The sequence below is a fragment of the Vibrio kyushuensis genome (assembly GCF_050337325.1).
GTDB classification, from domain to species: domain Bacteria; phylum Pseudomonadota; class Gammaproteobacteria; order Enterobacterales; family Vibrionaceae; genus Vibrio; species Vibrio kyushuensis.
Genome location: NZ_JAKJSV010000002.1, coordinates 807,402 through 922,744 on the forward strand (window position 1 = coordinate 807,402; position 115,343 = coordinate 922,744).

A 115,343-nucleotide genomic window follows, 5' to 3' on the forward strand; every position below is an offset into this window, starting at 1 on the left:
GACTTTGGCGTGTTTCGGATGAGAAAGGGGGAAATCTGGATGCTTGACGCGAGTGTGGTGCACGCAGCTTACAACTTTGGTCAAGATAGCCGAGTGATTTTGTGTCTTGATTTCCAATTTGAGGGAGTCGATAAACTCTACCCTGAAATGATTTTCACCGATCGCTCTATCTGCGAGAACTCCCTGCATCCTATGGTGTTTAACCGACAAGCTCTTACCAAGCACGACAAGCAAGACTTCGTAAACGAGCTTGCCCGTTCAATCCACAATTTGGAAGATATTAAAAATGCTGTGTTTAAGCTGTCTTTTGCACACATTCACCACGAGATCCCGATACAAGAAATCTATGACATTCTGATTGAACTGACTCAAAATAAGGGGCTAGACATCCAGAATTATTGTCGAGAAATGAAGCAATATTATATAGGTGAGCGCGGTCTAGGTGAGCGTTTTACGTTAGTTTGAGCACCTTAGCGAAGAGAGCAATAATGAAATACATTGGCTTTGTATTTATCTTACTCTGGTCTTCTGGTTATATTTCTTCGTCAATTGGGTTGATGTACACCAACCCATTGTCGTTTATAACACTGCGAGTGGTCATTGCGTTGTTCGTATTCATTTTGCTCAACTTCTTATTCGCAGAGTCTGGGTCTGTTATGTCGCGGAAAGACATCATAATGTCGTTATGGGTCGGACTGTTTATCCAATTTCTTTACCCTGTTTTATTCTCTTATTCACTGTCTGAGGGTATCAGTCCTGCAATGCTCACTGTGGTGCTAGGGCTACAGCCAGTACTCACACTGATCATCTCACGCGGTTGGACTTCTAAAGTACAAATAGGGGCAATTATAGGTTGTATGCTCGGCACGGTACTATTGTCTGTTGAGAGCTTGAGCTTAGGTGCAAGCAATGAGGTCAACATGCTATATGCTGTGTTGTCTCTATTAGGGATTACGCTCGGCACGGCCATACAGAAACTCTATTGCTCGCATATCCCAATTCAAAAAACGATGGGGCTCCAATGCTTCTCTGCTTTGATAGCGTTAGTGCCGACGACACTGTTATGGAGTGAGTTCACCGTACAAATGACCACGCCGTTTCTTGTGGCATTACTGTGGCAATCGCTAGTGATATCATCGCTAGCGTCTGTCTTGTTGATCCACGCACTCAAATCCGGAACCGTGACGAATGTCTCGACGTATTTCTCCTGTGTCCCTGCATGTACCTCAGTATTATCCTACCTGATTTTGGACTCCGAATTGACCATCACTATGGGAATGGGTATCGGCTTCATTATTGTGTGTACGTATCTAGTTCACAATCCACAGTCCACCCGAATATGGCAAGTTAAACTGAAAAAAATGGGAAAGGATTAAAAGACTGGTGTTAATTGGTTCTAACCAGTGGTGAGTCAGGGCGATCTGCTCTGACTCACCTTTGCCCCATTGCTTCTTAGCTCCGTCGAACGGAGTCCTTCGAATGTTCTAGAATAGACCAAATAAAGCTAATCCATGTGTACGGCAGTTATGTGGATATTTTCGGTAGATTTCTTACGAATATCTCTTTCGATTCACACAATATAATTATATTGGTTGAGTTTCATAATGGACGACAGCAACATAATAGAAACGTGGGTACGGAAGAGTTAAGCCTGTAAAGCGTTAGGTATTTACGTGTAGTTTTAGCTATGAGGAGGAGGCCAAATGGGTGACTGGGATCATTTACATGATATGCATAATGAAGGTTATAGCGCTGATCAAATAAGTGATGCAGCAGCTTGTGGGTATAACCCATATGATATTAACCTAGATCTGTATGCTTTAGGGTTATCTCCTAAAGAGTGGGAGGCGGCTGATAGTAATTTCGATTCAGAGTTATCCAAAGTTAATCCCAAATTAGAGGTGATCTTTGAGGAGCTGGTAGATAATGCCGAATCTTTCTACAAGCTTACAAATCGTTATTTGCAGATTTGGGGGGAATTAGGAGAGTTATATGCCGAAATTAACTATGGTATTAAGCGGCATAAACCACATACAAAAGGGTCAGACGGAAAACTAGGAAATGACTTCATCGAAGTAAAAACGATTTCTCCTGAAAAGAATAAAGAAGAAGTGAAAGTGAAACGTGCCGGAAACTTTAATAAGCTTCTAATTGTAAAAATATCCTCCGACTTTACGTTTGAAGGGCAACTAATTGCTCGAAAAGATCTACCGAAAGGTAAAGGTAAGCATGCAAGAGCTTCATGGATCCGCAAGAAAACTGTAGTCACAAAACCACAAACTGTAATCACAAAATCAATGACCTGTTCACCTGAAGCCAAAATATATGCAGCCCTAAAGCTTCCTACTTCTTTAGACGCCGAACTTCAAAACAAGCTTGGTTTGTCGGAGTCAGATTTTACCAAAGCAGTTGGTGAGCTTTCTAAATCTCATAAGATTAAGCGTTCACTAGAAGATAGTGAAAAATGGGTACGTAATACAAAGTAACCTAGTAACTCGATAAAGACAGATTTTCAACGCTTGGTATTATCAGTTTAAGTTGAACATAGTGCTTTCAGTACAATTCTAAATAGGCTGAGTGATGGGCTCGTTCACTTCTCAACGCTACATCTGCTAATCCAGGATCTACTAAATTGGTAAAATCGGTAGCTCAAGGTTGCCCCATTCCTTCTCAGCGTTGCTGTTTTTACCTTTCTCGTTAGTACTAAACTAGATTTATTTATACTTCTAGGTTGCATGTAACGTTACTTTTTAATTGTGCATCTTTTTGTTACGTTAGGAGTTGATTGATGTAATCACGTTTTGAATCTCAAGGACGGTTTGGTGGGAATTAAAGGTTATACATTTAAGTCAAGGGCTTGTTCAGTAGGATATTTTTCTATTCATGGTGTTATACTTGCAGCTATAGAACTCAATATATTCGCATTGTTCAGCATGTTGTTACTATCTACGTTTTTGATATTCGATAAGGATTTTTATGCATTACTAGCAAAGTATCCGGCATTTAAACGCATCACGATAGCTATTAGCAGTATGTGCCTAATCATTACGTTGATTCGTTTAATTTGGGATTTAAATCTAGAGACTGTCATATATACGTATGTTTCTGGTTCAATTATTTTTGGTTTATTACTTAAAAGGTTTTTCTTAAAGAGTGACCGAGATGAGTCAAGCAGAGCGTAGTTTTAAGTAATAAATACCATCTGTTCTCAATTACTGAATATCAGGAATTTGCCTTAGTTAATTTCAGGATATCAATTCTACCGTTCAATTTTACTAAATCACTTCTGCCCCATTCCTATTTAGCGCTAATAATAAATAGGGTGTTCTATTCCTACTATTGACCTATTTTCTCTAATGTATGACTATGACTATGGTTGATTATTGGTTGAAGGCTCCATAATGCTACAGATATGTTCAGGAAAAATGTTCCAAAGAGATATTGAGTATAGAAATAATCTACGAGGGATACTTTATACAAATCTAAGACTAAACCGAGATAAAAAGCTGGATACAGAAGCTGGTTCCCTTTTATCAACATCAAACTTGGGACAGTCAAACGCTATTGTTTATGAATTAGAAGAACTAATCGAGGCTAGCGGTCATGGTGCAGGGGTACTCATCTCACATGGAGTCGACCCATATATACTGGATTTTTCTGCCATTATTTCGTTTGCTTTGAACTGTACAGCCTCACCTAGCTATACTCTTACTGATAGATTGCTTGGTGATCAACGTGGGATCTCTACACACTCAACACCAAAGCAAATAGTAAAGCGAGTGTTTGATAAAGATGTTTACTGTAATGATAAAGACGAAGAACACTTGCTCAAACTAATAAAACATCTTATCGGCTTAAAAAGGCATACATACCTAGGGGTAATGAGTTCAATTCGAACGTATGTTACAGGTATGCAGCGTATAGCTGACGACTTCGAATTGGCGTATACATTATTGGTTGCTTCTATAGAATCCCTTGCACAAAATTTCGATGGTCATAAAGCATCGTGGTTGGATTATGACCAGAGAAAAAGACGGCTAATTGATTCAGCGTTATCTGATGCAGATGAAATAATTTCGGAAAAAGTGAGGACAGCCCTTTTAGATATTGAACATACATCTCTAGGTCGTCGATTTAGAGACTTTTCTCTAGAAAATATAAGTCCTTCGTACTATCGAGAAGAAATAGCAGACGTTCTAAACCCTATATCAAAAAATGACTTATCTAAAGCCTTATCAAATGCTTACCAAGCTCGATCACAATATATTCATAACTTACGAAAACTTCCAGACCAGTTAATCACGACTGATTCGTATACAGAAACATGCAGAATTGATAAGAAGACATGGCTTACTATCCAAGGGCTATCAAGGCTTGCAAGGCATGTCATAACAGAATTCATTATGCGTCAGCCCACGGTTGAAAAAGAAACTTATGATTATTCCCTTGAGAGAGCTGGAATTGTACAAATACCGATGGCACCGCAATATTGGGTTGGAAGACCTAACCTAAATCAAGGTGCAGGTAGCATGAAACTAGAAGGTTTTTTATCTCAACTATCTAACCGTATGACAACAGACAAAGGCGTGGTAACGGATTTAAGGGAATTATTAACAGTAGTTGAAGGGAAAGTGAATGAGCTTAAAAAAGATGACAAATTATCTTTTATAGCTCTTTATTTTATTTTTAATGGCTTTGTTTCGCAATCACAGCGAATGGAAAATTCTGATAGTTTCATTACTACCCATGAAAAACAATTATCAACCCCAAGTGCAGAAGCATTAATCGTAAACCTTCTTTTTAACAATGTCCCAGATTGGGATTTGAAAAACCATTATGACTGTTTAATTAGCTACTTCAAAGAAAGAGATAACAAACTAAAATTTCGCTGCCCCAAGTTATTTGAAACGGGAATGATACTTCAACTAGCTGAACGTTATCGTTCGTCTGGGGATTACCATTTCGCTATTGAAATGGTTGAAATGGCAGTAGAAAACAACCCTGAACACACTTTACTTCGACAGTTTGAGATAGATTTTAAGCTAGATGATCATGTAATAGAGTGGGCTGCAATCTTAATACCGAAAAAAGAGGATCAGACGGATGAATAGTTATTGCTTCAGTAAATATCAATTTGGATGCTCTTCTTTAGCAAGAGAGGCTATTCTTGCCTCCTCTACTGATGTTTTGATGTATATTTACTAATCCTATATTAGTGTGCTAGCTAAAAGACCCTAGCTCACTTTTGTCCAAAAATGAGTTACAAGGCCGATTAAGGGTGTGTGATCACCTAGGGAATTTGTCGTGCTGCAATCCAAGGCAGCAAAGAAGTTATTGCGAAAAATCAAATAGCCTCAAACTTAAGCACTATGTACTCACAATTCGTTTTGTCGGTAAAAATTAGGCGCCTTCTTTGAGCATCGAAGTAAAAATAGGCGTCCTGGCCCCTATAGTAATTTATGACTTTTTCAAATGACCATAGACTCAACGTAAGTGGTTCAGGTATTGCGTCTGACAATAGTGGGAGATCTGTAGTCCATTTTGAAGTTCCATGGTCTTGGCTAATGCTAAGCGTTGTTGATGTGCTACCAGGGTCTGACCTGAGAATTAGCCTCGCTTTCTTCTTTTCATTGGCTACATTGAGTTTTGGTAACGTATACGGTAGGTCTTGTAGCGACATTGAGGTGAATAACTCTAGATCTAGAAACCGCAACTCCTGGGCTAGCTTTTGACCATCCCATGTATTTTGGGATTGAGAAAATGAACACACACAATTGCCTTGAGAGACGATTATGCGAGTTTTTGTCGTTTCGATTCTAATATTGCCTGGTAATACACTGGCAAGTTCGTTTAGAAGTTTCATACATTCAAAACTGATATGGCAATTTTGAATTGGTGTCTCGATGCTTTGCCTCGTTAGGTTTACCTTTGAGTTTAATGAGCAAGACTTGCCTAAGCTATTAGAGAACAAGTTGAGATTCCATCTATCGTCGATAAACTCTGGCGATAGGATAATCTCACTCTTCTGCCTATTATTATTTCCTTCCTTAGATAGCTCACAGACCATTGAGAGCATTCTTCTTAGATCGGAATGATTTATTAAATAACCCACGCCAGATCGTGGTTGTGCTTGATGATATTGGGTTAGCGATTCGCAAGGGGATACATCTATATAATAATCAATTTCATTTTGAAGTTTTGGTTTTCTAGGAATTTCATCACTATCAAATAAAGACATCTGTTGATAGGGCAGGGTAATATGGGAAGCGAGCTCAAATTTACGCTCACTAAGGAGCGTCACTGATATAGGGTATTGAACGCCTAACTTTTCTAAAATGTTTATAAAGACTTTGGCTGGCACTTCGAAATAACAACCCTGTATCAAGTTTGTCTCGATGATAGGCCAGTAATACGTTTTAGCTGTGGAAGATCCCGATGAAAGGTGATTGCTAATTTTCAATATGTTATTGGTTATATCGATATGCATTCCCACCTCTTGTTGGTCTATTTCTTTTGTCGCAAAAAGCTTAAGGAAACCAAGAGAAAAGTTCTCTTCTAGTATCAGATAATCTTTCATCATGGTTTCTCCTCATAAGTGGCAACTAGAAAGTCGAGATAGTTGGCGAATTGTAAAAGAATGGCGTCGATATCATTCCATAACGGCCAATACAGTCGATAAGGGCGTAGTAGTGCATTGGTTTTTCCTGTTCCGTCGACAACGTATGGATTGATATCAAAACGCTCGAGAAGGGCTTTCCAACTAATGAGTGCTCTACACTCTGAACTTGATTCAATTCGAATGGTGAAAGGGGCAAGATTCAGCATCTTGTATATTTGTAGTGCGGTGTGTAGATCTCGGTACGTAGAGGTTTTGTCTTTAGTTCTTTTCAGCTTGAGATACTTGAGTACTCTATGCTTTTGTTTAACTAGTTCGGATTTTGACAGTGAAACCCAACTATTGGCAGATAAACTCAGCTTTAGCCACGGCGTAACTTGGTTTGCTTCAGGAACAAATACAGTTGGCGGATTGTTGATGTTTTTGAGCCACTTTAAGATTTCTTCATTACAACATTCATCAGCAACTCCTTTGGCTTGTTTTTCGATTTCGCGTGTAAATTGAGTAAACAGTGTCCCATTAGATTGTGTTATTTGGTTAGGGTTACTAGGGAATAATGTTGGGTGATGTTTTGCTTGCTGCCAATGCCTTGATAGCCAAACTCTTAGGTATTCGCTATCGATTACTCCTGACTTCGATTTTTCATCAATGTCGGTCAGAAATTGCTTTTGCCGGGTGAAGCCGTAGTTTGAATTTGCACACCAATACCGTATGGCCGACTTTGTGATTGGTGTTTTACTGTAATTGATAATCAAGCTTATCCAATCAAGTAGGTGTATGTAATTACCAAGTGTTGTAGCGGCCGATGCGTGCCCAAGTTTCTCACTGACCCAATCTATGATTGGAAAATAGGGAGAGAGGGTTTGTCCACAAAGCTCGAAAGCGAGTTTTATTCTGGCTTGTTGCTCTGGTGAAAATAACGAATGTTGGTTGAAGTAGAGCTTCGGTATCTGTTTCGGCTCAAAAGCAATGATAGCCAGTAAATAGACCCAGTTGTTCGCTGCACAGTGCCTTAATGAGTGCGTCACCAAAGTGTCATCGTTTAACTCTTTGCGCATGAATTGTATGAACTCATTTTCTAGTCGAGCATAGTGAGTCGAATCAAAAAGATTATTGCTGCCGCTAGACCAGGCTGCACGGTGCTGCTCATTGGTATAGGTAACTAGATTATTGAGAATTTGTTCCGGTAGAAGTGCAAGAGGAACCTTTCGTACAGCATTGATAGACTTTCGCTTTTTACCGTCAGTGATATAGATAAAGCCGGTATTAAAATCGATATCATTGATTAGAAGACTTAGCGCTTCATCTTCTCGCAATCCAGCGTAATAACAGAGCTGCATGATGATAACGATAGGCAGCGTTGATGTTGAGTCTGTCGGGTAAAATCGATAGCAGATATCATCGAACATTGCGGGTGGTATGTAATGTGCACGAGCAATACCTTGATAGCTGAGCAAATCAAAGCCATCGACATCGATTTGTCGAAATTTAGGATATTGAAGACAAAAAGAGAGAAAGCGTATGACAGTGCGCTGCTCTTCAGAGTTCTTGATTTGATTAATACCTATTTGGCATTGGGTGTGAAACTGGGTTAATGGAATGGCTAAGATTTCCGGGTCTAACCAGGCCGCTTGTACAAAGCGAAGAATGGTCGAGTAGTAGGACAAAAGTGTACTTACAGCCAGTTTATCTTTCCAAGGTGAGCCGAATATAAACAGTGAAGTGATCCAATTGATGACAAGAGCATCAGACCAACAGTACTTGCTATTTACCAGGGCAAGCATTTCTTTTTTTGCTATTTTGTAATCTTTAGAACGACGATCTTCGCTTTGTGACTGTTCTTTAAAGTGAGCCAGAATAGACTTAAGCTTCTCGTGATTTGGCTCGTCGTGCTTAATTGAATGATTAGCAACTGGCTCCCAAATGAACTCTGTCGATGACTCTATTGTTTTCCATTCTTTATTTTTCTGCTTATGTGGCTCATTGTGTCCGGCAAAGCACCTTAGAAAGGTATGATTCTGTGTAGCGATATGTTTGTTCCATTGCTCATCTAAACCGCAACTTCGGTTAAGAAAAGAGAGGTACTTAATCACCTTATCAACAGAGAGCATTTGTAGGTTTTCTTGTTGTGGGCTGCTACTAGTATTGATAGCGAAGGTACGCCACTCAACTATGGCGTCACGTATTAATGATTGGCACTTTTTATCACTAACCCCATGAGCTTCTAGATGTATTCGTTGCATGGCGAGAATGGCTTCATCAACGAGATAAACTCGTTGATTGGTAGTCTCGATAAATGCACTTGCCACGGATGTTGAACCATTAATGATCTGCCATTTTTCCATTGGGAGTTTAATAAGCTCATTGAGGGCTGATAAGTTGGTAATATTTGCTTTGTTCGCAACGGTCAAAATAGCATGCCCAAGGCTTGCTTTTTGAACGTCAAAACCAGCGAATTTAAGTCGATTTGATGTTGGGTGAAAATAAGACAAAACATAAGCAAGGTGCTCAATGACAGCAAGCGGCGGCGTATTGTCATGAAGAATTGGTTTTTCATCACGCAATGGCATGAGAACTTTTGGGGCTATGAGTTCAGGGTTAAACTGGTTGTGGTGATGGTACAATTGTTCAAGCACCTGTGTGGTTGCTTGAAGTTCATCAGCGGTTTCAGCAAGTCTAGCAAGTGGTTTTGAGATCTCTTTGAAGTATGTTTTCCTGGCTATGCGATGACTAGAGAATAGTTGAGGGTGGGAATCATAGATTCTATAACAAACAGAAACGAGAGCATCTTGATACTCAGATGTACTTGTGTCTGAAAGGGTACGACTAAGCTTAATTATCCACTCTTGTAGAGTGCTCATACACGACAATGCCTCCGTTTAAAGCTTGCCATAACCTTACAAGCTTCTTTATCCCATTTACGAATGGCTTTCCATGAAAGAAGTACATCGGGGTTACTCGAGAGGCTTTCAATTTCGCTTTGCAATGCTTTCTGTATGCTAGCCAATCGAGAGATCGAGCATAGGGAGAACTGAGATAATGGATTTTGCCCCCGTTTGTAGTGGTTCATCTTTTGGTTTAGAAGCTCTTGCCTAAACTGATTGTTTGAACCATTGTTGAGCTGAGTGACCTGATGCGCACTGAGATGTCGGAACGTACCATGCTCTAAGGGTGCAAGGTATTGTTTGTAAAGCTGATTTAAAACACGGCTACTTAAAGACTGCCATTTGTCTTCGAGTAGAACAGAAAGACAAGCTGTCTTGTTTTCTTGATATTCAGCCGAGATGGATTTACAAAATACCTGATACGTTTTTAACACCTCAACTAACTCTGGTGAGAGGACGATGACTCTTTTTTCCTCGCTATGATGAACTCGTTTGTCTTGGACTGTCATCACGCCGCAGTTCCACGCAATGTCTTTGGCACGAGCGTAGGGCTCCGCTACCGGACGTAACGCCAACTCTATCGCCGCTCGTATATGAATGTATATTGCTAATCGGTGGCATATTTCGCTAGAGGATAAGCTCGCTAATTCGGCCTCTACTAATGGGGATAATATAGCGTGAAACACATCCGGTAACAGACGTTCTCTAAGCGTTATCGCACTGCCAATATGGTCATGATAGGAAAAATCATCGATCAACGTGGCTTTGGTTTCAGTTGACCAGTCACGGTTATCACTCATTCCAAGAACTTTAAGAAACTCAAACCATGATTCATAAAGAGAGCGGTTAATTGAGGTCGTATCGAAGTTTGAATAGTGCATGATGACGCTACTATTTCTTTGAAGGTATTGACGATAGACAGACGGCATTTTTTGGTTGGCGAAGCTGTGGAAAGATCGAAATAGCCGACTAGGCGTAACTTTAAAAGAAAAATTGGACTTAGTTGCTTTTGATTTCTTTTTTAGCCAATCTCGCAAGTCTGATGGCTTGACCGAAAGTACCGTTTGCAGCTCATCCCCATCTCTTTTACAAGACGGTAATGCCCTTAAGATAAGACTCAACAGAGTGCACAGCGGGTATGGCAGGTTAATATCAACAAATGATTTCGTGGAGTAATAGTGCTTAGAACCTTTATCAGGCTGCTTGCCTTTAAATAGTGCGGTTCCTATGCGTAAAAAGGCAGTACAGGATGACTTTCGGTCTAGTTTGTAGAATAGGCTATAGGCATGACTAGTATTCTTATCAATTAAGTCATCACTTTTACTATTTTCGTTGAACACAAGAGGGTTGATGTTGGTTTTGCCGGTGAATAGATTGAAGAAGAAAAGAAACCAATAGGAACGTTCTCCTTCTATCGTTTGATTCATTTTATGTTCAAAAAACTCTGGGCAGTGGTAATGTAGCCACGCAGATACTTCGCTAGGAGTAAGCGCCGATTGCACCATTGGCAGTGAACGATTAGCTCGGGCAATCGCATTCTCAATTCCAGCTTGAGCCTGGCGATATTTTCGCTTTGCCTGCTCTTTAGTTAATGCAGGGCTATTTAATAACTCATCACATTCATTCTGATGGAAAAACGGAGTGCTGTCATTTCCCTCAATATCAGCTGGAGTGAATACAGTTACATTTCTGCCATCAAGGGTTGTTAGCTCTTTTACATGCTCATTATCACTTTTAAATGGAAGGCGAGGGTTTGGTTTGTTAGGCCGTTTACGCACACGTATTAATAAATGAGAAAATGGAGAAAGGTCAGAATTATCTTTGCAGTAGGAAGCCAGCTTCAGGTTACTCATCTTCGTAAGCTCATCTGTTTGGATAGGGAACTCGACGATTCTTCGGCGTACTTTATCAAATTCGAGCCACTGCTGATAAGTGATATCTGAAGAGGTATTTTGCAATCGCACAAAGAAAGTCAGCCAAGCTTTTTGTGATTCTCGGTCGAGAAATGATTGGATGAATAACAGTGTGCAATATTCAGGATTAAGGGTCAGTATCGATTGCAATTCATTACGCTCCGCTTTAGCAGGAATGAACGCTTCTATACTGTCAGCGGCGTCACATAAACCATCGATGACTTTGCGAATGACAGCAATATGACTTTTTAGCAACGTGTTGACTTGTTGATCCAATTCAATATAAGTATCTAATAGCTGATGGGCAATCGTCTTAAAAGAGAAAGGGAAAGGCAGTGTATCGGGAAGAGGGCATAACCTATTAAGGCTTAACAGAGAGTGCTCTATCTCAGTCTCATCGAAGTCGATTAAGGTGGGGACGCTAGAAAGCTCGCGGCATAACTTTTGGACATCATTAACCTGCGTTTCTATTGTGTGTTGAGAAGAACCTGCCGTTTCAATAAACCACATTACTAATCAGCCCGATTAGAAGTATCTTCTGGAATGTCTCTTGTAAGGGCGTCCCAGCTGACTGTATTACTTGGTACCTGTATATTATTTTCGTGAGTCTTATTAAGCTTTTCAGCGTGACGACGAGTTAGACTTCTTTCGCACCGGAGCATTTCTGTATGCTGCTTTTGATTCAAAATTGGACGGTGGTTCCCTGTTGATTGCCACCTTTTCTCGAGTCCGTGAAGGTCTTTGCAATCGTATTCAGACAGGTGTTTAATGAAGTAGTTCTTGTAAATCGCAATTTGAACTTGTTCGATGCCTTTAGCATTGCCTAGGATGATTGTAGACACTTCAAGGTCAGGGTTATGGCTTTGTAACCACTTTATTTCATCGATGTTCTGGGTAGGATACGTTTTCTTCTTTGAAACGAGCACTTTGATTGGCGAGATAGACTCCGTAAGCATGTCGACCATTGAGGTGCCATTTTCTTCATAAAGGTAGTTCAGCTTATTGAAGAGATCCGTATTTGGGTAAGGTGGCTCTAATTTTTGTAATTTAGATATTGGTAAAGATTTCATCATAATAAAGACTCACATTGTTACTTTCTATATATGCTAGGTAGTGCATAGAAAATGAGTGCCTATTTCTGTATGACTGTGTGATCTTGCTTCAATAAGTTTTGATTTTTAGTGGGGGTATTCTTATTTATGCAAATTCTTGAGCAAGAAATGCTGCATATTTGCCACATCTAAAATCAGATTGTTTGGAGTAGTTTTAATGAAGACATTGGCAGGACTGCCTTTAGGCACTTCGAAGCAGTTGGAACAGGTAATTGGAGTAGTTAATGATTGATTTACAGTTATTGCAGAGTATAAACGAGCGAGATGTCGATCTACTTATTCTTGAGGAGCTCAATATCTCTACCCGCTTTGCTCATTGGTTTGTTACTCGGGTGCTGTGCCAACCTGTCATCATACGAAAAGTGGGAGCGTGGCACTCTGTTATCGACCCTACGTTAGGTGAATCCGATCTGGTTTTCATTTATCAATCTGATGACGGCTCTGACCAAGCGATACTCATTGAAAATAAGATTGATGCATCAGCTCAACCTGAACAAGGACTTCGCTATACAAAGCGCGGTGAAAAGGGCATCGAACATGGACGTTGGGTTGACTTCAAAACCTGTCTAATAGCCCCAAAGAAATATTTGGATGCCAATACTGAAAGTTACGATAGCAGCATTGCATATGAAGAGATCATGGCCGTTTTCGTCTCTGAAGGTGATGAGCGTGGAGTGTATCGGGCAAACTTTATTAAAGAGGCTATAGAGAAAAATCGTCGTGGTTACAAAGCTGCGGTTAGCGATGAGATGACAAACTTTGCGAAAGATTACCTCAAGTATGTGCAAGACAATCACCCGCAATTAAACCCAGAGACATCAAAGCCAAGGGCACCAGGCAATACTTGGATACGCTTCTTTCCTAATCCCATGGACAAGAATACCCAAATCGTTCACCAAATATATGGTAATGCAGTTAAGTTGATGTTTTTTGGTCAAGCAGAACAATATGAGGCGATAGTTGCTAAGTTTGAAAAATACCCAGATGAGGGATTGTCGGTATACCGTTCAGGTAAGTCCGTCATTGTTGAAGCTGAAACCTCAAAAATAGATCCGCTTACTGAGCGATTTGAAGACGTAAAGCCTCAAATCGATGAAGCGATAGATTTGGCACTAGCGTTTCTAGAAAAACACCATGATCAGTAATGAAGCCAACGTTTTAGGAAAGATACACCTATATGAAATTAATGATGAGCGTAAGAATCACGACTAAAACAGAGCCAACATAGGCTATATTAATGATATTAGAATCAATCCAGTCGCAATAGGCTTGAACGCCTACGCCTAGCTTCTCTTTCATGATGACCTCCACAAACTCCGATAGTTATAGTAAATCATAGCTTATCATTAAAGACGATGAGTTTATTGTGAGGATAGATCATTTGAGAAGCTACTCTATTAGTTTAGTAATCAATACCACACCAACTGACTTTTACTCTTAACCACAATCTGAGCTCGGTTGTTAAAGCTTGAAATTTTACCTGACACACAGACTTTACTATCTAATAAACCATGAAATGAGTGCTGCTCATCCAGTACTCGTTCTTTGTCTGAATTCCAAATTACAGCCGTAAATAGCGTGTTCGGGAAGCTTTTGTTTAGATTCAGATACGTTCCTTTAGCAAAGTCAGTCACCTGAGTAACGGTACCGCACACGGTTTTTGCGCTATCTACATGGTTAATAGCATTTTTGGTAGAAACGGCATAGGCTGGTGGCCATAGGCTTTCACTAGTGGTTGTTACTTGAACCGCATTCTGATCGGATGAAATATTGCTGTCAGGTGATTTTATATTGCTACCTAGCACGAAAAAGCCTACCGCAAATATTACAGCGGCTAAAGTCACGCTCATGCCAATCCAAAATCCTGACATATTCTTAGAACGAACTTCTTCAAGCAGCTCTGTTATTTCATTTTGCTGCTTTAGAGCGGTATTTTGAAGTTTTAGGTGTGTATTCTCTAACGTTAACTCGCGCAATAACGCTTCAGTTCTGTTAACAGCTAATTGTGCTTGCTCTTGTATATTCTGTATCTGAAGGGCGGATTTATTTGCAGAAAGTGCTAGGACTAGATCTGCATGAGAATTAAGGTTCTTTTTCTCATAATTAGGGTGAAAATCTAATAATTGCTGCGTCGATAAAACACCAGACTTCCTGAGCATTTTCATAACTTCAGATAGATAAAATTCAGTCTCGATATCGTTTCTCCAAGCCGTTACTAGAACTTTACCCTTAGCAGACTCTCTGACAACAAAAGTACCTGAATAACGCTCATTGGTTATTGGGTGGATCATCGTCGCTTGATAGATTAATCGGTCTTCAAAACGTCGGTCAGTTTTTGGCTTATCTTCTAGCAGTAAAATACAGTCATTATCTTCGTTGAGTGTAAAACCAAAGCGCAACGGAAAAGAATCAATGTTGCAGTGCTCGTTACACTTAACTAGAACGGAGATTTGAGACTGAGACATAGTAGAACCAAAGGAAACAATATTGAGAGGTGATGATTTTATTGATTCGGTAGGACATGTCCATACTTCATATCAAGAAAGTCCACCTTATAACAATATTATCATTAGTCTACTAAGGAAAAGTATAAGTAGATCTAATCAAAGTATGTTTTCATAAGCTTATGAACATGTAATGAGCTCACATCACAAGCTTATAAACTACGTTGTTAACAATATGCTCTTTACCATACCTCTCAACAACGACCCATCGTTCACTAGAGAGGCAATACTATGTGCAAGCAAGCGAGCTACAGCAAATACCAAAAACGTGCGATCAAATTTCTTAATGATCTACTGGGCACTCATACGCCTTTCTCTTATGAACGAACACAAACCAATCACCTTAAGGTGTTAATAGATGGTGTACCAAAGCCCATTTATACGGGTTGTACGCCATCAGATTACAAATCAATTAATCAGTTTATGGCAGAAGTGAAAAGGCAAATACGTTTGGCTAAACTGGATGATGACTCAGAGCTAGAACAGCCTAGTAAGAGTACAATCCAAAAAACGTTTAACCTAAGTTCGAATGACAAGCTAATCGACACCTGCATTAAGTCACTGCGCGTACGAATTCCTACCATGAAAACGCAGGAAGAAGTACGGGTTCTTGGTGAACTTGATGTGAATTGTGTGAAACCTTTACGAATTGATGCTGTGAAGCATGCCATCTCCATCGTACTGCAAAACAGAAAGCAGGGCGGTTACATCAAGCCAAAAGAGATGAAAGAGATTGAATCGGCCATTTTAAGGCATGTCAATTTTATGCTACCAACGCCTGCTTATTACTCTGAATTACTCCAAGGTAAAGAGAAGTACATTAAATCAGAGCTAGAAGATTCCAACATTGAGCTAGGCAGCAATTCGGAAGATGCACAATTAAACGAAATCAACGCCCCTGAACTACTGCTTAAAGATACGCAGCAAGAGCAACCGATCTTGAAAACTATGTTACGTGGTAACTCTGAATCCGTAGTAAGCAAAATTGAGCCTACCAAAGAAACTAAAAACTCTGCTCAGCAATTGGCGGTAATGAATAGTACGGATCGAGTTAGCCTATTACGTGGTTTAAACAAATCACAAGCACTGACCCTCATTGACGATATCAACCAGGCGTTAGCATTAAACCGAGAGCAGGATATCGAAAGTGTCATCTCACTAATTCGCGATAAAGATCTGCCTTTAGAGGCGATCATTTCACGAATGGAAGCGGCTTAGAAACGTTGAGTCGTCCCCTTAAAATGACAAAAGAGTAATTTATGAAAGTTCACCTACTAGCAATTAGCACTTTATTAGCATCTGCATTTGCTCTAGCAAAGCCTTCGTCAGAGATCTGTAATGTACTACCGGATCTATCTAACCAGGTCAATGCGCATATGCCACAAACTATTGATAGAGCGACACAAGTAATTACGACTCATGGTAATCAATTAAATTGTGATTTTATCTATATGATGGTTCTTGATTTAAAAGAGCTAGATAAAGAATTTGCGAAAGAAGGCTTTTCCAACGGTACGCAAAATCCCGAATTAATGAGAATCTATTGGGATGAGATGCAAGCTTTAATGAATAATCAATATCGAACATTACCTCTACTTAAAGCTTTCCGAGATGTAAATCTAAGGCCTATCTATGTCTACCAAGATCAGTTTGGCAACCACCTGAAACAGATACAAGTGTACTAAGCTGAGTCTTTATCGTATGCCATGTTGTTTATTGTTGTTTATATGATCTGGATCAATTACTTTTTTGTATGTGTAGTTAGAATGCATCATCTCGCACCATAGTGGTGCCATGTAGTGATAGTTTGTTTTTATGGTGTCTAGCGTCGAGCTCAGTTTTAGGCTTTACTGCTATCAGAAGTGATATTTAAGAATGGGTATCATTTCTAATAACGCATATTGGAATAACTGATATTCCAGATATAAAAAGAAACTTATTTATACTGCACCAGTTAGCACCATAGTAGTGAAAGGTAATAATGAGTAAACCACGTATAACAATTCGTTTTGATGAAGAAGTATTTGCAGAGATACAAAAGTTAGCAGAAGAGCAAGATAGAAGTATTAACTGGTTAGTTAACCGCTTATTAGCTGACTCTTTGAATACAACAGATGACACTAAAAATAGTGAAGCATAATATAATGTCAAATCATCGCGTGATTGCGTTTAGCCTATTGCCTTTAAGCCTGTTGTTTGGCTGTACGTCAGATTCTCATGTGACTCAGTCATCTGAGCTTATTACAACCAACAGTGGCCTAGCATCCTCAGTCAATGAACGTCGTGACGAGGTGCAGGAAGAAAGCAAGTTCGCTTCTAATCAAGACGTGCAAAATAAAACAAAGTTATCTACAGCAGATACTCTGACTTTGGAGCACGAGAGCCCAAATGAGCGTAGCCTTGAAGATGAACAAAGCCCCAAAACTGAAAAACAGCCAGAGACAAATAATGTATCTAATTCACCTTTAGGGCCAGAAAGCGAGAAGGGGAATGAAAAGAAACCTAATATCGAAAGTAATACTGTTACTGAAGAGAAACCTCAGGCGAGTGAAGGGGTAAAAGAACCCGATTTTCACCCTCCCTTCGAAGAGGTCGAAAAGGCTAAATTACCCAAAACGTTACCAAGTATCCAAGCCCCTGAGCATTTAGAACATCCACTATCAGCAAGTATGGATATTATGTTTTTGCTTGGTGAAGATTCGAAGGGTTACTACTTATACGGCGAAGGTAAAATAGCAGAAGGTACCTTTCAAAAGTTTATACGCTATGTTGACCACTATAAACACCGCAATATTGAGCTAGATCGAATTATGATCCATAGCCCTGGTGGTCTGATGCATGAGGCAATGCTTATAGGTCGTTTTATGCAAGAAAATAATTGGAGCTCAGATAGTGACAAGCACATGCGTTGTTACTCCGCGTGTGGGTTCATTTTTGCGTCAGGCACAACTAAAAGAATGCAGTCTGGTGCTGAGGTAGGCTTTCATCGACCTTATCTTCCCCAAATAGAAGATACGCCTGAAATTATTTCAGCCATGTATGAAAGGTATATGCCATTTTGGAAAGAGATCGATGGCGACCCTACACTATTTAATAAGTTTATGAAAAATTACGGTCGGGATGACATGTTAATCTTAACTACGGAAGATGCTAATGATTACTTAACGGTAGATATTTATAAATGATTGAAAAAGCAAATAAGCATAATGATGACATGTTGATCCAAATAATGTTGTTCATATTAGGTGCTCTAATCGTATGGTTTAATATACTTGGCTACGATATTTTATTTCCTAACGACGATTTCTCGATAAACCCTTTCTCCGCACTCCTGTTTTTTACTGAAGCTGCGGTATTGGTTTGGACTTCTCAGGTAATCAAAAACTGGTATACGACAAGTCGCTTACTAAAGATGATGATATTCATTTTGGTGCCAGCATTTTGGTTTTTATGTTATTCAGGGATTAACAGTTACCTTAACTCGCTAGCGACAAGTGAGATTAGTACTGTTGAGAGTGAAATTGTCATCAATGATAATCGTAACGAGCTAATAAATAGCTTAGAAGTACGCCGAGGAAATATATCGGGAGAGCTCTCGAATCTAAGATCTTCAAATCAACGTATTGATATATCACTATCAGAAAGTAATCAAAAAATATCTGAACTAAGTACTAAATCGAGCGACAGACGTTTAACCCAACTTGATTGTAATGCTGTTGAAGATTGTCGAGTTTCGGTTGAAAACTATCAACAGCAAATCGATACACTTTCACATAACATGGAGGTTCACCAAAAAGATAAAGAAGGTAACAGTGAGCGTATACGTAGACTCGAAAGTGAACTTATTGATATCGATAGTAGAGTATCAGGTATGGAGCTTGAAATTGTAGAGTCACGAAATAGCTATGCTGGCACTGAAACATCGTTTAACCAAAAGAAAGAAGTGTATGAGAGCATAGTATTACAAGTGTCATCTTGGTTTGGCCTAACACCTAGTAACCCGTTTGGTGTATTCGTGTCGTTTATTTCTATGATTATTTACCCTGTGTATTTTATTCTGAATTTGTTGGTAAGCCTTAATACCGAAGAGCATAAAGAAATTAGAAGAGCTAAGAAAGACAAAAAGACAAAGCAAAAGGACTATCGATTAGCATTTTATAATCGCATGATTAAATATTTTCGAGTATGGGCACATCGTAGAACAAAAACCGTTGAAGTAGATAAAATTGTTGAAGTTCCTGTCGAAGTTGAAAAAGAAGTCGAACGAATTGTAGAAGTGCCTGTTGAAGTTGAAGTAGATAAAATTATTGAAGTCGAAAAAATAGTTAATGTAGAAGTTGAAGTAGTAAAAGAAGTCGAAAAAATAGTTGAAATAGAGAAAGAAGTCGAAAAAATTGTCGAGAAAATCGTAGAAGTTCCTGTAGAGATAGAAGTACCTGTATATATCGACAAAATTCATAAAGTTAGTGAACCGATGATAATTAAAGAACCACAGATTATTATTCACGAACGAATTGTCCCAATCCCAGAAGATATTACAGCAAACGAGCTAGAGGAATTATTAAATGCAAAGCCTGGATCTGACGAAACTTCAAGAGTGGAACAGACTGAAATGGAAACGAGTTCAGCAGCGTAAACAACACGAGACGGAACTAGAAGAAATTGAACAGGAAACTGAGCGTTTAAAGCAGCTGTTGGAAAGTGAAAAATTAGTAAGCGATATCGCAGATGCAAAAACAGATCAAAGTACTGCAACGCTAAGTGATGAACATGCTGAAGCAATATCAGCGCTTCATGCTCAGCAGCGTTTAGCGATTGAGCAAGAGAAACTTAAAGCGATGCAGTATGAAGCTGATTCAAAACTGCGTGATTTAGAAAGAGCCGAAGAAAGACTGAACTCGAAAGCGAAAGAGCGCCGTTGGCGTACAAAACAAAAGCGAGCGGCATTTTGGCTAAACCAATTACTGAAAGCATTTGTCCTATTACTTATTGCGGCACTTTTAGCTATTGGTGTATATCGAGCTTATCGCTGGGCTACTGAAGAGCCGTTAATTAAGGAAGTATTAACAGAAGTTGAAGTTGAAAAAATCATTGAAAAAGAAGTCGAAGTTGAAACTATTGTTGAGAAAGAAGTTGAAATCATTCCTGACGAGTGTACTCAAATACGAAGAAATGGGCAGATCTTTATAGATTGTGACGGCACCAAAATAGATGGTGTTAATACAATCGGTGATTCTGGCATTACAGATGTACCTGAGTTGCTAGGAGACTGACGACGTGGAAAATGTTGATACGCAATTAATGGCTTTGCTGTCAGATCCGTTGTTCAATTTAGCAGACATATTTCGACCTGAACATTCGATATCAATTTTCCATCGTCAATGGGGCAAAGGGGAGGTACTCAACGTTATCTCTAGACCCCTTGGTGGTTTTTACATAGATATTGAGTACTCAAATCATGTAAAAACCATATTGTCGACTTCATTGTCTGGGTATCTGATTAAAAATATTTCGATAGATTGTAATTTTCTTGAGATGTATTTAGGAAGAAATGTAAGTCAAGAAAATGTCCCTGTACCTTCCCTACAAAGTAAGGGGAGTGTTGAGAATCATATTATTAGTACTAGCACAGCTAGAGCTTCAGACAGTGAAGAAGAGCAATTAAGTAATTATATAAAGATTTTCCATCGTATTGGAGCATCTCAGTTACATGAGGTTAACCAGTACATTGAACAGAAAAATAAATGGAACGACTTTCACTTACTTAGGTCGAAAAACACCCATGCGAATGGATCTACAGTGAACGGAATAGCTCCAAAGCACTATAAGTACTGCTGTGAAGAACTGGGTATAAACGCGGGAAACGGAACCCCATTAACTAACTACAAACTTTGGTAAAAATAAATAATGTCAGATTTCATCGCTTCTATGATCGCCGCTTACACCGCAGCCGCCATATCGGATCTATTCATACTAATCATCATGGCAGTATTCGGCTTGGGGTTATTTTTTAGTTATAAATCGGCCTATTCCGGCTTTGTGGCTAGCTGCCCAAATCTACTGACATCGTTAGGTATTCTAGGAACATTCACTGGTATCGTTGTTGGATTAATGGAGTTTGACCCCGCGAATATTGATGACTCAATAACTTTGTTGCTGGCTGGCCTGAAGACGGCTTTTTTAACAAGTTTAGTTGGTATGTTTCTATCTATCTTGTTTAAAGGGATAAATGGTCTTCTTACACGAACTGATGCGGAAGTAATTGAAGATGTTGGGCCAAGTGAAATTTACAATGTGATGAATGCACAACTTGAATCAACAAAGCAGTTAGTTAGTTCAATTCAAGGTACAGAAGATTCGTCGTTAACTTCTCAAATCAAAAACTTGCGTACCGATATTAATGACGGAAATCGAAATGTCATAGCGCAATTAAAGCAAAAAGAAGTAAATGATGAACAGTTTGCTAATCAACTATGGAACAAGATGAATGAGTTTGGAGAATTGTTATCAAAGTCAGCTACTGAACAAGTGATCAACGCTTTAAAAGAAGTGATTGTAGAGTTTAATGACAAGCTCACTGAACAATTCGGTGAAAACTTTAAGCGCCTTGACGAATCAGTTAAGAAGCTAGTGGAATGGCAAGAGAATTACCGATTACAACTAGAAGATATGTCGACAAAATATCAGTTAGGTGTAGATGCGATTAGCTCTACAGAGAAGTCTGTTGCTAGCATTAATGAACGTGCAGAAACTATACCAGCAACTATGGAAAAGCTGCATGAAGTAATGGAGCTTGGTCATGGTCAAGTAACAGAGTTAGAAGAGCGGATGAAAGGCTTCTCTGAGCTTAGAGATAAAGCTGTAGAGGCAATGCCAGAAATCAAACAACAGCTTGACTCTACAATGTCAACAATTGATACATCTGTTAAAGCCGCATCCGATCATTACGAAAAAATGCTCAAAGAATCACAGGGCATAATTGATAGCTTTAGCACTACAGCAACAGATAGTGTTGAAAATATGCGCACTAATATAGAAACAGGTGTTGATAATTTGAATCAACGTTTCAGTGAAGGTGCTGATAATTTAACGGCTAACTTGGATAGCAAAACTGTTGAAATCTCTACTGCTTTAGCGACTGCATCAGAACAGTTTGCAAAAACAACCGATGACAGTATGTCAGCGATGCGATCTAACCTTGAGTCTGGTGCGCAGGAAATCTCTACTCAACTGACGCAAAGTGCTCATGATATTGGAGGTAAACTGGTCGAAGCTTCTTCCGATATCCAAGAGCAAGTAGGAACAGCAACCGGTGGTCTAAGTAATGTAACTAGTCATCTAACCGATACTACTGAACAGATTCGCCAACACTTAGAAGATTCAATCACAGAGTTAAATGGCCAATTGCGCGTTCTAGTTGCGGATATTAAAGAAGATTCGCGAGAGACGGGTAAGGTACTGAAAGAAGCAAACCAAGAGTTATTATCCAGCACTCGTGACATTCAATCTGAAACAACTGCGGCATTCACCAAGCTTCAGGACCGTTTAGAGACGACTCTAGAAGACGTCTTCCAAGTCCAAGCACAAGCGGTTCGTCGAACCTTTGATAGTTTAGAAGATCAAATTACCGAATCTGTAGGGCGTACAGGAAGCGCTGTTGAGAAACAGGTCGAAGTTCTGGACTTACAAATGCAGCAAGAAATAAACCGCACAATGAGTGAAATGGGTGAAGCGTTAGCTACTGTAACTCAACAGTTTACTCGTGACTACCGTCAGCTTGTGCATGAAATGTCGAATGTTGTGAACACCAAAATGGCTAGCTAATAATGGAAAGAGTAATAGGCAAAAGCAGCTCTAAAAGTGATGGCGGAGAGCACTGGCTCTCTGTATCCGACTTAATGGCTGGGTTAATGATGGTCTTCCTTTTTATTTCTGTTGCCTTGATGCGTGATGCAATGCAGGAAAGGGATAAAATTAAAGAAGTAGCTGAAACTTATCAGCAGACCCAGCAAGCAATTTATATTGCTTTGCTTGAGGAGTTTGCGAAAGATTTAGATACTTGGGGAGCTGAGATTGATAGGGATACACTAAGTGTCAACTTTACAGCTCCTGAGGTTTTATTCGCTAATGGCCGTGCGAACTTAACGAGTCAGTTTCAAATGATACTGGATGACTTCTTTCCACGTTATCTCGATACATTAGATAACTTTAAGCCAATTATTCAAGAGATTAAGATTGAAGGTCATACATCAAGTCGCTGGAATCATGACTCAAGCGATAACGAAGCATACTTCAATAATATGCGCTTATCCCAATCGAGAACAAGGGCCGTATTAAGCTATACAATGGCATTAGACGCCGTTAAAAATCAGCATTACGATTGGGTGAAAAGTAACGTCGCGGCAGTAGGGTATTCATCCTCAAAACTAATCCTTACAAACGAAGGAAGAGAGGACGAGCAGCGCTCTAGACGAGTCTCGTTTCGTATTGTAACAAACGCAGAAGAACAGATTCTTAAGATTTTAGGTGCCGAATGAAATTAACCGTTAATTTTGGCAGCCTAATTAAAGCTGTGGATCAAATGGAGCCTGATGAAAAAGGGGACTTTCTCCTTGAATTTCAAGAGACTTCGATTGATAAAATTGATCTAGAGCTTGCTGAAGGTAAAGACGTTGAATTAAAAGACGTAGACGTCGATTCTGGCTTACTCAGCTACAAGGGTCGCCAGGTTCTTCTATATATCAAGGATCATGGTGGTAATGCGCAGTCAGTGATAAACACACCAGGAACAGGTAATCGTTATCATGTATCGGACTGTAGTACCCTCAAAAAAATGAGAGCAGAAGGTAGATTTGAAAGGTATGTAGCAACCAATGACATTTCTGGCGAATTTACAATCTCAGGTAGTAAAGGTTATTTAGGGAGTTCAGTTGAAGGGAAGGCTAAGCTTAAAGTCTGCCAAAACTGCCTTACCCAGCTAAATTATAAAAGTTGGACAACTGGAGGTAACCGAGGCGAAATTTTATCAAACTTTAATATGGCTGAGTTTTTTCAAACGTACAGCTCATTCTTTCCTCATATGCCATCGAGGAAGTCTGATAATGCAGAAACAGATTATACCGACGACTGGGCGAAAGTTTCTTCTCATTACCGAGTAGAGCAAGACTTTCAATGTGAAGAGTGTAAAGTCAATATGCGCTCAAACAGAGCGTTGCTTCATGTACACCACATCAATGGTGTTAAACCAGACAACAGCATTAACAACCTGAAAGCACTTTGTATCGATTGTCATAGTAAGCAGCCATTTCATTCGCACATGGCATTAAGGCACTCTGAACGTCAATTAATCAACCAACTTCGAAAAGAGCAAGGCTTACTAGAAAATGTTGATGGGTGGTCGGAACTATTTGGCTTCGCTGACCCTGGTGTTCATGGTGTATTGCATGCATGTAAAAGGCAGAACTTCAAGCTTCCCGAAGTTGCATATTACGTAAGAGATGAATTTGATGATCTTATATCCAAGGTCGAATTAGCGTGGCCAGATGTGAAATTTGGCGTTGCAATATCCAATTTAGATATTGAAGAAGCGAACGAGTGTGGATGGGATATCGTGAGTGTTAATGACTTTCTTGAAGGATACAAAACTAATGCAAATCATCTTAGGAAGGGGTGGTGATGAACGTACGCATAGACAAATTATTAGAGAGAATAATCACGGTTAACCACGCATGGAAGTTGTCACGTGAGGAGTTTGGTCAGTCTTTTTGTGCAACCAAATCGTTCAGGTGGACCAAATCATCATTGCAAGCCACGTTGCTTCGAGAGTTTCCGAGAGAAACTTCTCTGAAAGTGGCTAGCGACAATGATAGTCACGATGGGTTGATGTATAGCGTCAGATTAGTTGATCCGATCGTCGTCAATGGTGTCGTTCGCAGCGATGCTGAACACCTTCCCGGATTTATCGCGGAACAGATTTTTACCCCAGAAGAAATTACCTTATTACTAGCTCGTTGAGATCACTATGTCACCAATACTGTCAATAATTACATCCTCGATCGCGTTCATTAGCACAGAGATGATCGTCTCTGCTATTTTGATGATTTTTGCGTTCTCTTTCTATAGAAGCATTCTTGATCAAAGGAGTAATAAGTTTTTCCTTAATGAGCTATCTAAAACTGCTGATAAACAGCAAGGTGGCCTTTTTAAAATTGACGAGTTGACTCAATCTCAACGAGATTGGTTAATGACCCATCTACTTATTAATGAAAAACACAGCGAAACCATTTCCGTTGAGATGAAAGGTGACCTCTTGGTTTCCAAATCCTCACTAAATGCGATGCTACCTCATGTAGACCAAAGCAAATACAAGTTGATCCCCGCAATCTTAACAAGCATAGGTATTACAGGAACATTTATTGGTATTACCCTAGGGTTAAGCGAATTCTCGATGGGGGGCGGCTCAAAAGAGCTATTGTCAACAGCGATGCAGCTGCTCGAGGGCATGAATACAGCGTTCTATACTTCTTTGGTCGGTCTACTATGCTCTGCAATGTTTATGATTTGGATGAAAATTTCGTCTCATACATTAAACACAACCCAAGAGTATTTCGCACAACACTTAGCCCACAACTACGTTGAGGTAAGTGCGATTGATTACCTAAAAAACCTATCTAATGATGGTCAGCAAGGCGTAATTGAAGCACAGCATCGTTCTGCTCTAGCAATGGAACAGCTAGGTAGTAACATGGCTACGATGATGTCAAAATTTGAGTCGTTAGCAAATGGCTTTAACTCAAAGGATATCGCTGATGCAGTTTCTGGGGCGGTAACCCACTCTATTGAAAAAGAGCTAGCGCCCGTACTTACCCAGGTTAGAGATGAACTAACGTCGCTTAGAGATATAAAAGAACAAAACCAAAAAGAGCTACTTCAAGAAATAATCTCTGAAATGAAGACTGAACTAATCACACCGGTTGTAGTAGAGCTAGAGAAAACATCCGAGGCTGTGACAGCGAGTAATAAAGTTTCTGAAGAGCTAAACAAAAATGTAGAACAAGTAATTTCAAGTACTGCAAATACAGTCGAAACCATTAACGAGTTCCAAAAAGAGACTATGGTTAAACTTCAGGAGTTTGCCGGTTCATTGAAGACGATTCTTTCTAGCTTTAAAGAAGACACTCAAGGCGCAATGTCAACGATTGCAACAGAAGTACAATCAATGTTAGAGGGCGCATCAACAGGGCTTGCGCAGCAAAGAGATGCGTTTGAAAGCAGTGCTACAAAAGCAGCGGATGCGTTTGAAGGCATTAAAAGCTCAATGGAGAGTGCGCTTGATGAAAGGCAAGTAAAAGAGAAATCATTATTCGATGGTGTAGAAAATCGAATTGATGAACTAATTAAAGGTTCTAGTGACGTATTCAAACAACAAACAGACTCTTTTGAAGCTAGCTCAGCAAGAGCTGCATCGGCATTTGAAGAGATCAAAACGTCAATGGACAGCGCACTAAATGAAAGACAAGCAAAAGAGAAAGTACTATTTGATGGTGTTGAAGCGCGAATTGACTCTTTGATTAAAGGTTCTAGTGACGCGTTTACAAAACAAACCGAAGTGTTGAAGACGGTCGGAGAAGAAGCTTCAACATTAATGACATCAGCTAAAGATGAATTACAAGCAGGCCTTGGAGACATTGACAGTAAAGTACAGTCGATGTCGACTACAGTACAAACCGAGTTAGAAGCATTCCGTCAACAGTATCAAGACAACTTAACGGCTTATTTCAAAGAGCAAAATGAACTACTAGAGTCAAATTTAGGGAAGCAGCGTGATGGGCTAAACGGCGTTGTAGACAATTTCCGTACTGTCTTTGAACAAGAGTATAAAACACGCCATAACCTATTAGCTGATTTGACAGCTCAACATGAGCACCTCCAAAAATCTGCAGAAACAGTTGAGCGCGTTGTTAAAGCCATAGGCCTCAATGAAGCATCAAAAATGGCCGAGCTTCAAGAAGCAGCACATACAATGAGCTTAGAAATTGCGAAGCTTAAGCGTGAATACGTAAATGCATCTAAAGCCTTCAGTGACGTAGCCAATGAACTACCAAAAGCTATGGATAGCTACTTCTCTCGAGCTAATGATAGCTTTGAAGTGTTCTTTAAAGACTTCGATGAATCAGCAAGTAAGATTCATAACAAATTATCACAAGCGGCAGGGTACCTAATTAACTCTCAAGTTCAACGTAAAGAGTTTGAGGCAGATGAGGTGAATGCTTAATGTCTATATTGCGTAGCAATCAGGCGAACAGCGAAACAGATGAGTCTGGGGTCTGGCTCTCTGTTGGTGACCTAATGTCTGTACTTTTGATGATTTTCGCATTGTTGTTAATCAGTGCGTTGGTACAAATTTCAGAGGTTCATGAAGAGAGCCAGAATACTAGAATAGTGATCATTAAAGATATTAACGATGCATTAGAAAGTGCGGGAATAGAAGTTAATGCTGACCCAAGCACCGGTGATATATCAATCATGGATTCGATCTTGTTTGATGTGAATGACTATCGATTGAAGTCTTCGGGTAAGCAGTTCTTAAATGAGTTTGTACCTATCTATACTAATGTAATTTTTCAAACGGAAGCGACTGCTGATGAAATATCGCGAATAGTCATCGAAGGGCACTCAAGCTCGGAAGGACTATTTGAGAGAAATATGTCTTTAAGTGTACTTCGAGCGAATAGCGTGTCGACGTACATTAGTAGTATGGAATTCAAAAACAAATCAGGATTTTTTGAAAAGGTGGCTATTTCAGGTCGTGGGCCTATTGAAGCGAATCAATCTAAAGCTGAACCAAGTGATCGTAAAGTGAAGTTTCGATTCCAATTTAGAGACGATGAGTTCCTTGGTTACTTTTCAGAGGTGAAACGTGTCAGCCAGTAACTTATTTGCCTTCGACTTACCGCGCGTACCGAATAATAATAGCGTTGAAGTTCTCTCATTTGATGAGTACTACGAAATGGCGATTGCTGATATGCCGTTGCCTCAATTTCCACCAAGAACCATGGCACAATTAGTTGCGCTCGTAGACCAAGATAAAGCTAGTGAAATTTCGGTACTAGAGTGGCTTGATATCATAGAAAATGATCATCATTGGCAAGAGTTAGACAAAGACCAAGAACTTGACGCCAGCCGGGCAATTTGGCTAGCGATCTGTACCAACGGTGTATTAGGTAATATTGCATTTTTTAAAGCAGGTTTAGCCGTTGAGGGTCAGCCAACAACTATGGTGAAACCTTTATTGGATTCAATGGACATAGTTAGTAGCGTTCCTGGACTAAACGTCATTACCCAACAAAAAATTGGCTGGATAACAGGCATCAAAGAATCCGATTGGTTAGGTCTTGCAAAGCAGTGCTATGTGAGCAAACAGTCTCCGGTTTATCGGGTTAAAAAGCTGATGATGCCCAATGCAAATTATTACGTTGATAATTTGGGTAAGTATTTAATTGATTGTGCGCCTGCTACTCTCACAAGTGATGATCAAATATGGTTGGAAAGTTGTTTTTATTCACTAAAAACGACTCAACAGCGAGTGGAGTATTGCCAACAAATACTAGCCAAATACAGCGCTAATCTTGTCAATGGGATTATAAAGTCACTTATAGAAGAACACTGCCTACCCAATAGCGAGCATTCTTTCTGGTATTACTTCGATCAGCCTTCCATAGATAGACTGAAAACACTCTTTAAGCTTTCTGATTACTATGAACTAAAGTCTTTAGTGACTCAGCTATGTAGTGATGAATGTTCGGCTCAGTTAAATATTACCGAGCAACAGATAAAACAGATGCGCGGTCGTACTGATTTTTGGTCTAACTATAGCAAGCAATTCGATCGTATTCGGGTTTTACTGCCTCAAGAGAGCAATGATGTATTAACAGGAGTAGGTGCTCGACTAACTAATCAGGTTGATGTTTACAAAAGCAATGACCTACAGAATGTTGAAGTGTTTATCTTCGCACTTGGAAAGCTCATTGTAGTTGAAGTGCTTAGAGGTGAACTGGGTGAAACGAGGTTCTATAAAAATAACAAATGGAATGCAGAGCGACTGTTTAGCGGAAGTTTCAATTCTATCGCAGAAATTAGAGAGCTTGCTCAGGTTGAAGTACATGATCATGTCTTAGCTTGGCAGTATTTCTGTGAAAAACTTCTACGTACTAAGTTTAAAGTCCTGCCAAATGAAAACACGAGTGCGTTTAAAGGGATGAGTAGGAAATTTGGTCAGTACTCTACGAAAACAGGTTTACCCAAGCCAGACACTCTAGCCTTAAATGATCGAGCTAGAATGCTTGAGGAATGGCTAGAGAAATTCTGGTCGTTTGAGTTCCAAACTACGAAGTACTCTACTACACCTGCCTCAAAGGAGAGCACCCAAACGTTAGCAAAAGCTCAGGTACAAAACCAACTGGGTGACGATGAGTCATACAAAGAACTACTTAGCGTAGCGTCTAAGCAAGGTAATACAGAAGCTATGTATCGTTATGGGGTTGCACTGGTTAAAGGAACAAACTCTGAGCGCAAAGAAGGTGAAAGAAATATACTTAAGAGTGCTCAAAAAGGGCATAAGTCTGCGGAAGACTTTATTCAAAAATTTGGTATATCAAAATATGCAGAGAAGATCGCTGTATTTAAAGAACAATCTATAGACATAAATAAAAGACGAAACTTTTGGATTGGCTTACATGAAACAAGAGGATGGATTGTCCTAGATAGAAATAGGCCTCAAGCATCGAAAGATCAGTTGAGGTTCATTCTTCCAAAGACTGGTGGGACATTTACTGAGCCTAAAGCTAATTGGAATCCACCAAGAATGGTGTTTGCACCAAATGTAATTGACACAGCATCTGATGAGCAGCTAGCTGAGCTAGAACAGATACTAGCTAAATATACTAAATTATTGGGCCGTCCAAATAGTAGATACTCTTCTCACAGGTAGGCTAATTAATAGGAACGATCTTTGATGGGCAAAACATGAAAAATATCCTACTCGCTACAACGGGCACAAGCCCTCAAGTTCTTACAGAAACGCTGTTTGCTATTCACCAAAGTGGCCGACCTTTTCCAGATGAAATCTACGTAATCACAACACGTAGTAGCAAGCCCGTACTAGAAAATGGCTTATTTCGAGATGGCCACTTTCAAACGCTACTAGATGAATACAACATGCCACCGGTTAAGTTTGATGAAAGCCATATCTGGCTCATTGAAGATGATAACGGAAACAGCATTGATGATGCCAAATCCATCGATGATCAAACCTACATGGCCGATTTCATCACTCACAAAGTGTATGAGCTGACTCAAGATGACAATGTTGCCATTCATGCCTCACTCGCTGGTGGACGTAAAACCATGGCATTTTACTTCGGCTACGCCATGTCTTTGTTTGGGCGAGAGCAAGATACCTTAAGCCACGTTTTTGTTGATGATGAATACGAATTCGTGCGTGATTTTTGGTACCCAACCAAGCAGCCTAAATGGGTAACAGGAAAGAATGGGCAGGGTGAAGTAGATGTAAGTAAAGCCAATATAACACTTGCTGAAATTCCGTTTGTACGTATGCGAAGCTCTGTTGATCCAAGCTTAATCTCTTCAATGGAAAAGTTCTCTTTTAGTCAAACCGTGGGAATGCTCAATGCCAGCCATAACGAAGACTTAAGCGTTACCATTCGAAAGAAAGCTAAGTTGATCTCTGTTGTTGGCGTAGACATTAAACTCACGGCAAAAGAATGTGCCTTTTATCTATGGTTACTGGAAAAAGAAGGTTCAGGAGTTTTAGTCGATAGAGATTTTGATTCAGATGGAACCTACAGCAAAGAGTTTTTAAATACCTATCTTGAGATAGCTAAAGACCCGCGCGTTTTTGATACTTTTAAAACAACGCCTGAAGATTTCAAAGATGGAGACTTTAGCTCGCTAGTCGGTATGGCTCGTGAGTTCTTACAACCGATATGCTCAACTATAAATCGTAAGCTTAAAAACGCACTGCCCTCGCAAACCTCAGATAAACTTGAAATTCAGTCACTATCAGAAGGCCATAACCAGCGTTACATCATCACCTTAAAAAACAATAATTGTAAAATTAGTCAGTAGGTTGACTAACTTAATTAGATATTCAGGCGGTTTTATGGCTAATTCTAACTTCTCTTTTATAGACTCAGAATACCCAAAATTAAGTAAACTCGGTAAACAAGCAGAAGCAAATATACATTGTGATCCTCAGACGGCTGCATTTAAGCTACGTGCATATTCGGAGTTGTTAGTAGGGTATATCTATCATCACTTGCAAATAGATCAACCTAGTGACTCTCTGCTGGAGCGCTTACAAAATCAAACTTTTCGACATGCAGTACCTCAAGAGATTCAAGGAAAGTTACATGCTATACGTAAACAGGGAAATAAGGCCGTTCATAACGAGCTTGAGCTTACTGTTCAAGACGCATTATGGCTCCTTGAAGAGGCCTACTTAGTTGGACGTTGGTTTATACAGACAATGCAAGGTAGCTATGTTTTTGTTCCCTCCTTTACCACACCAGAAAGTAATGATGATGCACTCAACAATCTACGTTTAAACAATAAGAAATTATTAGTTGAGGCGGGTGAACGAGCATCTGTCATTAAGCAGACAGAAAGAGAGTTAGAAGAGATAAAAAAGGAACTAGAACAAAGTCGAGCCGTCCAGTTGTCATTAGCGGAAGCTGAGCAGTCAATTAGACAATTTCAACGCTCGGGGAAAGATGCTGCAAACAGTTTTAATCTAAAGATGGAAGAAACTCGATCGAGAGTCTCTATTACAGAAGAGTTTTCCGATATTAAACTTACTGTAGACCAACAAAGAGCGCTTAGTTCTATAGACCAATTTATCCGTACGAGTGATTTAGATGCTTTTTTGTTACACGGCTACGCTGGAACAGGTAAAACATTTATTACAAAAGGGATCGTCAGCTATCTGACTAATCTTGGTCGTCATTGTGTATTGCTCTCGCCAACAGGTAAGGCTGCAAAAGTATTGACTGATAAGACCGGTCAAAGTGCATCAACTATACATAGTGAAATTTATGACTTTAGAGATGCCCACCTGAAGGATGAGAACGACGATCGCTTACCTGTTGCACCTGTTAAGCAGAATTTTGATAGTGAAGAAACCATATATATTGTTGATGAAGCGTCTATGGTGTCAGATAGCTATTCATTTACAGAAAGCCTTCAGTTTGGTTCGGGATACTTACTCAAAGATCTGGTTGACTATAGTAAAAAATCAATTGAAAACAATAATAGTAATGCTCGAAGAAAGATAATATTTATTGGTGACCACGCCCAATTACCTCCTGTAGGTATGAAAATCAGCCCTGCATTATCGAGTGAATATTTAGCAGAACATCATCACTTGAAATTAGCTGAGGAGACTCTCAGAGAAGTTGTAAGACAAAAATCTTCGAGCGGTGTGTTAGAAAATGCAACAACACTTAGAAATGCCATTGAAAGTGACGTTTTCAACCAGTTGAACTTTGTTTCAGAACAGGCGGATGTTGAATCAATTCAATCTTCAGAGATCGTTGATAGGTATATGCATCTGTGCGAAGGAAAGATCGCCAAAACGAAAGAAGTTATGGTTGTGGCATCGTCTAACCGTATTGTCGCAAGCTACAATTTACAATGCCGTCAGCGTTTCTTCCCTAATCAGCACGAGATATGTGTAGGTGACAAAGTAATCTCAGTTGCAAACCACTATCGAAATGACATAGATGTGACTAATGGTGATTTTGGTTTAGTCACACAAGTTTTACCTGGTATTGAAAGAAGAACAGTCACCTTTAGAAAAAAGGTCGATGGTAAAACCGAAAATGTAACAGTGGAATTAGCTTTCCGAGATGTAGAATTACTGTTTAGAAACAAGGCAAATGCCCCTCAACGGCTTAGAGCCAAAATCATGGAAAACTTGCTGTATAACGATGAGCCGTCATTGTCGGTGGATGAATCTCGCGCTCTCAACGTTGATTTTTTGAAGCGCAATAGCGGTTTAACACGTAAAGGTTTTGAAGAGCAGCTTAATCAAGCACGTAAGTCTGATAAGTATTTGAATGCATTTAAAGTAAAGTTTGGCTATGCCATTACCTGCCATAAAGCCCAGGGTAGTGAGTGGGAACATGTATTAGTTAACTGTAACTCTCATTTAAACTACCTTTGCAAAGACTATTTCAGATGGCTGTATACGGCGATTACTCGTACGTCAAAGGTGTTGTATGTAGTTGATGAACCGAAGATTAAGCTTGGAGGCGGCTCAACTATTGTAGGGGCAAATATTTTAGTTAAACAGACGGATTTCCATGACGAACTGGAAGATTTAGAAGTTGAAGAACTTCAGCGTTTTGACATATCAACTCAGGAGCCTCTGAAGATAGCGTTATTACGCAAAGTTAAATCCTGCCTAAAGAACTCGAATGTCGAAATTTTAGCGATTCACCATCATAACTACCAAGAGTTATATATTTTAAATTGCGGAGAGTCGAACGCAGAAGTTCAGTTTGCTTACAACGGTAAAAACAGGGTTTCCTCCGTGCAGGTTAGAGGCGGCAGCGCAATCCAAGAGGATCTTGAGTCTAGATTCAGCTCGATTAAAGGAAGTATATTTTCCGCGTCATCATTGACTACCACTGAAAGAGCGAGCTTTGATTTTGAGGAAGAATTTTTATCTGATTTTTATAATCGCGTATGTGAGGTCTTTAAACCACATAGCATTGAAATCGTAAATATTACTCAAAATCCATGGAATCAACGTTATACATTTTCTAAAAACCATGAAACAGCGGTTGTCGATTTCTATTACAACGGAAAACAGCAATTTAAGAAAGTGATGCCAATGCCAAACTTGAGTGGTTCTAAGGTCTTACTAAACACAGTCTTAGAAATTTGGAGTCACGCATAATGTCTGAGCAACCATTTCGAACGGTAACCAATCTACGAAAAGCGGGTCAACTACAAGAAGCTTGGAATCTAGGGTTTCAGGCTTTAGAGGTCAGCCCTAATGACGCATATTTAAAAGGTGCGTTATTTTGGGTTTGTTACGAGTACCTTAAGCAGCACCAAGAAAAAATATCAAGTCGAGCATCGTCTTCAGGAAACTTCAGGCCGAGTAACCATGAATTTGAACAGATAGAACGATTACTTCAAACCATTATGAATTTGGCGATACCAACAGGTGGGCTTGAATATAAAATGCTCCTTGTTCAGTTTCGAAAAAACTTAGAGTGGTTTCCTAGTTTGGTACATTGTGTTTTAAGGCATCAAGGGGCATTGTTTGATGACGATGCAATGCAGCCATTTCAGGCGGAAAAAGGCGAAGTACCAAGCTTAATGCTTTCCACGACAAGACAAGTAATAGCGGCATGGCTACGCGCTAGAGCGGAATGGCAGATAGAGTTACCCCGTGTCATTGAGTTGATCAAATTAACGAAGGAAAGGGTAGCTGATACTAAGCACCTAGTATGGCTTGATTACGATTTTGCCAAATGTTTGATCGTTACTAGCCAATTTGAACAGGCAAGGAGCTTAATATTACCAATACTAAGGAAAAAGCAAAAAGAGTCATGGGCATGGGGAGCTTTGGCTGCCACATACCGATTGGAAGACAAAGAACTAGCGATTAAGTTCTTCGCAAAAGGCATTGTTTCGGCGCATGACGTCACATTTAGCTTACGCCTATTGATTGGTATTGTTCCATTGTTGGTTGAAAAACAACAGATGATAGAGGCGTCAATGTGTGTAAAAACAGCGCTTTCGGCATATCAGTCAAATGGCTGGAAAATAAAACCTGAACTTGAGCGACTTTCTCAAAGCCAATGGTACGATCAAAACGCAAAGCACGAACAGCTTAATACCTACTTGAACTCAATGTGTGTTGATGCACTCGATTATTTACATGGTCCTGTAAAGAGGGTGATAGGCCTAGTTGAAAACATACATAAGTCGGAGAAAGGTTTCCATGCGTTCGTAAATAAATCAACTTCATACTCTGTTCGTTTGGGACTCCACAAAGGAAAAGGTAACCCCGATGTTGGTGGGTATGTGGAACTATCACTTTCAGAGAGAGACGGCGAAGTAGAAGTCGTGGCTTCAGTACCTTGTAAAGAGGTTATTATTGAAGATGTTTCCCACGTCGAGGGGCAATTAAGAGTTGCTCCTAAGGGTTTTGGATTTATCGAAGATACATTTGTTCCAGCCTTTGTCATTGGCGATATTCCTGAGCAAACTAATGTGAAAGCACTACGGGTTATGACGTGGGATAAGGTGAAGTCCCGCTATAGCTGGAAAGCGATAAAACTTACCCCTACAGTAATAATCTAATAGACCGTTTGAGGCGACGTGAACTCACAAGCTTGTAAAACCGAACCCGAGCCAAGATAGGCATATAATTTGTTAACTAATATATGGTCGCAGTTTCAAAGGAAATAAAATGGCGAGTCGCGGTGTAAATAAAGTTATTTTGGTTGGTAACTTAGGGCAGAGCCCAGAAATGAAAACATTTTCCAACGGGGAGCAAGTAGCACAACTCAGTGTCGCTACTTCTGAAAGCTGGAAAGACAAAAACACGGGGCAAATGCGTGAAAAGAGTGAGTGGCATCGTGTTTCTGTGTTTGGGAATTCAGCGAGCTATATTGAACAATTTGCTCAAAAAGGGAGCCAGGTCTATTTGGAAGGTCAACTGCAAACACGCAAATGGCAAGATCAAAATGGACAAGACCGTTACACAACTGAAGTGGTGGTACGCTGGCCAGTGGGGTCTATTCAAATAGTTGGCCGTTCAGGTAACGGTAACACTTCGAAACAGCAAGTAGATAACGCACCACAATTTAGACCCGATCCATCTGTCCCTATTTCATCTGCAACAGGGCTTAGTCAAACCCCTAATCAGGGCGAGTCGATTTCTTCAAATATGAATACGGCTCCTAACTGGGATGACATGGATGATGATATCCCATTTTAGAAGCTGATTGAACTTAGCCTAAGCTTTTGGGTTTAGGCTACCCAAAAATCCTTATATTATTGACAAACTTCAATAATATTAACGGAATAACTAATATTCCTTAGCTATCAACTCATATTACAAACAGAATACTGTATACTCCGACGAGGCAAAAAGTTTAGGAGCAACCATGCAAGAGTCCAACTTCGAGTTTTTACGACCTACTAGTCAAAATATGTTTAATGCACTGTTATCTGCAGAGCAAAATCTTCATAACGATCCCAATATCACGCTAGTAAAACTGAGAATGTTTGGCGAGATGTGTGCTCAATCTCTTGCTACGAGCATGAACTTACCGATCCCTAAACAACAAATCGACGTAATTGATGCCTTAAAGTTTACTAACCAGATTAATGCTGACTTAATCTCTGCTTTTCATCGAATTCGGGTTTTAGGCAATAAAGCTGCACATGACAATCATAATGATTCTAATGATGCGAAGTTAGCAATAAGGCTTGCTCACCATATTTCATTTTGGTACCACAAACTGGTCTCAGAACAATTTATGCTGAAAAAACCTGAATTTGTAGAGCCTACACCAATCGATAATACCCTTGCTAACGAAGAGCTAGCAGCGCTTCGAAAAGAGCTTTCGATCTTACGCGAAAAATCAGCAAGTACAGATGAAGCTCTAAAGCACAAAGAGAGTAAAGTCGTAGATTATCAAGGTTATATTGCGCTTCTTGAAAGTCAGCAAACAGAAACTGAACAACAAGCTAAACAAAGAATCGCAGCACTAGAATCCGAACTATCTAAGCAAAAAGAGCAATTCGAAGGGTTAAATAAAGAACAACAGACTGCGAAAGTCCACGAGTTCACAAATAAAGCCAAGAAGACTAAATTTGAACTCACTGAAGCCGAAACCCGCTTCATTATTGACGGTCAACTTCGCCAAGCTGGCTGGGAAGCGGACAGCGACAAACTAACGTTCAGTAATGGCACGCGCCCGCAGCCAGGTAGGAACATGGCGATTGCTGAATGGGTTATAGATGCTGATCAACATAAAGCTGATTATGTCCTCTTCATAGGTTTACAGCCCATCGCCATTGTAGAAGCCAAGAAAAAAGCTCTCAGTGTGCAAGACGCGCTGCCTCAAGCAAAATACTATGCCGATAATTTCAATTACCAAGAACATGCGGATAACAACGAACTGGTATTCGTTGGCGGAAACGTTGAAAGCTCGGCGACAGACACCACAAAAAGCACCACTAAGAAAAAGCGCCCAACGCTGAGTTTAAATAAAGTCGCAGAAGAGACGAAAACAACCTATCAAACCTCCAAATCATCAGCAGCTAATAGCGACCTAAGAGAGCAAGACAAGCTAAAGCCGATCTCTTTCCTCTACAGTGCTAATGGCCGTGAATACTTACAACAGGTAAAAAGCCAAAGCGGAATTTGGTGTGCGAATGCAGATGGTACGAAACAACACGTATTAAGTGCCTTCCATTCACCGCAAGACATACAAGCTAAGCTGTGTAAAAACAGAAAGAAATCGCTTGAGTGGTTGGAAGCTCACGACAAAAAAGAGCTCGACCTATTCAAACCGTCTGAGCTTGCCGTTGATGCCATTGAAGATGCAATCGAAGCAGGGCAAGAGAACCTACTCGTCGCCATGGCAACAGGTACAGGTAAAACCCGTGTCGCAGGGGCAACCATGTACCGCTTGCTCACCTCCGGTTTGTGCCGCAACGCCTTGTTCTTAGTTGATAGACGTTCATTGGGCACGCAAGCAGTGAACTCGTTTAAAGAGTATCGTATTCGCCAAATGCCATTGGCAGATCACTATAACCTCTATGAGTTGGGTGAAAAAACTGACCAAGCAGGCGATAAACCGTGGATCCAAATTGCCACAGTACAATCGCTTTCACTAATGCTACAAAGCGAGAATAACCCGCTTACTCCAGGTATGTACGACTGCATTATTGTTGATGAAGCACACCGTGGCTACAACGAAGATGCCGAACAAACCGAAGGCGAAATGCTGTTTAGAGATCAAGCAGAATACCAATCGAAATACCGCCAAGTGATCGACTACTTTGATGCATTGAAAATCGGCTTAACTGCAACGCCTGCAACCAACACCATGAAAATTTTTGGTAAACCTATTTACGAATATCGCTTCAATCAAGCGGTATTAGATGGACGTCTAGTGGACCAAGAGCCGCCAATCATCATAGATACAGAATTGACCCAACAGGGGGTTCAATTTGATAAAGGTGCAACCGTTGAGCAGCTAGTCGATGGTGAGATCATTGAAGGCGTGTTGCCAGAAGAACTGAATATTGATATCTCAGGCTTTAACCGAAAAGTGCTGGTTCCAGAATTTAATCGAGCAGTGTGTAACGCACTACCAGAATATATCGATCCCACACAGGCCGCCAAAACACTGGTTTTCTGTGTCAACGATATTCACGCTGACGAAGTAGTAAACATGCTGCGTGACACCTATCGAGAAACACTGGGGGACGAGGTCGACGACGCAATCATCAAGATCACGGGTAAATCTGCCAGTGGTGACAGCAAACAGATCGAATCACTCATTACGCGTTATCGTAAAGAGAGGCTACCCAATATCGTGGTAACGGTTGACCTGTTAACTACAGGTATCGACGTTCGCCCAATCAGCAATCTTGTATTCTTGCGCCAAGTGAAAAGCCGGATCCTCTACGAGCAGATGAAAGGCCGCGCCACGCGTACCTGTGATGAAATAAACAAGCAGACGTTCAGAATATTCGATGCGGTGAATCTCACTGAAACCATTGAACGTCTTGGGGCAGATAACCTAATGAAGCCTGTTGTGACCAAGCCAAACCTGAGCTTAGAACAGCTAGTCGAAGAGATGGCAAATCCAGATGCCAACGATCACACCCAAGATGACGGCAACAGCTTTGCCCAGCAATCGTTAGACGCGCTTACTGTGAAACTGAGCCGAACACTGAAAAAGGCCGACAAGCTCAAACTTGAAAAAGAGGGCGTTGCCGCTGAGCTAAACCAGTTAGATGCACTCGTGGCTGATAACTTCCCAGAATTAGAAAGTGCTAAACAACTGCCTAAACATCTGTATCAGCTAGGGCCAAAAGCCGCCGCAGAGGCGATAAAAAACAACCCGTGGATACTTAACCGCGAGCCAGCCATGCGCCAAGCGATAAACTTTGGAGAAAGAGCCCCGCTCATCTACTCAGGAGATGTAGGTGAAGTAACCGTCACACAAAACTGGGGTGGCTATGAAAAACCAGAAGAGTATTTAGCAGCGTTTGAACGCTTTGTACAAGAGAACCAAAACAAAGTGACCGCTTTAGACACCGTAGTGAATCGCCCCCGCGATCTCACCAAGGCTGATCTGGTTTCTCTTCTAAGTAAAATGGAAACGAAACAGTTTAACGAACAAACCTTGTTACAAGCACGTAAAGCCGCCAAACAAGAAGACGTTGCTGCGCGAATTATCGGCTTAATTCGCCAAGCCGCTATCGGTAGCCCGTTAATTCCGTTTGAAGAGCGATTAACCAACGCTCAAGAAGTTATATCTACGCGTTATAAGCTTACGAAAAATCAAAATCGTTGGCTTAAGCGTATAGTGAATCAAATGCGTGAAGATCTGGTATTAAACGACGATTCGTTTAAAGTAGGCACCCTGCGCACTAAAGGTGGAAAGCCACAGGCTGATGAGGATTTGAATGGTCAGCTAGAGCAAATAATGAAGGACTTAGTCGACGCAACCTGGGGTGAGTCGGCTTAGCCTTCACCCATAGCTTACATCTTAAGCGCATAAATAATTAACTAAAGGATTGGCCAAGTGCCAATCCTATTTTTTCAACTGGCAGATAGCGCTCACCACTGAAAGTCAAAAAAGGCGAAGTAGAGAGTGGCCAGTCACTAGGAACAAAAATATGAATACCAATGAAATAGTCGGCAAACTTTGGAAACTGTGTGATGTGTTGCGTGATGATGGCATCACCTATCAAGACTACGTAACCGAGCTGGCATCACTGCTATTCATTAAAATGTGTGCCGAACTGGACGATAAGAAAGACCTGCTACCAGAAGGTATGCGTTGGAGTGATCTGAAAGCCAAAAATGGGTTGGATCAGTTACAGTTTTACCGTCGAATGTTGGTGGAACTGGGTGAAGATGATCATTCGATGGTCCGTGCAATTTTTGCCAACGTAAACACCAACATCGACAAGCCCAAGCACCTGCAAGAGCTGATTGCAGGCATGGACAAGTTAAAATGGCAAGGTTCAAACCGAGAAGACTTTGGTGACATGTACGAAGGCTTGTTAGAGAAAAACGCCGGTGAAACAAAATCAGGCGCAGGCCAGTACTTTACGCCACGCCCGCTTATCGACACCATGACAGCCTTACTTCAACCCACTTTTGGTGAAGTTATTCAAGATCCAGCGTCAGGTACGGCGGGTTTCTTGATCTCGGCTGACCGCTTCATTAAACAAGAGACCGACGATCATGAAGACATTTCTGTCCCTCAACAAATATTCCAACAGCGCCAAGCGTTCCAAGGTATAGAGTTAGTTTCTGGTACACGCCGCCTGGCACTAATGAACTGCTTATTGCACGACATTGAAGGGCCAGAAAACAGCGAAGGGCCAATCATGTTGGGTAATACCTTAAGTGGTGATGGTGAAACCTTAGCGCCTGCGGATGTTATTCTAACCAACCCTCCGTTTGGCAGCGCAAAAGGGGCAGGGGTGAGCCGTGAATTTACTCATATGACACAAAACAAACAGCTCGCCTTTATGCAGCACATCTACACCAACTTAAAACCGGGTGGCCGTGCGGCTGTCGTTATTCCTGATAACGTATTATTTGAATCAGGTGCAGGCACACGCATTCGCCAAGATTTAATGGACAAATGTAACCTGCACACCATCTTGCGTTTACCAACGGGTATCTTCTACGCACAAGGCGTAAAGACCAACGTGCTGTTCTTCCAAAAAGGCACGATTGATAACCCAACGCAAGACAAGAACTGCACCAAAGAAACTTGGGTATTCGATATGCGTACCAACATGAACAGTTTTGGTAAGCGTACGCCTCTGACCGAAAAGCATTTTGCAGCGTTCATCAAAGCGTATGGCGCAGACAAGAATGGCCAATCAGAGCGTACAGAGGGTGTGTTTGAGACGTTGGGTAACATCTTTGCCGAAGGTCAGGACAGTGTTGAACATATCATCGACAACGCTCGTTTCCGCAAGTTCAGCCGTGACTACATTCGTGACCAAAAAGCAGACAGCCTAGACATCTCATGGTTAAAGGACTTGTCTGCAACTAGTGCTGAAAACCTGCCAGAGCCAGAAGTGCTGGCTGGTGAAGCAATGGCAGAGCTTACCGAGGCCATGTCTGATATTTACCAACTGATGCAAGCACTCGGTGCTAATGATGAAGCAGAAGGCCAAAAGCAGTTGCTTGAAGAAGCCTTTGGCTTGGCAGAAAAGCCGGAGGCTGAGTAATGAGTGGATTGCCGAAAGGGTGGGTTGAAGTTTCTATTGATGAAATTACTTCTGATGTCAGCTATGGGGTAACTGCTAAATCAGATCCTTTTGAGGGTGATTTACAACTGCTAAGGATCACGGACATTCAAGATAACAGAGTGGACTGGTCATCAGTTCCGTTCTGTAAGTATGAATCTAAATATGAGTCATCTCGTCTAAAAGACAATGATATTGTTGTTGCAAGGACGGGAGCTACTGTAGGTAAGTCTTTCCTAATTGAGCGCGCCGTAGAAGACTCTGTTTATGCTTCTTACTTAATTAGATTGAGGCTAACAGAAGGTACTTTACCTAAATATTTGGCTAACTTTCTACATACTCCGTCGTATTGGCAACAGATATCAGAACAAAAATCTGGAATAGGACAACCAAACGTCAACGGCACGAAACTAAAGACATTAAAAGTGCCTCTGGCTCCACTAGCCGAACAAAAACACATAGTTGAAAAACTCGATGAAGTATTGGCACAGGTCGACACCATCAAAGCTCGCCTAGATGGCATTCCAAACTTGCTAAAACGCTTCCGCCAATCGGTACTCGCGTCTGCGGTGTCGGGTAAGTTGACGGAAGATAACTCTCGCACTTGGCTTGAAGGGACACTTTCGGATGTTTCTACATTTCAAAATGGCTATGCTTTTAAGAGCGGTTGGTTTAGTGAAGAGGGTGATTTTCAAGTAATCAAGCTTGGTAACGTTAAAGATGACTATCTAAAACTAGATGCAGCACCTGCTTATTTGACGGCTACGCAAGCTCGGGAATACCTTAAATTTAAGCCAAGCATTGGCGATGTTTTACTTTCAATGACAGGAACTAAGTTCAAAAGAGATTATGGTTTCACATGTTTAGTCGACCGGGACTTACCTGTATTAATAAATCAGCGAGTCGGTCGAATTCTTCCTAGGCGTGAAAAAGTAATCCCTGAGTTCTTGCATTTATATCTTCGTTCAGAATTATTTAGAAATCAGTTCTTTGCAGGTGAAACGGGCGGAGTTAATCAAGGTAATGTTGGATCTAAGCACATTATGTCTTGTGAATTGTCCGTACCTAGTATCGAGACTCAAAACAAAATTGCATCTAAAGCTAGGACATTGTTTGATTTAGCGAACACCATTGAAGCGCAAGTGAACAAAGCGCAGGCGAGGGTAGGCAACCTCACCCAAAGTATCTTGGCAAAGGCCTTCCGTGGTGAACTGGTGGCGCAAGATCCAACTGACGAACCAGCCGACAAACTGTTAGAGCGCATCGCCGTAGCTCGCACCGAGGCAGAAGCCTTAGCCAAGGCCGCTAAAAAGGCTGAAGCAGCAAGAAAGAAAGCTGAAAAGGCCAAGGCGTAAGCTTGCGTCCACCCAACGGTCTATTCTTACCCAACGGTTTAGCGCTTAAGCCGTTGGGTTTATCAATCAATATCTAGCGCCTTCACTCATCCATTTATTAAGTAAAAACCTATGCCGTACATTGATAAATCCGCTTTAGCTTCACCTGCACAACTTCCTAAACTGGCCGAAAGTGGTTGGTTTGAAAAAACATGTGAACAGATTCGTTCAGTTAATATTGAGCCAAAGCAACTAGAAGTTTTAGAGCTAGAATTTACGCTCGAACAATTGCAGCAGCTTTGTAATGAAGGGGAATATTTGTTGGCTGCGAAGCGGTGCATAGAGGAAGGTTATTTTGAAACAGTGTCACGCGAAATAATTCACCCGCTACTTTGGGCTGTGGAACACAACCAGCTGCAATTTGTTTTTTGCTTATTAGCATTGGGTGAAGACGTTAACCAGATCAATCCTTACAACACATCCTGTGCATTAACGTTAGCTTGGCAGCTGCGAGACCGATCAATCTTCAATCTACTCCTTCTTCACCCAGACATTGATATTTACGTAGAAGGAAGTGATCCCGTAGAGCACAGTGAAATACGTAACTTTCAAGGTGGATTTGATGATTCTGCTGAAATGTACCCGATCGTTGAGCTGTTACGGCCAGAATATTTTTGCTGCCATAGGTTCTTAGAAGTCGATTGGGACCACTATATTGGTAATGGTCAACATATGCTAATCGACCTTTGTTACGAGCATGGTGAGCTAGACAGCGTAAAAATGTTAATAGCCCTTGGAGCAGACATTAACCCCTACTTAGAGGAGAGATGGCCACAGTGCTACTTTATCCATCAATTGAAAATGGATGCGGAGGGCGAGAAATCATCTAACAGTGCTAAGGCACTACTTAAGTTCTATGGCCAGTTTTACTCAAGCATTTTTGACGAGGGGTTTGAAAAATACCCTACGAATTTTGAACTTTTCATGTCGGGTTCCGAGCAGTTGATTGAAGAAACTGGTCTGAAAGAGATAAGGAACCGAATCCAAACAGAGAAAGACAAGCTGAACCACTATGTATCGAGTTCTAGTCTACTACCTGCTCAATCAGGCTCAGCAAATAGAGTGAAAATCTCTCTGTTTAATGATCTTGAGCGATTAGGGCGAGTGAAATTGAACGAAAACGTTTATGACTTGGTTTATGAAAAGCGCCACTGTGAACATTGGTTTGCGGTTCAGCTGAATAACCGACCTTTCCCTATCGCAGTGAGTGTCCCAGAAGAGCACGCCCATTACCTTATGGCCGGTGAGTTAGAGATACCGCATCATCGTTGGACAGAGTATCAGGCATTTTACCACCTACTAAATATGACCACAGGGTATTGGTTTATTGAACACCTGTTTAACAAGGCGGGTTGTTCGGTAGTAAAGCGAATCGATGAACAGTATGTATTGTCACTGAGTGAGTACCATATGATTGATGGTCTACTACGTAGTCAAGAGATGGTGGTTCACCCTCAATATCATAAAGAAATTCAAATGTACGCAGGGCGCATGGAATCGTTCCAAGAACAAGTGTTAATGGGTTTAACAACTCAAATCTCACTCTACAACAGCTTAGCTGAAAGCTTGTATCATGCCTATAGTGATACAGAGCAAGCGCAAATCAGAATCGACCAAGATGAGCTTGAAGGTGAAGTTGTGCTGAGCTTTGGTAGTTGTGAGCCTGTGCACTACAAATGCTTATCCCAAGCGCTCTATCAGTGCATCGATCTAGTAAAGAACAGTGACCGAGCAGCTAAATGTGTTGAATGCGATGAGTACTCGTTAGTTGAAAACTTACTAGAAGGGAAGGTTCACCCTGAGTGTTATGAGTAGCGACAGTTATTTGTTCACATTTTCTCTATGTAAATAAAATAACATCCATTTTTGTAAGCTTATTAACCGTTTCGTTAGTCCAAAATCAGGTAGGATTTTGGACTAACTTGGTATTTTTTATATAAAGAATTGCTAATAAAACGGCCGATTATAGGTAGCGTACCTTTAGCATGAGCTTTGTTTCTATAGGTAGCACTATGACAGCACCCGACCACGCCCGTTCTTCATCTAACTCTTCATCAAAAAAAGGCACGCTCTCTTTAAAAAGAGCGCCATCAATTGGCCGTTGGCTCACTGATTTTAAATCCCAGCGCATCAACAGTTTAGTCAAGGTAAACTCAAGTGATGGTTTGTACCAATACCATATGACAGGGCAAGAGTATTTATCTCTTAAGACGTTGCTAAAAAGCAGTGCTAACTTTGCGGTTAAAAATACATTTTCGAACGAGTGGTGTGGTGCTTTTGTGCTGTATGGTGCGGAGTGGTTCCGCCGTGAATATACTCGCGACTGGAGTTGGCAGCCTATTTTTGAAAGCTTGGGTTTTGAGCTTACGCCAGTACAAGTTAGTAACGTGGTAACAAAAGGCGTGACTGTCTATTGGAAAAAGCCTTTGGCTCGCTTTGGTGCTAATCATAACGATTATGTTGGCTCAGTGTTTCGACAAGGTGGCTTACCATCAAACTTGCTCTCATTAGATGTCTATTCTCAGCAATCTAATCATTATCAAGATGCTTTCTTTGCTATTTTCGAGCGTTTTCAGGAAGCTAAGTCCTTTGGTCAACGAGCTATCGATAGCCTCATTCGTACCCGAATTACGAGTTTTCCTGAAAACCTGCAATCCGACACGACAGTCACACTTATCTCCAACATGGTAGACAAGCTTGACGCATTGGTGTATCAGTTTGAATTAGACAGCCAAGCAAACCCAGCGCAATATTTGGATGAGCAGTTTCCTCGTTGGCGAGAGAGCTTTCCATTACCATTGGAAGACGAAACTGGCTCGGCATTTTTGAGCCAACTGTTATCAACGGCATCAAAAGAGGTGAGCAAAGTTGCTCGTGTTCGAAAACAGCTACAGTGTCATCACTTTGCGTCTTTTGCGAACCAAGCCATCTATTCACGAATTAGCTTACCTCATCAATGTCATTTCGATATCGCAAAAGAGTCTGTGATATCAAGCCGTGTCGATCTTGCCGTGTACGAAGGGGACAGCCAGATAGCATCGTTAGGAACAGGTTTTGCTCAGTTTTCTGATGTAAGCGGCAGTGAACCTGATGCTAACGAGTTAGGACACGGTATGAGTGTTCGCATCCGTAACCCTATAGTTGAGATTCGTCGTGCCAACCCGAGCAGTGAACTGTACATTGTTGCCATGCAAGCGGGCTGCCGACTAGGTGAAATTCGTTTATCAAACAGCTCTGTTGATGTCGGGGAGTCACCGTTAACGTTAGTCGAGAGTGGGGAAAAGTGGGCGATATTGAGTCAATCGACGTTTACCACCAATAAGTCGAATCTAGCGGTGATCTTGCCAGAGGGAGCAACAATAACCTCAGTCTATGGTCAGTTAAAGCAATCTGAGTTTACCTTTGGTTCTTTGCTAGTGCACCAGTTTGAAGGCCAGTGTGAAGTAATTTCTGGAGAATCAGAGCGATATGTTCTTACGTCTAGCTCTAACGATTTTGATGCCGGAGACTACACCTTAAGAGGCCAACAGCTAAAATACAAAACGGTTCCTGCACTGGTATTTAAGGGTGTTCCATCGGTTGTGGAAAATAGAAAGCTAGAAAGAAGTAGCTCCAATAACAAAGAATTTAGCGATCTATGCGGTGAATCATCAGTAGAGGTATTTCTTAATAACGCCTTATTAAACGCTATAAATTTAGGTGAGTGCTACGGTCGCCAATTATTGACCGCTAAAGATAACGCAGGGTTAGTACAGCTGAAAAAACGCATAGGTATTTTACCTAAAGATTTTGATATCGAAATTCAAAATGGCGATAAACCAAATGAAGGGTTTATACGACTACATACAACATCACCTTGTACTTGTAAGTTACTGAGTGAAAGCGTTGAGCTTGTATCAATGAGCAGCAAAAACGGCGCAAAAGAGCTTCATGTAATCGCAGCGGGTAAACCGCCAGCAAAAATTAAACTAGAAATTCGAGCAAGCCTACTCTCTAAGCCCGTTACCATTGAAGTGCCTTTCCCTGCAAGAGGGGCCGTTGCGTACAGTCAATCAGGTAGAGCCTTAGCACCAAGATTAGCGGTTGATGAACTACTGGGCAGCCGACTGTTTTTGTTCTCAATACACGGAATGCCAGCCACTTTTCAATTAGAAGCGGTGTTAAGTGCTAAAGGTCGCAGGAATGTAAATCGACAGCTCTCTCCCTATTTTCGTTGGAACTACAAAGTTACAAGCCAACCTATTGAAGTGAGCTTATATAGCATAAAAAGTGCGATATTAGAGCTGCTCTCAATGACGGAATCATTAGACAGTGAAGTTGAACTTCGAGTGACTGGACCTGGGCGAACGTTGAGTTATGTCGTTAGCCACTTCTCGACTAATTTAGAGCATGATCGCAGTGAAAATACGGTTGGAATTCGCTCAACCGTTGTGACTGACGCTAGCCAAGTAAAACCAGTGCTCATGTCGCTCTCTAACCCTGAACAAAAGGTATTGCCTTTAGTCAGCCGAAATAGTGAAGGCGTAGAAACAGGAGAATTTGATTTACCTGATTTTCTTTTATCTGATCCAGACAACCAGGGGCCTTGGTTAGTGATACCGAGTGAATCCGTTGATGAGTCGCCAGGTGTCGCCTTCCGCGCTAAGTTTTTTGCTGGTAAACCAAACGTGAGAGAGGGTGAGGTCACCACTCTTCAAAAAGCGTCGCAACTATTCCATCCACGCTTTGAACCGAATGTGATTGGTGATGTGATCGCACAGATGGCGAACGATTGGACACACAGTGGCTGGGCTTACCTTGATGCAACGAACAAAAACTATGGCCACTTGCCGATGTCGACTTTTGAGGTGTGGCGTCATTTAGTTCGTGATTATCGTGCCCTTGCTGTCGCTTTGTTCCGTTTGGAGTTTAATCAGAAGTGGGTATCGCAACTAGAGTCTGAGTTGCCGCTGCTGTGGGAGCAGATCTCGATAGCAGATTGGCAGCATGCGATCTCACTGTCTAAATCGACACTGACTGCCGTTGGTATTGACGCTTCTATGGTTGAGCAGTTGGTTAAGCAGCAAGTAGAAAAGCTTGGCGATGTCGTTCCTATTTTAAATGATGCTTCAATTAAAGAGCTACTGCTTACGGGCAAAGTAAACGACATTCCCGCTCAAATCACTCAATTTATGTTGCAAGGGTGGTATCAAGATCTATTGCATACCCATAGCGAAGACAATGAGTGGCCAACGGAGTTTGGTCAAGAGCTAGGTATGTGGTGCCAGAACTTGAAACTGCTTCCTTTTGATTTTAAACCCAATGCAGGGTTTCAATCAGGTGTGGTCTATTGGCCTATTTTTGCTGCAGCGATTGCTTGTGGAAAAGTGCCCAAAGAGCTTTTAGAGCATTTCCCTGTAGAAGCCGTGTTTCATCTTCGAAAGTTACGCGACTTTGATCGTGACTGGTTTGAGCCAGTATACCGTTTGTTTGTCACTATTTTTTCTAATCTCGCTAAATAAGGATCTGTTATGACGCGTTATTTTACTGATTTGGTAGAGCAGTCTATCTCACGAGCTAAAGAGTCTACCCTCAGTGTTTTAGGTATTACTGATCCTATTTTACGTAATCATTTAAGTGAGATTATGTCTTCAGAGTGTGGGCAAGAGAACGCGTTTCTTGCACCGCCGTTGTTTGAACACACGTTCGGTTGGGAATATGCGACACCAAAAGTCAAAGATCTAGAAGGAAATTTACTCTCAAAAGCGGTCATTAACGCTTTGGATGATAAATCCAATGATCGCTACCGTTTTGAAGCTGGTTTCAACCCTTTTAAGCACCAACTAAAAGCATGGCAAACGTTGCTTGATGAAAAGCCACAATCCGCGATTGTGACATCAGGCACGGGCTCTGGTAAAACCGAGTGTTTTATGGTGCCAGTACTTGAAGATTTGTACCGTGAACAGCAACGTACGCAAGCTCCGTTAGTGGGGGTAAGAGCGCTGTTTCTTTATCCTTTAAATGCCCTGATTAATTCACAACAAGAACGTTTAGATGCTTGGACGAAGCACTTTGGTAACAGCATTCGCTATTGTCTGTATAACGGCAATACTGAGAACAGCGAAAATAAGATGCGTAAAGCGCAAGGTGAAAGACCCAATGAGGTTCTTTCTCGAGAACTAATGCGTAAAGAGCCGGCACCAATTCTTGTAACGAATGGAACGATGCTTGAGTACATGCTGGTAAGGCAAATTGATGCGCCAATCATTGAACGCTCAAGACAGGAAAAATCACTGCGCTGGATAGTGCTCGATGAAGCGCACACCTATGTCGGTTCACAAGCGGCAGAGCTGTCTCTTCAACTTCGCCGAGTATTGCAAGCATTCGGTGTGGAAGCTAAAAACGTCCGCTTTGTCGCCACGTCAGCAACGATTGCAGATGCTAACGCGAATGATCAGCTTCAAGAGTATTTATCAAAACTTGCGGATGTACCGAAAGAGCAGATTAAGGTGATTGGTGGTCGCCGCGTGATCCCTGAGCTTGATTTTGTTGAGTCGGAATCTATGTCTCTCACTGAGATAGAGGCAATTGAACCTGAGGGAGAAGTGGCTAAAAAGCGTGATCCAGAAGTTTCGGCTGCACGTTACTCTGCACTTCAAAGCTGTGCTTTCGCACATGCGCTTCGTGATGTGATTGTGAAAAGCGAGTCGCCTTTAACGTTATTAGAAATCAATAAGACAACGGCTCAGAAGTTGGGCAATTCAACGATTAGCCAACACATGCTATTACGTTGGTTAGATTTGCTTACAGGGACGAAAAAAGACCCGAAGTCTGAAGCCTTCTTAAAGCTGCGTGCTCACTTTTTTCAGCGTATGACCAATGGCTTGTGGTCTTGTGTTGATAGTAACTGTAGCTGCAAAGCGGGTACGGAACTGGATAAAGGCTGGCCATTTGGCTATGTGTATTCAGTACAGAGACAAAAGTGTGATTGTGGTGCTCCAATATTAGAACTGAGCTTCTGCCTAGAGTGTAATGAACCTCACCTGATGGGGTTAGATAAGAAAGGTAAGTTATTACAGTGGAACGGCAGTGCAGGTGATGAGTTCTCTCTTCAGCAAGACTTTTCTGAAGAAAATGATATTGAAGTCCAGCAGCTTGATGATAGCGCTCGATTCCCGGAAATGTTTGGCTCTAAGCAAGACGAAGAGGGCTTTTATAGTTCAATTAATATCAGTAAAGACGGTGTAATAGGCTCAGTGGAACCTGGTTATTCCCTGATGTTTGATGATGCTAAACAGCAATCGTGCTGTGGTTGTAATTTTGAAGGTTATAACCAAGGTTCTCCATTTCGTAGAGCGATGTTAGGCGCGCCATTTTACATTGCAAACGTTGTTCCTACCTTGTTGGAGTTCTGCCCGGATATTTCTACCTCTGGTTCTGAAGGGCCACAGTCACTGCCAGCACGAGGTCGACGCTTGATCACGTTTACCGACAGCCGACAGGGTACTGCGCGTTTATCGGTTCGTATGCAGCAAGAGGCGGAGCGCTCTAAGCTACGTGGCTCTGTGGTTGAAGTATTACGTGAAAAACAGCTAGATCAACCCGTGAGCAATGATAACCCCGCAGAAGGTGTTTCCGCAGAAGCTATGTTAGCGCAAGCTGCTAGCTTAAGAGCCATGGGTATGAACGACATGGCGGATCAACTGGAAGAAAAAGCTCAAGCCCTTAACAATGGTGGAGCTGCGATCAAACTCGTGGAAATCCCTTGGGATGAAATGGTAACCGAACTCGCCAAAATGAATGATTTCAATGGTGCGATGTTCCAATACAACCAGTACCTTTCCCCGGAAATCTTTAAGACATTTGATGGCAGTACCAAACTTGCCGACATGCTGCTTTTTAGAGAGTTTTCTCGTCGACCTAAAAGACAAAATAACTCTGAAACTCAGGGTATGGTTAAAGTAAGTTATGACGGATTAGATAAGATAAAAAGTAGCCCTGCACATTGGGAAGACTACGGTTATACGCTTAAGGATTGGTTGGATTTTGTCAAAGTCTCTTTGGACTTCTTTGTTCGAGAGAACAATTACTTACGTTTAGAAGAAGGCGGTTGGCTTAAGTGGGTAGGGAGCCGCTTTGCTTCGAAAGCGTTGCGCAATCCAGATTCAGATGAAGCCAATGAAGGTCGTGTGAAAAAATGGCCGCAGATCCGCAGTGCCAATCACAATCGTTTAGTGAAACTTCTTACCGCGACATCGACAATTGATGCAAGCTCTTCTCAGGGCCGAGATATTATTAACGCTTGGCTCACCGCTGTATGGCGTGATTTGACGATTAATGCCCGTATTTTGTCGGCGGATAACAACCGATTTGCTCTTGATCGTAAAAAATTCACTTTCTCGTTCATCGATAAAGTGTTTGTTTGTCCCGTTACCAACAAGCTAATCGACACGACGTTCAAAGGCATTTCTCCGTACTTACCTCGTAAAGTCGAAGACATTAGTAAGTACCAATGTGTTGAGGTTGATTTCCCCTGTGTGTGGGAAGTCGATGCCAAGCAATTTGATTTCCAAAAGGGCTTAAAACATATTCGTAGTACGATAGCGGATGATCCAAAGGTTCAGTATTTACGTGAACACAATTTGTGGACGGATATTAATGACCGAGCAATAGAAGGCGGGCTGTATTATCGAACTGCAGAACACTCGGCGCAGCAAAGTGCTGATCGTCTTAATGAGTACGAAAAGCTATTTAAACTAGGTAAAATCAATGTTCTAAACTGTTCGACCACTATGGAAATGGGGGTAGATATTGGCGGTATTAGTGCGGTCGTGATGAATAACGTACCACCACATCCTGCAAACTATTTACAACGTGCAGGACGTGCTGGCCGAAGCAAGGAGTCACGGGCGATTTCTTATACTTTGTGTAAAGGGAACCCGCATGACCAACAAGTTTTTCAGCAACCTGACTGGCCGTTTGTCACACAAATTCCAGCACCATACGTGGCGTTCAATTCTCAGCGCTTGATACAGCGTCATGTTAATTCATTATTGTTGTCTCTGTTTTTGAAAACTCAAATTGGTTCAACGACTAAAGAGACAACGTCTCTAAATTTGGAGTGGTTCTACTTACCTCAAGAGAGTTCTATCTGTGAAGCTCTGTTAACTTGGCTTGAGAGCGATGGTGCGTTGTTTGATAGTGAAGTATCGGCGCTGGTTCGAGGCACTGGGCTCGCGGGCACTCAACCTAGTATTTTACGATCTAATGCCGCTGAAGTTATCAAGAGGCTTAGAGAAACATGGTTTTCTGATTACAACTATATTGCTAGTGAGTTGAAGGGCATTGATAGTGATACTCCTTATGCTTATCGCCTGAATATTGAAAAGGTAAGGTTAGGGCAAGAGTATTTATTAAGAGAGCTAGCTTCAAAGGCGTTTCTACCGGGTTACGGTTTCCCTACGGATGTGGTGAACTTTGATAATAATAATATTGAAGACTTCATTCGGGAAAAGCAGAGAAAAGAGAAAAAAGGCAATGAGCGTGAGGATAACGTTTCTCGATTTAGAGGCTTGCCAAGTCGTAACCTAGCCGTTGCGATTCGTGAATATTCCCCAGGTTCAGAAATTGTATTAGATGGGCGTGTTTTCCGATCTGGTGGCGTGACACTGCATTGGCATAATGCCTCTGATTCTGGCGTCAATGAAGCGCAAAAATTTGATATGGCATGGCGTTGTGATGCTTGTGGTCAAACGGGTTATGAAGAGACGGTGTCAGCCTCTTCTTTAGATATGAAGTGTACGAATTCTTTGTGTGGCGCACCGATAAAAGGTAAGCACATTAGGCAGGTACTACAGCCGACAGGTTTTGCAACAGACTTTTATCATGGACCTTCAAATGATATTTCGATGCAAAAATACATTCCGGTTGAAGATGCATGGGTATCGACAGGTGACGCCACACATATCGATCTACCTAATAGCGCGATGGGGTATATGACCTCAACCGCTGATGGCACCGTGTTCAACCATTCATCAGGAGAGCATGGTAAAGGGTATGCACTTTGTATGACGTGTGGGCGCGCTGAATCTCTCACTAAAAACGGTGATTATCCGAAGCTACTAAATCCTAGCGAGCCTCATCGACCTCTAAAAGCAGTGAAAAAAGATAAGAAAGGGGACGGGAAGATTAACTGCGATGGCTCTGCAACAATAATGAAAGGTATCCATCTTGGGTGTCATTCAAAAACGGACGTCTTCGAGCTAGTGTTAATGCATCCTGAAAGAAATGAGTATATTGACGATACCAATGAGGGGCGAGTAGTAGCGACGACGTTAGCCATCTCTCTTCGCTCTGCATTGGCTAATCAGTTAGGGATTTCAACTTCGGAAATAGGTTATGCGGTTAGACCGGCCATAATCGAAGGAAGTACCTCTGCGCTGGTTATACAGTTGTATGATTCAATATCAGGTGGAGCAGGGTTTGCTAGCTCAGCCAATCAATATATCCAGTCAATACTAAATAAAATGGTTGATGGATTAAGTTGTGATCACTGTGAAAGTGGTTGTAGTGACTGCCTACTAGAGTCTGATACCCGCTATGACATTGATAATATAGATACTCAGTTAGCTAGAGATTGGTTGGGAACTGATTTTACGCTGCACAATGAAGTGCCAGAAGCGTTAAGATCCTTTGTTGGGGCTATTTATCAACCTACATCTGTGTCAGCCGCAATAAGAAATCAAATCAACCATGGTGCAGATGGTCTAACAGTATGGCTAAGTGAAGATGAATCGGAGTGGGATCTTACACATCCTACTTTCAAGCGTTCGATCATCACCTATCTAACTTCAGACGATATAAACGTGACGATAGTGATTCCGCATGAAGACATTACAGCGGAAACGAAGGAAGATCTTTGGACACTTCAAACGCTTGGTGCACGAATTGCCATTGGTAAACAAACTAAGCCTCAAATAGTTGCTCAACTGAGCAATGGCGAAAATATAGTAACTATCGCAAGTTCAGAGAGCGGAAATTCTGAGCCAGGCCAGCAATGGCATACTGCGAATGGCATTGTGGTTTTAACTAAGCAGGAGCAATTACAAACAAGTGAAACGTTTAAGGTAGCACTAGAATCTACTTCTGCTGCTGATACAGCGAATTTGACCGATACAATTGAAATTGTAAGCCAATTCAATGGCAAGCTTATTTCATTTGGATCTGCGTTTTGGAACGGGATTCTTGGCAGCAACTCAGAACTATTAAGCTTCCTTTCGACTGAAAAAATTGTGGCAGTTAAATATAGCGACCGTTATATTCAAAGCCCGTCATCAATGTTGATGATTACTCAACTGCTAGGGTTTATTTGCCAAGGAACAAAAACAATCACGTCATTAGTCATTGAGACGCTCTATCATGAGAAGCAAACGATGGGGAATTATCTGCACCATGACTGGCAAGATAAAGATGAATTTATTGAAGCTTACGAAATGTGGGTGGAACATAAAGCCTCGATAAAACCTAATGTTCTCTGCCATGACAAGCGCTCTGATATCGCTCATAGACGGTTACTAACGCTGGAGTTAGGGTCGGGAAAAGTGCTAGTATTTAAGCTTGATCAAGGTGTTGGCTATTGGCAGTTACGTGAAGAAAACTCGAAGTTCTCTACTGTTAAACATAATTTCCATTCTGATTTAGTTCCTCAGTTGGCTGCACTAGATTCTTTAGAAAAGACATTGATTGTTAAAAACAGCGAATCTTGGTCTACTGATATAACGTATAAAATCAAATAAGTTTTCACTAATGCGCACTCCACGATGGTGTGCGCTTTCTATTAGTGAGTAAGTATAAGTATGATCGCAAGCTTATAATCCCCAGCTAGTTTATCGGCCAGTTTAAGATGGCCTCTCAGTAACGTAATGAAGTTTACAGAGAGGCACTTTCGTGTGTACATCAACAAATAACAATCCCCCTCAACAACAGGCAATGCAGTGCTCAAACAATCAGCTTGAGAAAGCTACCAACTCAACTGTGACTTCTATGGTTTCACAGAGAGGCTACAAGCAGGTGATTTCTGCTCTCAAAGAAGTACAGATGAAAAGTGCCGTTTCTATTATCAAAAAGTATGACCTGTCGGTAGAAGCCATCATTTCCAAGATGGAATTGACGAGAGGTACTGATAGCTTAGAGGGAATTTCAAATGATCCTCGCTAAATCTAAGTAGGTTAATGAATAACTGACTTCTCAAGGACCGGAAATAAACAAATGAAGGAGCATGAATATTCAATATGCCTAGACCACTGAGGCATGACATAAAAAGTAACTGTTAATGAAATTATTACATTTTTTAGTCTTTGCATTTGTATTATCTGTCTCTACGCCTATATGGTTTTGGTTTAGTCAGTTTACCTACTATTTAAAAAGCTATTAGGTGATTTTTTAACAAAGGTAGTTTGATAAATATCAATTATTCGAATGGAATAACTGATATTCCTTATTGGCTAGCCAGCCGTAGAAACAGAGTGCGTATACTTGGCAAGCTCATTTGACTGTCAGTACCATAAACTAAGCAGAGAACATCTTTATGCCAACTGTTCAACAGATTCATGAATTTCTTAATCAATTACATAGTGATAGCTCGGAAGCGGGAAAACAGTCTGTATATCAATTGCTTTATGATTACGATTTCATCTTAAAGGACTTTGACTGGACACAATATCCAGATCAAAGCGCACCACAGCAAGCGGGTGGGAAAGTGCTTAAGTGCTTTGATTCATTGTCTGAGTCAGAAATGACCGAACTGCTGAAAGTGTGTAACGACACTGACTATTACAAAATACTGACAGCGGCGGTTCGGGGGGCTCGGTTTTGTGACGGATATTGGGAAGAGTTTGTTGTTTCAGGTGCGCTTCGCATTTGTCTTAACGCTATAGCGTTAAGCGTTGGTTACACACCGCTGTTGGTTATGTTACCTGAAGAAATACAGTGTAAGCAGTACTTATTGAAACAGAAAGCAGAATCGAAACTGCGTAGAGAGCAAGCAAAGAAGAGAAAGGAAGAACAGCGTATACAGGAAAACAATGACGACCAGGATTTTCAATTTTAATAAGGCTATCTAAGTTTTTTAACTTAGAACCGTTAAACAGAGTTAGTACAGCGTAATAGTGTGCCAAAAAGTCATTATTCCTACTGTATTGGGCATTTTTTATTAAAAAAATGAACCCAGCAACGCTTATAAAAAGAGACATATTAATGAATATAATTAAATCTATTTGGAATGATTCGACGATCACTCGCACTACCTATAACTTATTTACATTGTTTTGCTTGGTACTAATTGCCGTAGCATCATTTTCATTATTTATCGTTAATGAAGCTATCTGGCTTATATGGCTTCCTGTTGGAATTGCTATAACAGTCCTTAGCATTATGGCTATGTGGAAACGATCGAGAGATATCACTGAAAATACGGGGATGGGAGTGGTTATCTTTGCAATCGTTATTGTTTTAAATAGCTTTACTGGTGTGATTGGCGCTGTAATTCTAATGTGTGTTCCGTCCCACTCAAAAACCTTAGTTGGTTAGGTCTTAATTAGTAATCTTTACTATTCTTTAGTAATTCTAAATAGTACATAAAATAATGGAAGTTATTATGATTTATTTGAATGATATATTGAAATTGGAAGACCTAGATAATGTAAAAATAAGGTTCAACTTAATGTTTTCTGGTAATTGGAACCCATCAGAAGTCTATAAGCAACGGGACTTTTCAACGCTACTAGATGGTCATTATTATAACTATAGTAAAAATAAATCGTATAAAGAAGGCCAGATTACTGTGGGTTTTCTAAAAATAGAAGGTAATAAGTGGCTACTGTTTCATATTGGAAGAGTAATAAAAGACCTAAATGTATTATCTGGTGTTGGGTATGAATATGAAAACATACCAGAGTATGAAAAATATTGCGGTCGTTTAGTTATAGACTTCAAAAATCGTTCCCAAACTATGATTAGGAAAGCTCGTTCCGTTATTGGTGAGTGCAGGGTTCAAGAAATCTTGTCTGATGATTTTAATAATGATGTATTCCCTGGCTATGAAAATGTACGTTTGTCGTGGCATGATCTGAAAGCGGTAATCTGCAAAGACAATTGGTCGACAGCTTTACAAAATCAGAAAGCCGTTTACTTAATTACGGATAAATCTAATGGTAAAATGTATGTAGGTTCAGCGAGTGGTAAACATATGTTATTGGGCCGCTGGCAAGCGTATGTTAAAAGTGGACATGGTAATAATGTAGGTTTGAAAGAATTACCTATTTCACACATCAAGAATAATTTTGAATATTCGATATTGGATATATTTAAATCCACTACTGACGATAATGTTATATTGAAGCGTGAAGCGTGGTGGAAGAAAACATTAAATACCCGTATGTTCGGTTATAATAGAAACTAACATCAATGTGCGGATGAATAAATAGCAAGCAATTCACGAGTAATGATTAACCTTTATCTCAGTTAGCACTTATGATTACGGCGGTTTAATCAAACCTTAGTGAGGTGTGTAGGGGGGGGATATGCGAGTTGTATAACAATAACCCGTTAGAAAAAATATCTACTTATTAGTGGTGCAGGCTAGACTCATTGTCCTATTGCTAATTTGGGTTCTTAAGCTTATGAACTCACAGCAAAGTGGGGTATCGGTTAGTATTTGGATAAACGATGTTCTACAAATGACTTTTTTAGAGGAGTAAGCGATGAGTAATAAAAAGAGAGCTAACAAAGCCATTCTAAAGCGTTATGAAGAGTCTATTGATCCAATTCGTCAGCTTCATGTGCAGCTATTCCCTGAAGAGTATGACTTTCACTACGACAGTAATGTAGAAATTAGGCAACGCAATAAAGGTATCAATCCGATGAGTGAGGATTACCAAAAGGAAGTGAATATTCATCGTCTTTCTATGGGGGTAGAGCCGTACATGGGTAGTGTTGGCGTTAGTAGTGTAAAAGGTCTTATTTCAAGCCATCAGTATTGCCAAAATAAGCTTCAAGAATCAGTAGAAAATTAAAAAAGAGTAAATATATGGCATTTCGATTTTTCCGCTCGTTTGGCGGCAGATGGCTGCGCTTTAACATATCTAAGCGAGGCGTGTCGTGTACCTTAGGTAAAAAAGGGTTAGCAACGGCAACATTGAATAGCAGAGGTCAAATTACAAAGAACATCAATACGCCTGTTCAAGGGCTTAGCTATCGAAAAACAACTTCACTTTCTAACGGTAAAACCTCACGCTCAAGCAAAGGATTAACTGACAAGCAATCGTCTAAGTGTGAAGCTCGTCCTTTTGGTACTCATAACTACAATCGCCGAGAGCTTGAAGCCCTTCATATGGCCGCTCTAGAAAGAATAGAAGAGCTTGAAGCGCAGATTGAAATTCAAAATAATTAATTCAAACTAGTGGAATAATCATGGCATTGATTGAATCAAAATTTTCAGAGGTACTGTTTGCGGACTTAAAGAACTACGGTCTGCGAGGAAATTCGGCACTGTGGTTTCAACTAAAGAGCGAACTTAATAATGCTGAGCAGATTTTTACTGCAAGTGAGTTACTAGATTGGGTGCTGACTTATACTCGAGATAACATGGTTAAGTCCCTAGCTAAGGAAGTTGAAGGTAGCGATATTAGTGAGAGAAATAAAGATACGCTCTCGCAATATGGGTATTTAGAAGAGGTTGAAAAGTGTGGCCAATACTTTAGAGATACAGGCGAAAACTTAGACAGTAAAGCCTGGGTAATTGAGTTTATTGAGGAAGTCTTAGCTAATAATGACATTGAAAGTACTCTTTATATTGATGCCTTTAACCGTGGCGGCATGTCGGAGGGCTCGTTTGACTTACGTTGGTGGAAATTGTTTATGCTACCGACTTTCGTTCAACGCTGCCGTCAACTGGAAGAGGGTTTAGAATTTCGCCATAAGAATGAAATAGACGAATTGCTGTTTATTGGGGATGTCCACGGGCAAGCCAATAAACTCGATGAATTGTTATCTCATTACGGTTGGGATGATGAGTCCGCGAAGTTGGTGTTTGTGGGTGATCTCATTGATAACTCGTTAGACAGTGATGCTGACCATCGTTCACTACTTAATAACGTAAAACAATGGGTGGATGAAAAGAAGGCGTTTTGTCTTCTTGGTAATCATGAGTTCAATGCGATTGGATGGGCTATACAAAAGGACGATGGTAGCTATTGTCGTGACCGCACTAAGACTGACAACATTAAACAGCACCAATTGTTCATTAAACAAGTTGGTGAAGACAGCGCTGAACATGAGAAATGGATTGAGTGGTTTAAAACGTTACCATTGTTCTTAAACTTTGGTGATATGACGGCTATTCATGCTTGCTGGCATAGTGAATCTATTCAGCGATTACGCCCTTATCTAAACGATGATAATTCATTAAAAGAAGCACATTGGTATGATGCGTTTAATCGTGAACATGAGTTATACCAACTTATTGAAGTTTTGTTAAAAGGGCCAGAAGTAACGCTACCAGAGGGAAGTTCATTTTTAGATAAGAATGGTATTGAACGTAACCAGGTTCGTGTAGCTTGGTGGAAGAATTCCTACACAGTAGGTAATTATCAAGATCTTGCCGTTGTATCGAAAGCGCAGAGAGAACGCATACCGGCAGTTACGCTGGCAAATGATTCTATGAAGTACAATCAGTCCCCACTAGTACCTGTTGTTATTGGTCACTACACATTAGAGCCAACACAGTTTCCTCAGACTTTAAGTGACAAAGTCATTTGTGTAGATTTCAATGCAGCTAAGAACGGATACCCATTGATTAGCCTTCCTACGTGGAGTGACTTCTCTGAAAATATTCAAGAAAATACAGACTTCTGCTTTGTTGGTGAACCTGCTCCAAGCAACTTAGTTAGCCGAGGAATCATGAATATGCTGAATGATAAGGTCAATAGCTTGCCTAAACGCATTCAGAACAGTGAATTTGAAACGTATGTATCTAAGGTATTGTTAGAAGAGTGGGATCCAATTGGCGTTCATGATCCAGATTATTTTGATAAAGATTTATCTGATGAGTACAGCGGCTATGAAGAAAGTGTCACTCGATTAGCACAGGCGAATGATATTGAGTTACTGGCTGCGTACCTAAAAATTACTGAACAGCATGTCATTGGACTAGAAATAGACGATGCTGATTATCGCTGCGCGAAAGTCGCATACAAGCTAATAGTGGAGTGGGGCAGTATTAAAGAAGATGACTTTTTGTTTAAAGGGGAGCCTTAGTTTTGAGCAGGTGATACTGATTATTTGAGTGTATACTTCGTTCGTCATAGTGCCGCATTTTAAAATTTAGAGCGTTTTATGCTCTAAATTAATGGTGAAAAATGCAGCATTAATGCAACATCAAAACTCAGAAAAATCATGAGAAACTTCATTTCGTGTTATTTTTCATTTCCATTTTAATAGCTTAAAATACTCTCTTTTGAGCCTAAAACTAGCCCAGTTTTTGTGACCACTTTTCGGTAAGATATGGGTTTAAATGTGCTTGTAAATGCCCTTTTTGTGGTCTATCTTATTGATATTAAAGAAAATACGTGTTTCCTTTCTCAGCCTTCCAAGCTGATGATGTGGGTTCGATTCCCACTGTACGCTCCAATTTTACATCGTCTCTATGCGTGCATCGTATAATGGCTATTACCTCAGCCTTCCAAGCTGATGATGTGGGTTCGATTCCCACTGCACGCTCCAATTGCTATTTTTGTTTTACAATCCCAACCATTTGAAAATAAGACGCTTTATTGCGTGATTTTGTGTACCTGCCGTTTAGAGAATTTCTCGTTAATGAGCGCTAAACTTGAATGTGACAATTTTGAGACCACAGTATGAACAACATGGTTTAATATATTTGAATTAGGTTCATTCGAAGGTTAAGCGCCAAATTTATAAAGCGATAGTCGTGGCGTTAGAGCTACTTGATAAGTTTGAGGGAACAGTAAACAACGGCTAAGTTGCTAGCTGTTTCTACCAACTTGATTACAGCCCCAAAAAACAAAGTGCTACTTGAGCACTTTGTCTAGGTCTCAGAGTTGGTTTACCCCGTCACGTTTGCTAGGTATTGAGCAAGGTCGCTAACTGCTTGAGAGTTTGTTGATTGAACTGTGACTTCAGTGCCTTGAACAAGCTGTAGTGTTTGCAGTTTAAATAAGCTTTTTGCAGTGGCAGTTTTACCATTCGAGACAATTTCAACTTCGTCCGCATACTTCTTCGCTTCTTTAACAAACTGCGCTGCAGGACGAGTATGTAGGCCACTTGGTGCTGTGATAACGACGCTTTTTCTATGCATTATGAACTTCTCCGAAATGAATATTACAAGTAATAGTTGCTACTAGTAATACCGTAAGGGAATATATAGAACTATGTTTTATAAGTAATTTTTAGAGGTTGAAAGGATTTGCCATTCGCAATTGTGACTAATGTCATTTTATTTATTTACTTTGTAAAATAAATCGTGAGCAGTGTCTTTATATTGTATTAGCACAAATGATGTCTAAGAAAGCTGAGTCGGGTAATATATGTGAGTCCTAGATTTTGAGCTCTAGATTTTTGAGATAAGAGGCGTTTGAGCTAGTCAACATACCTTACCGTTTGGTGGGGATTAATAAACGAATCGCCACCTTTTTTGACCGATGGCTACCACAAATTTGATAGCCGTCTGGTAATTTATGTTTTGGCTATAACAAAATGTTCAAGTTTAAATATTTGTTCTTCAGGCAAACTCCTATCGACAGGTGAGAAGTATTTGGTATTAAGATCTGCCAAAGATTTGTTTTCTATTAATGTAAAACCATTGCTAGAGAGGATGCCATCGATTTCTTCAGAGGTATAGAATGATACCCATGGTTCGCCAGACTTCGCAGACAAGTTTTTTATCATTTCAGCTTTCTTCACCGGATTTGGATAGCCCCGACCAAAACAAGCTTTAGGTTCTTTTTCGAGTCGCTGATCGACGTACGACAGAACAAAAGTGGATGTCGTATTCAACGTCAGTTGCGCCAATTCTTGAACAGTTGAATTTAAGGCATCTTTCGTGATGTACTGCGAAACACCTTCAAGAGTGAATACTGTAGACTTGTTTTGGTCGAAACCCGCAGCTAATAATTGTTCAGTTAAAGATTGATGATTGAAATCAACACATACATAGGTAACATTTTTTGAATTAGCTAATTCTATAGGTAGTTTCGATCGCTTCTTAGCTTGAACTTCCACCTGATCAATTTCAAAAATATTGACTGTTGATGGAAGGTTTAGTCTATGTGCGCGCATATCGTAGCCCGCGCCTAAAACTACGTATTGCTCAGTTCCATTAGTCGTCTCTTTCTCTACTAAATCATCGATAAAACGAGTACGAGAAATAAGATGTTCATGAAACCCAGGGGCGAACTTTCTCGTTAACCAAACGCTTGCCTTGTGCCCAATAAGCTTAAGTACGCCTGCACCTAGAACAAACCTTTCGGCATAAGGATCATTAATCACACGTTTATCAGGTGAGGCTAGTGTTTCAATCAAGCGTTGTTTTGCGACACCTTGAGCAGTGCCATCTTTAAGAAAAATTGAATTATTCATAGAGACCTTACTTTTATATTCATTAGCTGTATCCAATTAAATCAATGTACTACAAATGAATCAATAGCTGATAAGTGATTGAGATCAACCCCATTTTTATAGTTCAGTCTAAGTCACTTAGCAAACTACCTTTAGTGCAAATTAGAGGTTAATACTGATGGGGTTGGATTCTGATCCTCGATAGATGAGTATAACACCCTGTGACAAGTGAACATCTTCGATTCAAGTGCAGATTTGGCTGGCCAAATGCTGAAGTTTCCAATTTACACTGTTGGTCTAATAACGCGGCAATCGTAGTTGATTTCAATACATGAGTGTCGCTAACAGAAACACATCGGATTAACGAGCACGATAATCAATATAAGTAGTTTAATAATAAGCCAGCCATCGTGAAAGTTATTTAGAACGAAGAATGGCGGTGGCGCGTTATGGTAAGTAACTCACTAGTTTTACTTTTAAGCTGAGAAGTATAATTAGCGGAGAAAATCAAATGCTCAAATATCGGTTTGTTGCTCTTTTTATAGCGACGTCTATTTCAATTCCTACTTTTGCTACATCCAGTAACGATATCTCAAATATGTCTGAACAGGCTGGCGCAGAAGCAACGCTAGTGGCCCCTCACAGTGAATTTGAAATGACTCGAACAGCAGCAGAAGCTGGGTTGGTTCATGCGCAGGTTAAGCTAGCGTTAATGTATGAACAGGGCGAATTTACAGAGGTTGATTTGTCGGAATCTGTGTTCTGGTATCGTATAGCGGCAAATCAAGAACACCCAGAAGCGCAGTATAACCTTGCACTAATGTACTTGTCTGGCTTTGGTGTCAATGAAGACAGCAGCGCAGCGTTATATTGGATAGAGCGGGCCGCTACTTTAGGTTATATGCCCGCAATCATTCATTTATCTATTTACTCTGAATTTGGCGAACTTCCTAATAACACTTGGGTTCAAAAAGCGGCACAAAGTGGGGATGTGAGCGCGAGAATGTTACTTGCTGACTATCACTTATCCTCGGGTAGCTCTGAAGAAAGTTTTGCAATCGCTGAATATTGGCTATGGAGCGTTGCGAAGCAAGGGATCAAAGAGGCTCAATTAAAGCTGACAAATTTCTATTCAGATCCGAAATATGGAAGAGAGGATGAAGAGAAGGCGGCTTATTGGCGGGAGCAAGTAGGAGCGTTGGACTGATACATAAACGTTAAAACGGCCAAATGAAATGAACTCCATTGGCCGTTTCCGAGAATTAAAAAGCAGACTTTTACTAGCTGTTATCGGGAGTAATCACTTTCTTACTATCGCTAAGCGCAAAGTAAATTTTAGACACTGTGATTTCAGAAATTAAAATGACAAACACGACGGCGAAGAAGGCGACGACACCATTGAATGGTCCACTGAAAGAGACCTTATCTCCAAACATGATGTTTATGGCTTCAAGCATCACGAACTTACTGCCGACTAAAATGACGTAGGTGCTAATCGCTCGATAAACCTTAGGGGCAGTACCCGGCTTGGACTTAAAGTGATCGGCCAGCTTATGCTCTGCTTTTATAGAAAGTTTAAGGAGCAGTTGCAACAACAGCGCAGCGGCAAAGGATATGGTGAATGACTCGATATTAACGTAGATCCAGTATTCATCGAAGAAGTTTAGAACTGTTAAATCGACTAATACAGCCAGTGTATACCCTACGAATAGGCGCTGTGGCGTGTTAAACCCGTACTCTTTTTCTGTTGAACTCATAGCTATCCTTACTTTTTATCAACTGATTTTAAGCTAAGTGGAAATGAATAAATTCAGTGAACACTTAGCGGTTGTAGATTTTCTCGTTGCTAGCAGAACCCTAAGATTGATTTCCTATATGACTTTGGGGTTAAGCCTGTTATTCGTTTGAATGCACGAGAAAAATGGGAAATATTGTTGTATCCAAGTTGGCTTGATATATGGGTGAGTGAGTGTCCTTCTTCCATTAATTCACAGGATACAGAGAGCATCAGGCTCTCTTTTACTTTTCTAAAGCTAGTGCGTTCCTCCTTTAAGCGACGCTGAAATGTTCTTGGTGTGAGTTTCAATAGTTTCGCAGCCTGTTCAACACTGAGTGAGTGCTCTTTGACATAAGGTAATAACGCGGTAAAGACACTGTCACTAAAGCTAGTATGCCATTCGACTAACGGGGTCTTAAGCTGTAGCGATGAGTCTTTAATCTGAACCTTAGTATTGAGTGTTGCTTCATCAATATACACCGCTGTGTTTTCATGGCCGACGAACAGTTGGACTGATTTACCGAGAGCGGATTGAACAACATCAGAATCCGTATGTTGAATTTTTACTTTCGTTATCTGCCATTTGGATTGAGTGAGTGCTTGAAGTAGCTCTTCGATATAAAGAATGGCAAATAGCTCTCCCCAAATGAAACTGGGCACATTTTCATATTGAGCAGCTCGACACAACCAATGTACGCCGTGCTCATTAACCAGAGTTACTTTGCTTCCGGGGGTATCATAAGAAAATACAGAATAGGCGATGGAAAGCGCATCTCTAACGGTTTCGGTTTGGTCAAAGAGCCCCAGCACTTGAGGAATAATTCTTTGGCGAAATGCGAGACGTAACATTTCGCTGAAGCTATTTACACCGACTTGAGATGAAAGGAGATAAACCAATCGCCTAACGGGCTCGACAGGTAGAAAATCTTTGTTGGTATCGAACAAATCTGGGGGGAGGCCTGACTCTCTTAACATGTCATGAATGTTGATATTGTGCTTGGAAAACACCTCTAAAAGTATTTTTGTGTACCCCGTTCGAATCATAGGCAATGGAGTGGAATGTGTATTCTGCAAATTTGATCCCTCGTGCTTATCTCGAAACGAAACAACCCAGTTTTACTCGTTATATCTTTAAGTCAAATATCGATAAGGATTCTGTTTTGATTGAAAATCGAACCGCATCTGTTTGTCTATGATGTGATACCTAAGTAATTATGACAAATATTTGTAATAAAGCACTAAAAATTAAGATGTTTTATCATTATCTTATTTAAAATTTAGATAATACAGGCTATAAATAATAGTTAGAATGGATTCTAAAAGCAGTAGGAAAATTATGTCTGAAAGTACCGAGATAGAAAGCAAAACTCCGCAAGAAAGTAATGAAGCGAAAACCGATGGCAAAGCCAATCGCGTAAGGAAAATCACTAATTATTTATTACTCGGTGTCGTAACCGTTCTTCTTTTCAGCATTATTTCAGATCGCATTATTCCGTCTACCGATAACGCTCGCGTTAAAGGGTATGTGGTTCCTATCAAACCACAAGTCTCAGGGCAAGTTCTCGATATCTTAGTTCAATCGAACCAACCTGTTCAAGAAGGCGATGTTCTCGTTAGGCTTAACCCCGTCGATTATGAAATCGCCGTAAAACAAGCTGAGCAAAACTTAGAAATTGCTGGGCAAAATGTTGGCGCTCAAACCGCTACGATAGCGGCTTCTCAAGCTCGCTTAACGGGTGCGAATGTAGATTTAGAAAACGTACAACTTCAGAGCAATAGAATTTTAGCGATGGCAGAGCGTGGGGTTGTCTCGAAATCAGAGGCAGACCAAGCAAGAGCTAATCTGGCGAGCGCTCGTTCAAATGTGGTCAATGCGCAAGCCGATCTCGATAAGTCCAAACAGCAGCTGGGTGCTGATGGTGAAGACAATAGCCAAATAAAAGCAGCGTTACTAGCGCTAGAGCAAGCTCAAATCAATTTAGAACGTACCGTTATTAAAGCGCCAACGGTTGGTGGTGTATCAAACTTTAGCTTGTCTGAAGGATTTTATGCTTCTGCGGGTCAGCCATTGATGACGTTCGTGTCAACAGAGAGCATTTGGATCGAAGCGTATTTTAGAGAAAACAGCCTAGGTAACATTGAAGCAGGGGATGAAGTCGAGGTCGCTCTAGATTTTGCACCTGGCAAAGTTATTAAGGGAAAAGTAACCAGTGTCGATTGGGGCGTTGATTGGGGGCAGAATGATCAAGCAGGAAAATTAGCTCAAGCAAACAATCAAACAGGCTGGTTACGTCAAACTCAAATGCTACCCATTTCAATAGAGTTTAATCATGAGGATGCGAAGGGTTTACTTCGTGTTGGTGGTCAAGCCGATGTGATCGTTTATAGCGATGATAACTTTGTATTCAATTCGATTGGTAAGCTTTGGATTCGCTTTATAAGCTTGATGTCTTATGTCCGATAACTTAATCGATCAACCTCAAGTTCAAACTAAAATACTGCGCTATACCATAGGCGTAGGAATAGCGGTGTTTCTTGCTGCATTGATCGATTGGCCGTTAGCGTTTGTCGCCCCAGTATTTGTCGCAAAGTTTTTAATCGATAAAGCTGAACTCAATAGGGAAACCATCTACGAGTTATTGATCGCGATGATCGCCACCATGGCGCTAGGGTTGTTCTTGTCTAACGGGATAACCCAATATCCGCTGCCATTATTGGTTTTAGTTGGGTTGATGATGCTGTGGGGCTATTACTTATTCACGGATCCTAAATGGAATTTGTTTGCGACAATATTGATCATCGCTGTATTGATGTTGCCATTTATGGCTATTTCCAACCCAGGTATTTCGGTCTTTCTGGCTACGGGGTTGGCGACGTCGGGTGTTGTTGCGGTCATGCTCTTTGCTTTGGTTCATATTTATCTTCCTGTTGAGAAGAGAGAATTTAAAGGGTATCAAGCATCTCCATTAACTAAGAAGCAGCGTTGGCATGCAGCTTTTAGAGCAATGTTAATATCATTTCCAGTAGTTTGTTTCTTCTTTATTTTTCAAATATCCGAAGCACTATTGACGATGATGTTTATCGCATTGTTTTCTTTGATGATCACCTCTGAAAAATCAGTCAAGCTCAGCGCGTTTTTAATCATCACGAACACCATTGGCGGGCTAATGGCGATTGCCGTGTTTAGTGTGCTGTCGTTGGTGCCGAATATCTTTTTTTACACACTTTTCGTTTCGTTAGTCGCAATGTTAATTGCGACGCAGATATATACGAAACCAGAAAAAGCCCCAATCTATGCCACGGCCTTTAGTACGGTTCTCGTGCTTTTAGGTAGCACCTTAATGAGTTCAGGCGACATCGATAGCAATATGATCGTGCGTTTGGTGCAGCTGTTCGTCATCGGCATTTATATGATTACAGTCTCGTTCTTTTTAGAGACTCGAAATTGGAAATTTTTAACAATGCAGCCATAGTCTGCGTGTCATAACAAGGAATGTTTATGAAACTCGAAGGTAACTATTCAAATCAGGCGATAGATGCATTTATAAAGATTTCAGCGATAGCTGTATTGGTCTTTTGGTGTTTTTCCATTCTGAGACCGTTTATTTTACTTGTGGTCTGGGGAGGCATAATTGCAACTGCTCTGTATCCTGTCGTTACATGGGCTCATGGTAAGTTTGGTATAGGTAAAGGAAAAGCGAGTGGTGGGTTAGCCTTCATAGGTGTCCTTTTTCTTCTTATTCCACTTGTCGCGATCTCTACAGGGCTCTATACGAGTGGCTCTGAACTGGTTTCGGGCTATCAAGACGGTTCAATTGCTATTCCAAAACCAGAAGCGAGTATCAAAGATTGGCCGGTTATTGGTGATAAAGCGTATGCGTTTATTTATCAAGCTTCATCCAATCTTGAGAGTGTGTTTGTAAAATATGGAGAGGAGGTTAAGTCGGTCGTTTCTAATCTTGCTTCATTTGCAGGCTCTCTTGGTGGTGGTTTTATCCAGTTTATTATCTCGACAATTATTGCAGGTGCCTTTATGGCGAATGCAGATAAATGTGAACGAGCATTTATCTTAATTGCTAAGCGATTGACGGGTGACCAAGGTGAAAGCTTAACGACGCTGTCTAAAAACACCGTTCGAAGCGTTGTTCAAGGTGTTATAGGGGTTGCCTTTATTCAGTCGATTATGGCGGGTATAGGCATGTTCTTCGTTGATATTCCTGCTATTGGCTTCTGGATGTTGTTAGTGATGCTTGTGGCTATCATTCAACTGCCACCTATCTTAGCGCTGCTTCCTCTTATTATTTATGTGTTTACGGTTGATACCACAACGTCGGCGGTCTTATTTCTAATCTGGTGTATTCTCGTTAGTGGCAGTGATGCTGTACTAAAACCGATGCTGTTAAGTCGTGGTAGTGATATTCCGATGTTAGTCATTCTGATGGGTGCATTGGGCGGTATGGCGATGTCGGGCATTGTCGGCCTATTTGTCGGTGCCGTTGTGCTGAGTGTGACTTATCAACTGTTTATAGCGTGGTTAGATAGCGAAGCAGAAGGCGCATAGATATGAAAAAGATGTCGAGCGATGACAATTTCTTTTTCTTATTGTTCTCGTTACTAGGGCTACTATTCGTCAGTGCGTTTATGCAGCAGCTCTTTGTTGAAGGTCAAAAAATGATTTTGGCCCTCATCATTATATGTTTAGCCGTATCGATTGTTGGGGTACAGAGAGAAAAAGCATTCTATCGTAGTTGGTATGGTGTACTTCTTAGTGTGGCCGCAATATCTGGGGCTTTCTCTTTTCTTGAAGAATATGACCTATCTTTAGTCACTCTTTTCGCACTGCTGTTTTTTCTTTTATCCCATACTTTTAACGCATTGAAACAGGTCATGTTGAATGACTATGTTAGTAAAAATCAATTGGTTGGTTCTATCTGTGTGTATTTACTGATAGGAGTCAGTTGGTCATTCATTTACCTTATCCAAATTGAATTATTTCCAAGTGCCTTTAATGGAGTAGAGGCGAAACCTTGGATCGATAATATGTTTGAAGTTATTTACTTTAGCTTTATTACGCTGACAACCGTTGGCTATGGCGATATCTCTCCCGCTTTACCTATTCCAAGATTCTTCGTGTTTATTGAATCAATCTTAGGCAGTTTTTATCTAGCGATCATGGTTGCTAGTTTAGTCAGCAGTCGTTTAAACCAAACGAGTCAATCTTAATCACCTTCCAAGGAGTGATTGTGAAAAAGTGTTCACTTATTTTATCTCTGATTGTTTTGCAGGCTTGTAGCTCAACAAGTTCGTTAATCCCTACACACACCGATAGCTGGACGGGACAACACATGGAAAATAGGCGCTGGAGAGATGCCGAAGAGCAAGAGGTTGATTACATTAAGTTGGTTTCTGAAAATGCGCTTCCTGTTCAGCCAGCCAATGTGAAAGTAATTGGTACGAGTACGGCAAATGGTATTAATAGCCTAGCTGCAAAGATCTTCCTTATTGAAAATGCAAAGCACACGATTGACCTAACTTATTATATTTATGCTGATGATTTAGCGGGTAAAGCGATAGAGGGCGCTTTGTGTGGCGCAGTTCAAAGAGGCGTAGATATTCGTATCATGGTCGATAGTTTAGGGTCGTTCAGCTTTAATAACTCAAACTTAAAAGGGTTAATGCAGTGTGCGGAATCCGCTGGTTTTGTAAGTGATAGAAACGGCGTTAAAACCAATCAACAAGCGAGAATTCAAGCAACGATATTCAACGCGATTACGGATGGTGACTCCAACTTAAATAACCGTTCTCACGACAAACTTCTTATTGTTGACGGCGCTTATCCTAAAGATGCATGGGTAATAACCGGTGGGCGTAACGTATCTCTTCACTACTATGGGCTTGATGAGAAAGGCGAATATGATCGAAGTGCGTTCAAGGACATTGAAATAGTCGTAAAGCCTATTGAAGGTGCAACGGATAAGACGTCACCCAGCCAACTCGTCGAATATTACTATTCCATTCTTTTTTCGAAACCGGGCAACAAAAAGCTGAACACCATACTTTCATACAACAGAGACAAGTCTGAACTTGAAGCCGCGTTGGGTGAACTAAAATCTTCAAAGGTGTTTAATGCTGCATATCAAGATATTGAAGTGTATCTAGAGGCTGGTTTTTCTGAAGCTGAAACCAAGTTTGCTCATGAACTTGATAACTTAAATGCGTCAGACGTGGTGGAAAAATACAGTGTTAATAAAAAGGCAAACGCCAACTCAATTAGTGGTTTATTGGCTCGCGTTGCGTATTCAGATAAGAGCATAAAAACAATTAGAGTCGTATCACCGTATCTGTTTCTTCAATCTGAGCTGTTTAAAGACGAAGGTGTGCTAGAAAAGGACCTAAATACGACAAAAGCGTGGCTAGATCAGGACCCAGAGCGTTCAATTGAAATCATCACTAACTCTGTATTAACCAGCGATAACTTTTTCACCCAAGCCGTTATTGACATGCATACCGTGCCGACCATGTTAATGAGCGAAGAAATAAAAAAGGTTTGGCTAGATGATGATATTGAGAATAATGAATTAAATGAATCATTTGTTAATTCAGAAGCATGGCGGAGTATTGTCACTCACCCAAGGATTCATTTTTATCAACTCGGTAAGAAAGACTCTGTCTCTTTAGGCGGAAGTAAGCATTACGGTAAGTTACACGCTAAGTTTTTAATCTTTGATGACAACGCCTTTGTCGGTACAACGAACTTAGACTTTCGATCGCTGCTATACAATAATGAAGTCGGTTTTTTTCTTCGTGGTGATGCAATAATTAGTGAACTAAATGACGAGTTTGAGCTATTAAAATCTTACTCTACTCGCTGGGGAAGCGATGATTGGTTGGAAATGCGACGCTTGCTTAGAGAGGTAGGTGGAATGAAAGGTTTTACTTCAGACAATCAGCGAGAGATATATGATCTGTTGGAATCTACAGGGCTGAAATATCAGTTTTGATTCGTAGAAACGTAGGATAAGCAAGGTATAGTGAATATTGAAACGAAAACAGGCCCTCATTTGAGGGCCTGTTTATCTATGTATTACGTATTACGCGTTATGCTTGTTCAGCTTGAAGAGACTCTAATTGACTCATAGTGGTTTGAGAAACAAGTTCACCATCAATGTAGTAAGCTACGTTTTCACCGTCACGAACACCCGTTAGAATACCAGTATCACCATTATTATAAGTGATATCCATTTGTATTGTATTCTCGTCGACACTTTTTAATACTCCAGACTCAATCGCTCGGTTATTTGAGATAGGTGCAATCGGGGCGTCTGTTAGTGATGGGTCAAGGCCTTCGTTGATTTTAAATTGTGTATCAACCTTAGTGTCGAATAAGTGTGGCTTACCGTTTAGTGGGTTTTTGCCAGTCCAGAACTCAAGTGAGTTAAATACTACGTAATCGACAGCTGTTGTCACACCATAAACAGGCGCAAGAAGTAAGTTGACGCCAGCTCGAGCATAACGGTTATCGACGACTTCGACGTTAAATGTGACTACTTTTTCAGTCACAGCGTTACTACCCACACAACCAGTTAGTGCAGTAGCAAGAAGAGTAAGAGCAATTGTTTTAGTTACGATGTTTTTCATAATGAGTTCCAGAGTTTGTTGAGTTCGTGTGTTTGTTTTGATGGAGCTATTATGCGATTTGACTAACGTTCATACTTACCATTTTGCGCCAGTCTAATAATTAACCATTAGAATTTTATATACTTCATTCGAATGTACATTTGGTTATGTATGCAAAAGGTATGAACACAGGGCTGTGTGTAAATAATGTTTCTATTGAAATCCACATGCAAAAAAGCCTTCAGGAATCTGAAGGCTCTTATATCGGTAACTTGATGCTGTTTGGGTGTTAAAATAGATCAGCTAGCGCATTGTTTACTACTGGCGATATATTTATACCGATCATAAAGTCAGGTCTGGTTTTTTCGTCTTTCTCTAAGTAGTAGTTTGCTTCTAGGCCAAATTTCCAAGGTTTACCACCCATAACAACAGTCTTACTGACGTTGACGTTGATTGGGATCTCAGCTTGATCTGTATTCCAGTCGTACGCCATCATTGGTGAAGAACCAAGTGTCCATCCGCGACCAAGAATCTTAACGTAGAACAGCTGTAGAGACGTTTTGTTTATATCTTCTGTTCCCTCAATTCCATTTGTTACTCCCCATAGGTGACTAGGGAATGCACCGAAGACATGTTCTTGAGTCGCTTTACCGAGCATTATCTCAGGACCTATTGCAAATTGATCGGCACTAAACTCCTCGCTTCCGGTTGGAAGCTGAGCGAACACGCCGAATGCAGCGATATTTCCATTATCGAGCTTTGGTGCATACGCCAAATCAAAGGCAATGTCACCAACGCCAGAGCTGCTCGAGTTTCCTGCTTGCCCATCCAAATTATTTGAAATGAGTGGTATTGCCGGGCGGAATATAACTTTATCTCCGTTATCTAATGGAAAGGGAAGCGCTGGCTGAAATAGAGTCGTAAAGCTGTCACCACCTTGTTCGTAACCGGAGTTATACTGAAACTTGAAATTCAATGCGGCGAGCGCGGTATTGGGATTTGCAAGCTCCTTGGCGGCTTCTGCTGCAATATCCTCGTTAGTTTTAGCATCCTGTGCCATCGACGTAGAAGGTAACGCAAGTAGCCCAGTAGAAAGTGCGAAACAAGCGAGTTTTAGTGAGAATGTTTTTATAGTCATGGTTTGAGTGCTCAGGAGTTAATTCAAAAAGAGGAATAATCAAGTTCAAAAAATGCTAATTAGATACGTACTTATAGGTCTTTATGACGACCCAAGATATAGACTTCACGATTACCTTCGACACGCTGAAAGCGAGTTTTCCAATAGATACTGAAAGTTCGCCTGCTACAATAAGGCACTGATACATATCTGAGTGTTTAAATTCGTTCATGGTCATAATTGTTTCCACCGTCTTGGTTATTAATTCGTAATAGTTAGTGAGGCGTATTTTAGAATAATCACCAAGAGATAATTGCCATGTTGCGCCAACCCAATAAGTACCGCCAAATATATTGCTACCAAAAATAAAGCCCTGAACGAATGTCAGGGCTGTAAATGATGATTAAGAAGTTAGTTAAATGAATACTCGTGCTCTTATCCCAAATACCCACGCACTGCTTTCTGAAGACAGGGCAGGGTCTTTGATATATTGAATATCAGGCGTGATTTGCAGATAATCGGTAAGCTGCATGTTGTAGTACAGTTCCATAGCTATTTGATCTTCGCCAGCATCCATAAAGGCTTGTAAGGTATCACTATTGGTTTCGGCCCAGTTTACGGCAAAACCAAGATTATTTTTTGGAGAACCTAGACCAAAGTATCCGAAACCAGCACTGATAGACTTATCGTATAGCGCCACGTCGCCTTCAGATACACCACCGCGAACAAACGGCATAATTTGAGGGGTTACAAACTTACTCCAAGAGAAGTTAACGCCTTGACCTGACTCCCCACCTATAACAGTCCCATCATCTAATACAGTAGAGGATAGACTGTGTCGCGAACCTTCATCCATGTGCCAGAACGTAACATGGAAATTGTCGGTGTAGATCTGTTCTTGAGAGGCTGTCCAACCAAGTTCCAATGTCGTAAACAGAGTTGTGTCATTGAACAGAGTGTCGAAACCATCAAAGATATCATCTGACTTGCCTTTGGCATCAGCGATACCGCCAACGACATAGAAATTTTCACCAATCATATGACCAGCAGACAGTGCTAATATCCCGTCGTCAGGTAACCCCATGACGCCAGCACCAGTACTAAATGCAAGGTTGGTAAATCCAGCCCAAGGGCTTGCAAGTGCATAAGTGTCAACGTAGTTAGTCACATCTTGCCAACCAACGGTGATAGTCCCTCGACCATCACTGAATTTCTGTTTCCAGTTTAAATCAGTAACGCGGAAACCTTGATCGCTATAGGCAGGTGCAATCATGCCTACATATCCAATTTGGTCTGCGCCTAGCCAAGCAAACTCTTTGGGAGCAGTATCGCTGTAAGAGTGTCTATGTTCAACTTTCCAGACTAGGCTGCCGGTATTCCCTGTGTCTTTACCTATTAAGTTCCATGAACCATAAAATCGAGCTACGCCAGATGAAGCATCTACCTTATCTCCACTTTTTCCATCAGGAGAACTGACACCCAAAGCAAAGTAGTCAGCGCCAAATATCAACCCATCACTTGCGAGACTCTCTCTCCAACTCTGCTTTTGGCGCGTGTTTTCTGCGATAGTATTTTCAACCGAATCTGGGCCGGAAAAATTTGTGTCTGCGAAAGCTGGTGGGCAACTAATTGAAGCCAAAGTGAATAATGAAAGTAGTTTTGATTGTTGAGTCATAGTCATATTGCTACCGAAAATTTGATATAAATTGCCAGTTTGGCGGTTAATAGGTGCTATTTCATTGTTATAAACATTTGAGTTACTGTTCGTAGTAACGCTCAATTCTTGAGCCTTGCATTGAATAACCCATTGTTAGTTGAGTCTTCCCATCTACTAAGTAAACTTCATCGGTTTGTTTGTCTGCTTCGATAACCCCTTCAACCCAAACTGGATATTGAATGTTTTCAATCTCAAACCCTTCAGGATAAGACAACCTGACAATTTGGTTTGCGGGTGGAGGTGGTAAGTGAATGCATGCACCGGCATAAGGCACTAATAAAAACTCGACAGCCTTAATACCCTTAAATTCGATTGGAACAATAAACCCAGGCATTCTTACATTGCTGCCCGTAATTTCCATATTTAGAGATTCCGCTTTTTCCTTTTCAAGCGCCATGTACGCTTCACGAGCTTTAAGTGTTTTTGTTACGTCTAGCCCTTGGCTTTCAAGTGCAAGCACTGCTTTTTCTAGCTCTTTTTTAGACACTTTGTCATCTTGTAACTGCAGGTGTAAAACAGACGCTAATAATTGTCTTTGATCCTCCGTGATCTCGGGTAATTGAATGACTTCTTCTGAAACAGTGGGTTTAAGTGTTTGCCAAGTAACTTGCTGTAATTGAGCTGAGACAGAAAATGAGAATATAGATAGGAGAACTAACAATTTTTTCATGATGATTCCTAATTAAGGTAGCCTCTAAAGGCCACCTTATTTAACGTCGGAGAGGTATGAGATCTTACAGTGTGTTTTTGTAAATCTTTCCGTCTTTCATAATAACTTTCATTGTATCGATACCATCACGTTTAGGGGCATCGAACCATTTTTCATTAGCACCAATAACTGACAAATCTTCTAGTGGGTTACCTTCGACTAAAAGAATATCCGCATAAGCACCAGTTTCAATCACACCTAGCTTACCCTCGAAATATGGGTCTAAAGTTTCGCCGGCCAGTTTAACAATTTCGCCGTTTACTGACGTCATTGATAGTAGTGTATAGAAATTACCGAAAAACTTAGCACTTAGGAATATTGAGTGATCGGCTTGTTGCTCACAAGCGGCAACACCACCAACACAGTCAACATGGAACCCTAGTTTAGGTCTGTGCTTGTCTACATTTTTAATATAGTCGCCAAAGGCAGCTTGAGCTGTTTTTGCTTTACGAGCGGAAGCAGGGTTTGAGTTAATTGCTTCAATTTCACCTAAGTAAGGAGAAAATGCTGTCATGTTGGTTGTCATGTAGGTGCCGTTTTTCTTCATGGCTTTCGCTACTTCGCCATCGAACATAAATGCATGTTCGAGAGTTTTAACACCCGCTTCTACATTTCGCATTAACGACACTTTGCTGTATGCATGAGACATAGCATAAGAACCATACGCATCGGCAACTTCAACAGCGGCTTTTAACTCTTCTAGTGAATAAGCGTTTAATTGCCACGGGTCAAATGAAGAAGCAACACCGCCACTTGACATAAGCTTGATTTGGGTGGCACCTTGCATGTAGTTCTGACGCGCACACGCTTTGATGTCGCCAATACTATCCGCAGTACAGCTCATACCCAAACGACCACCGGCAGATTGAGGACCATTGAAGGTTTCATTGGGCGTTGTAAAGTTCCGGAAGTCTGCATGAGAGCCAGTAGGCCCAATAAATGCGCCAGAAGGGTAAATTCTAGGGCCTTTTAGCTCACCGCTATCAATCGTTTTCTTTAGACCTGCACCCATACCTCCAGCATCACGCCATGTTGTAAAACCAGACATTAAAGCTGATTCTGCACGAGCAACTGAGCGGGCTGCGAGCTCTTCCCAGTTACGGTTGTTTTCAATATCGGGTAGCGATGAGCCATTCATTTGTAAGTGGCCGTGGCCTTCAATTAATCCCGGCATTAACGTCATGCCCTGACCATCAATAACCATCGCATCACCCGCATCGATGTTTTCTTTTGAGATCTTTGCAATTTTGTTATCGACAACGAGAACGTGGTGATCTTCGTAAAGTTTATCTTCTGTCCCGTTAAAGATATCGACGTTGGTAAATAGGGTAGAGGCTGCGTTTACAGAGAACGCTAGAGTACAAGACACAGCAACTGCTGAGAGCTTAAGAGTTTTATGTTTCATTGAAGCACCTTTAGGGTTATCCATGCGTGTAGCTAAACTACATCGCGTAACATTCCAGACGAAATTTTTGTTACGAAGTTAATAGCGTGAAGCTGTCAAACCAAACAAGACAGCAACCAAAAGTTAACATTCAATAACTTAGTAGTAATATTCGCACTTTTCAATGACGGATAATTGCCATTAGGTGACATTATTAAGAGATGTTTATTGGAGGTTAATGATTCTTATTTTTAAGCATATTCTTATATTCTCTTGGGGTCATATGCATCAATCGTTTAAAGGCTCGGGTGAAGTGCGCAGAGTCTGAATAGCCCATTTTTGTTGCAATTTCGGTTATTTGAAGTTCATCACGTTTAAGAAGTAGGGTGATTTGACTAAATACCATACTTTCAATGACTTCACTGTAAGTTACGCCACTGTCTTTGAGTCTTCTTTGAATTGTTCTGACGTTCATATTTAATATTTCAGAGGCAATTTTAATCGGAAGTTTCCCCATCGAAATATAAGGTGCCATAGCGAGTTTAAAAGAGTCTAAGAATGTGTCGCAAGCTATAGGGGAGGGAAGAGGGGCGGCAGGTTGTGAGTGAGGAGCAGAAATGGGAGCGTGAATAATATCCTCTGGAATGTACAACGCGGTCGTCGGTCGGGAGCAATAGAACTGAGTGTTCGATAATTCAGGCAAACGAATAAATTCGTGATCATGTTCTGTTTGGATTCCTATCTCGATAGGGGTCCATTTACCATTAGTTAGGGATTTGAGTAGTTCACAAAGAAATATGATGGAGAACATTTCTCCATATTTAAACCAAATTTCATCAGCTTCTGTTTTATCTCTGACTAGCCACCACTTACCCCCTGCTTTCTTTGGGTAGACACGTGCATCAGTAGAAGCGCTGCGCAATATGAGCGAGAACTCTTCAAGTGTTTCCTTTAATGATTCACGTTTCGTGAGTAGAGAGGTAAACCTAGGGATATAAACCTCTCTACAGGCGCGTGAAATTAACAGACCGAAGTCTTCGATAGATAGGCGGCTACCAAGAACTTCTATAAGGTTCTTTAACGTGGTTTCTGGTAAGAAGTCATAAGGGATGTTTGGATTAAGGATGTCATTTGGAATCTGAGCATGCCTTATTAACGGGTAGAAATCGTCATCAAACTCGCTAAAAAGAGAGATAAAGAACTTAACATCCTCTCGTTTAACCAGCGCAATCTTATGATTTATTGATGGAAACCTATCTGCCATGTGTCGCTACCTGACGTTAACATTTTCTGTATGAGTTAAATTTATGACATGGTTAACATGTTTGTAAAGAGGTAGTGATGCCATTCGCACATTATTTGTTTCACACCTACACTTTTTAAGAAATATTCAGAATTTCATTATCTTAAGTAAATGTGAGGGTTATTGATGAGTGAGAGAGCAACGTTATTGATTGTTGACGATACTGCGGAGAATTTAGACGTTCTCACCGGGCTTTTTAAAAACACTTATCAAGTGAAAGCTGCAAAAAGTGGAAAGATCGCTATTAAGCTTGCGCAAATGTCACCCCAGCCCGATCTCATTCTGCTCGATATTATGATGCCTGATCTTGATGGCTATGAGGTTTGCCGAGTGCTTAAGTCTCAGCCAAATACAGCTCATATCCCGATTATTTTTGTCACGGCGAAGATCTCTCCTGAAGACGAAATAAAAGGCTTGTCACTGGGCGCTGTCGATTACATCACCAAGCCTATTACTCCAGCCGTCGCAATACAACGAGTACAAACACAGCTCTCATTGTACAACCAAAAGTTAGCACTTTATTTGAAAGTGAAAAAGCAAACGAGTGAAATTAACCACAGCAAAATTGAGATGGTTAAAAGGTTAGGTCGTGCCGCTGAATACAAAGACAATGAAACGGGCATGCACGTATTAAGAATGAGTCACTACTGCCATGTTCTAGCCTTAGCTTGTGGGATGTCACTAGAAGATGCCGATGTGCTGAGAGAAGCGGCTCCAATGCATGATATTGGAAAAATAGGAATTCCTGATCGTGTGTTGTTAAAGCCGGGGAAGCTTGACGCCGAAGAGTGGCAAATCATGAAAACACACGTTGACATAGGTGTTGATATATTGGGTGATACTGCGGGATCTCGATTATTGGAGATGGCTGTTGATGTCGCCCAGTCGCATCACGAAAAATGGGATGGTTCGGGTTACCCAATAGGTTTATCTGGCGATGACATCCCATTGGTTGCACGAATCGCAGCCGTTGCTGATGTATTTGATGCGTTAACATCTGAGCGTCCATATAAACAGGCATGGAGCATAGATAGAACATTAGCTTTGTTGAAAGAGGAAAAAGGACAGCACTTCGATCCGTCACTAGTCGATCTGTTTTTAGATAATCTTGATGAGATTATAAAGATTAAGAACCGATTCAAGGATTAGTTGATGGGTGGTTACGTTATGAAATTGGTTCGATCTTTGTTGCTCATAGTACTTGCTTCTACTCATTTAATACCATCAATGCCAGTGCATGCAGGTTCGTTACTTGAGGCACCTCATGACACTGAATTCACAACGCAAGAAATGAATTGGCTAGCAAAAAAACAGATTCTACGCGTAGCGATATTAGAAGATAACTCCCCCTACATGTTTAGAAACAGTAGGGGAGATGCAGACGGCATTGTTCCAGATTTTATTCAAGAACTGGCTGACCTAAGCCATATGAGAGTTGAGTATCGTTTTACAGCCAGCTGGAAAGAAGCGAACGAGCTTTTAGATCAGGGTAAGGTGGATATTTTTCCTGTGAGTTTTAACAAAGCGATTAATCAGGGCGATTATCGTTACACTAGCCGCTACCTACCATATCAAAAACAGCTCATTACTCACTCTTCCGCTCCTTTGGTACGTAATTCGGGGCAGTTAAAAGGGCTAACGCTTGCGGTAATCAAAGGCGATGATTTAACTAATTGGATAGAAAAGAGTTTTCCGAATATCGAGCTAAAAAGCTACAAAACGCGATCGGAAGCGTTGACCGCTATTCAAAATGGAGAGGCATTCGGTGTCATCGGTGAGCTAGTTTCTACGATGGCGCTAGCCGACAAGTTGGGAATTTTAGACCTAAAACCCAATGGTATACTACAAAATTGGAGCGAATCTTTTACGCAAATAACCCTACCTAAAGATGAGGCAATACTTGAAAGCATACTCAATAAAGCACTCACTCAACTCAGTTATGAAGCACAAAATTACATCCTTAATAAATGGTTAAGAAATAACCCTCACCGTATTAAGGTGAATGCTGCATTTGATTTTGGTAACCCTCCATATATGTACGCAGATTCCGCCACTGTTGGGCTTGAATACGCTTTTCTCCAAAAAATATTCAATAACATGGGCCTTCAAATTGGCGAGTCTCACCGAGCATCATTTTCTACGAGAAAAGACATACTAAGGGTTGATCCAGACGTCGATTTTAATTCGGGAATCACAATAATAAAGGAGGGTGATCACTACTACTCAGATCCTGTACTGAAATTAGAGTACATCGCAATCTCACTTAAAGCGCGTGAGGTGATGCTAACGGAATCCAATATTGAAGATAAGCTTAACATAGGCTCAGTGCTGCAAGATGGCGACTCGCCGAGTAGAAAAGCGTTTGATATTTTTTCAGATCGAGTAAAGCCTAAATCGAAAGTCGATTTTCCTTCCCTAAAGGTTGGGTTTACTGCGTTGAACGATCACTCAGTCGATATCGTCATCGTTGAAAAGCGAGTTTTAGATTGGTATCTGGAACATGAAAGTCGCCTCAATCGAAAGGCAATTAAAATACACGATGATTTTTTAGAGACTTACCCTATCTACCTCGAATTCCGAGATGCCGCGTTAAGAGATCGTTTTAACGCGTCATTAAGTAGCATTATCGAAAATAAACCAGCAATGCGAGAGTTGGTTAAAAGTCATATTGAAACAGACTTTCGGCCGCAATTACAACGCGCTGATATTATCGCTCAAGTAATGGCGATGTATCTATACAATGATGATATTAAAGGGTTGGAATCGGTTATTAAGATATTCGATTTATCTCAAGATATTGCTGCTGTGGAAGTCTTTGGTAACAATGATGGGCAAAAATTGTATAGCGTGATTAGTACACCTGATGGATTACAATCAGTGCAAAGCTTTGACACGTCGAATTACATTAGCGTGAGTAAAGATAGTGTCTATTTGACTGAAACAGGTAATGTTAAAGTTGGGACCGTTACCTTCTACTTTGATATTAAAAATACCGAGAATAGCTACGCATATTTACCGTCGTTGGAGTTTTTTAAACACCTTAGTAAAGTTGAACGGCAATACATTGAAAAAATATATGCAGAGAATCAATTAACTGGCCAGATTCTTAATTTAACCCCAACTGAACTGCGGTGGATTAAGTCAAACCCAGTCCAGCGGGTGGCGGTTGATCCGAATGCATTACCCTATGAAGGCTTTAACGACACGGGTAAATATGTCGGTATGGTGGCTGATTTTATCGATATAATTAAATCGAAAACAGGGTTGATTATTCAGCCGGTTAATGTGAACTCTTGGACGGAAGCCAAGCAGTTGGTCGATAGTGGGGAAGTTACCGTTATCTCTGCTGCCGTTGAAAATAAAGCATTTATTCGAGATTATCAAAGCAGCTTAGCGTTGATTTCAAGTCCTCTTGCGATTGCATCTAAAGTGGATGCCAGCGGAATGTTACTGGCGGATTTATCTGGTTGGAAAGTCGGTATTTTACAAGGTGCTTCAAACACAAATAAGCTTACTAACCGTTACCCAGATATTGAATGGGTGATGATCGACAGTACTGTAGAAGGTTTACAAAGTGTTGAAGAGAATGAGCTAGACGCATTGCTCGATACTGTCCATGTCTTGAACTATTTGATTAATACTCATGGGTATCATGAAATGAGGATTTTAGGTCGCTCGGACTATATGGTTTCACCGACTTTCCATGTATCACGTGACAAGCCAATTTTGTATTCAATCATAGATAAAGCCATACGTTCTATCGATCAACGAGAGCGCAATGAAATCGTATCAAAATGGTCGGCACCGAAATACATAGACAGGACGAATTACGAGTTAATTTATATTGTGTCCGCTTTTTCTGTGTTGTTTATTTTAATCAGTTTGGCTTGGAATCGCCGTTTAAAAACACAAATTCAGCACACTAAAAAAGCACAGGCTGAAGCGGTTCGATTACAAGGACAGTTGTTTGATGTACTGAATGCATCCCCTATAGCCGCGGCAATTGTTCAAAATGATAAGGTCGTCTATACCAATGATCGTGCACTTGAGATGTTTGGAATCGCGACGGCAGAGGTAGGGGAGATTGATGTCGAGTCTATATACCCAAGTACAGATACCAGAAGTGAAGTGTATGAAGAGTTAATAGAGAAACAGACGATTATAAACAAAGAGCTCATACTGAAAAACATGAAAGGAGAGCTATTTACAGCGTTGACGAGTTATTACCTCATAAAAAATGAAGGTGAAATGGCGACGCTGTTTTGGGCTTATGATATTTCTGAGTTAAAAGAGCTTAATGTTCAGTTGAGTCAAGCAATGATAGAAGCCGATGCAGCTAATCAGGCGAAATCAGACTTCTTGGCCAATATGAGTCATGAAATAAGAACACCAATGAATGCGATATTGGGAATGTCATACCTTGCGCTGCAAGAACAGCAGAGCGACCAAGCGAAAAATTATGTGAGGAAGGTTCACCGTTCGGCTGAATTTCTATTGAGCATTATTAACGACATCTTAGATTTTTCAAAAATTGAAGCTGGTAAGCTAGAGATAGAATCCGCTCCGTTTAAGCTAAACGCTCTCGTAGAGGGGTTGAATGATATCACCTCAGTTTCAGCACAAGATAAACCTATTAAAATTCTCTTATCTGCTAACCCGCTAATCCCTAATGACTTAATAGGGGATTCAGTTCGTCTGTTTCAGATCTTGCTTAACTTAATTGGTAATGCGATTAAATTTACGCCTTCTGGTGAAGTGTCATTAATGGTGAGCCTGGTATCGAGTGATGAGCAACATACGAGAATACGTTTTGAAGTAAAAGACACAGGTATTGGTATTGGAGAGAAGCAACAAGAAGAACTGTTTTCGGCTTTCTCTCAGGCTGATGCCTCGACAACCAGAAAGTATGGAGGAACGGGGCTTGGCCTCAATATTAGTCAAAATCTGGTTAATGCTATGGGCGGCGAAATTCAGGTAACTAGCGAATTAGGAACAGGGAGCTGTTTCTATTTTGAACTTGAGTTCTTAACTAATCAGAATACGATCGAAAGTAGCTATATTGGCGGAGCATTACAGGGTATTGAAGCTATTCAGAATATGCGGGTGTTGCTAGTTGAAGATAATGAGACCAATCAAGATCTAGCGTTAGCGTTCTTAAACAAGCTAAAGGTAGGCTCTGAGGTAGCAAATAATGGACTTGAGGCGGTTAACCTCGCTAAGTCCAATCAATACGATGCTATTTTAATGGATATTCAAATGCCTATTATGGACGGCTTAACCGCAACGACCGAAATTCGTCGCTTTGACAGTGTTACGCCAATTATAGCGATGTCAGCCAACCGAACTGAAGAGGTAAGAGAGAAAGCTCGTATATGTGGAATGAGTGATTTTGTCGAGAAGCCCATGATTATTGAAGAGCTTGCTAAAGTGCTTGGCGTTTGGATTACGAAAGGGGAGACAAGTGAAGCTACTAATGCTGAAGCTAATGACAACCAAGATAACAGAGTGTTTAGCGAGGCTTTAGCGCTTCAATATTGCAATCAAGATAAAGAGCTTCTTCATAAGTTGGTGGACCGCTACAACCGACAAATGAACTCCATCCTTCCTGATATCAATCAGCTGATTGCCAGCGACAAAACAGTCGAGATAGAGCGTTACGCACACACGTTAAAAAGCACGTCTTCAGCGATTGGTGCAAGGCAGGCTAGTGAGTTATTTTCACAGTTAGAGAGTCTATCTACTAAAAAAATCGACCAGATTAAAGTTGAAGGGTTACTCACTCAACTAGCATCTGCTTTGACTCGGTTAGAGCCAAGACTAAATGAATACTTAGCATCAAGTCGCGCGCAGTTGTTAGATTTAGATGGGGAGGAGAGTATGCCAATCTCATCAGAAGAAATATTCCAACTTATCTCATTGATTGAGTCGTATGATATTGAGGCGAAGGCGGTGACGAAACGTTTATTGTCTCAACATTCGGCGAACGCTCATGAGTTGAGGTTGATAGCCGATCAGTTAGAGGAGTATGACTTTGAGTTAGCCCTGGATAGTGCTAATAAGCTCAACAGCAGCATAATGACAGATTAGCCGTTCTCAGCTTTTAAAGGAGGTAATGGTTAGTATTCAACACCACTACCTCTCAATAATCGAACGATAATAAACTACCCAGCCAACTCCCTATTCAAAACCGCCTTTTAATCTAATCATTAATGCCATTTAATTCTTCGTCATTAGTACTCTATTCGGCTGCTATTAGGAATGGATTAATACGTCTGTTTTGATTTTTCTACTATCGTCTAAACCAAAAAAAAATTTGTCGTCAAATGGCATTTATTGATGACGGCTAGAGGTTATGGTTTCTAGTAACGCAACTGGTATAACTCGGCATAGAGTGAGAATGAACATGGCAGATAAACCCGAAGTAGATCAAGTAAACACTAAGAAAAATAATAAAGTTAAAACAACGACTAATACGGTACTTTCACTGGCGTTATTGTCTATCGGCCTGTGTGTAGTTGGCGATAGAATTATTCCAACAACCGATAACGTCCGTGTCGAAGGGAGCACGGTTTCTTTGATCCCACAAGTCTCCGGAAGTGTTTCAAGTATTCAAGTTGAGCCAAATACACTGGTCAAAAAAGGCGACGTGCTGGCCCAAATCAACCCGATAGATTATCAAATAGCCGTTGATCAAGCTGAAACAGAATTAAGACTAGCTGGTCAGCAGGTAGAGGCACAAATGGCTGATATTGTCTCAGCACAAGCCAAACTGACGACGGCTATTGTTTCTCAAGACAATGCCAAACGTCAGGGACAGAGAGTTTTGGCAATGGCGAGCAAAGGTTTAGTGTCTCAAGCCGATGCAGACAAAACTCAAGCGGAGCTGGATAAAGCAGAAGCAAATGTTTTAAATGCTAACGCGAATCTTGATCGCATTAAAACTCAGCTTGGAGCCGCAGGTGAAGACAACGCACAAATTCAAGCTGCACTGCTAGCATTACAGAAAGCACAACTCGATCTGGAACGTACAACACTTCGAGCGCCTTCTGACGGCGCGGTCACCAACTTTGACTTGTCAGAAGGTGCTTATGCTTCGGCAGGAAGCCCTTTAATGACGTTTATTGCAGAAGACAACCTATGGGTTGAGGCATTTTTTCGTGAAAACAGTATGGGCAACTTAAAGCCGGGGGATAAGGTTGAGGTGGCACTGGACTATGCACCCGGAGAGACTTATGAGGGAACGGTTAAGTCAGTAGATCTCGGTGTTGAGTGGGGAGCGAACAGACAAGCAGGGTCACTTGCAAACGTGAAGAAGCAAAACGGCTGGATGCGAGATTCGCAGCGTATGCCCGTTACGATTCAATTAGACAGTCAAGATGCAGGGCAGGTGATGCGCATTGGTGGACAAGCGGATGTCGTTGTCTATACCGGCGATAATACCCTGTTTAACGCACTTGGCTATGCTTGGATCCGCCTAGTAAGCTGGTTCTCTTATGTTCGATAATATTGATAGTGCGCAGGAGAGAAAAATCCTACGGTATATTGCCGCCGTAGGTTTGGCCACAATCTTAGCAGTATGGCTTAATTGGCCCTTGGCTTTTTGTGCTCCGTTACTCACAGCAAAATTTGTTGTCGACAAACCACAGTTCCATATTTTGCATGTCAAACAACTTGGTTTTGCCCTTATTTCAACCGCAATAATTGGCTTTATTGTATCGACCGGGTTGCCTGAGTATAAGTTTTCATTTCTAGCGCTATTTTCGTTAACCATGCTCTGGGGTTACTACTTATTTACTGATCCTAAATGGGTCATGTTCGCGACGTTTTTGATCATCTCGTTAATACTGATTCCGTCAGTAACCATTATTGATCAGCAAGCTGCGCTGGATGTAGGGGTGGGTTTTGCATTCTCAGGTATTGTGTCGGTAGCAATTTATGCTCTGTCTCATGTCTACTTTCCCGAAGAAGGTGGCGAGGAATTTCGAGGCTTCCCCCCGTCACCTCTCCCGAGTGATCTCAGATGGGCCGCAGCGGTTCGTGCTTGGATGATTTCGTTTCCACTAGTGAGTTTCTTCTTCTATTTTCAGCTATCACAAGTATTGCTGACCGTAGCATTTGTCATGTTGCTGTCTTTAATGACCAGCACGGAGAAAGCGGGAAAAATGACGGCATTTTTTATCTTGAGTAATGTGCTGGGCGGCATTGTGGCATTTTTTGCCTTTAGCATCATCGCATTAGCGCCAAATATGTACGTTTACCTATTAGTAATGTTGCTATTCATTATTTGGTTTGGAACCAAAATATATACCGATCCAACAAAAGCCCCAATATTTTGTACCGCATTTACTGGCTTTACCGTACTCATGGGAACATCAATGAGTAGCGGTGATCTTGATGATAAGTTTTATATGCGTATTTTTCAGATGTTACTTGTCACCGTCTACTTGGTATTTATGGCTTACTTCTTTGAAGGTAGAGAAGCTAAACGTGTTAGTTAGAACTATTCATTTTTCTGCTGCTCAATAATCCGGAAATAAATTCAAATGTTAAAATCACTTGTTCAAAAATCGATGCCACCAAAACCGTACCTTGTTTTGGGTAACAGAATGTTCATTCTATCCATCGTAGTCTTACTGTTATCAGCCTATATTTATGACGTGGGTGAAGCATTTGTTGCGGTTGAAGTGGCCATTATTCATTTCTTGTTTAACCTAAAATTTGGTAGTGCTAGGTCGACTATTCTTGGTGCTATCTATCCTCTTATAATGACGCTTATAGCCGTACAATTATCGTTGGTCGCCTGGCCGTATACGCCATATTTATGCACAGCGTTTGTCTTTATTCTGGTTTTATTTGAACGAGATACACATCACCGCGGTGTTCCTAAATATATTTTGCCTTTAAGCTTTCTATTTCTTTCAATGATGATGCCTGTTGATATTCCGGCATCTGAATTAATACTACAGCGCTCTGCTTCTGTTGTTATCGGTATTGCAGCTGCTATATTTGCCAGTGTATTCATTTGGCCTAATGAATCCTTTAAAAGCGATGAACCGAAGCTGGGGAATCAATCAGTTCCACGTAGTAACATGCCCAAAAATCCGACACATAAATTGGGCGCAGTAGACATTAAGTATTCGGCGCGTAAAGCACTGGGTATTGGTTTGATACTTTTGCTTGGTTTTATTGATAGAACAGGGGCTGCTCTTGGTGCGTATTTGTTTATGATGATTCACAGCCCAATAAGCAAAAACCTTGCCCCTAAAGCTTGGCAGCGATTAAGTGGAACGGTCATTGGAGCCGTGGCATATCTACCTTTAGGTTTGTTGTTAGGAGACTTAGAGTCTTCACTGGCTGTGACGGTAGTCGTATGGTCATTCGTTATCCTGTCACTTTATATGATCCTTGTCTTTCTTGAGCACAACTACACGTTAGCGGCAGCCTTTATTATGTTGTTGATTTTGATCATTGCAGTTGGGCCTTTCAATCTAGAGCTTGTTGATGCAGTCTTCATGCAGCGTTTTTGGTACACCTTAATTGGTGGCGGCGTGATGGTGGCTTTAGGCGTGCTAGTACCAATCCATGATAAAGAAGTCGCTTAGTTTTAGAGTAATACTTAATGACTTCTTTACCTTTAGTTCAGAGGCAGTCAGCTTATACGGTTGCTGCTTTTTTTGGATTCTAATGCTTTTGTAGTTCCGATTTTTAGCTTTGATTTTATTGTCACCAAATGGCAATTCTTTGTATAGGTCGGTGAGTATGATTACTCCATCAGCTTAACGAGCTTAATCCAAAAAGAGATATTAAATATGAAAAAGCTAATTGTGAACGCAAATGTATTTAACGGTACTGATAACAAATTAACTGAAAATGTTTCAGTTCTTATTGAAGATAACCTAATTACTAAAATTGGTCAGGTTGACCCAGCAATTGCTGATGAAGTGATTGATGCTAAAGGCGGTACGGTTATGCCAGGCCTTATCGATGCTCACGTACACATTACGCTTTCAGCCGGATTTAATGTTCTCGATGCGATGACAACAAACGAAATCGCAATTCGCTCTGCAAAAATCTCACAAGAGATGCTGATGCGCGGTTTTACAACATGTCGCGATGTTGGTGGTAACGCTTTAGGTCTAAAAAACGCGATTGATAGCGGCTATGCAACGGGTCCACGTATCCTTCCTTCACAAGCTGCTATTTCACAAACATGTGGTCACTCTGATTATCGCCAGAACCAAGCGCAAGAGCGATTAACCAATGGGCACGAAGATTCGCCACTAATGAAGACCGGAACGTTCAAAGTGGCTGATGGTCGCACAGAAGTATTAAAAGCAGTACGTGAGCAGCTATTTAACGGGGCTTCTCAAATCAAAATAATGGCTGGTGGTGGTGCATCATCTACCTTTGACCCGCTAGATACGCTTCAATACACATTAGATGAGATGAAAGCAGCGGTTGAAGCGGCAAGTGACTACGGTACTTACGTTGCAGCGCATATACACACGATACCTGCAATGTTAAGAGCGGCAGAGGCGGGGGTTAAATGCTTTGAACACGCAACGATCATGAATGATGAAGTGGCGAAAATTATCAAAGAGAAGGATATTTGGGTTGTTCCATCTTACTTTACCGCGTCACTTATCGCAGAGCGTAAGATTCCATTACCGAATGAAGAAACCTATCGTAAGACTGAGCGTGTCGGTAAGGCGATGTTAAGTTCAGCCGAGCTAATCAAGAAGTACGACATTCAAAATGTTGCATTTGGTACTGACTGTGTTGGTACAGCGAATGTACACGAAACTCAAATGCAAGAGCTCAAAGCGATTGAAGAGACTTTCGACACCATTACAGCGCTACGTATGGCAACGTCTAATTGCGGTCGTTTATTTGAAATGTCGACCTATCAGCACCCATACCAAGATGGCCAACTAGGTAATATTGTTGAAGGTGCTTACGCTGATTTGCTTATTGTTGATGGGAACCCATTGGAAAGTGTTGATTGTGTCATTCAAGATGAAACGAAGAAAGTGATCATGAAAGATGGCGTGATTTATAAAAATACTCTGTAACAGATGGCAACAAGAGCCTGATCGGCAGGCTCTTGTTTTTGCTACTTAGAATACGAAAAAGATACACCTGTTTGATATGAAGAAAGTAATTGGACGAACTTTCTAACTAATCAATACTTAAGAGAGTTGAACAATATGACGACTAAAGCACCTATTTACGGATTTAACACAAAACAGCGACTATTTGTTGGTTATACACTAGCGATATTGGTTGATTTGTGTGTACTTAACTTCTTCAATGAATACTGGGGTTTAGTTAGTTTTTCTTCATTTACAGTTTCATTTTCAGCAGCAATATTATTACAGGTATTACTTAAGGCTTCGATTCAAGCAGAGCACAAATTAGCAGGTTACTTCGCGACAAAAGAAGGCTTGTTACCGAAAGTTATACGCGCAGTGTCGAGCTATACCATACTCGTCGGTTCCAAATTCTTGATATTAGAGCTACTTAACCTGTTCTTTGGCGATAAGATTCAGTTTACAGGCCCTTGGAATGGCGTTATCGCGTTTATTGCGGTTGTCTTTACAATACTATTAGCAGAGAAAGTAGTGGCAAATATTTACTTTAAGCTAAATGACAAGGAGCCGATTAACTGATTAACTTTTGGTTGCTAATCTACACAAATAATAAGAGCTGCTTTTTAGTGGCTCTTAAATTATATAAGGCTTGGCCTTTTTAGTATCACTCCAAACATTGACTAAGACACTTTAGTTGCCATTAATACATCTCGGAAGCTATAGAGAACGGCAGAAAAGAGACTAAGAATGACAAAGTACCCAGCAGCTAAAACAACCTTATGTGAAATGGCATAACTGTCAGAAGCTTTATATGTAGTAGCCTTATCGTCATCGAATGCTTGTACAAAATTTACAGGGTATTTAGACGGTAATGGCTCGATAGACAGTTTGCCAAAAGTCAAAATAGAAATTAATAGTCTACCGACTCTGTAAGCTAGAGGATTACCAAATATAATCAGAAGGCTTGCTATTGCTTCCCCCATGTTTGCCCCTTTATTCGTTGTGAATTATTGTGTTGTATATAGAGTTTACTAAACAGGTTAAACCTAAGTAAATACAAATTAATCAATATGATATCGTTAGTTCAATAGTAAGAGTTTCATCAAATTATTAACGGCTACTATGAAATGATTGAATTGACGTTAAACACATGGCGTTTAATTTTCACAGGTCATATACTAACGTTTTGTGACAGATAAACTAATGATTTATCAAAAGGTTCAATATGGATAGGTGGGTGTTATATGTCCAATTTTCTAAAACTATTGATAGGCTCTAATGTCATCTCTTTAAGTATTGTATTCACCATTGAAATCTTTATTGGGATACTACAATTATCATTTCTAACTGACTATGCGTTCTATTCAATGCTGATTCTTGTTGGGGTAGGTTCAATTATGTCGTTTTCTGGACACAAAGTTGGTTATAGCGATCCAACCAATAGTGCGGGTGTTGTTGCTAGTACCCTTATAGAAAATGATTCGCCTAAATCTTTCATTGTTACAAAACTTGAAGGTACAAGTGTCGGCCACACACTATTACTTGCTAGCCTATTACCTTTGGTGTTCTGCATCGTCTATTAAGTAAAGCTAATCAAATAACTAGGCAAGCACAAAAAGAGCGATTACCATAAGCGCAAGTCCCATTTGTATAAGTAAAACTGTATGTCGTTTCCTCCGTGTCCCAATTGTAATTCTGAATTCGTCTACCAAGATCGTGAGAATCTTATTTGCCCAGAGTGCTCGTATGAGTGGAATCCATCAGATGTTGAAGATGTTTTTGTTGTGAAAGATATCAATGGAAAAATCTTAGAACAGGGTGACAAAGTTACATTAGTAAAAGATTTGAAAGTGAAAGGAAGCTCGTTAAACCTTAAAATTGGTACCAAAGCGGTTATAAAGCGAATTATAGAAGGCAAAGACCACCAATTGGATTGTAAGGTCGATGGCGCTGGAGAAATTCTAGTGACCGCTAAGTATGTTAAGAGAGCTTGAGCGGTTTCTCTATAACGTCTACAATGACGCACTTTTTATTTAAGTCAGGTCACCAACATGAACGACACTACATCGAAACCAACATTACCAGATCGCCTTTCGGGTAATCCTCGTAGCCCACACCACGTGGCTGAAATCTTTGAGCACCACATTGGTATTCGTTTGAAAGGTAAAGAGCGTAATGATGTTGAAGAGTACTGCATCAGCGAAGGTTGGGTAAAAGTACCTTCACCTAAAGCCTTAGACCGTTGGGGCCAACCAATGTTGATCACTTTAAAAGGAACGGTAGAAGCTTTCTATAAATAGATTGATTAGCTGTTAACCGTTTTCTATGCGAGCGCCCGAAGTTAATCACTTTGGGCGTTTTTGTATTTGTCGTACCTACAGCTGGTTCGTTTTCCTTTCACTGTGACAACAGAGTGCCTTTCCTCTAATAACTTGTTAAAAAACATACTAATACCTGTGGCTTTTGTTATGGTCAAACTTGATGATTATTTAAGTTATAGTGGGTGAAAGTGTTTGTTTCAACGTCTAATGCAGCACTATTTAATCCGGCTATAGTGATGTCTTTCTAAGAGAGGTAAACGATGGACAGTAAGACTAAATTACACGGGCAGAAAGTCTATTTTTGTGACGATGAAACCTTAGCTAATGAGCAAATGAAATGCTTAGACAGGCTGTATGACTTTAATCTCACTAGACCAACTGAAGGGGATAAGCGTTTAGAAATAATGAAAACGCTGTTCGCCGAAGTTGGTGAAAACTGCTATTTAGAGCCTCCTTTACGTGCCAACTGGGGAATTCATACCCATTTAGGTAAGAATGTGTACGCTAACTTCAACCTAACGTTAGTTGATGATACGCATATATATATTGGTGATTATGTCATGATTGGCCCTAACGTCACCATAGCAACAGCTGGGCATCCTATTGATCCAGACCTAAGACGTGACATTGCACAATTTAATATTCCTGTGGCTATTGGGAATAACGTTTGGATTGGAGCTAATTCTGTCGTTTTACCGGGCGTTACCATTGGTGAAAATACTGTTATTGGTGCAGGAAGTGTTGTAACCAAAGATATACCAGCGAATGTTGTTGCTGTGGGTAACCCGTGTCGTGTTTTGAGAGATATAGGGGAGCATGACAAAGAGTATTATTACAAAAATCGGAAAATCGATTTGGCATCACAATAGCCTCATTTGAGTTAGGCCTGAGCCTTTGGCAACCTTTGTTAAGTCATGCCTAGACAAAGATTTCGCCTCGATCTCTACATTAGATGTTCGTTTAGTTGATTATGATTTCAGTAAAGCGAATGTCGTTGATGAGCACCGAGTCTCATATTTTGGACATATTCAGATATGATTATGCGCTAAGTTTAGTATCAGGGTGATTAATTACTTAGTTTATGTAGGAATTTGAGATGAGATTTTTGTTGGCTATTTTTCTTCCTTGGCTTCAGTTTTTTACTATTGAACGACCAATAGCGGGTGTTGTTTGTTTGGTGTTACAATTCACCTTAATTGGTTGGATACCTGCGGTTATTTGGTCCATGTTTGCATTAAGTGAATACAATACCGATCAAAAAATTGAACAAGCATTTGGTAAGCAATGAATGTAGGCAAATGATGACGAAATAGAACTTATGAGAGTCTTAATTCTATACCGAAATGTACGCTTTAAGTGCTTGGTGGGCGGCTATCTATCATTAATTTATCGAGCTTAATTTGGGCTTGTTTCGGGTTATCTAAGTCAAGAGCTTCTATCATTTCACATTCATCTCTTACCATTTCAGCAATGAGACTAGGGTAGTGTCGACAGTCTTCTGGCCTGCTTAAGTATATACTGCAGGTATATTTATCTGATTCTTGTGATTGAGTTTTTGGCACCAATTCGAGGAAAGGGCAATGGTCGAATTGTTCGCCTGTTTCTGGGTTGAACCAAATCTTACCATTGTTCACATACTCAAAAATTTCTGGATTAAATATTTCCCACAAATCAATTTCTTCTTGGGATGCCCAGAGATCGCCACCACCATATTTGGTACAGCATTTACCGCATTGATTACAATCTTTCATAGTGGTCAGCAAGTCATTAATAGTTAGTAGAGTATACCACTGATGAACTTTTGTGATCACGATCTGTTTAGGCCTGTACGCAAACTGCATAAAGTTGGCTTTGGTTTGTAGTGGTTGATTTAGAACACGTACATATAATCGTTGTGATATGTACGTGCTTATCTAAATTGTGATAATTGTGTTCCCTGTAGCGGCTAACGCTCAGTTAAACAGCGACTTCTTCCAGCAATTGTTTTGCGTTTGAAATGGCTGACTCTTTACTCTCTTCCCCCATTGCCGTGCCTTCTGCATAGATAAACTGAACATCTGTTATCCCGATAAACCCGAGAAACTGTTTTAAATAGGGTGTCATGAAGTCATGGTCGCTGTCTTTATAAAAGCCACCTCGGGTCAGTATCACAACCGCTTTCTTATTCTGCAAAAGGCCTTCCGGACCGTTCTCTCCGTAAGTGAAGGTTTTACCCGCACGAGCAATTTGGTCAAACCAAGATTTCAGTGTAGAGGGAATACCAAAATTATACATAGGAACAGCAAGTACAACATAGTCGGCTTCTTGAACTTCTCCAATCAGTTTATCGGAAGTGTCTAAAGCTTGCTTTTGTTCATCCGTTAATTGCTCAGGGTCGGTTGAGAAAAATGAACTTAGTGTAACTTCGTCATAGTGGTTGATAGGCGACGATGCTATATCACGCTCAATTAGGTTTACTGATTGTTGGTTGATCCACTGTTTAGCCAGTTGTGTAGACGTAGAGTATTCACCAGCTGCACTTGAATAGATTGCGAGAATGTTTTTCATATTTATCACCTTTAGAGTTGTCATGGTTCAAATATAGTGATTTCATTGATGCAAATAAATGGCAATATATGCATTACTAAAATGCATAATTGCAATGGATGGGATGTTCAACGTATGTTAAAAATTTTGGCTTTGAACAAAAAACAGACTAGCTGAAGGAGTTAATCTATGGACTGGAACGATTTACGATATGTTATTGCTATTGCAGAGCAGGGGTCATTGAAGGCGGCAGCTGAACATATTGGGGTTAATCACAGTACAGCATGGCGTCGAATACAAGGGTTGGAAGAACAGCTAGGGTGCCAAATCTTTATTGCAGAACGCCAAGGGTACCGTTTAACAGATGCAGGGTTAGAGGTATTAGAAAGTGCAAAGAAAATGGCATCTCATGTTGAGGCAATCCAGCTGAGTACTCATATCAATAAGAAAGATATGCAAGGCTTAATACGTCTTACAGCACCGAATACGATGGCTTCACGAACGCTACCGGAAATGATTTACAAGTTTAATCAAAAATACCCTTTGGTTGAGTTTGAGATAATCGAAGGAATCGGCGATTTAGACCTTGGTAAACGGGAAGCTGATATTGCCATTAGAGCAAATATGAAAGCACCAGAAAACGTTATCGCGAGAAAATTAAAGCAGGCACCTTGGGCCTTTTTTGCGCATCCTGATTTGGTACCAAAACAAAAAATGGATTTGGAGTTACTTAGAAAGCAGCCCTTAATTGGTTATAAAGGCTTTGAGCCGAGACCGGTCAAATGGTTTCGACAAAACGTATCGAGTGGTCCATATAGTATTACTTGCAACAATGTAGAGACAGCTAAGGGTTGCGCGAAAAATAAGCTTGGCATTGCTCTTTTACCTGCGTTGATGTCAACCGAGCTTGTAGAGGTATACCGATTACCTAATGAGTTTAGTGGCTATATTTGGTTACTTGCCCATCCGGAGATGCGGAAAGTCGTACGAGTAAAAGCATTTTGGGATTTTTTGTTAGAACAAAATGAAAAAGGCATGTTTCTTAGTTAACGCGAGGGAAATGAATTTAAAGAGGTCAGACTAGCATGCTTTTACGTTTCAATTCTTGAAGTGTTTTAGAGGTTTAATGTAGAGTGCCGACAATTATTTCGCATTTTGATGATGCCAACGTTAATAACGAGATCCACCTACATGAGCAAGATCTTTCACCATCCTGTACAAATATATTATGAAGACACCGACCACTCAGGGGTTGTTTATCATCCAAACTTCCTAAAGTACTTTGAACGTGCAAGAGAGCACGTATTAGGCAGTGACAAGCTCGCTGAACTTTGGAATGAGTATGGGTTAGGGTTTGCAGTATACAAGGCTAACATGACGTTTCAAGACGGTGTGGAGTTTGCGGAAATCTGCGATATTCGTACCTCATTCAAACTGGATGGCAAATACAAAACGCTTTGGCGACAAGAAGTGTGGCAGAAAGGTGCGACTAGGCCTGCCGTTATAGGTGATATTGAGATGGTGTGTTTGGATAAAGAGAAGCGTCTGCATCCATTACCAGAAGATGTTTTAAAGGCGATGCTAGCAGGTTAGTGCAAACAATGTATTTTAGTTGAGGGTAGGGCACTCTCGAAGATCTACTCACTAATAACCGAACTCAACTGCCGTTCTACTGATTATCGTATTAAGAGCGGCAATAGTTCTACCGAAACAAATCGTCATTTCCAAATTCATGCATGCTAATGATCATATCGTTACTGACTCCACCTAACGTCACCGCGAATCTATATTGATCATTAAGGCGACCTAAGGCACTTTGCCAATACGTCGAACTATTTGTCCCTTCTTTTTCTTTATCGCTTGTATGGTCTGCGAATACAATGTCGATTCCTGTGTAAAGTTCAAACTTGCCATTACTACAAGTACTACCCACGTCGTTACCAACAAGGTCGTGATCGTGATTCACCTTCATTGACGAAAAATCAAAAGAGAAACTTTTAAGAGAAGTCGATAGACCTTTACCTGTCGCTTTTATATAGGACTCTTTCAACGCCCATAAATCAAAAAAGCGCGCTCTTTGGTGAACCGCCGGCAAGCTATTTAAGTCTTCTACCTCTCTACTTGAAAAGTAATGAGCCGTAATTGCATGAATATCGGTGCTCTCTCTAGTGTGTTCAATATCGATCCCCAGCTGAACTGTATCTGCTGGAGATTGAAACACGCCAATCAACAAGTGATCTTTGCTGTGACTAATATTGAAGTGAAGCCCCGTTGAAGCAAGTTGGTTAATCTCTAAAGTAGGCTTTCCTTTGTCACCATATTCAAAACGCCATTGAGTAGGTTCGATATTGCAGTAGCGAGAAAGTATTGAGCGAAGATAGGCTCGAACGTAGAGCGCACGAATTCTATCAGCGTGCATACGGTAGCGATCAACCTTAGCGATCTCATCTGGTGTGAGGAACGTTTTAAGATGTGAGATTCGCTCAAATGTTTCATCGAGTTCAATAAGGGGACACAGCCACAAATCTACCTGTGGTTGACGATCAAACATAATTTCTCACTTACTAAAAAACACACAAGGTGGGTTAAATTTAAACACTAGATAAAAGCGAAAAATAGCCCCTAAATAATGCGGATTTCTTTTCATATGGAGACGATATTACTTGAGGTGGAAGTTATCATAATTTTTGCACTGACAAAAATAACCCATTGCAGAATAAGGCTCTCTTTAAGAATACTTACAAAAACCTGACGTAGATCTCATTAAGGTTATATGTAGAGTAAAAGCACTAACATTCACTTGCTAGCCAATATTAATCAGTTAGTTAGCTTGTTTTACTTTGCATTCCTATGAAATCTGGAGAATTCAACTGGTCTGAAGAGATAGTACAGAGCGTTTAGAGGATTGTATCAACTTGCCACCTCGGGTAGCCTGCTCAACCATTGGTCAAATTAACTAATTTTCATTGCGAGATTAAGCTTCTTACTTAGCAATAGTTTGGATAGGATTTAATGGGCATTTCAGTAACGAACATTTCATTTTCAAGTAATGTGCTAATGAAGGCTGTACTAAAGGACCAAGTACTTAATAAGCCAACTCAGTCAGACCTTAACCTAACGTTTCAATGCTTAAATCGTCTATGAAGAGCATTACCCCCTACGAGTTATCGAACTCTAAGAAACAAATCTATATTTGGTTGCACAACCTCAGCAACCAGAATTTTCAGCTGTGTTTTTATAAATCTTTTACAGATTTTCTTTCTATGTATCTAAAAACGCCGTATCAAAACATGTCATCACTCTCTGTGATGTCCAGTGGAGACTCATAATGAGCCAACCCGAAACAACCAAACCTGAATCTATCGACGATACTCGTCTTAATAAGCGCCTTAAAGATATGCCGATTGCAATCGTTGGCATGGCGAGCATGTTTGCGAATTCCCGTTATTTGAATAAATTCTGGGATCTTATTAGCGAAAAAATCGATGCTATCACTGAAGTTCCAGACACTCACTGGCGTCCAGAAGATTACTACGATGCAGACAGAACAACGCCAGATAAGTCTTACTGTAAGCGTGGTGGTTTTATTCCTGAAGTAGACTTCAACCCAATGGAGTTTGGTCTTCCGCCAAATATTCTTGAGCTGACTGATACGTCTCAGTTGTTATCGCTTATCGTAGCGAAGGAAGTGTTAGAAGATGCAAAACTTCCAGAAGGCTATGACCGTGATAAAATTGGTATTACGTTAGGTGTTGGTGGCGGTCAAAAAATCGCTCAGAGCCTGAACGCTCGTCTTCAATACCCTGTATTGAAGAAAGTATTCAAGAGCAGCGGCATTAGCGATGAAGATAGCGAGATGCTGATCAAGAAGTTCCAAGATCAGTACATCCACTGGGAAGAAAACTCGTTCCCAGGCTCACTTGGAAACGTTATCTCAGGTCGTATTGCTAACCGCTTTGACCTTGGTGGCATTAACTGTGTGGTTGACGCTGCATGTGCAGGCTCTTTAGCTGCTATGCGTATGGCGTTGAGCGAGCTTGTTGAAGGTCGCAGTGAAATGATGATCACTGGTGGTGTTTGTACAGATAACTCACCAACGATGTACATGAGCTTCTCTAAGACTCCTGCATTTACCACTAACGAAACTATTCAGCCGTTCGACATCGACTCTAAAGGTATGATGATCGGTGAAGGTATTGGTATGGTTGCGCTTAAGCGTCTAGAAGATGCAGAGCGTGATGGCGACAGAATTTACTCTGTGATTAAAGGTGTTGGTTCATCTTCAGACGGTAAGTTTAAGAGTATCTATGCTCCACGTCCTGAAGGCCAAGCTAAAGCCCTTAAACGTGCTTACGATGACGCAGGCTTCGCTCCACATACGTTAGGCTTACTTGAAGCGCACGGTACTGGTACAGCGGCAGGTGATGTTGCAGAATTTGGCGGTCTAAATTCAGTATTTAGTGAAGATAACGAAGAGAAGCAGCATATCGCGCTTGGCTCTGTTAAATCACAAATTGGTCATACTAAATCAACGGCAGGTACTGCTGGTTTGATTAAAGCTGCGCTAGCGTTGCACCACAAAGTATTGCCACCAACGATCAATGTCTCTGCTCCGAACCCTAAATTAGAGATCGAGAACTCTCCATTCTACTTGAATACTCAAACGCGTCCTTGGATGCGTCGTGTTGATGGTACGCCACGTCGTGCGGGTGTGAGCTCATTCGGTTTCGGTGGTACTAACTTCCATGTTGTAATGGAAGAGTACAAACAAGAACATGCTCGTGGTGATAAATACCGTCAGCGTCAAGTTCCTCAATCGTTCCTATTTAGTGCCGAGTCACGTAGCGCGCTAACCGCGAGTTTAAAACAGGTTGTTTCTGAACTTACTGGCAACGAAAAAGACTTAGCTAAGTTTGCTACTCAATACGCTGTACGCGACATTGATGCATCGCATGCTCGTCTAGGTCTTGTTGCTAATGATCAAGCGGATCTTGAAGCTCAGCTTACAAAAGCTATTTCGATGATCGACGGTCAAGAGAAAGTACAATGGCAACTGCCTAACGGAACGACTTTCCGCGAATCAGCATTCACAAGTGCTGATAGTAAAGTTGCCGCATTGTTTGCAGGGCAGGGCTCTCAATACCTAAACATGGGTCGCGAGCTTGCATGTCATTACCCAGAGATGCGTCAACAATTAGCAAAAGCGGATCAGGTATTTGGTCAGCACAAGAAGACAGCTTTGTCTCAAGTACTTTTCCCTATTCCAACATTCACAACCGATGCAACTAAAGCTCAAGAAGCAGTATTGACTAATACTGCAAACGCTCAAAGTGCGATTGGTACGATTTCAATGGGTCAGTTCGAGATCATGTCTCAAGCAGGCTTTAAAGCGGACATGGTTGCAGGTCATAGCTTTGGTGAATTAAGCGCGCTATGTGCGTCTGGTGTGATCTCTCAAGATGATTACTACCAATTAGCATTTGCTCGTGGCGATGCAATGGCAGCTACACCAAAAGAAGGTGACAGCGGCACAATGTACGCTGTTATCTTGGATGCCGATAAGCTATCTGCGGTTGAAAGCTGCATTGCTGCGTTTGAAGGTGTGAGCATTGCAAACTACAACGCGCCAACTCAGCTTGTTATTGCAGGCCCAACAGATGCAGCTAAGAAAGCTGCTGATGCACTAACTGAGCAAGGTTTCAAAGCGATTGCTTTACCAGTATCTGGTGCATTCCACACACCATTAGTTGCTCATGCTCAAAAACCATTTGCATCTGCAATCGACAAAGCAACGTTTAGTGCTCCTGCTTTACCATTGTATTCAAACGCGACTGGCAAACTGCACGGTAAAGATGGCAAGGCAATTAAGAAAGCCTTCAAACAGCACATGCTGCAATCAGTACATTTCAGCGCTCAACTTGAAGCTATGTACGACGCTGGTGCACGCGTGTTTGTTGAATTCGGACCGAAGAACATTCTGACTAAACTGGTAGAGAAAACGCTAGCAGATAAAAGCGAAGAGCTTTGCACGATCAGTATTAACCCAAGCCCTAAAGGTGATAGTGATCATCAATTGCGCTTAGCAGCGGTTCAACTTTGTGTAGCGGGCGTGTCACTAGACAACATTGACCCATACCAAGCCGATATTGCAGCACCAGCAGCTACGTCGCCAATGAACATCAAATTGAATGCGACGAACTACATCAGCCCATCAACTCGTAAGAAGATGGACAAGTCGTTGTCTACTGGCCAAGTGACTGAGAAGACTGAAATTGTTGAAGTTAAAGTTGAAGTCGAAAAGATTGTGGAAAAAGAAGTGATTAAAACTGAAATAGTAGAAGTTCCTGTTGCCGTTGCAGCAGATCAAGTACCAGCAACAGCACCAGCTGCTGCTCACGTGACTCCAGTTCAGGCATCTAATGTACAAGTTAACGTACAAGCTACATCGCCTGTATCTGTGGATGAGTCTTCGTTACAGTCGTTCTTTAACGCACAACAGCAAGCAGCTGAAGTTCATCAGCAATTCTTAGCAATTCCTCAGCAGTACGGCGATACGTTTAATACGCTAATGTCTGAGCAAGCAAAAATGGCGACAGCAGGCGTTTCGGTTCCAGAAAGCCTACAACGTTCAATGGACATGTTCCATCAACACCAAGCTGAAACGCTGAAAGCTCACGCGCATTATTTAGAGATGCAAGCTCAAAGCAACAACTCAGCGTTAAGTGCGCTTGGCTCTCAAAGCGTAGCGCCAATAACGGTTCCTGCTTACACGCCAACGGTTGTAGCACAAGCAGTGGCACCAGCAGTTAAAACTCAGGTAGCTCCACAAGTTGCACCTGTTAAAACACAAGCAGCTCCAGCCGTCGTACAAGCGCCTAAACCTGCAGCTCCAGTTGTTCAACAACAAGCTCCTCAAACTATGGCAGCTAAGACCTCAGCACCGGCAATAGTGGCTCAATCGGCTCCTGTGCAAGTACAATCGGCTGATGCTGAAAAAGTAATGCTAGAAGTGGTTGCTGAGAAGACAGGCTATCCAACTGAGATGTTAGATCTTGATATGGACATGGAAGCTGACCTTGGTATCGACTCTATCAAACGTGTTGAGATTCTTGGAACGGTTCAAGATGAAATGCCAAACCTTCCAGAGCTAAACCCTGAAGATCTAGCTGAGTGTCGTACGCTTGGTGAAATCGTCGTTTACATGAACAGTAAGATGCCAGCAACAGGCAGTGCTCCAGTTCAAGCTGCAGTAGCACCAGTTTCTACCGGCATAGATGCGGCGGTCGTTCAAAAAACAATGCTAGAAGTGGTTGCTGAGAAAACGGGCTACCCAACAGAGATGCTTGATCTAGAAATGGATATGGAAGCAGATCTTGGTATCGACTCAATTAAGCGTGTAGAAATTCTAGGTACCGTTCAAGACGAGCTACCAACATTACCTGAGCTTAACCCTGAAGATTTAGCTGAGTGTCGCACACTGGGTGAAATTGTTAACTACATGAACAGTAAGTTATCTGCTGTTCCGGCTGTTGTAACAGCAGCTCCTGCATCAGCGCCAGTCGCTAGCGGTCTAAGTGCAGAGACAGTTCAAAAGACAATGTTAGAAGTGGTTGCTGAGAAAACTGGTTACCCAACAGAAATGCTTGATCTAGCAATGGATATGGAAGCAGACCTTGGTATCGACTCTATTAAGCGTGTTGAAATTTTAGGTACAGTTCAAGATGAGCTACCAACTCTTCCAGAACTTAACCCAGAAGATCTAGCAGAGTGTCGTACTCTTGGTGAAATCGTCGACTACATGAACAGCAAATTATCTGCTGTATCTGTAGTTGCACCTGCTGCTCAACAAGTTCAAGTAGCAACAACAGGTGGACTTAACGCAGAGACAGTTCAAAAGACAATGCTTGAAGTGGTTGCTGAAAAAACTGGTTACCCAGTAGAGATGCTTGATCTAGCAATGGATATGGAAGCAGACCTAGGTATCGACTCAATTAAGCGTGTTGAGATTCTAGGTACGGTTCAAGACGAACTACCAACTCTTCCAGAGCTTAACCCTGAAGATCTAGCAGAGTGTCGTACACTAGGCGAAATCGTTGACTACATGAACAGTAAGCTAAGCTCACCTGCTCTTGTAGAAGAAGCGGCAATCGCGCAAACGGAAGCTGCTCCAACAGCTAACGGTCTAAACCCTGAGCATGTTCAGTCAACAATGCTAGAAGTGGTTGCAGACAAAACAGGTTACCCGGCAGAAATGCTAGACCTAGCAATGGATATGGAAGCTGACTTAGGTATCGATTCAATCAAGCGTGTTGAGATCCTTGGCACCGTTCAAGATCAACTGCCAACACTTCCAGAGTTAAACCCTGAAGATCTAGCAGAGTGTCGTACACTTGGCGAAATCGTTACATACATGCAAGGCAAACTGTCAACGTCTGCTCCAGTAGCGAACGTTGAAAAGTCTGCAACTCAAACTGTGACTCCGATCTCTGAATCTGCAGAACTTCCTCCACACAACGAGGTAGCGCTAAAAAAGCTACCAGCGGTAGATAAACTGGTCGACTGTTTTTCAAAAGACGCTTGTGTTGTGATCACCGATGATGGTCATAATGCGGGTGTTCTAGCAGAAAAGCTGACTGCTAACGGCGTTCAAGTCGCTGTGGTACGTAGTCCACTATCTGCCGCGTCACCACTAAACAGTGAAATCGCAAGCTACACACTAGAAAGCATTGATGATGCGGGTATAAGTTCTGTTATCAATTCAATTGAAGCAGACCTAAAACCTTCAAACAAAGTGATTGCTGGTTTTGTTCACCTACAAGCGTTAGTTAATTCGAAAGAAGAGCAATCTAAGTTAGGCGTTAACTTAAATGTAGATTCTAAATTGTCATTTTCAATCGCGTTCTTATTCGCTAAGCACCTAAACAGCCAACTTAACACTGTGTCAGGTCGTAGCGTGTTCTTCACTCTAAGCCGTATTGATGGCGGTTTTGGTTACCTAAATGCAGAGCAATTAGTTAATGCAGAGCTAAACCAAGCGGCACTTTCAGGTTTAACTAAAACGTTGAGCCACGAATGGTCAAACGTGTTCTGTCGTGCGCTAGATGCAACGCTAGCTCTTGATGCTCGCCACTTAGCTGAAGCTATTACAGCAGAGCTTTTCGACATTGATACGAATACTGTTGAAATCGGTCTAAGCGAAACTGTTGAAGGTGAATCTGGTCGTGCAACGTTGATTGCAGCAGCTCCAGGTGAAGCTTTAACAAAAAATACAGCAGCAAAACTGGGTAAGAGCGATAAGGTTCTGGTTACTGGTGGAGCAAAAGGCGTAACTTTCGAGTGTGCTTTAACTCTTGCTAAGCAGTGTCAATCTCACTTCATTCTAGCGGGTCGCAGTAAGCATGTTACTGCAAGTGAGCTTCCACAATGGGCTCAAGGTAAGAAAGAAAGCGAGCTAAAGCCTGCAGCAATTGCACATTTACAAGCGACAGGTGATAAACCAACACCTAAGAAAGTCGACACATTAATAAAGCCTGTATTAAGCAGTCTAGAAATTAATGCCGCATTAGCAGCATTTAGTGATGTAGGCGCTAGCGCTGAATACTTAAGTCTCGATGTATCTAACAGCGAGTCAGTAACTAAGACACTGGCTAACTTCAGCGACATCACAGGCTTGATTCACGGTGCGGGTGTATTAGCTGATAAACATATTCAAGACAAAACGTTAGATGAACTGAACATGGTTTACGGAACGAAAGTCGGTGGATTAGAAGCGGTACTTAGCGGTCTTGATAGCAGCAAGCTGAAATTGGTTGCGATGTTCTCATCTGCAGCAGGTTTCTACGGAAATATCGGGCAAAGCGATTACGCAATGTCGAACGAAATTCTGAACAAAGCAGCACTGCAGCTTTCAGCACGTAACCCAGAAGCGAAAGTAATGAGCTTCAACTGGGGACCGTGGGACGGTGGCATGGTTAACGCGGCATTGAAAAAAATGTTCGAAGATCGCGGCGTTTACGTGATTCCTCTACAAGCAGGTGCAGAACTGTTTAGTTCTCAACTACTAAGCGAAACTGGCATTCAACTTCTTGTTGGTACAAGCATGCAAGGCGCTGAAGAGGAAGCTTCTGTAAAAAAGCTTAATGCGGAGTCTGTGCATCTTGCAAAGAGTCCGCTGAAAACAAGCATCACTGTGACACGTATCCTTGATCCAAAGGCTCTGCCTTTCATCAAGGATCACTGCATTGCCGGTAATCCAGTGTTACCGACAGTGTGTGCAATCCAATGGATGCGTGAAACAGCGCAGCAATTGATAGGGGCGAACGTTAGCGTTCGCAACTACAAGTTGCTCAAAGGCGTAATCTTTGACACTGATGAAGCACAAGAATTAACAGTGACGCTGTCACCTATTGCTGGGGTTGCTAATAAACCGAGTGCGGAATCCGAGAATCTGATTAAAGCGTTGATCAGTTGCCAAGGTCGACCACAGTATCAAGCGGAATTGCAGATTGCTGAAGCACAGGTAGCGGGCGATGTACCAGCTTCATTAGTTAAGCATTTTGATGCTAGCTCAGGCTCAAAAGTAGCAACTGCAGAAACGTTGTACAGTGACGGAACGTTATTTCACGGGCCAATACTACAAGGCATTAAGACTGTAGAGCGTTTTGATGACGAAGGCTTGTTAGCGCAATGTGAAATGCCAACTATTGCTGATAGTGATTGCGGATCTTTCATTGCAAAAAATGAGTTTGGTGATAGCCAGCCATTTACTGAAGATTATCTGTTACAAGCGATGCTAGTTTGGGCTCGTCTAAAGTACGGCTCAGCGAGTCTTCCTTCTGCTATTGGTGAGATGATCTGTTATTCACCAATGCAATCAGGTGATAAAGGCTATTTAGAACTTGAAGTGATCAAGAGTACTGCTCGTTCACTGCAAGCGAATATCGCTCTTTATCATCAAGATGGTCGATTAAGTGCTGTTATGAATGGGGCGAAAGTGACCATCAGTAAAACGCTTAATGATGCCTTCTTAGCTAATCAGCCTGTTGCTTTGACTGTGCCGTCTATTAAAAAAGCGGCTGTAGAGAATAAAGAAGCTGAAACTAAATCGGTAGCGAAAAAGACAAAAAAGTCTAAAACAGCTGAGTCCAAGATAGCTAAGTCTAAGACAGAAAAGGAGCTATCCTCATAGTGACAGTTCCTTCTAATAAAGCGATGCCTTTGCGCATCGCTCTTTTAGCTCAGCCTGCAAACGCCGCTGGGCTTTCTGCCGACTTACTGTCCTCACTTCCTACTGTTCAAAAAATAGTGGTCGGTGATGATTTCAATCTATCGATTAATAGCGCTATTGAAGCGGTGTCTCAAGGTCATGTTATTGAGCTAACTACGGCTTCCGGCAATGCTGAGATGACCAGTAGTATCTTGATGCTAAACGCGTTGAGTGCTGCGAAAAACAAAATTCATCCTCATGCGTACTTTGCTGGTTTTTGTGAAAATAGTGCAACAAAAGCTGAGAGTGTCGAGAAGGCGCTTTCACATGCACGACGTCAACATGAAGACCTTAGCTATGATCGTGATTTTGATGTAATTACTTCTACGCAGCAATTCACTGAGCTGTTTGGTGTGCTTACCGCTATATCAGGTCGAGCAATAGCAAATCGTTATTGGTTTACACAGCCGAATAAAGCTCGTGTTGCTTCGCTAACGTTTAATAGCAAAAATAAAGGTTCAACAAGTTTAATTTTAACTCAAGCGACAGGGCTACTTCCTGCTAAACCATTACTTTCTGAAGAGAGAGTAATGTTCGTCGTTAGTGGTTCAAATGAAACGGAACTTAGCTCTGCTCTAGCTCAACTAAAAGTACAACTTAGTGATTTGCCTTTAATTGACTCTAGTGAGCTTAAAGCAATTGAACTGATTGAGTTAATGCATTCTAACCTTAAGCAGTATCAGACATCTGGTTCTAAAAATGGTGCTTGTGCTGATATTGTCATTCAAGCGGTATCGGTAGAGTCTGCGTTAAAAGAGATAGCTGCGTTAGAAAGTTCACTGAGCAAAGTAATGGCTGAAAACAGTCATTACAAAACGCCTGCTGGTAGCTGTTTTTCACCAGCTCCAAACAGCAAAGGTGGGGTCACATTTGTTTACCCAGGTGTAGGCACAGTCTATCCGGGGTTGCTTCGTGAATTTCACCACTATTTCCCACAGCTTTTTGCTCGTTTAGAGCGTGAAGGTGATCTAGAGGAAATGCTGCAAGCGAGTAAAACGTACGCTGATGATCCGCAAGAGCTGTCACTGAGTGAACTTGCTATAGCGGGTGTAGGCAGTAGCTATATTCTGACTCAATTGTTGTGTGAAAATTTTGCAGTGAAGCCGGACTTTGCGTTAGGTTATTCCAAAGGCGAAGCATCAATGTGGGCAAGTTTGGGAGTGTGGAAAAACCCACACGCACTGATTGAGATGACTCAAACCAGCCCAATATTCACCACCGCGATTTCAGGTGAGCTAACTGCGGTACGTGAGAATTGGCAATTAAGTACTGCCGAACAAATTAAGTGGAATAGCTTTGTTGTTCGCAGTGATGCTGCTTCTATTGAAGCTCTTCTACCTGAGTTTCCACGTGCTTATCTAGCCATTGTTCAAGGTGATACTTGTGTTCTAGCGGGTTGTGAAGAAACGTGCCGCGCACTTCTTAAGAAGTTAGGCAAGCGTGGAATTCCAGCTAACCGTGTAACAGCGATGCATACTACTCCAGCTTGGAGTCAGCATGAGCAGATACGTGAGTTCTACACGCAGCCAGTATTTGATGAACTGCCTGAGCATATTCGTTTTATTAGTGCCGACCAAAATCGCCCTGTTGATATCGACAGTCAAAGCATTGCACTTTCAATTGCTAATACGTTTTGTTCGACATTAGATTTTACTTCATTGATTCGTAGTGCCCGTACACAGGGAGCTCGTCTGTTTATTGAAGTAGGGGCTGACCGTCAAACAAGTACGCTAATCGACAAGATTAATCGTACTGATGAGGTGGCTAACGGGTATTGCACTGTGGCGGCGAATGCGAAGGGTGGTGAAGACATCACTACGCTATTGAAATGCATTGGTCAGCTAATTACTCACCAAATTCCTCTGTCTGTCTCACCGCTTCTTGAAGGCTTAGAGCTGCAAATAAATAACGCGAAGTTCCAGCGTGATTTATCTGCAACGAACTCACCTAACAGTAGCCATGCAGCAGAGAATCAAGCAAATAATCACCAAGGAGAGCCGATATGAGTTCTCAGAAAGATAAAGTGAAATGCAATAAAATTGCAATTGTTGGTATTGCCAATCAATACCCGCAATCAGATACGCCAAATGACTTTTGGCAGAATCTACTTGATAAGAAAGATTCACGTACAACGTTAAGCGCTGAAAAGCTTGGCGCAACACCAAATGATTACCAAGGTGTCCAAGGTGAGTCTGACCGTTTTTATTGTGATAAAGGCGGCTATATTGAAAACTTCAGCTTCGATAGTTCAGGTTACCGCGTAACGGAAGAGTCATTCAAAGGTGTCGATCAAAGCTTTTTATGGGCACTGGATACTAGCCGTAAAGCCCTAGTAGATGCTGGAATTGATATAAATGCTGAAGTATTAGAACGCACGGGTGTGATTATGGGCGCGCTATCGTTTCCAACGACACGCTCTAACGATCTGTTCCTACCTATGTACCATTCAGTGGTAGAGAAGGCGCTGAAGACGAAGCTTTCAAACGAAAACTTCCAGTTATTGCCAACCAATGAACAACCTCAGCCACTCAACGCGATCAATGGAGCTGCTGCTCATAACGCGTCGAAGTTGGTTGCTGATGCATTAGGCCTTGGCAATGTACAGTTAAGCTTAGATGCCGCATGTGCAAGTTCGGTTTATTCATTAAAGCTTGCCTGCGATTACCTTAATACGGGTAAGGCTGACATGATGTTGGCTGGTGCAGTATCTGGCGCTGATCCATTCTTTATTAACATGGGCTTCTCGATATTCCATGCTTATCCAGACCACGGTGTATCAGTCCCATTTGATAGCAACAGTAAAGGTCTATTCGCTGGTGAAGGTGCAGGTGTTTTAGTTCTAAAACGCCTCGCTGATGCGGAGCGTGATGGCGACAATATTTACGCCGTAGTTAGTGGTATTGGTTTATCAAACGATGGCCGTGGCCAGTTCGTATTGAGTCCAAATAGTAAAGGCCAAGTACAAGCATTTGAACGTGCTTACGAAGCGTCAGATTTATCACCTGAAAGCATAGAAGTGATTGAGTGTCACGCTACGGGTACACCGCTGGGTGACAAAGTAGAGCTGACTTCAATGGAGCGCTTCTTTACGGACAAGTTGCAGGGATCTAGCGTGCCACTGATTGGCTCCGCTAAATCAAACCTTGGCCACTTGCTTACTGCAGCGGGTATGCCAGGGATCATGAAAATGATCTTTGCTATGAAGGAAGGCGTTTTACCGCCAAGTATTAACCTTGATACCCCTCTATCTTCTCCAGATGGTCTATTCGGTACGCAAACTTTACCGAAACAAGTTCAGTCTTGGCCAGATAAAGCAGGCAACTCAGAACGTTGTGCTGGCGTATCCGTGTTTGGTTTTGGTGGTTGTAACGCCCACTTATTACTTGAAGCTTACTCAGAAAACAGTAGCAACAATGTGTCGGTTCAGCAGCCTAGTACTAACGCCGCAACTTCTGCATTGAAGATAACAGGCCTAGCATCTCACTTTGGTTCCCTAAAAAGTGTGTGTGAGCTTGATAGTGCGATTAAATCAAACTCGAACGCGTTCATTGAACTGCCGAAGAAACGCTGGAAAGGTTTAGACCAACATCCAGAGCTGTTAAGCAAGCTTGGTTTACACGGCGTCCCTAGTGGTGCGTACATTGACCAATTTGATCTTGATTTTTTACGCTTTAAAGTTCCACCAAATGAAGACGATCGTTTGATCTCGCAGCAACTACTTCTAATGAAAGTAGCAGATGAAGCGATTCGCGATGCCAAGTTAGAAGCAGGACAAAAAGTTGCAGTGTTAGTAGCGATGGAAACTGAACTGGAAATGCATCAGTTCCGTGGACGTGTAAACTTGCACAGTCAGCTAGCTGATAGCCTTTCTAACATGGGTATTGATTTAACGGATGCTGAATACAAAGCGCTTGAAACCATAGCGATGGATAGTGTGATGGATGCAGCGAAGCTGAATCAGTACACCAGTTTCATTGGCAATATCATGGCGTCTCGAATTTCATCATTGTGGGACTTCAATGGACCAGCCTTTACTATTTCCGCTGCGGAGCAATCTGTTGCGCGTTGTATCGATGTTGCTGAAAACCTAATGTCACAAGAGTCAATTGATGCAGTCGTTATTGCCGCAGTAGACTTAAGCGGTAGTGCTGAACATGTATTACTACGAAACAGCATTACGCCTGTAGCTTTAACTGCCAACGACCCTAGTTCAAAGAATTCGGGTTGGAAAGTCGGTGAGGGTGCCGGTGCTCTTGTTCTGGTTGACCAAGCACACGCGGAATCAACCCAATGCCAAGTTTACGGTGAGATAAGTGCTTTGGCCTTTGGCTCTAGTCAACGTGAACACGTGGTGACTGACGAGCTTCTAACACGCGTAGGTGTGAGTTCAAATGAGGTTTCTCTTCTTGAACTCAATGAAGCAGCTGAAAATCAAACGACTAGCCAATTAACGAGTACGTTAAGCGCTGCAACACCAATTCATGCGAGTGAACGTGTTGGCCATTGTTCATCTGCATCTGGCATGGCGAGCCTTATTCATGGCTTATTGAGCTTAAATGTTCAATCGCCTGTGAATGTTAGCGCACCGAAAAGAGCAGTTGTGGCAAACATCAGTGAAGGGCAGTGTTCTCAATTATTGTTAACTCAGTCAAACGTTGAATCTCAATCTTTGAATGGCCGTTTGAGTAATGAGTTGCCAAGTGACAGTAAGCGTCAATTAGTTAAGTCAGTAGCGCTGGGTGGACGCGATATTTATCAGCACATAACGGAAACACCGTTAGCTGATTTGAATCAGATTCAACAAAAGTCAGCGGGTAAATCAGCGAAGAGACAAGCAACGGTCGCGACATTAGCGCAATCGAATATTGTGACTCTACAACACGCTGAAGCTCCACTGATGGAGACGGCACAAATAGAGACGCCACAGCTTACAACGGCACAGCCTTTACATTCTTCTGCAACTTTGGCGACGACTTCGCCGAATTCGATTACAGGTAATCACAGCAATATGACTACAGTCCTATCCGCTAAAGAGAACGCACCACAGATTTCAGCGTTCAATCAAAATCAACAATTGACTCAAGAAGTGCACAAAGCGTTCCTTCAAACACGTGCTCAAGGTCTGCAAATAGCAGATGCACTGTTGAAAGCCCAACTAAATGCCGTGACTTCAGGTCTTGATTCAGCAGAGCTGAGCAGTGTTACTATTCAACCAGTTCATTCAGTGGCCGTAGCTGAAGCAGTTGTAGAGCCAGTTAATGTATTTGCAGCGCCAGAGAAACCAGTTCTTAAGCCATGTATTTGGAATTATGACGACTTGGTTGAATACGCTGAAGGTGACATTGCGAATGTATTTGGCCCTGATTACGCTGTTATTGACAGTTACTCTCGTCGTGTAAGACTACCAACCACTGATTACTTGTTGGTTTCTCGTGTCACTAAGCTTAATGCGACAGTAAATGAATACAAGCCGAGCACAATGACAACGGAATACGATATTCCAGTTAATGCGCCTTACCTTGTTGATGGCCAAATCCCTTGGGCTGTAGCAGTAGAGTCAGGTCAATGTGACTTAATGCTGATCAGCTACTTAGGTATTGATTTTGAAAACAAAGGCGAGCGTGTTTATCGTTTACTTGATTGTACATTAACGTTCTTAGGCGACCTTCCACGTGGTGGTGATACGTTACGTTACGACATTTCAATCAATAGCTTTGCTCGTAATGGCGACACACTGCTGTTCTTCTTCTCTTACGAATGTTTCGTTGGCGATAAGATGATCCTTAAAATGGATAACGGCTGTGCAGGCTTCTTCACTGATGAAGAATTGGCTGACGGTAAAGGCGTGATTCACACCGAAGATGAAATCAAAGCACGTAAGTTGGCGACTAAACAGCGTTTTGACCCAATCTTACATTGCCCTAAAACTGAGTTTGATAACCAATCACTACGCCATCTGCTTACTGCAAATATTGCGGAATGTTTTGGCCCGACTCACCAATCAGATCGCCATCAGCCTTCACTGTGCTTTAGCTCTGAGAAGTTTATGATGATTGAAAAAGTCAGCCGTGTTGAACCACAAGGTGGTACATGGGGACTTGGCTTAATTGAAGGTCATAAGCAATTAGAGCCTGAACATTGGTATTTCCCATGTCACTTTAAAGATGACTCGGTAATGGCTGGTTCGTTAATGGCAGAAGGTTGTGGGCAGTTACTACAGTTCTTCATGATGCACCTAGGTATGCATACACTAGTGCAGAACGGTCGATTCCAACCACTAGAGAATGCACCACAGCAAGTACGCTGTCGTGGCCAAGTTCTTCCTCAATCTGCTGAGCTAACTTACCGCATGGAAGTGACGGAAATTGGTTTGAGCCCACGTCCATACGCGAAAGCAAACATTGATATTTTACTAAACGGTAAAGTCATTGTTGATTTCCAAAACTTGGGTGTGATGATTCGTGAAGACGAAGAGTGTACTCGTTACATTGGTTCTGGTGATTACGTAGTGACGGATGAGACAACGGTTCCTTTCGCAGAAATTACTTCAACTGTTTCTAGTTCAGTAAAAGCGGATGTTGCAGATAAATCGGCAAGCCAACAAGCATCAGTGAATGCACCTTTAATGGCTCAAATTGAAGATTTAGGCACAGCAACCAATAAAGGCGTTGTTCCGCTTCAACACGTGGAAGCTCCAGTAACACCTGATTACCCGAACCGTACTCCGGATACTGTTCCGTTCACGCCTTACCATATGTTTGAATTCGCGACGGGCGATATCGAAAAATGTTTCGGCCCTGATTTCTCAATCTACCGAGGCATGATCCCACCACGTACTCCATGTGGTGATCTGCAGTTAACGACTCGAGTTGTAGATATTCAAGGTAAACGTGGTGAGTTTAAAAAGCCATCATCGTGTATCGCAGAATATGAAGTACCAGCGAATGCATGGTATTTCGACGAGAATAGCCATGAAACTCTAATGCCTTATTCGGTATTAATGGAGATCTCACTTCAGCCAAACGGTTTCATCTCTGGCTACATGGGTACAACTCTTGGTTTCCCTGGTGAAGAGCTATTCTTCCGTAACCTCGATGGTAGCGGAAAGATGCTACGTAACGTCGATTTACGCGGCAAAACAATTACCAATGACTCACGTCTACTTTCAACGGTAATGATGGGTACTAACATCGTTCAAAGCTTTAGCTTCGAGCTAAGCACTGATGGTGTTCCTTTCTACGAAGGTACGGCTGTATTTGGTTACTTCAAAGGCGCAGCACTGAAAGATCAACTAGGTCTTGATAACGGTAAAGTGACTCAACCTTGGCATGCTGATAACAACCGTACACCGGATGTTTCAATTGATCTACTTGATAAAACGAGTCGTTATTTCAACGCTCCAGTTTCAGAAACGGGCGTAGAACAAACGCACTACAAACTTGCTGGTGGTCGTTTAAACTTTATCGATAACGTTCAAATTACTAGCGATGGTGGTAAGTCTGGTCTTGGTTACCTATACGCTGAGCGTACTATCGACCCTAGCGATTGGTTCTTCCAGTTCCACTTCCATCAAGATCCTGTAATGCCAGGTTCATTAGGTGTTGAAGCGATTATTGAGCTAATGCAAACGTACGCGCTGAACAAAGATTTAGGTGCAGGTTTCCGTAATCCTAAGTTTGGTCAAATTCAATCTGAAGTGAAGTGGAAATACCGTGGTCAGATTAACCCGTTGAACAAACAAATGTCTCTTGATGTACACATCACAGCAATCAAAGATGAAGACGGCAAAAAGATCATTGTTGGTGATGCGAACCTGAGCAAAGACGGACTTCGTATCTACGAACTAAAAGACATAGCAATCTGTATTGAAGAAGCGTAAGCCAAGCTCATGTTGGTAAGAAAAAGAATTAGGAAGAAAAACTAAAATGACGACACAAACAACAATGAACAACGAAAAGCTTTCTCCATGGCCTTGGCAAATTGAAGAGCGCACAACGCATTTTGATACAGCAGCAATGGCGACTGCACTTAAAGACATGAGTCTTGGTTGCTACGTTATTAATCACCCAGAGAAAGGCTTAGGCGTCAGCCAGAAAGCTGAAATCACATCAAGTGACTCTGCAAGCTCTGCAAATACGCACCCAGTGAGTGCATTTGCACCAGCTCTTGGCACTCAAAGCTTAGGCGATGAAGACTTCCGTCGCTTCCATGGCGTTAAGTATGCGTACTATGCGGGTGCAATGGCGAATGGTATCTCTTCTGAAGAGCTTGTTATTGCTCTTGGTCAAGCGGGCATACTATGTTCATTTGGCGCGGCAGGACTTATTCCTTCGCGTGTAGAACAGGCGATTAACCGTATTCAAGCGGCACTGCCAAACGGCCCTTACATGTTCAACTTGATCCACAGTCCAAGTGAACCAGCACTAGAGCGTGGTAGCGTAGAGCTATTCTTAAAGCATGGTGTCCACACGGTTGAAGCTTCAGCTTTCTTGGGTCTAACACCTCAGATCGTTCAATACCGCGCTGCAGGTCTTAGCCGCGACGCAAAAGGCGAGATTCGAATCGCTAATAAAGTGATCGCGAAAGTAAGCCGTACTGAAGTGGCAAGTAAGTTCATGCAACCAGCACCAATTAAAATGTTACAAGGTCTGGTTGACGAAGGCCGTATTACCGTAGAGCAGATGGAGCTGGCGCAGCTTGTTCCTATGGCGGACGACATTACCGCTGAAGCAGACTCTGGTGGTCATACGGATAACCGCCCGTTGGTTACTCTTCTTCCGACGATTCTAGCGCTTAAAGATAAGATTCAAGCAGAATACAACTTTAAGACACCACTTCGCGTAGGTTGTGGTGGTGGAGTTGGTACTCCTGATGCGGCATTAGCTACATTCAACATGGGCGCTGCGTATATTGTGACTGGTTCAATCAACCAAGCGTGTGTAGAAGCAGGGGCGAGCGACCATACACGTAAACTACTTGCGACAACCGAGATGGCAGACGTAACCATGGCACCCGCTGCGGATATGTTTGAAATGGGTGTTAAGCTTCAAGTTGTTAAACGTGGAACCTTGTTCCCAATGCGTGCAAATAAGCTTTACGAAATTTACACGCGTTATGATTCTATCGAAGCGATCCCAGCTGATGAGCGTCAAAAACTAGAGAAGCAAGTGTTCCGCTCAACGCTAGACGATATCTGGGCGGGTACGGTTGCTCACTTCAATGAACGTGATCCGAAACAGATTGAACGTGCTGAAGGTAACCCTAAGCGTAAAATGGCACTGATCTTCCGTTGGTATCTTGGCTTATCAAGCCGTTGGTCCAATACCGGTGAACAGGGGCGTGAGATGGATTACCAAGTGTGGGCTGGCCCTGCTCTTGGCGCATTTAACGAATGGGCGAAAGACAGCTACTTGGATGATTACACACAACGTAATGCGGTTGACCTTGCGAAGCACTTGATGCACGGTGCTGCTTATCTTGCTCGTGTGAACCTATTGACGGCACAAGGCGTTAAATTGGCTCCTGAGTTAGCGCGTTGGACACCAAGTCAAAGAATGGCTTAACTCTTATTGATAGCTCCTAGCTCAATATAAAACCCAAAAGCGACCATTATTCATGGTCGCTTTTTGTTTTCTTTCTTTTATAATTCTAATATTAATAACCTGCACACTATAAATTGTTGAAGTTAATTATATGTTTTTGTAATTAATGGGTGTTAATGAATAAATCAACATTAATAATTTAGTAAGTTTTAATAATATATTCATATCAAGTGAGCTGGTTTATACCTTCCGTCAATAGTTACTTATATTTGTAAACGTTCGTTTATTTTTCTTTAATAAAACTGAAATTTGGTCATGCCAATATAACCCACATTGAATTGCACAGCTGTGCAATGTAGTGGTCTATATTAAGGTAAGGG

General features: G+C 41.3%; 80 protein-coding genes and 1 tRNA gene (1 of these 81 only partly in view). 61 read left to right on the forward strand and 20 right to left on the reverse strand.

What is annotated here, in order from left to right:
* From L4D20_RS03640 to L4D20_RS03655, 4 genes are all read left to right on the forward strand, one after another.
* Positions 1–465, forward strand: partial view of an aspartyl/asparaginyl beta-hydroxylase domain-containing protein gene (locus L4D20_RS03640; protein WP_428800183.1) — the 3' portion only. The gene continues 426 nt to the left of window position 1, outside the view; only the last 465 of its 891 coding nucleotides appear in the window; the start codon falls outside the window, past its left edge; its stop codon occupies positions 463–465.
* A 23-nt stretch (positions 466–488) separates the two neighbouring features.
* Positions 489–1,376: a DMT family transporter gene (locus L4D20_RS03645; RefSeq protein ID WP_428800184.1), complete on the forward strand. Its 888-nt coding sequence runs from the start codon at positions 489–491 to the stop codon at positions 1,374–1,376.
* Between the two features lie 327 nt (positions 1,377–1,703).
* On the forward strand, positions 1,704–2,486 hold the full coding sequence (locus tag L4D20_RS03650; RefSeq protein WP_428800185.1) for a hypothetical protein: 783 nt from the start codon (positions 1,704–1,706) through the stop codon (positions 2,484–2,486).
* Positions 2,487–3,401: 915 nt separating this feature from the next.
* On the forward strand, positions 3,402–5,111 hold the full coding sequence (locus tag L4D20_RS03655) for a hypothetical protein (RefSeq protein WP_428800186.1): 1,710 nt from the start codon (positions 3,402–3,404) through the stop codon (positions 5,109–5,111).
* 233 nt (positions 5,112–5,344) lie between these two features.
* Here the strand turns inward: L4D20_RS03655 and L4D20_RS03660 are convergent, their stop codons facing one another.
* From L4D20_RS03660 to L4D20_RS03675, 4 genes are read right to left on the reverse strand one after another with little or no spacing between them, the layout of a single operon-like run.
* Positions 5,345–6,580, reverse strand: coding sequence for a hypothetical protein (locus L4D20_RS03660; RefSeq protein ID WP_428800187.1), 1,236 nt, complete (start codon positions 6,578–6,580; stop codon positions 5,345–5,347).
* On the reverse strand, positions 6,577–9,477 hold the full coding sequence (locus L4D20_RS03665) for a tyrosine-type recombinase/integrase (protein ID WP_428800188.1): 2,901 nt from the start codon (positions 9,475–9,477) through the stop codon (positions 6,577–6,579). The genes L4D20_RS03660 and L4D20_RS03665 overlap by 4 nt, the downstream gene beginning before the upstream one ends.
* Positions 9,474–11,924, reverse strand: a complete 2,451-nt coding sequence (locus L4D20_RS03670) for a hypothetical protein (RefSeq protein ID WP_428800189.1) — start codon at positions 11,922–11,924, stop codon at positions 9,474–9,476. The genes L4D20_RS03665 and L4D20_RS03670 overlap by 4 nt, the downstream gene beginning before the upstream one ends.
* A gap of 2 nt (positions 11,925–11,926) precedes the next feature.
* Positions 11,927–12,487: a hypothetical protein gene (locus tag L4D20_RS03675; RefSeq protein ID WP_428800190.1), complete on the reverse strand. Its 561-nt coding sequence runs from the start codon at positions 12,485–12,487 to the stop codon at positions 11,927–11,929.
* Between the two features lie 263 nt (positions 12,488–12,750).
* On the opposite strand from L4D20_RS03675, the gene L4D20_RS03680 reads away from it, so the two are divergent.
* Positions 12,751–13,671, forward strand: coding sequence for a PD-(D/E)XK nuclease superfamily protein (locus tag L4D20_RS03680; protein ID WP_428800191.1), 921 nt, complete (start codon positions 12,751–12,753; stop codon positions 13,669–13,671).
* Positions 13,672–13,699: 28 nt separating this feature from the next.
* Here L4D20_RS03680 and L4D20_RS03685 read toward each other — a convergent pair whose 3' ends face one another.
* Together L4D20_RS03685 and L4D20_RS03690 are read right to left on the reverse strand one after the other, a co-directional pair.
* The gene (locus L4D20_RS03685) at positions 13,700–13,825 is read right to left on the reverse strand and encodes a hypothetical protein (RefSeq protein ID WP_428800192.1); all 126 of its coding nucleotides are present in this window, start codon (positions 13,823–13,825) and stop codon (positions 13,700–13,702) included.
* A 110-nt stretch (positions 13,826–13,935) separates the two neighbouring features.
* Positions 13,936–14,991, reverse strand: a complete 1,056-nt coding sequence (locus tag L4D20_RS03690; RefSeq protein ID WP_428800193.1) for a sulfatase — start codon at positions 14,989–14,991, stop codon at positions 13,936–13,938.
* 270 nt (positions 14,992–15,261) lie between these two features.
* Here L4D20_RS03690 and L4D20_RS03695 point away from each other — a divergent pair, with 270 nt between their 5' ends.
* The 32 genes from L4D20_RS03695 to L4D20_RS03850 all read left to right on the forward strand — a co-directional run bounded on the left by L4D20_RS03695 (position 15,262) and on the right by L4D20_RS03850 (position 60,740).
* On the forward strand, positions 15,262–16,248 hold the full coding sequence (locus tag L4D20_RS03695; protein ID WP_428800194.1) for a hypothetical protein: 987 nt from the start codon (positions 15,262–15,264) through the stop codon (positions 16,246–16,248).
* Positions 16,249–16,289: 41 nt separating this feature from the next.
* Positions 16,290–16,715, forward strand: coding sequence for a hypothetical protein (locus L4D20_RS03700; RefSeq protein WP_428800195.1), 426 nt, complete (start codon positions 16,290–16,292; stop codon positions 16,713–16,715).
* 296 nt (positions 16,716–17,011) lie between these two features.
* Positions 17,012–17,170 (forward strand): ribbon-helix-helix protein, CopG family, encoded by a 159-nt coding sequence (locus tag L4D20_RS03705; protein WP_017036375.1) that lies wholly within the window; start codon positions 17,012–17,014, stop codon positions 17,168–17,170.
* A 4-nt stretch (positions 17,171–17,174) separates the two neighbouring features.
* Positions 17,175–18,215: a COG3904 family protein gene (locus L4D20_RS03710; RefSeq protein WP_428800196.1), complete on the forward strand. Its 1,041-nt coding sequence runs from the start codon at positions 17,175–17,177 to the stop codon at positions 18,213–18,215.
* Positions 18,212–19,666 (forward strand): hypothetical protein, encoded by a 1,455-nt coding sequence (locus L4D20_RS03715; RefSeq protein ID WP_428800197.1) that lies wholly within the window; start codon positions 18,212–18,214, stop codon positions 19,664–19,666. Before L4D20_RS03710 ends, L4D20_RS03715 begins: the two co-directional genes overlap by 4 nt.
* A complete protein-coding gene (locus tag L4D20_RS03720; protein ID WP_428800198.1) occupies positions 19,596–20,303 on the forward strand; it encodes a hypothetical protein in 708 nt (235 codons plus the stop codon). Before L4D20_RS03715 ends, L4D20_RS03720 begins: the two co-directional genes overlap by 71 nt.
* Before the next feature lie 4 nt (positions 20,304–20,307).
* Complete coding sequence (locus tag L4D20_RS03725) at positions 20,308–20,928, forward strand: hypothetical protein (protein ID WP_428800199.1); 621 nt, start codon at positions 20,308–20,310, stop codon at positions 20,926–20,928.
* A 9-nt stretch (positions 20,929–20,937) separates the two neighbouring features.
* Positions 20,938–22,854 carry a hypothetical protein gene (locus L4D20_RS03730; RefSeq protein ID WP_428800200.1) on the forward strand — a complete coding sequence of 639 codons (1,917 nt, stop codon included), beginning with the start codon at positions 20,938–20,940 and terminating at the stop codon, positions 22,852–22,854.
* 2 nt (positions 22,855–22,856) lie between these two features.
* Positions 22,857–23,567 carry an OmpA family protein gene (locus L4D20_RS03735; protein WP_428800201.1) on the forward strand — a complete coding sequence of 237 codons (711 nt, stop codon included), beginning with the start codon at positions 22,857–22,859 and terminating at the stop codon, positions 23,565–23,567.
* The gene (locus L4D20_RS03740; RefSeq protein WP_428800202.1) at positions 23,564–24,706 is read left to right on the forward strand and encodes an HNH endonuclease; all 1,143 of its coding nucleotides are present in this window, start codon (positions 23,564–23,566) and stop codon (positions 24,704–24,706) included. The genes L4D20_RS03735 and L4D20_RS03740 overlap by 4 nt, the downstream gene beginning before the upstream one ends.
* Positions 24,706–25,044: a hypothetical protein gene (locus tag L4D20_RS03745; RefSeq protein ID WP_428800203.1), complete on the forward strand. Its 339-nt coding sequence runs from the start codon at positions 24,706–24,708 to the stop codon at positions 25,042–25,044. The genes L4D20_RS03740 and L4D20_RS03745 overlap by 1 nt, the downstream gene beginning before the upstream one ends.
* A gap of 7 nt (positions 25,045–25,051) precedes the next feature.
* On the forward strand, positions 25,052–27,304 hold the full coding sequence (locus L4D20_RS03750; protein ID WP_428800204.1) for a hypothetical protein: 2,253 nt from the start codon (positions 25,052–25,054) through the stop codon (positions 27,302–27,304).
* Entirely contained in the window at positions 27,304–27,963 is a 660-nt protein-coding gene (locus L4D20_RS03755; RefSeq protein WP_017034431.1) for an OmpA family protein, read from the forward strand. Before L4D20_RS03750 ends, L4D20_RS03755 begins: the two co-directional genes overlap by 1 nt.
* Positions 27,950–30,019, forward strand: a complete 2,070-nt coding sequence (locus tag L4D20_RS03760) for an EH signature domain-containing protein (RefSeq protein WP_428800205.1) — start codon at positions 27,950–27,952, stop codon at positions 30,017–30,019. Before L4D20_RS03755 ends, L4D20_RS03760 begins: the two co-directional genes overlap by 14 nt.
* Positions 30,020–30,054: 35 nt before the next feature.
* Positions 30,055–31,176 (forward strand): CRISPR-associated ring nuclease Csm6, encoded by a 1,122-nt coding sequence (gene csm6 / locus L4D20_RS03765; RefSeq protein ID WP_428800206.1) that lies wholly within the window; start codon positions 30,055–30,057, stop codon positions 31,174–31,176.
* A 34-nt stretch (positions 31,177–31,210) separates the two neighbouring features.
* The gene (locus tag L4D20_RS03770; RefSeq protein WP_428800207.1) at positions 31,211–34,009 is read left to right on the forward strand and encodes an ATP-dependent DNA helicase; all 2,799 of its coding nucleotides are present in this window, start codon (positions 31,211–31,213) and stop codon (positions 34,007–34,009) included.
* On the forward strand, positions 34,009–35,427 hold the full coding sequence (locus L4D20_RS03775) for a DUF7017 domain-containing protein (protein ID WP_428800208.1): 1,419 nt from the start codon (positions 34,009–34,011) through the stop codon (positions 35,425–35,427). The genes L4D20_RS03770 and L4D20_RS03775 overlap by 1 nt, the downstream gene beginning before the upstream one ends.
* Before the next feature lie 109 nt (positions 35,428–35,536).
* The gene (ssb, locus tag L4D20_RS03780; RefSeq protein ID WP_428800209.1) at positions 35,537–36,067 is read left to right on the forward strand and encodes a single-stranded DNA-binding protein; all 531 of its coding nucleotides are present in this window, start codon (positions 35,537–35,539) and stop codon (positions 36,065–36,067) included.
* A 169-nt stretch (positions 36,068–36,236) separates the two neighbouring features.
* Positions 36,237–39,842: a type I restriction-modification system endonuclease gene (gene hsdR / locus L4D20_RS03785; protein ID WP_428800210.1), complete on the forward strand. Its 3,606-nt coding sequence runs from the start codon at positions 36,237–36,239 to the stop codon at positions 39,840–39,842.
* 151 nt (positions 39,843–39,993) lie between these two features.
* Positions 39,994–41,571 (forward strand): N-6 DNA methylase, encoded by a 1,578-nt coding sequence (locus tag L4D20_RS03790; protein ID WP_428800211.1) that lies wholly within the window; start codon positions 39,994–39,996, stop codon positions 41,569–41,571.
* On the forward strand, positions 41,571–42,944 hold the full coding sequence (locus L4D20_RS03795) for a restriction endonuclease subunit S (RefSeq protein ID WP_428800212.1): 1,374 nt from the start codon (positions 41,571–41,573) through the stop codon (positions 42,942–42,944). The genes L4D20_RS03790 and L4D20_RS03795 overlap by 1 nt, the downstream gene beginning before the upstream one ends.
* 111 nt (positions 42,945–43,055) lie before the next feature.
* Entirely contained in the window at positions 43,056–44,798 is a 1,743-nt protein-coding gene (locus L4D20_RS03800) for an ankyrin repeat domain-containing protein (protein WP_428800213.1), read from the forward strand.
* Positions 44,799–44,995: 197 nt separating this feature from the next.
* The gene (locus L4D20_RS03805) at positions 44,996–48,484 is read left to right on the forward strand and encodes an STY4851/ECs_5259 family protein (RefSeq protein ID WP_428800214.1); all 3,489 of its coding nucleotides are present in this window, start codon (positions 44,996–44,998) and stop codon (positions 48,482–48,484) included.
* A gap of 9 nt (positions 48,485–48,493) precedes the next feature.
* Positions 48,494–54,757, forward strand: a complete 6,264-nt coding sequence (locus L4D20_RS03810) for a DEAD/DEAH box helicase (RefSeq protein ID WP_428800215.1) — start codon at positions 48,494–48,496, stop codon at positions 54,755–54,757.
* 151 nt (positions 54,758–54,908) lie between these two features.
* Positions 54,909–55,178, forward strand: a complete 270-nt coding sequence (locus L4D20_RS03815) for a hypothetical protein (protein ID WP_428800216.1) — start codon at positions 54,909–54,911, stop codon at positions 55,176–55,178.
* Positions 55,179–55,548: 370 nt separating this feature from the next.
* Positions 55,549–56,070 carry a DUF6508 domain-containing protein gene (locus L4D20_RS03820; protein WP_428800217.1) on the forward strand — a complete coding sequence of 174 codons (522 nt, stop codon included), beginning with the start codon at positions 55,549–55,551 and terminating at the stop codon, positions 56,068–56,070.
* Between the two features lie 146 nt (positions 56,071–56,216).
* Positions 56,217–56,549 (forward strand): hypothetical protein, encoded by a 333-nt coding sequence (locus L4D20_RS03825; protein ID WP_428800218.1) that lies wholly within the window; start codon positions 56,217–56,219, stop codon positions 56,547–56,549.
* 133 nt (positions 56,550–56,682) lie between these two features.
* Positions 56,683–57,420: a GIY-YIG nuclease family protein gene (locus L4D20_RS03830; RefSeq protein ID WP_428800219.1), complete on the forward strand. Its 738-nt coding sequence runs from the start codon at positions 56,683–56,685 to the stop codon at positions 57,418–57,420.
* 301 nt (positions 57,421–57,721) lie between these two features.
* Positions 57,722–58,033 (forward strand): hypothetical protein, encoded by a 312-nt coding sequence (locus L4D20_RS03835; RefSeq protein ID WP_428800220.1) that lies wholly within the window; start codon positions 57,722–57,724, stop codon positions 58,031–58,033.
* 14 nt (positions 58,034–58,047) lie between these two features.
* On the forward strand, positions 58,048–58,410 hold the full coding sequence (locus tag L4D20_RS03840) for a DUF4236 domain-containing protein (RefSeq protein WP_428800221.1): 363 nt from the start codon (positions 58,048–58,050) through the stop codon (positions 58,408–58,410).
* Positions 58,411–58,430: 20 nt separating this feature from the next.
* Positions 58,431–60,275, forward strand: a complete 1,845-nt coding sequence (locus L4D20_RS03845) for a metallophosphoesterase (protein ID WP_428800222.1) — start codon at positions 58,431–58,433, stop codon at positions 60,273–60,275.
* 390 nt (positions 60,276–60,665) lie between these two features.
* Positions 60,666–60,740 (forward strand) — tRNA-Gly (locus L4D20_RS03850).
* Positions 60,741–61,083: 343 nt separating this feature from the next.
* On the opposite strand, the gene L4D20_RS03855 is transcribed toward L4D20_RS03850, so the two are convergent.
* The gene (locus tag L4D20_RS03855; protein WP_428800223.1) at positions 61,084–61,335 is read right to left on the reverse strand and encodes an HPr family phosphocarrier protein; all 252 of its coding nucleotides are present in this window, start codon (positions 61,333–61,335) and stop codon (positions 61,084–61,086) included.
* Positions 61,336–61,712: 377 nt separating this feature from the next.
* On the reverse strand, positions 61,713–62,615 hold the full coding sequence (locus tag L4D20_RS03860) for a class I SAM-dependent methyltransferase (protein WP_428800224.1): 903 nt from the start codon (positions 62,613–62,615) through the stop codon (positions 61,713–61,715).
* A gap of 490 nt (positions 62,616–63,105) precedes the next feature.
* Between L4D20_RS03860 and L4D20_RS03865 the strand changes: the two genes are divergently transcribed.
* Positions 63,106–63,801: a tetratricopeptide repeat protein gene (locus L4D20_RS03865; protein WP_428800225.1), complete on the forward strand. Its 696-nt coding sequence runs from the start codon at positions 63,106–63,108 to the stop codon at positions 63,799–63,801.
* Between the two features lie 73 nt (positions 63,802–63,874).
* Here the strand turns inward: L4D20_RS03865 and L4D20_RS03870 are convergent, their stop codons facing one another.
* Positions 63,875–64,351 (reverse strand): hypothetical protein, encoded by a 477-nt coding sequence (locus tag L4D20_RS03870; RefSeq protein WP_428800226.1) that lies wholly within the window; start codon positions 64,349–64,351, stop codon positions 63,875–63,877.
* Positions 64,352–64,440: 89 nt separating this feature from the next.
* Entirely contained in the window at positions 64,441–65,415 is a 975-nt protein-coding gene (locus L4D20_RS03875; RefSeq protein WP_428800752.1) for a helix-turn-helix domain-containing protein, read from the reverse strand.
* Positions 65,416–65,707: 292 nt separating this feature from the next.
* Here L4D20_RS03875 and L4D20_RS03880 point away from each other — a divergent pair, with 292 nt between their 5' ends.
* Genes L4D20_RS03880 through L4D20_RS03900 form a run of 5 tightly spaced genes read left to right on the forward strand, consistent with a single transcriptional unit; the run spans position 65,708 to position 71,372 of the window.
* Positions 65,708–66,835 carry an HlyD family secretion protein gene (locus L4D20_RS03880; protein WP_428800227.1) on the forward strand — a complete coding sequence of 376 codons (1,128 nt, stop codon included), beginning with the start codon at positions 65,708–65,710 and terminating at the stop codon, positions 66,833–66,835.
* Positions 66,825–67,844, forward strand: a complete 1,020-nt coding sequence (locus L4D20_RS03885; protein ID WP_428800228.1) for a DUF2955 domain-containing protein — start codon at positions 66,825–66,827, stop codon at positions 67,842–67,844. The genes L4D20_RS03880 and L4D20_RS03885 overlap by 11 nt, the downstream gene beginning before the upstream one ends.
* Before the next feature lie 26 nt (positions 67,845–67,870).
* Complete coding sequence (locus tag L4D20_RS03890) at positions 67,871–68,932, forward strand: AI-2E family transporter (RefSeq protein WP_428800229.1); 1,062 nt, start codon at positions 67,871–67,873, stop codon at positions 68,930–68,932.
* 2 nt (positions 68,933–68,934) lie between these two features.
* On the forward strand, positions 68,935–69,594 hold the full coding sequence (locus L4D20_RS03895; protein WP_428800230.1) for a potassium channel family protein: 660 nt from the start codon (positions 68,935–68,937) through the stop codon (positions 69,592–69,594).
* A gap of 20 nt (positions 69,595–69,614) precedes the next feature.
* The gene (locus L4D20_RS03900; RefSeq protein WP_428800231.1) at positions 69,615–71,372 is read left to right on the forward strand and encodes a phospholipase D-like domain-containing protein; all 1,758 of its coding nucleotides are present in this window, start codon (positions 69,615–69,617) and stop codon (positions 71,370–71,372) included.
* Between the two features lie 97 nt (positions 71,373–71,469).
* Here L4D20_RS03900 and L4D20_RS03905 read toward each other — a convergent pair whose 3' ends face one another.
* The 6 genes from L4D20_RS03905 to L4D20_RS03930 all read right to left on the reverse strand — a co-directional run bounded on the left by L4D20_RS03905 (position 71,470) and on the right by L4D20_RS03930 (position 78,179).
* Complete coding sequence (locus L4D20_RS03905; protein ID WP_428800232.1) at positions 71,470–72,009, reverse strand: DUF3332 family protein; 540 nt, start codon at positions 72,007–72,009, stop codon at positions 71,470–71,472.
* A 268-nt stretch (positions 72,010–72,277) separates the two neighbouring features.
* Entirely contained in the window at positions 72,278–73,126 is an 849-nt protein-coding gene (locus L4D20_RS03910) for a transporter (protein WP_428800233.1), read from the reverse strand.
* Between the two features lie 394 nt (positions 73,127–73,520).
* Positions 73,521–74,786, reverse strand: a complete 1,266-nt coding sequence (locus tag L4D20_RS03915) for a carbohydrate porin (RefSeq protein WP_428800234.1) — start codon at positions 74,784–74,786, stop codon at positions 73,521–73,523.
* A 76-nt stretch (positions 74,787–74,862) separates the two neighbouring features.
* On the reverse strand, positions 74,863–75,492 hold the full coding sequence (locus tag L4D20_RS03920; RefSeq protein WP_428800235.1) for a DUF3299 domain-containing protein: 630 nt from the start codon (positions 75,490–75,492) through the stop codon (positions 74,863–74,865).
* Between the two features lie 64 nt (positions 75,493–75,556).
* Positions 75,557–76,936, reverse strand: a complete 1,380-nt coding sequence (locus L4D20_RS03925) for a metal-dependent hydrolase family protein (RefSeq protein ID WP_428800236.1) — start codon at positions 76,934–76,936, stop codon at positions 75,557–75,559.
* 214 nt (positions 76,937–77,150) lie between these two features.
* Positions 77,151–78,179, reverse strand: coding sequence for a helix-turn-helix transcriptional regulator (locus L4D20_RS03930; RefSeq protein ID WP_428800237.1), 1,029 nt, complete (start codon positions 78,177–78,179; stop codon positions 77,151–77,153).
* A gap of 165 nt (positions 78,180–78,344) precedes the next feature.
* Between L4D20_RS03930 and L4D20_RS03935 the strand changes: the two genes are divergently transcribed.
* The 7 genes from L4D20_RS03935 to L4D20_RS03965 all read left to right on the forward strand — a co-directional run bounded on the left by L4D20_RS03935 (position 78,345) and on the right by L4D20_RS03965 (position 89,887).
* On the forward strand, positions 78,345–79,367 hold the full coding sequence (locus L4D20_RS03935; protein WP_428800238.1) for an HD domain-containing phosphohydrolase: 1,023 nt from the start codon (positions 78,345–78,347) through the stop codon (positions 79,365–79,367).
* A 3-nt stretch (positions 79,368–79,370) separates the two neighbouring features.
* Positions 79,371–84,305: an ATP-binding protein gene (locus L4D20_RS03940; RefSeq protein ID WP_428800239.1), complete on the forward strand. Its 4,935-nt coding sequence runs from the start codon at positions 79,371–79,373 to the stop codon at positions 84,303–84,305.
* Positions 84,306–84,621: 316 nt separating this feature from the next.
* Entirely contained in the window at positions 84,622–85,722 is a 1,101-nt protein-coding gene (locus tag L4D20_RS03945; RefSeq protein WP_428800240.1) for an HlyD family secretion protein, read from the forward strand.
* Entirely contained in the window at positions 85,712–86,716 is a 1,005-nt protein-coding gene (locus tag L4D20_RS03950; protein ID WP_428800241.1) for a DUF2955 domain-containing protein, read from the forward strand. Before L4D20_RS03945 ends, L4D20_RS03950 begins: the two co-directional genes overlap by 11 nt.
* 45 nt (positions 86,717–86,761) lie before the next feature.
* Positions 86,762–87,820 carry an FUSC family protein gene (locus tag L4D20_RS03955; RefSeq protein WP_428800242.1) on the forward strand — a complete coding sequence of 353 codons (1,059 nt, stop codon included), beginning with the start codon at positions 86,762–86,764 and terminating at the stop codon, positions 87,818–87,820.
* Between the two features lie 207 nt (positions 87,821–88,027).
* Positions 88,028–89,290, forward strand: a complete 1,263-nt coding sequence (locus L4D20_RS03960; protein ID WP_428800243.1) for a metal-dependent hydrolase family protein — start codon at positions 88,028–88,030, stop codon at positions 89,288–89,290.
* A 135-nt stretch (positions 89,291–89,425) separates the two neighbouring features.
* Entirely contained in the window at positions 89,426–89,887 is a 462-nt protein-coding gene (locus L4D20_RS03965; protein ID WP_428800244.1) for a hypothetical protein, read from the forward strand.
* A gap of 101 nt (positions 89,888–89,988) precedes the next feature.
* Here the strand turns inward: L4D20_RS03965 and L4D20_RS03970 are convergent, their stop codons facing one another.
* Positions 89,989–90,291 carry a hypothetical protein gene (locus tag L4D20_RS03970; RefSeq protein WP_428800245.1) on the reverse strand — a complete coding sequence of 101 codons (303 nt, stop codon included), beginning with the start codon at positions 90,289–90,291 and terminating at the stop codon, positions 89,989–89,991.
* A 261-nt stretch (positions 90,292–90,552) separates the two neighbouring features.
* On the opposite strand from L4D20_RS03970, the gene L4D20_RS03975 reads away from it, so the two are divergent.
* The 5 genes from L4D20_RS03975 to L4D20_RS03995 all read left to right on the forward strand — a co-directional run bounded on the left by L4D20_RS03975 (position 90,553) and on the right by L4D20_RS03995 (position 92,917).
* Positions 90,553–90,891, forward strand: a complete 339-nt coding sequence (locus L4D20_RS03975; protein WP_428800246.1) for a hypothetical protein — start codon at positions 90,553–90,555, stop codon at positions 90,889–90,891.
* An 81-nt stretch (positions 90,892–90,972) separates the two neighbouring features.
* A complete protein-coding gene (locus L4D20_RS03980; RefSeq protein WP_428800247.1) occupies positions 90,973–91,302 on the forward strand; it encodes a zinc ribbon domain-containing protein YjdM in 330 nt (109 codons plus the stop codon).
* A gap of 57 nt (positions 91,303–91,359) precedes the next feature.
* Positions 91,360–91,608 carry a DUF3297 family protein gene (locus tag L4D20_RS03985; RefSeq protein WP_428800248.1) on the forward strand — a complete coding sequence of 83 codons (249 nt, stop codon included), beginning with the start codon at positions 91,360–91,362 and terminating at the stop codon, positions 91,606–91,608.
* Positions 91,609–91,889: 281 nt separating this feature from the next.
* Positions 91,890–92,498 (forward strand): sugar O-acetyltransferase, encoded by a 609-nt coding sequence (locus tag L4D20_RS03990; RefSeq protein ID WP_428800249.1) that lies wholly within the window; start codon positions 91,890–91,892, stop codon positions 92,496–92,498.
* Positions 92,499–92,725: 227 nt separating this feature from the next.
* A complete protein-coding gene (locus L4D20_RS03995) occupies positions 92,726–92,917 on the forward strand; it encodes a YqaE/Pmp3 family membrane protein (protein WP_428800250.1) in 192 nt (63 codons plus the stop codon).
* Between the two features lie 64 nt (positions 92,918–92,981).
* Here the strand turns inward: L4D20_RS03995 and L4D20_RS04000 are convergent, their stop codons facing one another.
* The gene (locus L4D20_RS04000; RefSeq protein WP_428800251.1) at positions 92,982–93,380 is read right to left on the reverse strand and encodes a YkgJ family cysteine cluster protein; all 399 of its coding nucleotides are present in this window, start codon (positions 93,378–93,380) and stop codon (positions 92,982–92,984) included.
* Between the two features lie 205 nt (positions 93,381–93,585).
* Positions 93,586–94,176 (reverse strand): FMN-dependent NADH-azoreductase, encoded by a 591-nt coding sequence (locus L4D20_RS04005; RefSeq protein ID WP_428800252.1) that lies wholly within the window; start codon positions 94,174–94,176, stop codon positions 93,586–93,588.
* A 168-nt stretch (positions 94,177–94,344) separates the two neighbouring features.
* Here L4D20_RS04005 and L4D20_RS04010 point away from each other — a divergent pair, with 168 nt between their 5' ends.
* Together L4D20_RS04010 and L4D20_RS04015 are read left to right on the forward strand one after the other, a co-directional pair.
* Positions 94,345–95,205 carry a LysR family transcriptional regulator gene (locus L4D20_RS04010; protein WP_428800253.1) on the forward strand — a complete coding sequence of 287 codons (861 nt, stop codon included), beginning with the start codon at positions 94,345–94,347 and terminating at the stop codon, positions 95,203–95,205.
* Positions 95,206–95,346: 141 nt separating this feature from the next.
* Positions 95,347–95,748 (forward strand): thioesterase family protein, encoded by a 402-nt coding sequence (locus L4D20_RS04015; RefSeq protein ID WP_428800254.1) that lies wholly within the window; start codon positions 95,347–95,349, stop codon positions 95,746–95,748.
* Between the two features lie 109 nt (positions 95,749–95,857).
* Here the strand turns inward: L4D20_RS04015 and L4D20_RS04020 are convergent, their stop codons facing one another.
* Positions 95,858–96,706: a 4'-phosphopantetheinyl transferase family protein gene (locus L4D20_RS04020; protein WP_428800255.1), complete on the reverse strand. Its 849-nt coding sequence runs from the start codon at positions 96,704–96,706 to the stop codon at positions 95,858–95,860.
* A 777-nt stretch (positions 96,707–97,483) separates the two neighbouring features.
* Between L4D20_RS04020 and L4D20_RS04025 the strand changes: the two genes are divergently transcribed.
* Genes L4D20_RS04025 through pfaD form a run of 4 tightly spaced genes read left to right on the forward strand, consistent with a single transcriptional unit; the run spans position 97,484 to position 114,984 of the window.
* Complete coding sequence (locus L4D20_RS04025; RefSeq protein WP_428800256.1) at positions 97,484–105,343, forward strand: phosphopantetheine-binding protein; 7,860 nt, start codon at positions 97,484–97,486, stop codon at positions 105,341–105,343.
* The gene (locus L4D20_RS04030) at positions 105,343–107,427 is read left to right on the forward strand and encodes a PfaB family protein (RefSeq protein ID WP_428800257.1); all 2,085 of its coding nucleotides are present in this window, start codon (positions 105,343–105,345) and stop codon (positions 107,425–107,427) included. Before L4D20_RS04025 ends, L4D20_RS04030 begins: the two co-directional genes overlap by 1 nt.
* Entirely contained in the window at positions 107,424–113,300 is a 5,877-nt protein-coding gene (locus L4D20_RS04035) for a hotdog fold thioesterase (protein ID WP_428800258.1), read from the forward strand. Before L4D20_RS04030 ends, L4D20_RS04035 begins: the two co-directional genes overlap by 4 nt.
* 46 nt (positions 113,301–113,346) lie before the next feature.
* Positions 113,347–114,984, forward strand: coding sequence for an eicosapentaenoate synthase subunit PfaD (gene pfaD / locus L4D20_RS04040; RefSeq protein WP_428800259.1), 1,638 nt, complete (start codon positions 113,347–113,349; stop codon positions 114,982–114,984).
* Positions 114,985–115,343 lie beyond the last annotated feature (359 nt).

Excerpts from the sequence above, each read along its gene's own strand:
- L4D20_RS03645 (WP_428800184.1), top strand. The coding sequence starts at position 489 with ATGAAATACATTGGCTTTGTATTTATCTTACTCTGGTCTTCTGGTTAT.
- L4D20_RS03650 (WP_428800185.1), top strand. The coding sequence starts at position 1,704 with ATGGGTGACTGGGATCATTTACATGATATGCATAATGAAGGTTATAGC.
- L4D20_RS03655 (WP_428800186.1), top strand. The coding sequence starts at position 3,402 with ATGCTACAGATATGTTCAGGAAAAATGTTCCAAAGAGATATTGAGTAT.
- L4D20_RS03660 (WP_428800187.1), bottom strand. The coding sequence starts at position 6,580 with ATGATGAAAGATTATCTGATACTAGAAGAGAACTTTTCTCTTGGTTTC.
- L4D20_RS03665 (WP_428800188.1), bottom strand. The coding sequence starts at position 9,477 with ATGAGCACTCTACAAGAGTGGATAATTAAGCTTAGTCGTACCCTTTCA.
- L4D20_RS03670 (WP_428800189.1), bottom strand. The coding sequence starts at position 11,924 with ATGTGGTTTATTGAAACGGCAGGTTCTTCTCAACACACAATAGAAACG.
- L4D20_RS03675 (WP_428800190.1), bottom strand. The coding sequence starts at position 12,487 with ATGATGAAATCTTTACCAATATCTAAATTACAAAAATTAGAGCCACCT.
- L4D20_RS03680 (WP_428800191.1), top strand. The coding sequence starts at position 12,751 with ATGATTGATTTACAGTTATTGCAGAGTATAAACGAGCGAGATGTCGAT.
- L4D20_RS03685 (WP_428800192.1), bottom strand. The coding sequence starts at position 13,825 with ATGAAAGAGAAGCTAGGCGTAGGCGTTCAAGCCTATTGCGACTGGATT.
- L4D20_RS03690 (WP_428800193.1), bottom strand. The coding sequence starts at position 14,991 with ATGTCTCAGTCTCAAATCTCCGTTCTAGTTAAGTGTAACGAGCACTGC.
- L4D20_RS03695 (WP_428800194.1), top strand. The coding sequence starts at position 15,262 with ATGTGCAAGCAAGCGAGCTACAGCAAATACCAAAAACGTGCGATCAAA.
- L4D20_RS03700 (WP_428800195.1), top strand. The coding sequence starts at position 16,290 with ATGAAAGTTCACCTACTAGCAATTAGCACTTTATTAGCATCTGCATTT.
- L4D20_RS03705 (WP_017036375.1), top strand. The coding sequence starts at position 17,012 with ATGAGTAAACCACGTATAACAATTCGTTTTGATGAAGAAGTATTTGCA.
- L4D20_RS03710 (WP_428800196.1), top strand. The coding sequence starts at position 17,175 with ATGTCAAATCATCGCGTGATTGCGTTTAGCCTATTGCCTTTAAGCCTG.
- L4D20_RS03715 (WP_428800197.1), top strand. The coding sequence starts at position 18,212 with ATGATTGAAAAAGCAAATAAGCATAATGATGACATGTTGATCCAAATA.
- L4D20_RS03720 (WP_428800198.1), top strand. The coding sequence starts at position 19,596 with ATGCAAAGCCTGGATCTGACGAAACTTCAAGAGTGGAACAGACTGAAA.
- L4D20_RS03730 (WP_428800200.1), top strand. The coding sequence starts at position 20,938 with ATGTCAGATTTCATCGCTTCTATGATCGCCGCTTACACCGCAGCCGCC.
- L4D20_RS03735 (WP_428800201.1), top strand. The coding sequence starts at position 22,857 with ATGGAAAGAGTAATAGGCAAAAGCAGCTCTAAAAGTGATGGCGGAGAG.
- L4D20_RS03740 (WP_428800202.1), top strand. The coding sequence starts at position 23,564 with ATGAAATTAACCGTTAATTTTGGCAGCCTAATTAAAGCTGTGGATCAA.
- L4D20_RS03745 (WP_428800203.1), top strand. The coding sequence starts at position 24,706 with ATGAACGTACGCATAGACAAATTATTAGAGAGAATAATCACGGTTAAC.
- L4D20_RS03750 (WP_428800204.1), top strand. The coding sequence starts at position 25,052 with ATGTCACCAATACTGTCAATAATTACATCCTCGATCGCGTTCATTAGC.
- L4D20_RS03755 (WP_017034431.1), top strand. The coding sequence starts at position 27,304 with ATGTCTATATTGCGTAGCAATCAGGCGAACAGCGAAACAGATGAGTCT.
- csm6 (WP_428800206.1), top strand. The coding sequence starts at position 30,055 with ATGAAAAATATCCTACTCGCTACAACGGGCACAAGCCCTCAAGTTCTT.
- L4D20_RS03770 (WP_428800207.1), top strand. The coding sequence starts at position 31,211 with ATGGCTAATTCTAACTTCTCTTTTATAGACTCAGAATACCCAAAATTA.
- L4D20_RS03775 (WP_428800208.1), top strand. The coding sequence starts at position 34,009 with ATGTCTGAGCAACCATTTCGAACGGTAACCAATCTACGAAAAGCGGGT.
- ssb (WP_428800209.1), top strand. The coding sequence starts at position 35,537 with ATGGCGAGTCGCGGTGTAAATAAAGTTATTTTGGTTGGTAACTTAGGG.
- hsdR (WP_428800210.1), top strand. The coding sequence starts at position 36,237 with ATGCAAGAGTCCAACTTCGAGTTTTTACGACCTACTAGTCAAAATATG.
- L4D20_RS03790 (WP_428800211.1), top strand. The coding sequence starts at position 39,994 with ATGAATACCAATGAAATAGTCGGCAAACTTTGGAAACTGTGTGATGTG.
- L4D20_RS03795 (WP_428800212.1), top strand. The coding sequence starts at position 41,571 with ATGAGTGGATTGCCGAAAGGGTGGGTTGAAGTTTCTATTGATGAAATT.
- L4D20_RS03800 (WP_428800213.1), top strand. The coding sequence starts at position 43,056 with ATGCCGTACATTGATAAATCCGCTTTAGCTTCACCTGCACAACTTCCT.
- L4D20_RS03805 (WP_428800214.1), top strand. The coding sequence starts at position 44,996 with ATGACAGCACCCGACCACGCCCGTTCTTCATCTAACTCTTCATCAAAA.
- L4D20_RS03810 (WP_428800215.1), top strand. The coding sequence starts at position 48,494 with ATGACGCGTTATTTTACTGATTTGGTAGAGCAGTCTATCTCACGAGCT.
- L4D20_RS03820 (WP_428800217.1), top strand. The coding sequence starts at position 55,549 with ATGCCAACTGTTCAACAGATTCATGAATTTCTTAATCAATTACATAGT.
- L4D20_RS03825 (WP_428800218.1), top strand. The coding sequence starts at position 56,217 with ATGAATATAATTAAATCTATTTGGAATGATTCGACGATCACTCGCACT.
- L4D20_RS03830 (WP_428800219.1), top strand. The coding sequence starts at position 56,683 with ATGTTTTCTGGTAATTGGAACCCATCAGAAGTCTATAAGCAACGGGAC.
- L4D20_RS03835 (WP_428800220.1), top strand. The coding sequence starts at position 57,722 with ATGAGTAATAAAAAGAGAGCTAACAAAGCCATTCTAAAGCGTTATGAA.
- L4D20_RS03840 (WP_428800221.1), top strand. The coding sequence starts at position 58,048 with ATGGCATTTCGATTTTTCCGCTCGTTTGGCGGCAGATGGCTGCGCTTT.
- L4D20_RS03845 (WP_428800222.1), top strand. The coding sequence starts at position 58,431 with ATGGCATTGATTGAATCAAAATTTTCAGAGGTACTGTTTGCGGACTTA.
- L4D20_RS03855 (WP_428800223.1), bottom strand. The coding sequence starts at position 61,335 with ATGCATAGAAAAAGCGTCGTTATCACAGCACCAAGTGGCCTACATACT.
- L4D20_RS03860 (WP_428800224.1), bottom strand. The coding sequence starts at position 62,615 with ATGAATAATTCAATTTTTCTTAAAGATGGCACTGCTCAAGGTGTCGCA.
- L4D20_RS03865 (WP_428800225.1), top strand. The coding sequence starts at position 63,106 with ATGCTCAAATATCGGTTTGTTGCTCTTTTTATAGCGACGTCTATTTCA.
- L4D20_RS03870 (WP_428800226.1), bottom strand. The coding sequence starts at position 64,351 with ATGAGTTCAACAGAAAAAGAGTACGGGTTTAACACGCCACAGCGCCTA.
- L4D20_RS03875 (WP_428800752.1), bottom strand. The coding sequence starts at position 65,415 with ATGATTCGAACGGGGTACACAAAAATACTTTTAGAGGTGTTTTCCAAG.
- L4D20_RS03880 (WP_428800227.1), top strand. The coding sequence starts at position 65,708 with ATGTCTGAAAGTACCGAGATAGAAAGCAAAACTCCGCAAGAAAGTAAT.
- L4D20_RS03885 (WP_428800228.1), top strand. The coding sequence starts at position 66,825 with ATGTCCGATAACTTAATCGATCAACCTCAAGTTCAAACTAAAATACTG.
- L4D20_RS03890 (WP_428800229.1), top strand. The coding sequence starts at position 67,871 with ATGAAACTCGAAGGTAACTATTCAAATCAGGCGATAGATGCATTTATA.
- L4D20_RS03895 (WP_428800230.1), top strand. The coding sequence starts at position 68,935 with ATGAAAAAGATGTCGAGCGATGACAATTTCTTTTTCTTATTGTTCTCG.
- L4D20_RS03905 (WP_428800232.1), bottom strand. The coding sequence starts at position 72,009 with ATGAAAAACATCGTAACTAAAACAATTGCTCTTACTCTTCTTGCTACT.
- L4D20_RS03910 (WP_428800233.1), bottom strand. The coding sequence starts at position 73,126 with ATGACTATAAAAACATTCTCACTAAAACTCGCTTGTTTCGCACTTTCT.
- L4D20_RS03915 (WP_428800234.1), bottom strand. The coding sequence starts at position 74,786 with ATGACTATGACTCAACAATCAAAACTACTTTCATTATTCACTTTGGCT.
- L4D20_RS03920 (WP_428800235.1), bottom strand. The coding sequence starts at position 75,492 with ATGAAAAAATTGTTAGTTCTCCTATCTATATTCTCATTTTCTGTCTCA.
- L4D20_RS03925 (WP_428800236.1), bottom strand. The coding sequence starts at position 76,936 with ATGAAACATAAAACTCTTAAGCTCTCAGCAGTTGCTGTGTCTTGTACT.
- L4D20_RS03930 (WP_428800237.1), bottom strand. The coding sequence starts at position 78,179 with ATGGCAGATAGGTTTCCATCAATAAATCATAAGATTGCGCTGGTTAAA.
- L4D20_RS03935 (WP_428800238.1), top strand. The coding sequence starts at position 78,345 with ATGAGTGAGAGAGCAACGTTATTGATTGTTGACGATACTGCGGAGAAT.
- L4D20_RS03940 (WP_428800239.1), top strand. The coding sequence starts at position 79,371 with ATGGGTGGTTACGTTATGAAATTGGTTCGATCTTTGTTGCTCATAGTA.
- L4D20_RS03945 (WP_428800240.1), top strand. The coding sequence starts at position 84,622 with ATGGCAGATAAACCCGAAGTAGATCAAGTAAACACTAAGAAAAATAAT.
- L4D20_RS03950 (WP_428800241.1), top strand. The coding sequence starts at position 85,712 with ATGTTCGATAATATTGATAGTGCGCAGGAGAGAAAAATCCTACGGTAT.
- L4D20_RS03955 (WP_428800242.1), top strand. The coding sequence starts at position 86,762 with ATGTTAAAATCACTTGTTCAAAAATCGATGCCACCAAAACCGTACCTT.
- L4D20_RS03960 (WP_428800243.1), top strand. The coding sequence starts at position 88,028 with ATGAAAAAGCTAATTGTGAACGCAAATGTATTTAACGGTACTGATAAC.
- L4D20_RS03965 (WP_428800244.1), top strand. The coding sequence starts at position 89,426 with ATGACGACTAAAGCACCTATTTACGGATTTAACACAAAACAGCGACTA.
- L4D20_RS03970 (WP_428800245.1), bottom strand. The coding sequence starts at position 90,291 with ATGGGGGAAGCAATAGCAAGCCTTCTGATTATATTTGGTAATCCTCTA.
- L4D20_RS03975 (WP_428800246.1), top strand. The coding sequence starts at position 90,553 with ATGTCCAATTTTCTAAAACTATTGATAGGCTCTAATGTCATCTCTTTA.
- L4D20_RS03980 (WP_428800247.1), top strand. The coding sequence starts at position 90,973 with ATGTCGTTTCCTCCGTGTCCCAATTGTAATTCTGAATTCGTCTACCAA.
- L4D20_RS03985 (WP_428800248.1), top strand. The coding sequence starts at position 91,360 with ATGAACGACACTACATCGAAACCAACATTACCAGATCGCCTTTCGGGT.
- L4D20_RS03990 (WP_428800249.1), top strand. The coding sequence starts at position 91,890 with ATGGACAGTAAGACTAAATTACACGGGCAGAAAGTCTATTTTTGTGAC.
- L4D20_RS03995 (WP_428800250.1), top strand. The coding sequence starts at position 92,726 with ATGAGATTTTTGTTGGCTATTTTTCTTCCTTGGCTTCAGTTTTTTACT.
- L4D20_RS04000 (WP_428800251.1), bottom strand. The coding sequence starts at position 93,380 with ATGAAAGATTGTAATCAATGCGGTAAATGCTGTACCAAATATGGTGGT.
- L4D20_RS04005 (WP_428800252.1), bottom strand. The coding sequence starts at position 94,176 with ATGAAAAACATTCTCGCAATCTATTCAAGTGCAGCTGGTGAATACTCT.
- L4D20_RS04010 (WP_428800253.1), top strand. The coding sequence starts at position 94,345 with ATGGACTGGAACGATTTACGATATGTTATTGCTATTGCAGAGCAGGGG.
- L4D20_RS04015 (WP_428800254.1), top strand. The coding sequence starts at position 95,347 with ATGAGCAAGATCTTTCACCATCCTGTACAAATATATTATGAAGACACC.
- L4D20_RS04020 (WP_428800255.1), bottom strand. The coding sequence starts at position 96,706 with ATGTTTGATCGTCAACCACAGGTAGATTTGTGGCTGTGTCCCCTTATT.
- L4D20_RS04025 (WP_428800256.1), top strand. The coding sequence starts at position 97,484 with ATGAGCCAACCCGAAACAACCAAACCTGAATCTATCGACGATACTCGT.
- L4D20_RS04035 (WP_428800258.1), top strand. The coding sequence starts at position 107,424 with ATGAGTTCTCAGAAAGATAAAGTGAAATGCAATAAAATTGCAATTGTT.
- pfaD (WP_428800259.1), top strand. The coding sequence starts at position 113,347 with ATGACGACACAAACAACAATGAACAACGAAAAGCTTTCTCCATGGCCT.